Annotated in this window: 118 protein-coding genes, 1 tRNA gene, 1 pseudogene, 1 riboswitch and 2 other annotated features (1 of these 123 running past the window's edge); of the genes and pseudogenes, 86 read left to right on the forward strand and 34 right to left on the reverse strand. The window is 42.4% G+C overall.

From position 1 onward, the window contains the following. The first annotated feature begins 197 nt into the window (after positions 1-197). Both htpX and BLT29_RS00010 read left to right on the forward strand, forming a co-directional pair. Positions 198-1,112 carry a protease HtpX gene (htpX, locus tag BLT29_RS00005; protein WP_090774223.1) on the forward strand — a complete coding sequence of 305 codons (915 nt, stop codon included), beginning with the start codon at positions 198-200 and terminating at the stop codon, positions 1,110-1,112. A 236-nt stretch (positions 1,113-1,348) separates the two neighbouring features. After that, a complete protein-coding gene (locus BLT29_RS00010) occupies positions 1,349-1,666 on the forward strand; it encodes an AbrB/MazE/SpoVT family DNA-binding domain-containing protein (RefSeq protein ID WP_176763707.1) in 318 nt (105 codons plus the stop codon). A gap of 52 nt (positions 1,667-1,718) precedes the next feature. On the opposite strand, the gene BLT29_RS00015 is transcribed toward BLT29_RS00010, so the two are convergent. Further along, a complete protein-coding gene (locus BLT29_RS00015) occupies positions 1,719-1,970 on the reverse strand; it encodes a hypothetical protein (RefSeq protein WP_090774225.1) in 252 nt (83 codons plus the stop codon). Positions 1,971-2,088: 118 nt separating this feature from the next. On the opposite strand from BLT29_RS00015, the gene rnhA reads away from it, so the two are divergent. The 4 genes from rnhA (at position 2,089) to BLT29_RS00035 (ending at position 8,015) form a co-directional block, all read left to right on the forward strand. Next, positions 2,089-2,712: a ribonuclease H gene (gene rnhA / locus BLT29_RS00020; RefSeq protein ID WP_090774227.1), complete on the forward strand. Its 624-nt coding sequence runs from the start codon at positions 2,089-2,091 to the stop codon at positions 2,710-2,712. Positions 2,713-2,745: 33 nt separating this feature from the next. Continuing rightward, a complete protein-coding gene (locus tag BLT29_RS00025; protein ID WP_090774229.1) occupies positions 2,746-4,107 on the forward strand; it encodes an aldehyde dehydrogenase in 1,362 nt (453 codons plus the stop codon). 218 nt (positions 4,108-4,325) lie between these two features. Further along, positions 4,326-6,089, forward strand: a complete 1,764-nt coding sequence (locus BLT29_RS00030) for a M3 family oligoendopeptidase (protein ID WP_090774231.1) — start codon at positions 4,326-4,328, stop codon at positions 6,087-6,089. Positions 6,090-6,233: 144 nt separating this feature from the next. Beyond that, on the forward strand, positions 6,234-8,015 hold the full coding sequence (locus BLT29_RS00035) for a M3 family oligoendopeptidase (protein WP_245700938.1): 1,782 nt from the start codon (positions 6,234-6,236) through the stop codon (positions 8,013-8,015). Between the two features lie 123 nt (positions 8,016-8,138). Here the strand turns inward: BLT29_RS00035 and BLT29_RS00040 are convergent, their stop codons facing one another. Next, positions 8,139-8,297 carry an FbpB family small basic protein gene (locus BLT29_RS00040; protein ID WP_090774233.1) on the reverse strand — a complete coding sequence of 53 codons (159 nt, stop codon included), beginning with the start codon at positions 8,295-8,297 and terminating at the stop codon, positions 8,139-8,141. A 168-nt stretch (positions 8,298-8,465) separates the two neighbouring features. Between BLT29_RS00040 and BLT29_RS13195 the strand changes: the two genes are divergently transcribed. From BLT29_RS13195 to BLT29_RS00050, 3 genes are all read left to right on the forward strand, one after another. Further along, positions 8,466-8,624 carry a hypothetical protein gene (locus BLT29_RS13195; RefSeq protein ID WP_176763708.1) on the forward strand — a complete coding sequence of 53 codons (159 nt, stop codon included), beginning with the start codon at positions 8,466-8,468 and terminating at the stop codon, positions 8,622-8,624. Between the two features lie 41 nt (positions 8,625-8,665). Continuing rightward, positions 8,666-8,998: a hypothetical protein gene (locus tag BLT29_RS00045; RefSeq protein ID WP_090774235.1), complete on the forward strand. Its 333-nt coding sequence runs from the start codon at positions 8,666-8,668 to the stop codon at positions 8,996-8,998. 381 nt (positions 8,999-9,379) lie between these two features. Continuing rightward, the gene (locus BLT29_RS00050; RefSeq protein WP_090774238.1) at positions 9,380-10,195 is read left to right on the forward strand and encodes a YfkD famly protein; all 816 of its coding nucleotides are present in this window, start codon (positions 9,380-9,382) and stop codon (positions 10,193-10,195) included. A 26-nt stretch (positions 10,196-10,221) separates the two neighbouring features. Here BLT29_RS00050 and yfkAB read toward each other — a convergent pair whose 3' ends face one another. The 3 genes from yfkAB to BLT29_RS00065 form a co-directional block, all read right to left on the reverse strand. After that, a complete protein-coding gene (gene yfkAB, locus BLT29_RS00055) occupies positions 10,222-11,340 on the reverse strand; it encodes a radical SAM/CxCxxxxC motif protein YfkAB (RefSeq protein WP_090774240.1) in 1,119 nt (372 codons plus the stop codon). A gap of 128 nt (positions 11,341-11,468) precedes the next feature. Further along, complete coding sequence (locus BLT29_RS00060; protein ID WP_245700940.1) at positions 11,469-12,806, reverse strand: hemolysin family protein; 1,338 nt, start codon at positions 12,804-12,806, stop codon at positions 11,469-11,471. Positions 12,807-13,174: 368 nt separating this feature from the next. Next, a complete protein-coding gene (locus tag BLT29_RS00065) occupies positions 13,175-14,002 on the reverse strand; it encodes a DUF368 domain-containing protein (protein WP_090774242.1) in 828 nt (275 codons plus the stop codon). A 119-nt stretch (positions 14,003-14,121) separates the two neighbouring features. Between BLT29_RS00065 and pdaA the strand changes: the two genes are divergently transcribed. After that, complete coding sequence (gene pdaA / locus BLT29_RS00070; protein WP_090774244.1) at positions 14,122-14,907, forward strand: delta-lactam-biosynthetic de-N-acetylase; 786 nt, start codon at positions 14,122-14,124, stop codon at positions 14,905-14,907. A 61-nt stretch (positions 14,908-14,968) separates the two neighbouring features. On the opposite strand, the gene BLT29_RS00075 is transcribed toward pdaA, so the two are convergent. Next, a complete protein-coding gene (locus BLT29_RS00075; protein WP_090774563.1) occupies positions 14,969-15,337 on the reverse strand; it encodes a GAF domain-containing protein in 369 nt (122 codons plus the stop codon). A 134-nt stretch (positions 15,338-15,471) separates the two neighbouring features. On the opposite strand from BLT29_RS00075, the gene rlmD reads away from it, so the two are divergent. Further along, on the forward strand, positions 15,472-16,857 hold the full coding sequence (gene rlmD, locus BLT29_RS00080; RefSeq protein ID WP_090774246.1) for a 23S rRNA (uracil(1939)-C(5))-methyltransferase RlmD: 1,386 nt from the start codon (positions 15,472-15,474) through the stop codon (positions 16,855-16,857). Positions 16,858-17,036: 179 nt separating this feature from the next. On the opposite strand, the gene BLT29_RS00085 is transcribed toward rlmD, so the two are convergent. Both BLT29_RS00085 and BLT29_RS00090 read right to left on the reverse strand, forming a co-directional pair. After that, positions 17,037-17,483: a hypothetical protein gene (locus tag BLT29_RS00085; RefSeq protein WP_090774248.1), complete on the reverse strand. Its 447-nt coding sequence runs from the start codon at positions 17,481-17,483 to the stop codon at positions 17,037-17,039. A 191-nt stretch (positions 17,484-17,674) separates the two neighbouring features. After that, positions 17,675-18,313 carry a type 1 glutamine amidotransferase family protein gene (locus BLT29_RS00090; RefSeq protein WP_090774250.1) on the reverse strand — a complete coding sequence of 213 codons (639 nt, stop codon included), beginning with the start codon at positions 18,311-18,313 and terminating at the stop codon, positions 17,675-17,677. A 104-nt stretch (positions 18,314-18,417) separates the two neighbouring features. Between BLT29_RS00090 and BLT29_RS00095 the strand changes: the two genes are divergently transcribed. Together BLT29_RS00095 and BLT29_RS00100 are read left to right on the forward strand one after the other, a co-directional pair. After that, positions 18,418-19,350 carry a helix-turn-helix transcriptional regulator gene (locus BLT29_RS00095; RefSeq protein WP_090774252.1) on the forward strand — a complete coding sequence of 311 codons (933 nt, stop codon included), beginning with the start codon at positions 18,418-18,420 and terminating at the stop codon, positions 19,348-19,350. 397 nt (positions 19,351-19,747) lie between these two features. After that, entirely contained in the window at positions 19,748-19,960 is a 213-nt protein-coding gene (locus BLT29_RS00100) for a hypothetical protein (protein WP_090774254.1), read from the forward strand. A 344-nt stretch (positions 19,961-20,304) separates the two neighbouring features. On the opposite strand, the gene BLT29_RS00105 is transcribed toward BLT29_RS00100, so the two are convergent. After that, positions 20,305-21,810 (reverse strand): alanine/glycine:cation symporter family protein, encoded by a 1,506-nt coding sequence (locus tag BLT29_RS00105; RefSeq protein WP_437182611.1) that lies wholly within the window; start codon positions 21,808-21,810, stop codon positions 20,305-20,307. A 303-nt stretch (positions 21,811-22,113) separates the two neighbouring features. Between BLT29_RS00105 and BLT29_RS00110 the strand changes: the two genes are divergently transcribed. From BLT29_RS00110 to BLT29_RS00125, 4 genes are all read left to right on the forward strand, one after another. Then, the gene (locus BLT29_RS00110) at positions 22,114-23,724 is read left to right on the forward strand and encodes a putative polysaccharide biosynthesis protein (protein ID WP_090774256.1); all 1,611 of its coding nucleotides are present in this window, start codon (positions 22,114-22,116) and stop codon (positions 23,722-23,724) included. 171 nt (positions 23,725-23,895) lie between these two features. After that, a complete protein-coding gene (ftsW, locus tag BLT29_RS00115; RefSeq protein WP_245700942.1) occupies positions 23,896-25,023 on the forward strand; it encodes a putative lipid II flippase FtsW in 1,128 nt (375 codons plus the stop codon). A 138-nt stretch (positions 25,024-25,161) separates the two neighbouring features. Next, the gene (rodA, locus tag BLT29_RS00120; RefSeq protein ID WP_090774260.1) at positions 25,162-26,322 is read left to right on the forward strand and encodes a rod shape-determining protein RodA; all 1,161 of its coding nucleotides are present in this window, start codon (positions 25,162-25,164) and stop codon (positions 26,320-26,322) included. 27 nt (positions 26,323-26,349) lie between these two features. Further along, positions 26,350-27,069 (forward strand): pseudouridine synthase, encoded by a 720-nt coding sequence (locus BLT29_RS00125; protein ID WP_090774262.1) that lies wholly within the window; start codon positions 26,350-26,352, stop codon positions 27,067-27,069. A 51-nt stretch (positions 27,070-27,120) separates the two neighbouring features. Here the strand turns inward: BLT29_RS00125 and BLT29_RS00130 are convergent, their stop codons facing one another. Continuing rightward, entirely contained in the window at positions 27,121-27,339 is a 219-nt protein-coding gene (locus BLT29_RS00130; RefSeq protein WP_176763710.1) for a DeoR family transcriptional regulator, read from the reverse strand. Positions 27,340-27,588: 249 nt separating this feature from the next. Between BLT29_RS00130 and BLT29_RS00135 the strand changes: the two genes are divergently transcribed. Further along, on the forward strand, positions 27,589-27,912 hold the full coding sequence (locus tag BLT29_RS00135) for a hypothetical protein (protein WP_090774265.1): 324 nt from the start codon (positions 27,589-27,591) through the stop codon (positions 27,910-27,912). Between the two features lie 202 nt (positions 27,913-28,114). Continuing rightward, the gene (locus BLT29_RS00140) at positions 28,115-28,891 is read left to right on the forward strand and encodes a phosphotransferase family protein (protein WP_090774266.1); all 777 of its coding nucleotides are present in this window, start codon (positions 28,115-28,117) and stop codon (positions 28,889-28,891) included. Positions 28,892-28,901: 10 nt separating this feature from the next. On the opposite strand, the gene BLT29_RS00145 is transcribed toward BLT29_RS00140, so the two are convergent. Then, complete coding sequence (locus tag BLT29_RS00145) at positions 28,902-29,156, reverse strand: YtzH-like family protein (RefSeq protein ID WP_090774268.1); 255 nt, start codon at positions 29,154-29,156, stop codon at positions 28,902-28,904. A gap of 28 nt (positions 29,157-29,184) precedes the next feature. Here BLT29_RS00145 and BLT29_RS00150 point away from each other — a divergent pair, with 28 nt between their 5' ends. Next, on the forward strand, positions 29,185-29,394 hold the full coding sequence (locus tag BLT29_RS00150; RefSeq protein ID WP_437182612.1) for a zinc ribbon domain-containing protein: 210 nt from the start codon (positions 29,185-29,187) through the stop codon (positions 29,392-29,394). Positions 29,395-29,567: 173 nt separating this feature from the next. After that, positions 29,568-30,245, forward strand: a complete 678-nt coding sequence (trmB, locus tag BLT29_RS00155; protein WP_090774270.1) for a tRNA (guanosine(46)-N7)-methyltransferase TrmB — start codon at positions 29,568-29,570, stop codon at positions 30,243-30,245. Between the two features lie 127 nt (positions 30,246-30,372). Here trmB and BLT29_RS00160 read toward each other — a convergent pair whose 3' ends face one another. Continuing rightward, on the reverse strand, positions 30,373-30,678 hold the full coding sequence (locus tag BLT29_RS00160) for a hypothetical protein (protein ID WP_090774272.1): 306 nt from the start codon (positions 30,676-30,678) through the stop codon (positions 30,373-30,375). 183 nt (positions 30,679-30,861) lie between these two features. On the opposite strand from BLT29_RS00160, the gene BLT29_RS00165 reads away from it, so the two are divergent. The 9 genes from BLT29_RS00165 (at position 30,862) to ccpA (ending at position 41,165) form a co-directional block, all read left to right on the forward strand. Beyond that, positions 30,862-31,935 carry a M42 family metallopeptidase gene (locus BLT29_RS00165; RefSeq protein ID WP_090774273.1) on the forward strand — a complete coding sequence of 358 codons (1,074 nt, stop codon included), beginning with the start codon at positions 30,862-30,864 and terminating at the stop codon, positions 31,933-31,935. A gap of 37 nt (positions 31,936-31,972) precedes the next feature. Beyond that, positions 31,973-32,980 (forward strand): PTS sugar transporter subunit IIC, encoded by a 1,008-nt coding sequence (locus BLT29_RS00170; RefSeq protein WP_090774275.1) that lies wholly within the window; start codon positions 31,973-31,975, stop codon positions 32,978-32,980. Between the two features lie 119 nt (positions 32,981-33,099). After that, complete coding sequence (locus BLT29_RS00175) at positions 33,100-33,891, forward strand: DUF1444 domain-containing protein (protein WP_090774277.1); 792 nt, start codon at positions 33,100-33,102, stop codon at positions 33,889-33,891. Positions 33,892-33,949: 58 nt separating this feature from the next. Further along, the gene (locus tag BLT29_RS00180) at positions 33,950-36,118 is read left to right on the forward strand and encodes a DNA translocase FtsK (RefSeq protein ID WP_090774279.1); all 2,169 of its coding nucleotides are present in this window, start codon (positions 33,950-33,952) and stop codon (positions 36,116-36,118) included. A gap of 238 nt (positions 36,119-36,356) precedes the next feature. Further along, complete coding sequence (gene murC / locus BLT29_RS00185) at positions 36,357-37,655, forward strand: UDP-N-acetylmuramate--L-alanine ligase (protein WP_090774281.1); 1,299 nt, start codon at positions 36,357-36,359, stop codon at positions 37,653-37,655. Between the two features lie 167 nt (positions 37,656-37,822). After that, positions 37,823-38,275: a DUF948 domain-containing protein gene (locus tag BLT29_RS00190; RefSeq protein ID WP_090774283.1), complete on the forward strand. Its 453-nt coding sequence runs from the start codon at positions 37,823-37,825 to the stop codon at positions 38,273-38,275. Then, positions 38,268-38,708 carry a YtxH domain-containing protein gene (locus BLT29_RS00195; protein ID WP_090774285.1) on the forward strand — a complete coding sequence of 147 codons (441 nt, stop codon included), beginning with the start codon at positions 38,268-38,270 and terminating at the stop codon, positions 38,706-38,708. The genes BLT29_RS00190 and BLT29_RS00195 overlap by 8 nt, the downstream gene beginning before the upstream one ends. 168 nt (positions 38,709-38,876) lie before the next feature. After that, entirely contained in the window at positions 38,877-39,989 is a 1,113-nt protein-coding gene (locus BLT29_RS00200) for a bifunctional 3-deoxy-7-phosphoheptulonate synthase/chorismate mutase (protein ID WP_090774287.1), read from the forward strand. Positions 39,990-40,157: 168 nt separating this feature from the next. Continuing rightward, entirely contained in the window at positions 40,158-41,165 is a 1,008-nt protein-coding gene (gene ccpA, locus BLT29_RS00205; protein WP_090774289.1) for a catabolite control protein A, read from the forward strand. 68 nt (positions 41,166-41,233) lie between these two features. Here ccpA and BLT29_RS00210 read toward each other — a convergent pair whose 3' ends face one another. Both BLT29_RS00210 and BLT29_RS00215 read right to left on the reverse strand, forming a co-directional pair. Then, the gene (locus tag BLT29_RS00210) at positions 41,234-42,418 is read right to left on the reverse strand and encodes an acetoin utilization protein AcuC (RefSeq protein ID WP_090774291.1); all 1,185 of its coding nucleotides are present in this window, start codon (positions 42,416-42,418) and stop codon (positions 41,234-41,236) included. Positions 42,419-42,523: 105 nt separating this feature from the next. After that, the gene (locus BLT29_RS00215; RefSeq protein WP_090774293.1) at positions 42,524-43,159 is read right to left on the reverse strand and encodes a GNAT family N-acetyltransferase; all 636 of its coding nucleotides are present in this window, start codon (positions 43,157-43,159) and stop codon (positions 42,524-42,526) included. Between the two features lie 195 nt (positions 43,160-43,354). On the opposite strand from BLT29_RS00215, the gene acsA reads away from it, so the two are divergent. Both acsA and BLT29_RS00225 read left to right on the forward strand, forming a co-directional pair. Then, on the forward strand, positions 43,355-45,064 hold the full coding sequence (gene acsA, locus BLT29_RS00220; RefSeq protein ID WP_090774295.1) for an acetate--CoA ligase: 1,710 nt from the start codon (positions 43,355-43,357) through the stop codon (positions 45,062-45,064). Positions 45,065-45,139: 75 nt separating this feature from the next. Beyond that, the gene (locus BLT29_RS00225; protein ID WP_090774297.1) at positions 45,140-45,544 is read left to right on the forward strand and encodes a phage holin family protein; all 405 of its coding nucleotides are present in this window, start codon (positions 45,140-45,142) and stop codon (positions 45,542-45,544) included. 270 nt (positions 45,545-45,814) lie between these two features. On the opposite strand, the gene BLT29_RS00230 is transcribed toward BLT29_RS00225, so the two are convergent. Next, on the reverse strand, positions 45,815-48,250 hold the full coding sequence (locus tag BLT29_RS00230; protein ID WP_090774299.1) for a transglycosylase domain-containing protein: 2,436 nt from the start codon (positions 48,248-48,250) through the stop codon (positions 45,815-45,817). Between the two features lie 256 nt (positions 48,251-48,506). On the opposite strand from BLT29_RS00230, the gene tyrS reads away from it, so the two are divergent. Then, complete coding sequence (gene tyrS, locus BLT29_RS00235) at positions 48,507-49,784, forward strand: tyrosine--tRNA ligase (protein WP_437182613.1); 1,278 nt, start codon at positions 48,507-48,509, stop codon at positions 49,782-49,784. A 386-nt stretch (positions 49,785-50,170) separates the two neighbouring features. Here tyrS and BLT29_RS00245 read toward each other — a convergent pair whose 3' ends face one another. Next, complete coding sequence (locus tag BLT29_RS00245; protein ID WP_090774305.1) at positions 50,171-50,800, reverse strand: hypothetical protein; 630 nt, start codon at positions 50,798-50,800, stop codon at positions 50,171-50,173. 391 nt (positions 50,801-51,191) lie between these two features. Between BLT29_RS00245 and BLT29_RS00250 the strand changes: the two genes are divergently transcribed. Then, on the forward strand, positions 51,192-52,361 hold the full coding sequence (locus BLT29_RS00250; RefSeq protein ID WP_141769818.1) for an AimR family lysis-lysogeny pheromone receptor: 1,170 nt from the start codon (positions 51,192-51,194) through the stop codon (positions 52,359-52,361). After that, positions 52,361-52,495 (forward strand): hypothetical protein, encoded by a 135-nt coding sequence (locus tag BLT29_RS13795; protein ID WP_281241386.1) that lies wholly within the window; start codon positions 52,361-52,363, stop codon positions 52,493-52,495. The genes BLT29_RS00250 and BLT29_RS13795 overlap by 1 nt, the downstream gene beginning before the upstream one ends. Positions 52,496-52,721: 226 nt before the next feature. Here the strand turns inward: BLT29_RS13795 and BLT29_RS00255 are convergent, their stop codons facing one another. From BLT29_RS00255 to rpsD, 4 genes are all read right to left on the reverse strand, one after another. After that, on the reverse strand, positions 52,722-53,192 hold the full coding sequence (locus BLT29_RS00255; RefSeq protein WP_090774309.1) for an O-antigen ligase family protein: 471 nt from the start codon (positions 53,190-53,192) through the stop codon (positions 52,722-52,724). Further along, positions 53,189-53,386: a helix-turn-helix transcriptional regulator gene (locus BLT29_RS00260; RefSeq protein WP_090774311.1), complete on the reverse strand. Its 198-nt coding sequence runs from the start codon at positions 53,384-53,386 to the stop codon at positions 53,189-53,191. Before BLT29_RS00260 ends, BLT29_RS00255 begins: the two co-directional genes overlap by 4 nt. Before the next feature lie 118 nt (positions 53,387-53,504). Next, positions 53,505-54,380, reverse strand: a complete 876-nt coding sequence (locus BLT29_RS00265; protein WP_090774312.1) for an RpnC/YadD family protein — start codon at positions 54,378-54,380, stop codon at positions 53,505-53,507. Positions 54,381-54,572: 192 nt separating this feature from the next. Next, entirely contained in the window at positions 54,573-55,175 is a 603-nt protein-coding gene (gene rpsD, locus BLT29_RS00270) for a 30S ribosomal protein S4 (protein ID WP_090774313.1), read from the reverse strand. A 414-nt stretch (positions 55,176-55,589) separates the two neighbouring features. Here rpsD and refZ point away from each other — a divergent pair, with 414 nt between their 5' ends. From refZ to BLT29_RS00310, 8 genes are all read left to right on the forward strand, one after another. Beyond that, the gene (refZ, locus tag BLT29_RS00275; RefSeq protein ID WP_090774314.1) at positions 55,590-56,228 is read left to right on the forward strand and encodes a forespore capture DNA-binding protein RefZ; all 639 of its coding nucleotides are present in this window, start codon (positions 55,590-55,592) and stop codon (positions 56,226-56,228) included. A gap of 252 nt (positions 56,229-56,480) precedes the next feature. Then, the gene (locus BLT29_RS00280; RefSeq protein WP_090774315.1) at positions 56,481-58,181 is read left to right on the forward strand and encodes a septation ring formation regulator EzrA; all 1,701 of its coding nucleotides are present in this window, start codon (positions 56,481-56,483) and stop codon (positions 58,179-58,181) included. Positions 58,182-58,299: 118 nt separating this feature from the next. Further along, a complete protein-coding gene (locus tag BLT29_RS00285; RefSeq protein WP_245700944.1) occupies positions 58,300-59,085 on the forward strand; it encodes a sulfite exporter TauE/SafE family protein in 786 nt (261 codons plus the stop codon). A 27-nt stretch (positions 59,086-59,112) separates the two neighbouring features. Next, a complete protein-coding gene (locus BLT29_RS00290) occupies positions 59,113-60,459 on the forward strand; it encodes a bifunctional metallophosphatase/5'-nucleotidase (RefSeq protein ID WP_090774316.1) in 1,347 nt (448 codons plus the stop codon). 54 nt (positions 60,460-60,513) lie between these two features. Next, positions 60,514-60,828 (forward strand): YunC family protein, encoded by a 315-nt coding sequence (locus BLT29_RS00295; RefSeq protein ID WP_090774567.1) that lies wholly within the window; start codon positions 60,514-60,516, stop codon positions 60,826-60,828. Between the two features lie 35 nt (positions 60,829-60,863). Next, positions 60,864-61,658, forward strand: a complete 795-nt coding sequence (locus tag BLT29_RS00300) for a thymidylate synthase (protein ID WP_090774317.1) — start codon at positions 60,864-60,866, stop codon at positions 61,656-61,658. Beyond that, positions 61,655-62,158, forward strand: a complete 504-nt coding sequence (locus tag BLT29_RS00305; RefSeq protein WP_090774318.1) for a dihydrofolate reductase — start codon at positions 61,655-61,657, stop codon at positions 62,156-62,158. The genes BLT29_RS00300 and BLT29_RS00305 overlap by 4 nt, the downstream gene beginning before the upstream one ends. 99 nt (positions 62,159-62,257) lie before the next feature. Then, a riboswitch (Lysine riboswitch) is annotated at positions 62,258-62,431 on the forward strand. 94 nt (positions 62,432-62,525) lie between these two features. After that, entirely contained in the window at positions 62,526-64,154 is a 1,629-nt protein-coding gene (locus tag BLT29_RS00310) for a Na+/H+ antiporter NhaC family protein (RefSeq protein ID WP_245700946.1), read from the forward strand. Positions 64,155-64,174: 20 nt separating this feature from the next. On the opposite strand, the gene BLT29_RS00315 is transcribed toward BLT29_RS00310, so the two are convergent. Continuing rightward, on the reverse strand, positions 64,175-64,864 hold the full coding sequence (locus tag BLT29_RS00315) for a lysoplasmalogenase (protein ID WP_090774320.1): 690 nt from the start codon (positions 64,862-64,864) through the stop codon (positions 64,175-64,177). A 116-nt stretch (positions 64,865-64,980) separates the two neighbouring features. Next, positions 64,981-65,976, reverse strand: coding sequence for a M23 family metallopeptidase (locus tag BLT29_RS00320; protein ID WP_090774321.1), 996 nt, complete (start codon positions 65,974-65,976; stop codon positions 64,981-64,983). Positions 65,977-66,147: 171 nt separating this feature from the next. Here BLT29_RS00320 and lipA point away from each other — a divergent pair, with 171 nt between their 5' ends. From lipA to BLT29_RS00345, 5 genes are all read left to right on the forward strand, one after another. Continuing rightward, on the forward strand, positions 66,148-67,077 hold the full coding sequence (gene lipA, locus BLT29_RS00325; RefSeq protein WP_090774322.1) for a lipoyl synthase: 930 nt from the start codon (positions 66,148-66,150) through the stop codon (positions 67,075-67,077). 391 nt (positions 67,078-67,468) lie between these two features. Beyond that, on the forward strand, positions 67,469-67,966 hold the full coding sequence (gene ectA / locus BLT29_RS00330) for a diaminobutyrate acetyltransferase (RefSeq protein WP_090774323.1): 498 nt from the start codon (positions 67,469-67,471) through the stop codon (positions 67,964-67,966). Between the two features lie 32 nt (positions 67,967-67,998). After that, positions 67,999-69,279, forward strand: a complete 1,281-nt coding sequence (gene ectB / locus BLT29_RS00335; protein ID WP_090774324.1) for a diaminobutyrate--2-oxoglutarate transaminase — start codon at positions 67,999-68,001, stop codon at positions 69,277-69,279. Between the two features lie 13 nt (positions 69,280-69,292). Next, positions 69,293-69,676, forward strand: a complete 384-nt coding sequence (locus tag BLT29_RS00340) for an ectoine synthase (protein WP_090774325.1) — start codon at positions 69,293-69,295, stop codon at positions 69,674-69,676. A 195-nt stretch (positions 69,677-69,871) separates the two neighbouring features. Further along, on the forward strand, positions 69,872-70,567 hold the full coding sequence (locus BLT29_RS00345; protein WP_090774326.1) for a hypothetical protein: 696 nt from the start codon (positions 69,872-69,874) through the stop codon (positions 70,565-70,567). Between the two features lie 5 nt (positions 70,568-70,572). Here the strand turns inward: BLT29_RS00345 and BLT29_RS13200 are convergent, their stop codons facing one another. Continuing rightward, the gene (locus BLT29_RS13200; protein WP_176763711.1) at positions 70,573-70,722 is read right to left on the reverse strand and encodes a hypothetical protein; all 150 of its coding nucleotides are present in this window, start codon (positions 70,720-70,722) and stop codon (positions 70,573-70,575) included. 167 nt (positions 70,723-70,889) lie between these two features. After that, positions 70,890-71,119: a binding site (T-box leader), on the forward strand. A 39-nt stretch (positions 71,120-71,158) separates the two neighbouring features. Between BLT29_RS13200 and BLT29_RS00350 the strand changes: the two genes are divergently transcribed. The 4 genes from BLT29_RS00350 to BLT29_RS00360 all read left to right on the forward strand — a co-directional run bounded on the left by BLT29_RS00350 (position 71,159) and on the right by BLT29_RS00360 (position 76,043). Beyond that, the gene (locus BLT29_RS00350; RefSeq protein ID WP_090774327.1) at positions 71,159-73,801 is read left to right on the forward strand and encodes a valine--tRNA ligase; all 2,643 of its coding nucleotides are present in this window, start codon (positions 71,159-71,161) and stop codon (positions 73,799-73,801) included. Positions 73,802-73,823: 22 nt separating this feature from the next. Beyond that, positions 73,824-75,122: a bifunctional folylpolyglutamate synthase/dihydrofolate synthase gene (locus BLT29_RS00355; protein WP_090774328.1), complete on the forward strand. Its 1,299-nt coding sequence runs from the start codon at positions 73,824-73,826 to the stop codon at positions 75,120-75,122. Positions 75,123-75,306: 184 nt separating this feature from the next. Further along, a complete protein-coding gene (locus BLT29_RS13205) occupies positions 75,307-75,453 on the forward strand; it encodes a hypothetical protein (protein WP_176763712.1) in 147 nt (48 codons plus the stop codon). Positions 75,454-75,737: 284 nt separating this feature from the next. Further along, positions 75,738-76,043, forward strand: a complete 306-nt coding sequence (locus BLT29_RS00360) for a DUF3784 domain-containing protein (protein ID WP_090774329.1) — start codon at positions 75,738-75,740, stop codon at positions 76,041-76,043. A gap of 451 nt (positions 76,044-76,494) precedes the next feature. On the opposite strand, the gene BLT29_RS00365 is transcribed toward BLT29_RS00360, so the two are convergent. Then, positions 76,495-77,250, reverse strand: a complete 756-nt coding sequence (locus BLT29_RS00365) for an NAD(P)-dependent oxidoreductase (RefSeq protein ID WP_218123994.1) — start codon at positions 77,248-77,250, stop codon at positions 76,495-76,497. A gap of 176 nt (positions 77,251-77,426) precedes the next feature. Between BLT29_RS00365 and BLT29_RS00370 the strand changes: the two genes are divergently transcribed. From BLT29_RS00370 to BLT29_RS00415, 11 genes are all read left to right on the forward strand, one after another. Next, on the forward strand, positions 77,427-78,143 hold the full coding sequence (locus BLT29_RS00370) for a prepilin peptidase (protein ID WP_090774330.1): 717 nt from the start codon (positions 77,427-77,429) through the stop codon (positions 78,141-78,143). Between the two features lie 69 nt (positions 78,144-78,212). Next, positions 78,213-79,361, forward strand: coding sequence for a hypothetical protein (locus BLT29_RS00375; protein WP_090774331.1), 1,149 nt, complete (start codon positions 78,213-78,215; stop codon positions 79,359-79,361). 81 nt (positions 79,362-79,442) lie between these two features. Next, on the forward strand, positions 79,443-81,398 hold the full coding sequence (locus tag BLT29_RS00380; protein ID WP_090774332.1) for a S9 family peptidase: 1,956 nt from the start codon (positions 79,443-79,445) through the stop codon (positions 81,396-81,398). Positions 81,399-81,645: 247 nt separating this feature from the next. After that, entirely contained in the window at positions 81,646-82,374 is a 729-nt protein-coding gene (gene radC, locus BLT29_RS00385) for a RadC family protein (protein WP_176763713.1), read from the forward strand. A 251-nt stretch (positions 82,375-82,625) separates the two neighbouring features. Continuing rightward, positions 82,626-83,660: a rod shape-determining protein gene (locus BLT29_RS00390; protein ID WP_090774333.1), complete on the forward strand. Its 1,035-nt coding sequence runs from the start codon at positions 82,626-82,628 to the stop codon at positions 83,658-83,660. 13 nt (positions 83,661-83,673) lie between these two features. Further along, positions 83,674-84,558 carry a rod shape-determining protein MreC gene (gene mreC, locus BLT29_RS00395; RefSeq protein ID WP_090774334.1) on the forward strand — a complete coding sequence of 295 codons (885 nt, stop codon included), beginning with the start codon at positions 83,674-83,676 and terminating at the stop codon, positions 84,556-84,558. Next, positions 84,555-85,079, forward strand: a complete 525-nt coding sequence (gene mreD, locus BLT29_RS00400; RefSeq protein ID WP_090774335.1) for a rod shape-determining protein MreD — start codon at positions 84,555-84,557, stop codon at positions 85,077-85,079. The genes mreC and mreD overlap by 4 nt, the downstream gene beginning before the upstream one ends. Before the next feature lie 13 nt (positions 85,080-85,092). After that, on the forward strand, positions 85,093-85,224 hold the full coding sequence (locus BLT29_RS13800; RefSeq protein ID WP_281241387.1) for a hypothetical protein: 132 nt from the start codon (positions 85,093-85,095) through the stop codon (positions 85,222-85,224). After that, positions 85,193-85,882, forward strand: a complete 690-nt coding sequence (gene minC / locus BLT29_RS00405) for a septum site-determining protein MinC (protein ID WP_245700949.1) — start codon at positions 85,193-85,195, stop codon at positions 85,880-85,882. Before BLT29_RS13800 ends, minC begins: the two co-directional genes overlap by 32 nt. Before the next feature lie 54 nt (positions 85,883-85,936). Further along, a complete protein-coding gene (gene minD, locus BLT29_RS00410) occupies positions 85,937-86,731 on the forward strand; it encodes a septum site-determining protein MinD (protein WP_090774337.1) in 795 nt (264 codons plus the stop codon). A gap of 171 nt (positions 86,732-86,902) precedes the next feature. Next, complete coding sequence (locus BLT29_RS00415) at positions 86,903-87,472, forward strand: biotin transporter BioY (RefSeq protein WP_176763714.1); 570 nt, start codon at positions 86,903-86,905, stop codon at positions 87,470-87,472. Positions 87,473-87,565: 93 nt separating this feature from the next. Here BLT29_RS00415 and BLT29_RS00420 read toward each other — a convergent pair whose 3' ends face one another. Continuing rightward, positions 87,566-89,017 carry an AimR family lysis-lysogeny pheromone receptor gene (locus BLT29_RS00420; protein ID WP_090774339.1) on the reverse strand — a complete coding sequence of 484 codons (1,452 nt, stop codon included), beginning with the start codon at positions 89,015-89,017 and terminating at the stop codon, positions 87,566-87,568. 161 nt (positions 89,018-89,178) lie between these two features. Next, on the reverse strand, positions 89,179-90,096 hold the full coding sequence (locus tag BLT29_RS00425; protein ID WP_090774340.1) for an aldo/keto reductase: 918 nt from the start codon (positions 90,094-90,096) through the stop codon (positions 89,179-89,181). 100 nt (positions 90,097-90,196) lie between these two features. On the opposite strand from BLT29_RS00425, the gene BLT29_RS00430 reads away from it, so the two are divergent. The 6 genes from BLT29_RS00430 (at position 90,197) to rpmA (ending at position 94,413) form a co-directional block, all read left to right on the forward strand. Then, on the forward strand, positions 90,197-90,919 hold the full coding sequence (locus BLT29_RS00430; protein ID WP_176763715.1) for a M23 family metallopeptidase: 723 nt from the start codon (positions 90,197-90,199) through the stop codon (positions 90,917-90,919). A gap of 1 nt (position 90,920) precedes the next feature. Then, positions 90,921-91,751, forward strand: a complete 831-nt coding sequence (locus tag BLT29_RS00435; RefSeq protein ID WP_245700983.1) for a M50 family metallopeptidase — start codon at positions 90,921-90,923, stop codon at positions 91,749-91,751. Between the two features lie 67 nt (positions 91,752-91,818). Then, on the forward strand, positions 91,819-93,327 hold the full coding sequence (locus tag BLT29_RS00440) for an Rne/Rng family ribonuclease (protein WP_176763716.1): 1,509 nt from the start codon (positions 91,819-91,821) through the stop codon (positions 93,325-93,327). Between the two features lie 56 nt (positions 93,328-93,383). Then, positions 93,384-93,462, forward strand: a sequence feature (ribosomal protein L21 leader region). 13 nt (positions 93,463-93,475) lie between these two features. Next, entirely contained in the window at positions 93,476-93,784 is a 309-nt protein-coding gene (rplU, locus tag BLT29_RS00445; protein WP_090774344.1) for a 50S ribosomal protein L21, read from the forward strand. Positions 93,785-93,789: 5 nt separating this feature from the next. Further along, positions 93,790-94,128, forward strand: coding sequence for a ribosomal-processing cysteine protease Prp (locus tag BLT29_RS00450; RefSeq protein ID WP_090774345.1), 339 nt, complete (start codon positions 93,790-93,792; stop codon positions 94,126-94,128). Between the two features lie 6 nt (positions 94,129-94,134). Further along, positions 94,135-94,413 carry a 50S ribosomal protein L27 gene (rpmA, locus tag BLT29_RS00455; RefSeq protein WP_090774346.1) on the forward strand — a complete coding sequence of 93 codons (279 nt, stop codon included), beginning with the start codon at positions 94,135-94,137 and terminating at the stop codon, positions 94,411-94,413. A gap of 116 nt (positions 94,414-94,529) precedes the next feature. On the opposite strand, the gene BLT29_RS00460 is transcribed toward rpmA, so the two are convergent. The 5 genes from BLT29_RS00460 to BLT29_RS00480 all read right to left on the reverse strand — a co-directional run bounded on the left by BLT29_RS00460 (position 94,530) and on the right by BLT29_RS00480 (position 100,798). Then, positions 94,530-95,819 carry a DUF418 domain-containing protein gene (locus BLT29_RS00460; RefSeq protein ID WP_090774347.1) on the reverse strand — a complete coding sequence of 430 codons (1,290 nt, stop codon included), beginning with the start codon at positions 95,817-95,819 and terminating at the stop codon, positions 94,530-94,532. A gap of 221 nt (positions 95,820-96,040) precedes the next feature. After that, positions 96,041-97,147, reverse strand: coding sequence for a DUF418 domain-containing protein (locus tag BLT29_RS00465; protein ID WP_090774348.1), 1,107 nt, complete (start codon positions 97,145-97,147; stop codon positions 96,041-96,043). Positions 97,148-97,451: 304 nt separating this feature from the next. Further along, positions 97,452-98,660 carry a choline dehydrogenase gene (gbsB, locus tag BLT29_RS00470; protein WP_090774349.1) on the reverse strand — a complete coding sequence of 403 codons (1,209 nt, stop codon included), beginning with the start codon at positions 98,658-98,660 and terminating at the stop codon, positions 97,452-97,454. A gap of 28 nt (positions 98,661-98,688) precedes the next feature. Then, a complete protein-coding gene (betB, locus tag BLT29_RS00475; RefSeq protein ID WP_090774350.1) occupies positions 98,689-100,158 on the reverse strand; it encodes a betaine-aldehyde dehydrogenase in 1,470 nt (489 codons plus the stop codon). A gap of 79 nt (positions 100,159-100,237) precedes the next feature. After that, the gene (locus BLT29_RS00480) at positions 100,238-100,798 is read right to left on the reverse strand and encodes a GbsR/MarR family transcriptional regulator (RefSeq protein WP_090774351.1); all 561 of its coding nucleotides are present in this window, start codon (positions 100,796-100,798) and stop codon (positions 100,238-100,240) included. Between the two features lie 147 nt (positions 100,799-100,945). Here BLT29_RS00480 and BLT29_RS00485 point away from each other — a divergent pair, with 147 nt between their 5' ends. The 9 genes from BLT29_RS00485 (at position 100,946) to BLT29_RS00525 (ending at position 107,749) form a co-directional block, all read left to right on the forward strand. Next, positions 100,946-101,821, forward strand: a complete 876-nt coding sequence (locus BLT29_RS00485; protein WP_090774352.1) for a glycine betaine ABC transporter substrate-binding protein — start codon at positions 100,946-100,948, stop codon at positions 101,819-101,821. Positions 101,822-101,952: 131 nt separating this feature from the next. Beyond that, on the forward strand, positions 101,953-103,098 hold the full coding sequence (locus BLT29_RS00490) for a cysteine desulfurase family protein (RefSeq protein WP_245700951.1): 1,146 nt from the start codon (positions 101,953-101,955) through the stop codon (positions 103,096-103,098). Next, positions 103,095-104,297, forward strand: coding sequence for a tRNA uracil 4-sulfurtransferase ThiI (gene thiI, locus BLT29_RS00495; protein WP_090774353.1), 1,203 nt, complete (start codon positions 103,095-103,097; stop codon positions 104,295-104,297). The genes BLT29_RS00490 and thiI overlap by 4 nt, the downstream gene beginning before the upstream one ends. A 113-nt stretch (positions 104,298-104,410) precedes the next feature. After that, positions 104,411-104,599, forward strand: a complete 189-nt coding sequence (locus tag BLT29_RS00500; RefSeq protein ID WP_090774354.1) for an alpha/beta-type small acid-soluble spore protein — start codon at positions 104,411-104,413, stop codon at positions 104,597-104,599. Between the two features lie 113 nt (positions 104,600-104,712). Next, positions 104,713-105,720: a signal peptide peptidase SppA gene (sppA, locus tag BLT29_RS00505; RefSeq protein WP_090774355.1), complete on the forward strand. Its 1,008-nt coding sequence runs from the start codon at positions 104,713-104,715 to the stop codon at positions 105,718-105,720. A 19-nt stretch (positions 105,721-105,739) separates the two neighbouring features. Further along, positions 105,740-106,294, forward strand: a complete 555-nt coding sequence (locus BLT29_RS00510) for an RDD family protein (RefSeq protein ID WP_245700953.1) — start codon at positions 105,740-105,742, stop codon at positions 106,292-106,294. A 101-nt stretch (positions 106,295-106,395) separates the two neighbouring features. Continuing rightward, entirely contained in the window at positions 106,396-107,061 is a 666-nt protein-coding gene (locus BLT29_RS00515; protein ID WP_090774356.1) for a DUF2953 domain-containing protein, read from the forward strand. 69 nt (positions 107,062-107,130) lie between these two features. After that, a complete protein-coding gene (gene ytfJ / locus BLT29_RS00520; RefSeq protein WP_090774357.1) occupies positions 107,131-107,559 on the forward strand; it encodes a GerW family sporulation protein in 429 nt (142 codons plus the stop codon). A 109-nt stretch (positions 107,560-107,668) separates the two neighbouring features. Beyond that, positions 107,669-107,749: transfer RNA gene (locus BLT29_RS00525), tRNA-Leu, on the forward strand. A gap of 173 nt (positions 107,750-107,922) precedes the next feature. Here the strand turns inward: BLT29_RS00525 and BLT29_RS13960 are convergent. The 3 genes from BLT29_RS13960 to BLT29_RS13970 form a co-directional block, all read right to left on the reverse strand. Continuing rightward, a complete protein-coding gene (locus BLT29_RS13960; RefSeq protein ID WP_367576272.1) occupies positions 107,923-108,273 on the reverse strand; it encodes a tyrosine-type recombinase/integrase in 351 nt (116 codons plus the stop codon). 352 nt (positions 108,274-108,625) lie between these two features. Next, positions 108,626-109,042, reverse strand: a complete 417-nt coding sequence (locus BLT29_RS13965) for a tyrosine-type recombinase/integrase (protein ID WP_090774358.1) — start codon at positions 109,040-109,042, stop codon at positions 108,626-108,628. Positions 109,043-109,082: 40 nt separating this feature from the next. Beyond that, positions 109,083-109,280 carry an Arm DNA-binding domain-containing protein gene (locus tag BLT29_RS13970; protein WP_090774359.1) on the reverse strand — a complete coding sequence of 66 codons (198 nt, stop codon included), beginning with the start codon at positions 109,278-109,280 and terminating at the stop codon, positions 109,083-109,085. On the opposite strand from BLT29_RS13970, the pseudogene BLT29_RS13975 reads away from it, so the two are divergent. The 8 genes and pseudogenes from BLT29_RS13975 to BLT29_RS00575 form a co-directional block, all read left to right on the forward strand. Continuing rightward, positions 109,254-109,604 (forward strand): annotated as a pseudogene (locus tag BLT29_RS13975) (amidase domain-containing protein); the annotation flags it as partial. The gene BLT29_RS13970 and the pseudogene BLT29_RS13975 overlap by 27 nt on opposite strands. Before the next feature lie 200 nt (positions 109,605-109,804). After that, positions 109,805-110,284, forward strand: a complete 480-nt coding sequence (locus BLT29_RS00550) for a hypothetical protein (protein WP_090774361.1) — start codon at positions 109,805-109,807, stop codon at positions 110,282-110,284. A 63-nt stretch (positions 110,285-110,347) separates the two neighbouring features. Beyond that, entirely contained in the window at positions 110,348-110,608 is a 261-nt protein-coding gene (locus BLT29_RS00555; protein WP_141769820.1) for a hypothetical protein, read from the forward strand. Between the two features lie 16 nt (positions 110,609-110,624). Next, positions 110,625-110,798 (forward strand): hypothetical protein, encoded by a 174-nt coding sequence (locus BLT29_RS13215; protein WP_176763717.1) that lies wholly within the window; start codon positions 110,625-110,627, stop codon positions 110,796-110,798. A 163-nt stretch (positions 110,799-110,961) separates the two neighbouring features. Then, entirely contained in the window at positions 110,962-112,848 is a 1,887-nt protein-coding gene (locus BLT29_RS00560; RefSeq protein WP_090774363.1) for an HsdM family class I SAM-dependent methyltransferase, read from the forward strand. After that, positions 112,832-113,782, forward strand: a complete 951-nt coding sequence (locus BLT29_RS00565) for a restriction endonuclease subunit S (RefSeq protein ID WP_090774364.1) — start codon at positions 112,832-112,834, stop codon at positions 113,780-113,782. Before BLT29_RS00560 ends, BLT29_RS00565 begins: the two co-directional genes overlap by 17 nt. Before the next feature lie 449 nt (positions 113,783-114,231). Further along, entirely contained in the window at positions 114,232-115,089 is an 858-nt protein-coding gene (locus BLT29_RS00570) for a GIY-YIG nuclease family protein (RefSeq protein WP_090774365.1), read from the forward strand. A gap of 198 nt (positions 115,090-115,287) precedes the next feature. Beyond that, positions 115,288-115,343 carry the beginning of a DUF4238 domain-containing protein gene (locus BLT29_RS00575; RefSeq protein WP_176763718.1) on the forward strand. Its footprint extends 715 nt past the window's final position, so only the first 56 of its 771 coding nucleotides appear in the window; the start codon lies at positions 115,288-115,290; its stop codon lies off the right edge, out of view.

The following is a 115,343-nucleotide window of genomic DNA, read 5'->3' on the forward strand; positions in this document are numbered from 1 at the left end:
GAGGGTCTTTTCTTTTTTGCCCAGTCTTTTGCACCCAATATTCCACAATGTGGAATATTACGTGTTTCAGTCCTCGAGAACTATTTTACACATACTTAAAAATAGGTACATCCACAGCATCAATCTCTTTTTAAACACATACAAATGTGGTAAAATAAAGACAGGTATATTGAAGCAAGAACAGGAGGAAGATAGGCATGCCAAAAAGAATTTTACTGTTTATATTGACCAATATCTTGGTGTTAACAACAATTGGCATCGTTTGGTCGCTCATTACCCGATTTACTGGTATGAATAGCTCGTATTATACAGGCGGTCCTGGTCTAGGAATTGACTTTGGGACATTGCTCGTATTAAGTGCCGTAATTGGTTTCTCAGGTGCGTTTGTTTCTTTAGCCATTTCCCGCTGGGTTGCGAAGAAAATGATGGGCGTAAAAGTCATCGACCCGGATGGCCCGCTTACGTCACGCGAGCGTATGGTTGTTGAAAAAGTACATCGTCTATCACGCGCGGCAGGTTTAATGCATATGCCAGAAGTGGGGATTTACAACTCACCTGAAGTCAATGCATTTGCGACCGGTCCATCAAAGAAAAAGTCACTTGTAGCTGTTTCGTCCGGCTTGCTTGATGTGATGGATGATGATGCGATTGAAGGGGTTATCGCCCATGAAGTCGCGCACGTTGCCAACGGCGATATGGTGACAATGACGTTATTACAAGGAATTGTCAACACGTTTGTTGTGTTCTTATCCCGCATAGCGGCAATCATTGTTTCACGATTTGTGCGTGAGGAAATGCAATTTATTGTTCAGTTTATCGCAGTGATTGTGTTTCAAATTTTGTTTTCGATTCTTGGTAGCCTCGTCGTCATGGCATTCTCGCGGTACCGTGAGTTTCATGCAGACCGCGGTGGCGCCGACTTGGCAGGCAGAGACAAAATGGCACATGCACTCCGCTCTTTGAAGGCGTACATTGATAGAGCACATGTTGATCATGGTACAAATGATGCAGCCGTACAAACAATGAAAATTAGTGGTCCAGGTGGGATTGCGCGATTGTTCTCATCTCACCCAGAATTAGATGAAAGAATTGCTCGTTTAGAGCGTATGTAAGAGAAGACTGCTTCCGATAAGGGGGCAGTTTTTTAACGCAGAAACCAATAATATAGCGGTAAATATAAATGATAAATTTTTAAAATAAAGAAATCAAATGTTAATAAGTCATTATACTGGAAAAGTAAGCGTTCTCATGTTTTAATAAATATGGGTAGTACTTGAAATAGAAGTGAGTTGTCACTTTTCTGGTGACATTTGATTTCTGGATATATAGATATAAGGGGGTAAATAAATTGAAGGCTACTGGTATTGTTAGAAAAATTGATCAACTAGGCCGGATTGTGATACCAAAGGAACTCCGGAATGTCATGGGGCTTGAAATTGGTACACCGATGGAGATTTATGTTGAAGAAGAGCGGATTATTGTGCAAAAATATGAACCATCTATTAAAGCATGTATGGTAACAGGCGAATCGTCACATGAGCATTTGTTGTTAGCGGATGGGAATATTGTAATAAGTAAACGAGCTGCAACGCAGTTGTTAGAGGAACTCCAGAAACAAATGGGCGCGCCTGAACAAGAAGAAAAAGAGGTTGTCGCATTATCATAAAAGCAAGTGTCTAAAACACTCGTGCAAACAAACTCGTTTGCACGAGTACATATTAAGATACGCTTAGCCGTGCATCCTCTTGTTTATAAATTGCTTCAATTTCTTCCGCGATGTCTTCTTCTAACTCTTGCCACGTCGGTAACGAATCATAGTTTTGTATGACTGTAAACGTCTGTAAACAAACAAGCAAAAATGGATAAGACTCCCCTTTGTCTTCAATGATGATATACATATGGCTATCTTTCGTATAAATCATATCACCCGGCTTTCGGGTAGCAAGGGGTTCATTGACGTGAATATCCATATACGAAACCTCCTTTTTCATTATCATTGTCAACCGAGGCAAAGTGTATACAGGCAAGTGATTGAGGCTGGTAAATCATACGCATTTCCGTTAAAGTACTAAGTGAGGAGGAATGTGTGTGGCAAAGAAGAAGTATTACGTCGTTTGGCATGGGAGAAAACAAGGCGTTTTTGATCATTGGTCAGCGTGCGAAGAACAAGTAAAAGGATTTACTGGTGCAAAATTTAAATCATACAATACGAAGAAAGAAGCAGATGAGGCATTTAAGGCTGGCCCACAAAATACAGCTTCAGTAGCAAAACAATCACCTAAAGAAGTAAAGGATCAATCCGGGATCATTTGGGATAGCATTAGTGTTGATGTAGGTAGCCGCGGAAACCCTGGTCCTGTTGAATATAAAGGGGTTGACACAAAAACGGGTGCGATTTTATTTGAAAAAAAGCCGATGAAGATGGGCACAAACAACATGGGTGAATTTTTAGCGATCGTGCACGGGCTGGCCTACGTGAAAAAGTTAGGGGTACAAAAGCCAGTCTATTCTGATTCAACAACAGCAATCGGGTGGGTTCAAAAGAAAAAAGCGAATGCAACGTTAAAGCGGACAGCAGATACCGCTGAAATTTGGGCGCTTGTCGATCGAGCAGAAAAATGGTTAAAGGAAAACCGCGACCATGCCCCTGTGTTAAAATGGCATACGAAGCAATGGGGTGAAATTAAGGCGGACTACGGGCGAAAAGGGTAGCAGTACATTTGCGTGGAGGAAGGGTGGATTTGTATGAACATGGATATGAGAGAGCGCCAACAAGCATACGTACGCTCCGGTATAACCAAACCGGCGACATTTCGAGAGCAGCAATTGCGTAAGTTAAAGGAGATGTTGGAACGTTATGAGTCAACATTACTCACCGCGGTACAGCGTGATTTAAATAAACAGTCCTCGGAAGCGTATATGACTGAATTTGGCTTTGTTTATCAAGAGATTACCCACGCGCTTGAATCTTTAACCGCGTGGATGAAACCAGTCAAAATAAAGACGCCTCCCTCACATGTCGGTTCTCGCAGTTGGGTGCAGCCTGAACCATATGGTAGTGTGCTCGTCATTGCGCCGTGGAACTATCCAATTCAATTAACGCTCACGCCGTTAGTTGGCGCGCTTGCGGCTGGTAATAGCGTTGTATTGAAGCCGTCGGAGTTAACACCACATACTTCTCGTGCCCTGGCAGAAGCGATCACAGCGACGTTTTCACCCGAGGTGGTTTCTGTAATTGAGGGAGACGCCAAGGTAGCTTCAGCACTTTTAGACCAACCATTTGACTATATTTTCTTTACGGGCAGCGTTGCGGTTGGAAAGATTGTCATGGAAAAAGCTGCCCGCCATTTAACGCCGCACACGTTGGAGCTTGGTGGAAAAAGCCCGGCAATTGTAGATAAAACAGCGAAACTTACAATGGCAGCGAAAAGGATTGCGTGGGGAAAGTTTTCGAACGCAGGGCAAACATGTATTGCCCCAGACTATGTACTCGTTCATCAACATGTGTATGAGTCGTTTCTTGAGCAATTAAAAAAACAAACATTAAAGCTGTTCTCTGAACGAACCGCCGACGGGACGTACACACAAATTGTAAATGAACGACATTTTAAGCGGTTGTGTGCGTATTTTGATGATGGAACGATCGCGCTTGGCGGACAACACGATATGTCAACGCGTATGATTGCCCCGACCATTTTAACGGATGTGTCATGGGAATCTGCGGTGATGCAAGAAGAGATTTTTGGTCCGATTTTGCCAGTCATCCCTTATGACAATGAGGATCATGTGCTTGCGCGCTTGCATGCGCTCCCTAATCCACTCGCACTCTATGTATTTGCAGAAGATGTAGCGATACAAGAGCTGTTTACCGCGCAAGTTTCATTTGGCGGTGGTTGTATAAATGACACGTTGATGCATGTAGCAAATGTACATTTACCGTTTGGAGGGAAAGGGCCTAGTGGCATTGGTGCCTATCATGGTGATGAGAGCTTCCGCACGTTCTCGCACCAAAAGAGTTTACTGAAACAGTCAACAACAGTCGATATTCCGTTTCGTTATCAAACAGGTAAGCTTGGAGAAAAAGTCATTCGGAAATTGATGAAATAAACGTCATAATGTTGTTCGCCCCCTCATAGGATGTGACGAAGAGGGGGCGAACGCATTGTTAAAAAAGTGGACAAGCGAAGAAAAGTATTGGGTTATCGCTGGGATTGTGACATTGGTTGTGATGATCAGTAGTGCTCATTATGGCTTACAATAGAAATTTTATGGTAGGATAGAAGTCATTCGTATAACGAAATAGAGAGAGAAAGTGGGCGAGAGAGATGAGTTATCCAATGAAATGGGATTTAGACTCTTTATTTAAAGGAGGAAGTCAGTCAGAGGAATTGGCTGCATTTTTACAGGAGACAGATACGTTGTTTCAAACATGGTTAGATCGTCCTGAAACTGATGTAATCATTTCCGAGTTAACACACGCCGTTGACATGCTGTTTGGACGGATCAATGAGATGTTTTCGTTTGTGTCGTGTTTAATTGCACAGGACGTGAACGACAATCAGGCCTTGTTGTTAGAAGAAAAGTTGCAAGTACAACGTGTGAAATTTGAGTCATTGCGCTTGCGTTTGGCAGCACGTTTAAGAGAACTAGAAGATGATGCGTTTGCGACATTACTCACGGAAGAAGCATTAAAACCATTTGCTTTTTCGCTTTCTGAGTTGCGACAACATGCGAAAGATGAAATGGATCCAGCACGCGAGCACTTGGCAGCAAGCCTCGCGAAAGATGGCTATCATGCTTGGCAGTCTGTATATAATGAAGCAGTCGGTCGGATGGAAATCCCGTTTGAAGAAGATGGCGAGACAAAAATATTGTCGGCAGGACAGCTGTCTAATCGTCTGGATAGTCCAAACACGGCAGTGCGCGAGCGTGCTTCTTTAGCATATCAAAAAGCATGGAGCAAAGAAGCACCACTATTTGCCCAAACATTAAATCGTTTAGCTGGTTTCCGCTTAAGTTTGTATGAGGCGCGCGGTTGGGATGATGTGTTGAAAGAACCACACGCCCTTAATCGTATGCAAGAAAAAACATTACAGACGATGTGGGAGACAATCACAAAAAATAAGTCGCGTTTTTACAGATACATGGATGAAAAAGCGAAGTTACTTGGTGTTGAGAAGCTGAGCTTTCGTGATGTTCATGCTCCTTTACCAGTGGAAAATAAAGAACAAAGCGATATACCATATGATGACGCGTGTGATCTCATCATTCGGCATTTCCGTAAGTTCAGTCCGAAGATGGCTGATTTTGCTGAGATGGCGCTCCGCGATGGGTGGATAGAGGCTGAAAATCGGGCCGGAAAACGTCCTGGTGGTTTTTGTACGACCTTTTTGTTGTCCGGAGAATCGCGTATATTTATGACGTACGATGGGTCGATGGCAAATGTAGCGACATTGGCGCATGAGCTTGGTCATGCATATCATAGCTGGTGTTTAAAAAACAAGCCCGTTCAATTAGCGAAAGAGTACCCAATGAGTATTGCCGAGATGGCGTCAACTTTTGCAGAGATCATTGTTGCGGATGCGCTATTGGCAGAGACAGAGGACGAAGCGACGAAGAAAATGTTAGTTGAAAATCACCTTTCTCGTTCGTTATCATTTTTTATGAATATCCATGCGCGCTTTCTGTTTGAAATGCGCTTTTATGAAGAACGTAAAAACGGCATGGTGTCACAGGAACGCTTAAATGAAATGATGGTTGCAGCACAGAAAGAAGCATATGGCGACCAATTGTCGGAATATGATCCGTATTTCTGGGCGTCGAAACTACACTTTCATATTACGATGCGGCCATTTTACAACTTTCCGTACACATTCGGATATTTATTTAGTCTCGGTGTTTACGCGCAGGCGTTAAAGTCGGGGGCGTCATTTGAAGATCAATATATTGCACTGCTTGAAGATAGCGGTAGTATGACGATGGAAGATTTGGCAATGAAGCATCTAGGTGTGGATTTAACAACGCCTCAGTTTTGGCAAGAGGCCCTCGATGTTGTGTTGGCTGATGTGGACAAGTTTTTAGCGCTTTAATACAAACAAAAATGGCATGATCCTGCGCGAGGGTCATGCTGTTGTTCTTTTTAACAATTTTTTTAGAATATAAATGGACAAGTAAAAAATGGCGTGCTACGATAAGAATCAATTTATTTTCAAAGAGAGAAAGAAGGGGAGCGCATGACGGATACGAACATGACAAGTTATCGAATGAAGTGGGACTTAGATTCATTTTTTGAAGGAGGAAGTCATTCAAAAACATTTTCAGTCTTTTTGCAGGAGACAGAAGAATTGTTGCAAACATGGTTGGACCGTTCGATATGTAATGTAACGATTGCTGAATGGACGCTTGCGCTTAATATGTTGAGTGATCGTTTAGATCATGCGGACTCATTTGTAGAATGCTTGGTTTCACAAGATGTCAACGATGAGCAAGCATTGTTGTTAGAGGAACGTTTACAAGCACAAAGTGTGAAGTATGATATCTTACGTCTGCGATTGTCGACCCGTTTAAGAGAGCTAAAGGACGATGAGTTTGCGGCTTTGTTAGAAGAAGAGGCATTAAAACCACTTGCTTTTGTCCTTTCTGAGATGCGGCAGCAAGCGAAGGATGAGATGGATTTAGAGAGAGAGAGCTTAGTCAAACGTTTAGCAAAAGATGGTTATCATGCGTGGCAATCGGTGTATGATGAAGCCATTGGCCGAATGGAGATCCCCTTTGAAGAAGACGGCAAGACAAACATGTTATCAGCAGAGCAATTATTAAGAAAGCTTGACGGGCCAGACCGGACAGTGCGATTGCGCGCGTTTAAAGCGTATGAAAAGGCATGGGGACAAGAAGCGCCGTTATTTGCGCAAACATTAAATCGTTTAGCAGGCTTTCGTTTAAATTTATATGAGGCACGAGGTTGGTCCGATGTGTTGCAGGAGCCACTTGCGCTAAATCGGATGCAAGGAAAAACATTACAGACGATGTGGGAGACAATTACAAAAAATCAGTCGCGATTTTACCGTTATATGGATGCAAAAGCGACATTACTTGGCGTTGAGAAGCTTCATTTTCATGACGTTCACGCGCCTTTACCATCAAAAAATAAAGGAGACAATGAAGTTTCCTATAACGAGGCATGTGACTTGATCATTCGGCATTTCCGTAAGTTCAGTCCGAAGATGGCCGATTTCGCTGAGATGGCACTCCGTGACGGTTGGGTAGAGGCCGAAAATCGTACGGGCAAACGTCCGGGTGGGTTTTGTACGGACTTTCCTTTATTAGGACAATCACGTATCTTTATGACGTACGATGGCTCAATGACAGGTGTGGCCTTTCTGGCGCATGAACTTGGCCATGCGTACCATAGCTGGTGTTTAAAAAATGAACCATATGCTTTGACGCGAGAATACCCATTAAGCATTGCGGAAACGGCATCGACGTTAGCCGAGATGATGGTTGCGGATGCGCTTGTCGAAGAAGCAGAAGATAATCATGCGAAGAAAATGATGATCGAGAATAAGCTTGCTCGTGCGCTCGTTTATCTCAAGCACGTCCATGCGACCTTCTTGTTTGAGACACGTTTTTATGAGGAGCGTAAAAACGGGATGGTGTCACAGGAGCGCTTAAATGAATTGATGGTTGCAGCACAGCAAGAGGCGTATGGCGATCGACTCGCGACATACGATCCGAATTTATGGGCTTCTGTCGAGCATTTTCATATTACGTCAGCGCCATTTTACAACTTCCCATACACATTTGGATATTTATTTAGTCTTGGCGTTTACGCGCAGGCGTTAAAGTCGGGGACATCATTTGAAGATCAATATATTGCACTGCTCAAAGATAGCGGCAGTATGACGGTGGAAGATTTGGCAATAAAGCATCTAGGTGTTAATTTAACAACGCCTCAATTTTGGCAAGAGGCCCTCGATGTTGTGTTGGCTGATGTGGAGAAGTTTTTGTCGCTATAAATATAAAAACGGCATGATCCGAAGAGCATAAGGATCATGCCTATTTAGTCTTTTCGAACAAAACGTTCCAAAATGATCATAATAAGGTTATGTGCCATGATGTATGAAAGAAACGGTTTGAACTTACTGGAACCGTTTTCGTTTTTTCTCTAAACGATCTTTCTTCTGCGCACGCTCGTATAATTTGTCGTCAATTTGTGTGAGCGCCTCTTCGTCGTTCAATAAATCACGACGATTTTGATCAACCAACTCTTCGAAACGAATCAAATGTCTTTTTCGCATAATTTCCACCTTTATTTAGAATATTTCTTAACATAAATTATACCATGGCCTACTTAGATTACAACAGCAATTTTGTTACAAACATTTTATAAATTGATTTCTTAGTGAATGAAAGCAGAAGTTTTGTCGAAATATAGGAGCACGAAAGGTTGAGAGGAGGAAAGTCAAATGAGTGAACATCGTTTAAGTATACTTGAACAACAAATTGCTCAATTAGCAGAAGAGATCACACAAATAAAGAGAAATCAAGGGATGCAGTTTTCTCAGTCAACAACAGACGAATATTTATTAGGTGTATACAATTGTGAAAGCTGCACAAACGAGTAAAATGTTTTACAATAAAGGAGCGTGGTAAGGAGGGAGAAGATATGACGAAAAAACGTGTTGTGTTTGTGGTAGCAACAGCTGTCGTTATTGGGTCAATTTTAACAAAAAAAGAATGGCGTACAAATGCATGTAAAGGCATGCGGCAAGCGAAACAAAAAGTGAGTGAAGCAGTGACTTTTATGAAGGACAATCGTGCACATATTATGGAAGAAACAAAAGAAGCGCTTCAAGAGATGCGGGGTTTGGGACAAGAGATCGTCACTGATGTGACAACCGTTGTGGAAGCAGTCAGCCATTTACGCACGTCCTCGAAAGAAGCGTTACACGTGGCGAAAGAAGCGCTAGGAGAGATAAAAGAGCCGACAGATGTATAGAAAGAAGAAAGTCGGAAATATTACGATATAAGGACGGCGGCATACGCTGCAGTCCTTCCTAATTGACATTGCAAGGCGTGTGGGCAAGATGTTGTTTGTCTTACACTTTTTTCTTTTAAAGAATGAGGTGGTTGCGTTGAGCAAAGGAACGAATCATTCAACCGTGTCCGATGAACATGATTGAAATGAGGTGTTTCCAAAAGACAACAATCGATTTTACCCCAGAAGCAGAAGTATATGTCATTAGGTAGAGAGGTAGCAACGTTTTCGTTGCTGCCTCTTCTTTTTGGCATTTTGTGGGAGTATGATTTCACGGATAAAATGAAAAAAAAGTCAAACACTACGGTTACACTATTTCAATGAAGAACATGAGGAGGAAGCATGATGAAACGAATGACGTGGATGATCTTAATTTGTATACTGCTCCAATCTTTTTGGTTGCCACAGTCGTTTGCAGAAGGCGTAGACGATAAAACAAAAGAAAGCTCATTTGCTGTGCCCCAATCTGTGTTATCTATTTCAAAAGAAAACACATATAAAAATGCTACGCAAGACTTGCCTTATTTACAACCGAGTGAATTAGCTCAGAAGTTACTCGATTCTACAGAAGAAGAGATAGAAAATCCTGATTTAATCCGACTTATGAATGAATCGACTGTACAGTTTGCTCGCCTTGGTTTTGCAACAAAATTATCCATTTATTTGGGAGCTTGGCCGTTATCTTATGAGTCAGAGGGAACAGAAGTAAATTGGGAATACCAAAAAGTAAACACCAATTTTATTGATAATCGTGGTGGAAACGCACCGCGGAAGATGTCGTATTATCAAGAACAGCAGAAGAAAATTTCAGGTGGATTGACAGCGAAAATCCCCAACGCTGGAGCTGTTGAAAAGATGATGATGATTTATGCAGCGGAAAAAACAAATTTGCCTCTTGCATTTGATACAGTCATTGGTCAAGGAACGCGTAAAAGTCAAACGTACAATGTACCTCCTCAACAAGCGGGCTATTTGTATGGATATGTGCCAGCTGTTCATGAGAAGGGCAATGTCACTTACGGAGAAGTATATTTTACATTACGTGGTGGCAAACCGATTTTAGAAGTAAAAAACATTACCGATCAAGGAATTGGTGCGTGGATACCTGTTCAAGATCATTTATCTTTTACATTTATTGCTTCAACCAACTTACGTTAAACATAAAATGATGCCTTATTTTGGCATCATTTTATGTTTAACTGAGATGTTCGTTTGAGAAAATCAACATCTTTATAGTAGGCATCTTTCACTAATAAGTTTGGTCCAAGACACTTCACTGTCGGACAGTGACAAGAAATGGATTGCTGCAACTTAGATGATTGCCAGCGCTGAAAAGCATTTAAAAAGCTTGTATGTTGAATATTCCCGAGTTCAGGAACGTCACCAAAGTCTGTAACGATGATGTCACCACTAAATAGGTTGACATTTAAACGTGAGCGTCCATCTGGGTCATTGCGTACGGTCACAAGTGTTTCACTGTACAACCTTTCTTGAAGCGCCAAATCATCAGGGTTTTCGCTGCATGGATAAAAAGGCAGTGTACCAAATAACATCCATATGTTTTTGTTGCGACAATCAAGTAAACGATGGATACCGGCACGAATGTCATGTAAGCTTGCGACTTCCAAACTGCTTGCAAAGTCACTTGGATACATTGGATGAATTTCATGACGTTTACAGCCCATGTGAATGATTTGTTCATGAATACGTTCAAGATATGGGAGGGTTCGTTTATTTAACATTGTTTCAGCAGAAATGAATACACCTTCCGCAGAAAGTGCTTGTGCATTTTCAACCATACGGTGAAATAAAGCCTTGCGCTGCGCGGTAGATGGTTGATGTTTTGCGTTTGCAAAACCTATTTCAACAAAGTCATCGCTGCTTCCGTAATTATGAGAAATATGGAGGACATCCAAATAAGGAAGAATGCGTGTATACCGTTCAAGTGGCATGGTCAAATTAGAATTGATTTGTGTCTTTGCCCCACGTTCGTGTGCGTATCGCAATAACGGTTCAACGTAGTTCTTTACTGATTTGAGCGACATCATCGGTTCTCCACCTGTAATACTAAATGCGCGTAAATGGGGAATTTCGTCAAGGCGGCGAATGAGCAAGCTAAGCGGCAAAGGGTCGGGATCTTTTGGTGATAATGTATAACCAACAGCACAATGCTCACAACGCATATTACATAATGTTGTCGTGGTGATTTCAATGTTTGATAGTGTCAGTTTTCCAAAAGACTCTATATCTCGATAAGCTTCCCATGGATCATCATTTGTCTGTGTCGTATACATATCAATCATGTTTTTCTCTCCTTTACATTCAAACTTTATCTTAGCGTATTCAAACAAAAAATAAAAGCGTATGAAGGAAAGTAAAAAAATGAGGTGAACGGATGGGCTCTTCCACCGTTCACCTCAAGTTGCTTTCGTTATGGTTTGTTTTTGTGTGAAGGAATGTTTTTCTTTGTAGGCAATACTTCAATTTGCTTGATCTGATTCCCGTCAAACATTTTAACGATGAAATCAAAGCCATCAAAGGAAATACACTCGTCAACGACAATGTCGTATTTCTCAGTAAGCATCCAACCGCCAATGGTATCGGCATCATCTTCGTCAATGGAAATGTGAAGCAAGTCGTTCACGTCTGTAATCAATGTTTTCCCGTCAATGATATAATGATGGTCTGCCAATTTTTTAATTAATGGATCCTCTTCAACGTCAAACTCGTCACGAATGTCGCCAACAATTTCTTCAATAATGTCTTCAACAGTAATGAGGCCTGCAGTGCCACCATATTCATCAAATAAAATGGCCATGTGTGTTTGTTGTTTTTGCATTTCAATGAGTAGATCATTAATCGGAATGGATTCGATGACAGAAATGACAGGGCGAATGTAGTCATCGAGCTTAATTTCCGGTTTTCCTTCAGAATGGGGAGAGACCATATCCATCAATACTTCGCGAACGTTAACAATCCCAAGAATATGGTCTTTGTCTCCATTGACAATCGGATATCGCGTATATTTCTCCATCCTGATAATATCTAAATTGACATCAAAAGGATCTTCAATGGAAAGCGCACAAATTTCAGTACGTGGTACCATGATTTCTTTTGCAATGCGATTGTCAAACTCAAAAATTTTGCTGACGTATTTGAACTCTGCTTGGTTAATTTCGCCACCTTTGTAGCTATCAGAAATAATTAAACGAAGCTCTTCTTCTGAATGAGCTTGCTCATGCTCTGACATCGGCTTAAAGCCGAGGATGCGAATTAATATGCGAGCTGAGCCGTTTAAAACCCATATAAAGGGATAGAGAAGCCGATAAAACCAAATAAGAGGACGTGCAATGAGTAAAGTTACTTGTTCTGCTCGTTGAATTGCAATCGTTTTAGGTGCAAGCTCACCAATGACCACGTGCAGAAATGTAGCGAAGGTGAATGACACTAGGATAGCGAGTGTCGTCACAAGCGTCGGTGGAACAAATCCAGCAAAAAGTGGATGAAGCATATGTTCAAATGTCGGCTCGGCTAGACGGCCGATCCCAAGTGCTGTAATTGTAATTCCGAGTTGGCATGCGGATAAATATTCATCTAGATGGCTGACAACCCTTTTTGCGTAAATAGCTGATTTTTTCCCAGTGTCAATATGCGGTTCAAGTTGGGTACTCCTGATTTTTACAATCGCAAATTCAGATGCGACAAAAAAAGCAGTGAGCAAAATTAAAACGGCTACGGCCATTAAACTAAGCATTTGTTGAATTTCCAAATAGTCCCCTCGAAGAATGAGGGAGTCACCTCCTGTGTGTTTAAGCCAAATGACAATTGTCAGTTTGACTTGCGAGTGTCTCAAAATTTTTGCAGTTAAACGTACAAATCGAGACAGAACACACCCACACATACAACTAAGAGTGAGTGACTTTTAGTCAGTAAAGGGGTGGTTCAATGCATCTCGTACCATTTTCATTACATTGTACTCTCCACCATCGAACCACCCCTTTCACATTTATTCCTTCCTATCATATGCAAAAAGACAGAGAAAGTCAATCATTTTCTGGAATAATTAACAATTTATTTTATTAAATTAGAATTGTTATTTGAAAGGTCGGCCTTATGTGCCAGACCTTTCTTTGCTATTTACATTGCACGTTCTGCTTTCCCAAATGTGATGGCAGTCATAAACCCAGCAAAGAGCGCCAAGGCACAAATGAGGCCATATAAAAATGAATGCGGCATACCAATAGGGAAAATCACGATAATTGAACCAGCTACGAGACCAAACATGACAGCATATGTTGCTTGTGTGTATGTGTCAAAAAAGAAGCGGATCACCCGGCTTGTAATAAGAATGCCAGCACAAACGCCAAGACCAATGGCAGTAATGACAGGCACATTGAATGTGGTCAGCGAGGAAATGGCTGTATGGTATACACCGAGCACCATGAGCATTAATGAGCCACTCACGCCTGGAAGGACAAGCGCAGTACTTGCAATCCAGCCAGAAGCAAATAAAAATAAGTAGGTGCCGGTATCTAGGTTGGTGATGACAGTTGTCGTCGGTTCACTAACGAAGCGCATCAGTGCCACGAGTGCGAAAGAGACGACCATAAGTATGAGGTGAGTGAGTCGGAATGATTTTTTTGAATGCGTGCGACCAGACCGCCATAAAAACGGCAAAATGCCGATAATCAGCCCGACAAAGAGATAAAATAGCGGTGCTTCGTGATGTTTCAATAAGTACTTAATCAAGTGACTAAACAATAGCAAAGCACAAACCATTCCAATTCCAAGCGGGACTAGAAATCCAAACGCACGCTGCCAATTTCCTTTTGTTAAGTCGCTTAAAGATTGTAGTAAACGTTCGTATATGCCCATTAACATTGCAATGGTACTTCCGCTAATGCCAGGCATAATCTCAGTGATCCCCATCGCAGCACCGCGAATAATATTCGACCAAATAACCATGATGTAGCCTCCAGTATAATAACGTGTGAAAAGTGTCATGCTAATCAAACCATAGTCGGGTGAAACATGCAAGTCCAATGCTTGAAAGATCGATATATCATTTGATGGGAGGAAGAAAGATGAGGCGATACAGGAATGTTGTTGCTTTTTTATGTATTATCATGATGTTTCTACATGTACAAACAGTGAACGCGTATCATAATCAGACATATAACTGGAGTTATAAGCCGGCGCCACAACATACACCAGCAACGACTGAGGAAATGTATGAGCAAATGCTGGCACAAGCAGATGGATACTATATTGGCGATACAAATGAAAAAGTTTTGTACTTAACATTTGATAATGGCTATGAGAATGGCTATACAGAAAGCATCCTCGATACATTAAAGGAGAAAGAAGTGCCAGGAGCATTTTTCGTGACCGGTCACTATTTAAAGTCAGCGTCTGATTTAGTCAAACGGATGGTGACAGAAGGTCATATTGTTGGAAATCACTCTTTTCATCATCCAAGTTTACCAGCAGTGAGCGATGAACGGCTTGTCGCTGAGTTAGAAGGTGTGAAAGAGTTGTTTACAAAACTGACAGGTGAGCAGGAGATGCGTTATTTACGCCCGCCACGAGGAGAATTTAGTGAGCGAACATTGATGAAAACAAAAGAACTTGGTTATACAAATGTCTTTTGGTCACTCGCGTATAAAGATTGGGATCCAGATCGGCAAAAGGGTGGAGATTATGCTTATGAACAAGTAATGAAACGTATTCACCCAGGGGCCATTATGCTTGTGCACGCCGTTTCTTCTGACAATGCCGAGGCACTGCCGCGCATCATTGATGAATGTCACAAGCTTGGCTACACGTTCAGGAGCTTAGATGATTTGTCATTTTCGCACGTATTGCCATAAAAGAGCAAAAGCAGCGCGGATGAAACCGCGCTGCTTTTGCGCATGCTCATAGTGGGAGCAGTTATAAAGAAGAGAGTGTGACATCATGACCGATGGCTGCTGCAATGGTTTCTAATGTCGTCCTATCGGTTGGATCAAACGCGTCTACTTGTTTTGTGCGAACGATCATGAGGCCAATCTTTTGATCGTCACAATTATAAATAGGACATGTCAATTCATTCATATGTGACTTTCGCAAATCATCTTGGAAGCAAGACGCCGCCACAAGTTTTGTTTCGGTCCCTTCGCATATGTATATGCCTATCCAATCAATATACGGAACGGTTTGAACTAAACTGTGTGCGGTTTTTGTGAAAATTGCTTTCGTGTCCGCTGTTTGAAAAACATCAGCCATAATTTTTAATGATGCGATATCAGTAGCGATTGACAAGATTGTTCCCTCCCAATGTGTTGTTTCCCTTTCCATTTTAACAGAACTCTTTCTTGTTCCGGATTAGCAAGTTTAGGAAATACGTCTGGTTTGTTATAATAGAGGGATGAATTGGATGTACGGGGGTTTATGAGATGAATGGAAAGAACATAAGACCAGAAAAAGGCCAGACGATCCCGCTGAAAGTAAAACGATTGGGTATTAATGGCGAAGGGATTGGCTATTATAAGCGCCATGTTGTTTTTGTCAAAGGCGCGTTACCGGGAGAAGACATTATTTGTGAAATAACGAAAGCACACGAGAAGTTTTTCGAGGCAAAGGTAGAAAAGATCCGCAAACCTTCGCGAGAGCGCATCAAGCCGCCGTGCCCGATTTATGAAAAGTGCGGGGGCTGTCAACTGCAGCATATGACATATACTGCTTCGCTAAGAGCGAAGAAGGAGATTGTCAGACAAGCGTTTGCACGGTACACCAAGATGGATGCCCGTACGTTACCCCTTCACGACATAATTGGGATGGAAGATCCGTGGTATTATCGAAATAAAAGTCAATTGCAAGCACGAACAGAAAAAGGGAAGATTGTTGCAGGATTGTACAAGGAAAATAGTCACCAGTTGGTTGATTTGTCTGCTTGTATGGTGCAACACCGCACACTAAATGACGTCACTCAAGTTGTAAAAGACATTTTAACGACATTAAAGATTCCCACGTACGATGAAAAAAAGCATCGCGGGGATGTGCGCACGATTGTGACGCGGATTGGATTTGAAACGGGACAAGTGCAACTTGTGCTCGTGACGACACGGGAGGCATTTTCGAAAAAAACAGCGTTCATCGAAGAAGTAAGGCGACGATTACCGGAAGTGACTTCACTCGTACAAAATGTGAATCATAAACGAACGTCACTTATTTTTGGTGAGGAGATGATTCACTTAGAAGGAGAAAAAACGATTGAGGAGAGACTCGGTGAGCATGCTTTTTCTCTATCGGCACAAGCTTTTTTCCAACTGAATCCAGTGCAGACAGTCCATTTATATAATGCGGCGAAAAAGTGCGCGCGCTTAACAGGTGAAGAAAAAATCGTTGACGCGTATTGTGGTGTCGGCACGATTGGGCAGTGGTTGGCAAGTGACGCAGCTGAAGTACGCGGGATGGATGTGACAAAAGCGGCGATTGTAGATGCACGGAAAAAAGCGGCGCAGATGAACATGAATGCCCGCTACGAGGTTGGGACAGCAGAAGAATGGCTACCACGATGGATGAAAGAAGGCTATCGACCGGATGTCATTGTTGTTGACCCGCCGCGGACAGGTTGTGATGAGAAATTGTTAAAAGCGGTGTTGCAAGTGAAACCGGAGCGATTTGTATATGTATCGTGTAACCCATCGACATTAGCAAAAGATGTGGCGAAACTTACTGCGCGGGGGCATTATGAAGTGACGTCGATTCAGCCTGTCGATATGTTTCCGTGGACGGCGCATGTTGAGACGGTTGTATTGATGTCAAGGGTAGAAAAATAAGAGTGTAAAAGTGCTTGATATAAAGGGATTTCCGAGATTCCAAATAAAAATAAGAAATTCATAAATCCCGTAGAATTGCCTAAAACCAAACATATCCACGGTCAAAATGCCACAGGGTTGAGTTGACAGGATTAAAACAGGTAGGTTGGGTTGATAGAAATGTTGTAGAAATAGGCTAATCAACATTGCTGAAATGAATCCCAATGATGATTAGCCTGACAACAATTATAGCCTGTGCACCATTGAATGTTATAGGAGCTATCACTTTCCTTTAATGGGGTAAGTGATATCAGCAACCAATTCTCTGTTCCGGTATTTGGATTTTTTTCATACAAGCGTTGTATAGTTAATTCGGCTAGTGTGATGATGACATGGTGAAATTGATCTGTACTTTTTAATGGTTTTACAAAGATGTTAGTCAGTACACTGTGGTATGATAATTCCAGAAGAACTTGCTTTTCTTCTTGCGTGTCTAAGGTATCAATTCTTATATCCACAAGAGGGTTGCAAGGGTCCTCAACTAGTCGCTTAGAATATGCTGATAATTTTTCGAGAAGTGCATTTTGGATTTGTGAATTGCCTTGATAATAAATTGATATATGCAATATAGGTCTTCTGTTATTCATGATAATACCTCCTTAGGTAGTATCACATATTAACTCTAAAGGGCGGTATTATCAAGTTGTAAAATGAACAATAAGGTTGAATTTGTTATACTTTTGATTATGCTCATATCCTGTATATGAATAACAAGACCCATGCCGTTTATTAATTACTTCAATAAACGACATCGGGTCTAAATTAAGACAAAGGTGTATCAGTTTTGGTCGACAGACGGTAAAGTCTGCATTAGGGCAAAGAAATGTTCAGGCTTACCGGTACTAAAATAGTTATACCAAGCTTCCAATGTGTCTGATTGAAACACGCCTAAATGTTCAATGATTTGCTTTGCCCATAATAAGCCTCCGGTAGAACTTGCAGTAATAAGGTTGTGATCCGTCACAGATGGCTTGTCTATATAAAAACTTTGTCCTTTATAATTGGGAGAAACCATTTCAAGGAATCCCGCTCCATTACTGGTGTGCGGACGATTATCTAACACCCCAATATTGGCAAGTGCAACAGTAGCACCACAGATTGCACACACCGTACCGCCGGAAGAAAGCAATTCTTTTGCCTTTTCGATAATCGCGCCATGCTTTGGGTCGCTCCACGTATTTGCACCCGGTAAAATTAACACGCTTGTTTCACTCACAATAATATCCTCAATTTGACAATCCGGCACGATTGTCATTCCGCCCATTGTCTTAATCGGATCGTTAGAGTTGCTTACCGTTTTGAGCGATACTTTCTCCGCATCCTTCTTAAAAAATCTGCTCGAATGCAGCTCAGCAGTAACATATCCCGTTTCCCAGTCGGCTAAAGTGTCAAGAATATAAACATAGATTGTAAACATAAATTACCTCCATTTTTATTGTTTTATTGATTTGTTCGCTTTTTTATTGTATCATATAATTATTGACAACAGTATGGCAACAATTATAAACAGGAGGATGTCAGATGAAAATAGACAGGCTTGTTAGCATGATTATGATACTCCTTGACAAAGATCGGATTGGCGCACAGGAGTTAGCGGATATGTTTGAAGTTTCACCTCGCACAATCTATCGTGACATAGATACAATAAATATGTCGGGAATTCCTGTCCACTCCACATCGGGAGTAGGTGGCGGCTTTGAAATTATGCGAAATTATAAGCTTGATAAAAAGGTTTTTTCGACTGCTGATCTTTCTGCTATCTTGATGGGGCTTTCCAGCCTTTCAAACACGGTACGAGGTGATGAACTGGTAAATGCCCTTGCAAAAGTCAAGAGCTTTATCCCCGCCGAAAAAACAAAAGATATTGAAATAAAAGCCAATCAAATCTATATAGATTTAAGACCGTGGATGGGTAACAGTAACATACAACCGTACTTGGAAATTATCAAAACAGCCTTACAGGAAAGTAGGCTACTTTCGTTTCAATATTCTGCTCACCATGGAAATAAAACTGCACGAATAGTCGAGCCGTATCAGCTTGTATTGAAAAATAGTCATTGGTACTTACAAGGTTACTGCTATATGAGAAGTGATTATCGCTTATTTAAACTATCTCGTATATCAAATTTACAAATGCAAGTAGAAACTTTTATACCACGAGATTATGAGAAACCCATTTTAGAATTTACGGATTTTTTAGAAACAATACAAACAAAAATTAAAATCCGTGTTCATAAATCTGTGATGGATAGAGTACTTGATTATTGTGCTTATGAACAATTTGCTCCAGATGGCGATGAGCATTACATTGTTGATTTCCCCTTTATAGAGAACGATTACTATTTTGATATTCTTCTTAGCTTTGGAAATAAATGCGAGTGTTTAGAGCCGTTACACATTCGTGCAGAAATGAAACGTAAAATACATGATATAGCTGTCTTATACAAAAACTAAAACATGAATACTTTCATAGCAAAATAGAATGGTGGCTATTCTGAGTTGATTTTAGCATCGCTACTGCGTAGGAAATATAAATAATCTCTCTACAACTTCCAATTTGCCTTGGGTTAGAATCGTCTAAAGAAAGTAGGAATTACTGGTTGGACTGCAGACATTATTTCGGGAACAATTGTGACTTTACTTCTCTAAATTTAATAGAATGGGTGAATTATTATGCGCATTGTAGCCTATTTAGTGATCGTAGTCGTTTCGATTGTGATGCTAACATATATTTTCTTTGATGTCGGGAATAGACATTTAGTAAGATTGTCTAGCGCTATCTTTTGGATAACATTGATTTTAATGTGGGTAAAAAGAAAAGAAAAAAGGAAGAATCTTTAAGGGGATATACTTGGTTTTTCGTATGACAATGGATCACCCTGCCTATGTTTGTCATTTTGGTTCTGTAGACATCACGGCAAAAAAAGTAAAGGCGATTGCGACTGCCACAGCCAGTGCCTTAATCGATGCTGGCTATTTTTTGTATTATGGGTTGGCAGCGCTTATTTTGCACGATATAGTTAGATATAACGTCTGTATTCTCCATGACAGTAGAAAGGTGTAAAAGAAAATGAACAAAAAAACTATCCCATTAATATTGTTTTTAATGTTTGCTTCGCACTGGCTTTTAAAGATTTTTCTTCCTCTCTATGAGGACAGTTTAATTGGAAACATCATTTCTATATCCTTGATTATCGTTGGGGTCTTCTTGCTGGTCCTGTATTTTAAGAAGGATGGAGATTCTTAAGTTAAAATAGAATGGGCGATTTGAAGTGCTTGATTCAGGGATACCTTGGGGCGTGTATCGCCTTCCTTCTGCTAAAAAAGCAATCAAGAACGGCGCAGGTGGAGTGTGTGGTGGGGTTAGAGTTGAAATAATAAAAAGTACGCCCGCGGGCGTACTTTTTATTATTTCTTATCTGTAGTTCCAGTCGCATGGTAGTTTTCCTTGTTTTTTTCTTCCCAGAAGTCGGCGTTTTTAATGCCAAGTTTCTTTGGGTCAAAAGTTGGATCAAGCCCTTGCTTCCTCTGTGCATCATAATCGCGCAATGCTTTCAGTGCAGGACGGGCGAGGAACACAATGGCAATGATGTTCAACCAAACCATAATACCGAGCCCGATGTCACCAAAGAGCCACGCATTTTTTGACTCATTCGTTGTACCGAAATAGACAGCAGCTAGAAGAATGAGTTTCGTAATAAACATGACCCAAGTCACTTTTTTATTACGGAATAAGTACGCAACGTTTGTCTCTGCGATGTAATAGTAGGCCATAATGGTCGTAAAGGCAAAGAAAAGCAAAGCAATCGCGACAAAAGATGTACCAAAACCGGAGAATGAACTGTTAATTGCAGCTTGTGTATACTCTACGCCTGGCTTAGCTACTTCAGGGAGGTTGTGCACGAGCATCTCTTCATTGGGCGCTTGTGTATTGAACATCCCCGTAAATAAAATCATAAATGCCGTGGCTGAGCAAACGAGCAATGTATCAATGTACACAGAAGCAGATTGCACGAGGCCTTGTTTTACTGGGTGTGACACTTCAGCTGCCGCAGCGGTGTGTGGACCTGACCCTTGCCCAGCTTCGTTCGAATAAACACCACGTTTGACCCCCCATGCGATGGCGCTACCGAACATGCCACCGAAAACAGAGTCAACGCCAAAAGCACTGCGTATAATAAGCATGAACGTCTCTGGTACCGCAGTGATATTTAAAGCGATAATAATGCCTGCCATAATCATGTAGCCAAGTGCCATAAACGGGACAACATAAGAAGAAAAAGCAGCAATACGTTTGACCCCGCCGAAAATAATGAGGGCGAGACATGCAATAATAAAGAGTCCCGTTGCCCACGCTGGAATTGAGAATGCATGTTTCATTGCAGCACCAATGGCGTTCGATTGTGCACCAGGCATGAACAGCGCCATTGCGAGTAGCGCGGCAATTGCAAACAAGACGGCAAACCATTTGATGCCAAGTCCTTTTTCAATGTAGTAGGCAGGTCCACCCCGGTATTCTCCACCTAACTTTGTTTTATAAATTTGTCCCAATGTGGATTCAATAAAAGCACTGGAGGCCCCTAACAGGGCAATTGTCCACATCCAAAAGACGGCGCCAGGACCACCATAAAAGATCGCGGTGGCGACCCCGGCAATATTCCCGGTTCCAACGCGAATGGACAGTGACATCGATAATGCTTGGAAAGAGGAAATTCCTGCATCAGAACTTTTCCCACTAAACATTAATTTGAACATTTCTTTAATATGTCTTATTTGTACAAAGCGAGTGAGTAGCGTAAAGATGAGTCCAACGGCAAGTAGAATGTAAACGATGGGACCTTCCCATAAGAGATGATTCAATTTGTTTGCCATTTCCATGGTAAAACTTTGTAACGTTTCCCATAATTCGAGCATATTCCTCTCCTCCTTTTCGTGTAGATTTGTTTTTGGGTATACATAGGCTATTTTAATTTTATTTGTAAGTTTTAAAATGAGCAATGGTACATTTAGCCTATATTTTTGGGAGTAAAAGGGATTATAAATAGGGAATGGCCTGCAGTGACTTGAAAAATTGGATGTAAAAAGAGATTGAAAGCAGTAATTACTGTCGAACTGTGCTAAGATAGTGTTCCAGAGGATCGCAACGCACGTTTGAATTCTCTTGGTATATGATGTCTAGCGACTACTTCTGTATTCTGGAAAAGGATGGAGAACATAATGACGGATTCCAACTTAATACAAAAAACAAAAATATTAACCGCAGCGACACTCATTTCAAAAATCATTGGTTTCCTTTATGTGGTACCGTTAACGGCAATGGTATCAACAGATGGAATGGGTTTGTATTCGGAAGGATATCAACCGTATCAAGTGTTATTGAGCTTAGCAACACTAGGTGTGCCGCTCGCGATGTCGAAGTTCGTATCTAAGTACCATACGTTAGGTGATTACGAGACAGCGCACCGTTTGTTTCGATCGGGTATTATTTTTATGCTTGTTACAGGCATTATTGGCTTTTTATTATTATTTTCGGCTGCGCCGATTTTAGCAGAAATATTTTTATCCCTAGGTGATAAGAAAAGTGTTTATACTGTAGGCGATACAACGCTCGTCATTCGAATGGTTAGTGTCGCTCTCATCATTGTTCCGGCAATGGCCATTATTCGAGGGTATTTCCAAGGGTTCGGTCAAATGGTGCCGACGGCTATTTCTCAAGTGATTGAGCAGCTTGTACGTGTGTCATTTATTTTAGCGATCGTTTTCTATATTATGAAAACAAGTGGTGATGTCGTACTTGCCGTCGGGTTTGCAACGTTTGGCGCATTTATTGGCGCAATTGGCGGAGGGTTCGTGTTAATTTGGTATTACATGAAAGAAAGACCGACAATAGCGCATAAAGTTTCAACCAGTGCAGTTCGTCATCGATTGCCACTCGTTGGCATGTATAAGGAAATTATTCGCTATGCGTTGCCAATTTCTTTTGTGGGGCTATCTATCCCATTGTTCCAGTTGATTGATGTTGCGACGATTGAAAATGCACTCGGCAGTGGTGCAGGTAAAGAGTACAAAGGAATTTTGGTTATGATGGTACATAAGCTTGTCCTCATTCCAATGGCGCTCGCAACCGCGTTGTCTATTACCCTTGTGCCTACCATTACGCAGGCGTATACCTCTGGGGAAAAGACACTGCTGCAGCGAAATGTGTTCCAATCTTATCAAATGATCTTGTTCATTTGTATTCCAGCCGCATTTGGTTTGGTTGTTTTAGCAGAGCCTATTTATGGTGCTATTTATGGCGTAAAAGAACAATTCCACATCGGCGTTGAGACACTCATGTTGTACGGACCGATCACATTAATTTTTTCTCTTTATGCAGTGACAGGCGCGATTTTACAAGGGTTGAATCGGCAAAAGTATGCGATGATTTCACTTGCTATTGGTCTTCTGGCAAAAGTCATTCTCGCGTTTCCACTCTTATGGTTACTTGGACGTACGGGTGCAATTTGGACAAGTTATATTGGCTTTGGTCTTGCGTTGGCGATGAACGTGTGGGCAATAGGGAAATTTGCTCAGTTTCGTTATAATGTCTTATTGAAAAGAGCGCTACTCATATTCATGATATCATTAATTATGACAGCGGCGACGTGGATCATTAGTCGTGGGTTGATGGTATGGCTACCAATTGATTCTCGTTTAAGTGGTGTCATTGTGACAGCAATCTCTATTTCAAGTGCGATTGTTTGTTACTTTTTCTTGACCGTGCGCGTGCATTTGGCTGGGGAAGTGTTAGGGGAACGGTTCCGCTTTCTCAATCGGAGAGGGTATTGAGAAGAGCTCGTTCATTAATTTCCTGGGAAATTAGACAATCTTAGACATTTGTTTAAGAGAAAATCTCTTTATGTATGGGCTTTGCTTTTGGTATAATAGAGCCAGTTTAAAAATGTAGTGATAAAATGACGGTGGATGAGTGAACGTCCGGTAAATAAGGGAGGGAACCGATTGGCAGATCAGGTGACAAAAGCGACACGTGGACGGAATGATTGGGTGTTAATTGGTACAACGCTTGGTTTGACAATATTTGGTTTGCTCATGGTGTATAGTTCTAGTTATGTTGAAGGGTTTTTGCTGGAACCAGAGAACCCAACATATTACTTAACACGGCAACTGATTTGGTTTGCGCTCGCTATTCCTATTCTCGTGTTTATGATGTACTTTCGGTACGAGCATTATCAGAAAATGACCCCCGTCTTGCTCGGTGTTTCAATTGTGTTATTGCTGCTTGTTGTACTTATTGGAACGGGTCGAGAGACGACAGGCGCCGACCGCTGGATTCGAATGGGCTCCTTAAACATGCAGCCATCGGAGTTTGTTAAAGTGGCAATGGCCATTTATTTAGCACATGTTTATTCGCGCAAACAAGCATACATTGCACATTTTAAAACAGGGGTCTTGCCACCACTCGTTGTCGTAGGTGTCATTTTCTCATTAATTATGTTGCAGCCAGATTTAGGGACAGGCACATTAATTATGTTAACAGCGATTATGCTTGTCTTTTTTTCTGGGGCGAAATGGCGCCATTTGTTTGGATTAGCGGCAGTGGGTATTGTTGGGTTTCTCGTCTTAGCGTTGCTCAGGCCATATCGGATCGCGCGCTTGACATCATTTTTAGACCCTTTTGCGGATGCAACAAACAGCGGTTTTCAATTAATTAACGGTTATTTAGCGATTGCTAATGGCGGCGTGACAGGTATGGGAATTGGACAAAGCTTACAAAAGATGCGGCATTTGCCTGAAGCACATACTGATTTCATTTTAGCTGTGATTTCCGAAGAGCTTGGTTTTCTTGGTGTCCTAATTGTGTTAATTGGTTATGGCATCATTTTATTTCGCGGTGTTGCAATTGGGACAAAATGCAAAAATCCATTTGGAAGTTTGCTTGCATTTGCGATTGTGTTTCAAATGGCAGCGCAAGTCGTTTTTAATGTGGGGGCAGTAACAGGATTGCTACCGATTACAGGGATGACACTACCGCTTATTTCTTATGGGGGAACGTCATTATTAGTGACATTCATTTCAATTGGAATTTTGGCAAGCATTCACCGTCATAATGGACGACAAGTGCTATAAAGATCAGTACAACAAGTATAATCTCGGAAAATATAGGTTTGAAATGAAGATTTAACAACCCCGGATGACTACACACTTGTTTGTGATAGGCAAACTAGGGGACCTCGAAACAAAAGTGACCGGAGAAAGTGGGATTTGATGGAAAAGAGACAATCTCAAATTGATTATACATTGTTATTTTTGTTGTTCTTACTTATGTGTATTAGTTTTATTGCCATTTATAGTGGCTCAGGTCAATACTATCCGGATGATCCAACATTTTTCTTGAAGCGACAAGTTGTTTGGTATGTCGTTGGGATCATGGTGATGGTTGCTGTTATGGTCATTGATTTTGATTACTTCAAGTATCTTTCAATTCCAGCCTACGGATTTGGGATGTTGTTGCTTATTTTAGTACCGATTTTGGGAAAGGAAGAGAATGGTGCGAAAAGATGGCTGTTTGGAGTCCAGCCATCTGAGTTTATGAAAATATTTCTTGTGCTTGCGTTGGCACACTTACTCTATAAAATCGTGACGAAGGAGCGTTATCGTTCTGTTAGGGAGGATATATGGCTGTTAATAAAAATAGCGGCCCTTAGTGTACCTCCATTTTTACTTATTTTGACGCAGCCGGATTTAGGCACTTCCCTTGTTATTGTTGCTATAGTAGGGACGATGGTGCTGGTGTCAGGTGTGCGTTGGCGCTTATTGTTTGCACTTGCAGGTGCAGCGGTAGCAGGGCTTGCGTTGTTAGTGTACCTACATGAGGCTCACTTTGAAATATTTAAACTGATCGTTAAAGATCATCAACTACAGCGTATTTATGGTTGGCTCGATCCAATGGGGAACACAGGTGGTTTTGGTTATCAGCTGTATCAGGCGATGCTTGGGATTGGTTCAGGACAATTATCTGGGATGGGCCTTTTTGAAGGTGTGCAGACGCAAGGACATGCGGTCCCTGAAATTCATACCGATTTTATTTTTACAGTTATTGGTGAAGAGTCTGGTTTTCTTGGAGCCATGATACTTTTGTTTGTATATTTCTTGTTGTTCTATCGGATGATCACGATTGCGATGAATTGTAATAATTTGTATGGAACATATTTGGTTGCAGGAATCGTCGGACTGCTTGTGTTTCAAGTGTTTCAAAATGTGGCGATGACAATTGGCTTAATGCCAATTACCGGTCTTGCTCTTCCTTTTATTAGTTACGGTGGAAGCGCCCTTCTAACAAATATGGTTGCAATTGGGATTGTCATGAACGTTCGTTATCGTACGAAAGACTATATGTTTAGAAGTGAGGAAGGGGACGGCGTCTAAATAGGAGAAGAGAGAGGGAGACAGGCAATGAGACTGGATAAACTATTGTCTGAGAGCGGATATGGCTCAAGGAAAGATGTGAAAAAGGTGCTTAAGAAAGGGAGGATCACTGTAGATGGTCATGTGGTAAAAGATGGGAAGGTGAAGGTTGACCCATCTAGGCAGACCATTTTCAATGGAAATACGTGTGTGAAATACCAGCAACATGTATATTTAATGTTAAATAAACCGTCTGGTGTCATCTCAGCGACCGAAGATCCTAAACAGCAAACAGTTATTGACCTAATTGCAGCCGAGTGGGGACATAAGAAAATGTTCCCAATTGGACGATTAGATAAAGATACAACGGGTTTATTGCTACTCACAACAGACGGGACGTATGCACATGCACTCATGGCACCTAAAAGGCATGTAGCAAAACGTTATCGGGCGGTGATAGCGGGAGAAGTTGGTGAGAACGAGCGGAAACAGTTTGCAGAAGGAATATTGCTTGGAGATGGGTATATGACACGTCCGTCATCTTTATCTATCATCGAGTCGGGTCCGAAATCGGTCATAGAATTGGTGTTGACAGAAGGGAAGTTTCATCAAGTAAAGCGAATGTTTGCGGCCTGTGGAAAACAAGTCATCGCGCTTGAGCGGACACATATCGGTGAACTTGCGCTTGATCTAGCACTTGCCAGTGGCGCATATCGTGAGTTGACTGAGGAAGAGAAACATCTTGCTGTTTCAAGTGCGAAGACATAAAAAAGCAACGGTTATCGTAAGATGTCGTCACCGTTGCAATGTTATGTGATATTAAGATGCGTTTGTTTTTTTGTTCGTAACTTGCCATTTACCACGGGCGGCACTTGTGACAAGACCATTGTATTCGAGCACATTTAAGTCTCGTTGGATGGTGCGCTGGGTGATACCGAATTCTTCAACCAAATCACTCGTCGTCACGGTTCCCTCCTGTTTCATGTACAAGTAGATGGACTTAATGCGAGTCAACATACGATCAGTTGAAGTTTTCAAAAAACCACTCCTTCTTCGTCTTTGTCTTCGCTATGTGCCAAAGCTTATGAAGGCACCTATGGAGAGTATATCACATTGTAAGGTGAAACGTAAGGACAAATTTGTGTAAAATTGTGTACAAAGACGGAACGGATTTAGCTTATCGTGTTGCAGACTTTCTCACTTGCCGTTATAATTAAGGATACTGAATGAATGGTAGTCATTTTTGGAGATAGATTGAGGCACGGACTATAGAAGGGGGGATCAGGTATGAATCAATGCGAATTCCGGGCACGGGATCACATGGTTGCAACTGACTATCATTGGCGTGTGCGAAAAGTGTTCAACTGGTGTGGTGGCATAGAGTATATGATTGAGTTGCTAGGCAGAGAAGAATGTATCGGTTTTGGCAACACGATGCGAGAAGCCCGACGTGACTTAGAAGAAGCGATGGGTCTATATGAGTTACGCAATGGGACAGCATCCTTGCCAGAGGTAGCGAAACAGGCGCAAATTATTGTGCTCGAACCATCAATGACGCTTGAAGAAATGTCAAATGTGAACGAGAATTTGCTGCAATTTAAGGAAATGTAAGCGACCATTTTCTATGAAAAAAGCGTGTCGAAAGATACAAAACAAATTACGATCATGTTTTTTATATACACGTAAGAACGAGGGCGCCATGGTAGATGCCGAAGCTTTGGTGCGCCATTTTTCATGAGGATTTTATATTTTTATACATAGGAAGCAGCGAACAAGCACAAAGAAGATGTAAAGGAAATTGAGGGTGAATTGGGTGGAACTGTTTTTAGGAGAAGGCTGGGATGTTTTTCCTGCGGGTGGCGCGACGGGTGAAGCATATGTGGCGAAGTGCGGAGATTACCAGTTATTCATAAAGCGAAATTCATCCCCTTTTCTTGCGGTCCTATCAGCGGAGGGGATAGTGCCAAAGCTACTCTGGACGAAACGACTGGAAAGTGGCGATGTCATCACTGCACAACGGTGGATTCAAGGGAGAAAGTTAAAGGCGCAAGAAATGATGGGTAGTCGAACGGCGCGTCTGCTTGGTCATATTCATAGGTCAAAAGAATTGTTGGATTTATGCCAACGTATGGGCAACCAGCCGCTTACTCCAGAAATAATGATAAGAAATTTACGTGAACAACTGCAGTCTCAGCCTAGACGAGACGTGGTTCTTTCACGTGCCCTTACTTTCTTAACGAGAACGGTTACGGAGGTCACATCAAAATCGTATGCTGTTTGTCATGGTGATATTAATCATAATAATTGGTTATGCGATGAAGAAGACAATTTATATTTAATTGACTGGGACGGAACAACGGTCGCAGATCCAGCGCTCGATTTGGGTTTAATGCTCTATACGTACATTCCTCAGTCCAAGTGGAGAGCATGGCTTGCGGATTATGGGGTGACATTGGATGCATCGTTACATGTACGTATGCATTGGTATGTTGTGGCACATACAGTGTCTGAAGTGTTATGGCATACATGTCGTGCACAACATATAGATGCAAGTAAGTTACGGGAAAAACTCACAACATTGTTAGTGTGAAGTCGTGCAGTCAACTGTATTCTGTGTTGTCTAATGTTGAGAGCCATTGTTGCACAGCAGTATCTTCGACGTTTTCGCTTCCGGTTGTGCTTGCAATTGTTTGCAATGTTTGTGATAAAGAGGAATTGAGTGTTGGCTCGTGCATAAGTATGGTTGCAAGTTGTTGTAATTGTATTTGCTCATTTGCGGTAAAATACTGTTCACTTTGCCGGTTTTGTAACAGGTCACGTAGTAAACCGAGTTTTTGTTCGACTGATATAGGCATGTAGCACCTCCTGTTTTACAATAGTGTTTTGTCATTTAAGCATTTTTATACCCACCCGTATGTAGACCAATGGTTTCCGTCTAGTCAGACCTGTTCTACATGCGGTTATAAAGGCGGCAAGAAGTCACTTGACGTTCGAATGTGGACTTGCCAGGTATGTCACGCGCACCATGATAGCGATATCAATGCGAGCATAAATATTTTAAATGAAGGACTACGCTTACAGACCTTATCCTAATCACTAAAATATGAGAACCGTAGGGACTACGGGGATAGCTTGGTAAATAAGAGAAACCGCTGTTAGTAAAGACATACGCAAACAAGTATGCTCTGTTCCCAAGAATCTCCCACTTCAAACACCCGTAGGGGTGTTAAGTGGTGAGTAGTTCAAAAGAGAAGGAGTGTGTAACGATGCGATTAAGACATAAACCATGGGCGCGAGAGACCTTAGCTGCTCATCCGGATATCGTGGTCGCGCAGCCAGAACGATATAGAGGAAAGTGGCACATGGCTTTTGATAAATCACAACCACTTTACGTTGAAGTTGGTACCGGAAAAGGAAAATTTTTAACGGAAATGGCGCAAAAGTACCCGGACATTCATTTTATTGGGATTGAAAAATATGAAAGTGTATTGCTGACAGCGTTGGAGCGTGTAAAAAAAGCGGGTATTTCTAATGTGAGATTGCTTGCACAAGATGTGGCGAAGCTCGATCATTTTTTTGCTGAGGATGAGCTGGATCGTCTGTTTATTAATTTCACTGATCCATGGCCAAAAAATCGTCATGAGCGTCGGCGTTTGACATATCAATCCTTTTTGATGCAATATCAATATGTACTAAATCCTGATGGAGAGGTACATTTTAAAACCGACAACCGGGGATTGTTTGAGTATTCATTACAAAGCATGTCAACATACGGGATGGCTTTCCACGATGTAAGTCTTGACTTGCATAAAAGCGGATTGGAAGGGAATGTCATGACTGAATATGAAGAGCGGTTTGTGCAGAAGGGGTTACCCATTTATCGGTTAGAAGCTCGTTTTACACGCGGTAAAGTTGGGGCTCTCTATAAAGATTATAAAAATTGACCTTTAGGGTAGCTTTTTCCTGTTTCAAGTAAAAATTACAAAATAACTGATCTGGTGTCAAGGCATGGATCAGTTATTTTGTGTTTCAGCGGTTTTTGGGAGCAACCTGGTTTATTAAGTATCGGTCTTATGAAACTTGCTCAAATTCTAGCAAAGCACCATTTTCTCTGTCTGCTAAGAACTCGTAATGTATTGGCCCGTCAACAGTTGCTTTTGTGATGCCGCCGCGGTAAACATCATATGTAAGTCCGGACCGCTCGACTGTTTCGGGTTCCATTTGAATCCAAGAATCACTCACGATGCAATCTTTTTTTGCGCGTGCTTTCACTTTTTTTAGAATTTGTTCAGGTGATAAGGACGTTTTCTTACACGCTTTGGCAGTGATGTAACCAAGAAGAATACCAACACTTAATCCAAGAGAAAAATGTTTCATCCCCTCATCCTTTCGTTAATAACAATGTGATATGACTAGTATAACGTAAAATGATTGGAGACGCTATGTGAAAAACTTTTAGGTGGCGCGCTTCTTGTTTTTTCGTTAAAATGAAAGGGGATGTGTTGCTAGCAGTGCCAAATCAATCAATGTCATATATATAATAGTTAATGGGGTGTAAAGATGAATGAACAAACAAAAGCGTTATTTAAAACGCTTACAGAATTGCCAGGACCTTCGGGGTTTGAGCATGACGTCCGGGCATTTGTACGAAAAGAAATCTTAAAACATACGAATGAAGTGATGCAGGACAAACTAGGCGGGATCTTTGGCGTACTTCGTGGCGATCCTTCGGGTCCAAAGGTAATGGTCGCTGGCCACATGGATGAGGTTGGCTTCATGGTCACAAAGATCAATGAACAAGGGTTGGTCAAATTCCAAACACTTGGCGGTTGGTGGTCGCAAGTGCTCCTTGCGCAGCGTGTGCAAATTATGACGGATAACGGACCTGTCATCGGTGTCATTGGCTCGACCCCGCCACATTTGTTACAAGAGTCACAGCGTTCAAAGCCGATGCCGATAGAAGAAATGTACATAGATGTCGGGGCCGATGATAAAGGTAATTGTATCGCGCTAGGCATTAAACAGGGACAAGCGATTGTGCCAGAGTGCCCATTTACACCAATGGCGAATGAAAAGAAAATTCTTGCCAAGGCATGGGATAACCGCTATGGTGTAGGTCTAGCGCTTGAATTATTGGCGCATTTAAAAGACACGCAGTTACCAAATACTGTCTTCGCTGGTGCGACTGTACAAGAGGAAGTTGGTTTACGTGGGGCGGCGACAGCGAGCAATCTGATTGAACCAGATCTTTGCTACGTATTAGATGCAAGCCCGGCAAATGATGCGACCGGTGGAAAAGATGCATTTGGTCATTTAGGAAAAGGGGCTCTCGTCCGTATTTTCGACCGGACGATGATTACGCATAAAGGGATGCGCGATTTCGTCTTAGATACAGCAGAAACGCATAATATCCCTTATCAATTTTTCTTGTCTCCAGGTGGGACAGATGCTGGGCGGATTCATACGTCAGGGGCAGGGGTACCATCGGTGGTCGTTGGGGTTTGTGCGCGTTACATTCATACATCTTCTTCAATTTTACATGTTGATGATTATGCTGCTGCAAAGGAATTGTTGATTAAACTTGTGCAAACATCCGATCGTGCAATGTTTGAAGCCATTTCATCGTTTTCCTAAGTGAAAAAAGTCTCATGGGTTAAGGTGTTGATTTGTTGTGAAAGATTTTCTAAGGCGAAAAGAGGTCAAGCCTTCTTTACACTTGTATTTCATTGAGGCAATGGGGAAAATGACTTTCGGTTTGTTTGCGACACTCATTATTGGTTTAATGATCCGGACATTTGGTGAACAAAGCGGTTTTGATGTGCTGATTGAAATTGGCCAGTTTTCGATGGATTTGTATGGTGCGGCAATCGGCGCGGCAGTGGCGTTGGCATTGCGGGCTCCGACGTTTGTATTGTTGTCGGCAATTGTGTGTGGCGCTGCTGGTGCGATGTACGGAGGACCTGCGGGCAGTTTATTTGCTGCAATTGCAGGTGTAGAAGTAGGCAAACTTGTAAGTGGTGAGACAAAACTCGATATTTTAGTGACACCAATTGTCACGATTTTTAGCGGCTTTCTCGTCGCCGCAACTGTCGGACGACTTGTCTCATATATGATGACATCACTTGGAACAGCGATCATGTGGGCGGCAGAGCAGCAGCCACTTTTTATGAGTATCATTGTTGCGGCATTAATGGGGTTGGCGTTAACTGCGCCGATTTCCAGTGCGGCGATTGCGCTAATGCTGGATCTAGAAGGCAGTGTCGCAGCGGCAGCGGCAATTGGTTGCGCTGGACAAATGATTGGTTTTGCCATTGCGAGCTTTCGCGATAATCGTTGGTCGGGGCTTGTTTCACTTGGATTAGGGACGTCGATGTTACAAATGCCAAATATTATTCGAAATCCGCGCATTTTAATTGCGCCAGTCGTTGCTGGTATGATCAGCGCACCCATTGGCACATTGGGATTCGGATTAGTGAACAATGCAGCTGGCGCTGGCATGGGGACAAGCGGTTTTGTTGGTCCGTTAATGACATTTGCAGAAATGGGTTTCTCGTGGGCGACATTTATGCCAGTGATGTTGTGCTATGTGTTGATTCCGGCGGTTGTAAGTGGGTTGACGACGATGTGGCTCAAACATCGTGGTCATGTTCAACTGGGAGATATGAAAATATCCGTTTAATAAGATGAATGCAAAGTTCCATGGATCATCAGGCCCATGGGACTTTTTGTGCTTCTCACTTTGGTTTCAGGCGCATTCGTGATACACTAACAGGATAGAGATGGAAAAGGGATGACGATATGGATTTGCAAGCACTCAGACATAAAATTATTAGTACATTAGAGAGAGATGACTGGACTTTCTCTTATGATCATAAAGAAGCGACGTTACGGATAGAAGACACGACGTCGAAAAAAGGTGTCACGCTGTCTTTAAAACCACTTTTAGCGAAGTGGGAAAGAAAAGAATACGCAGCACTTGATGAAGCAATTCGTTACGTTCGTGTTGGACTTCAGGCAATGGTGGAGAAGGTGACACTGATTGAAAATGAGAAGCATATTTTTCCTGTCATTCGTGCTGCATCTTTTCCAACAGAGACAAAGGATGGAAAGAAATTAGTGACTGCGCCTCATACAGCAGAAACACAAATCTTTTATGCGCTTGATTGCGGTCAAACGTATACCCTTATAGATGAAGACCAGTTGAAGGAAAGCGAATTGAGCGCCGCTGCATTGAAGGAGATGGCTTTATTCAATGTGCGTACATTGCCGCAACCAGTGCGAGAAGACCGTGTAGCTGGCAATACATTTTACTTCTTATCAGCAAATGACGGTTATGATGCGAGCCGGATTTTAGACCAGTCATTCGTGCAAAAGATGACCGAGCAAGTAGAAGGGGAATTGGCAGTAGCTATACCACATCAAGATGCGCTCATTTTCGCCGATATAAAAAATGACACCGGGTATGACGTGTTAGCGCAAATGACGTTACAATTTTTCATGCAGGGCCGTGTACCGGTAACTGCATTGCCATTCATGGTCACTGCTGGCGAACTCGAACCAGTTTTTATTATGGCGCGAAAGAAGCAGTAAAAAATGAACCTGGTAACAACAAGGGGTCTTTTTTTGTTTCGGATGAGGAGGAAGATGAATGGCGATTTGGGACAAGTGGTTGCATTGGCTAAAGAGCTTAAAAGAAGACGAAAAAAAGGTTGAAGAAGTTTCGATTAAACGTACGCAAAGAGTGGAACTGGAAGAAGCACGAATGACATATCATTATGCGCGTTCGGATGTAAAACGGACATCGGCAACGGTTAGAAGTGAAGTAGGGAACGATGAAATGCCTAAACGATCAGCCGTTTCTTTAGAAAAGAATAAAGATTGGTTTCAAGGTCATTTTGTGCCATCAGACAGCCCCTCGCCAATTCACGGATTGCAAAAAAAAATTAAAACAACGACACACGAAACAACATCTCTTTTGAAAGAACGAGAAAAGCATGTGGATAAACGACAGCATGAAAGTGTGCATACGGCTAATCTCGAACAACAGGTGAAAGATACGTTTTATGAGAGGAACGCAGTTGATGTTACGCTAAGTGAGAGTGCAACATCTGTAGAGGCGCCTTCCCCTGTACACCCCCCTCATCAAACGCTTTCTTCACCTAATGAGCATGAATTGCGTGGTCAAAAGCGGAATCAAGAAAAAGAAGTATGTACAGAAAAAAATGTGTCGAATAAGACTGAAAGGAAACGAGACACTGAACGGCATGACCGACAGAAGATGATACATGCAAGCGAGCGTGTGAAAAAAGAGTCTTCAAAAGAAAAATCGTTGAAGATCCCTTATAATGTGTTGATGCTTCCAGAAGACCGCCGTCAACAAGCGGACACATATGATGCGCCGCCTATGCATTTATTGCATGTCCCGTCTCAACGTGTAGAAGAGAATCCAGATGAGATCAACGAACAAGCCGTGTTGTTAGAGGAGACTTTAACGAGTTTTCATGTTGATGCAAAAGTGGTTGCGAGTACAAAAGGACCGGCTGTGACGCGTTTTGATGTCCAACCCGCAAAAGGTGTGAAAGTCAATAAAGTTACGAATTTAATTGATGACATGAAACTGGCGCTAGCGGCACAAGATATTCGTATTGAAGCGCCAATTCCCGGTAAAAATGCCATTGGTATCGAAGTGCCGAATCGTGTTTCTGCCCCGGTCATGTTGCGGGAAATTTTACGGCAGGGTGTGTTTAGACAAGCAACCTCACCACTTTCGGTAGCGCTTGGTTTAGACATTGCTGGTCAACCTGTAGTCACAGACTTATGCAACATGCCACATGGTTTGGTAGCGGGAGCAACTGGATCTGGAAAAAGTGTATGCATTAATTCTGTACTAATTAGTTTACTTTACAAGGCATCACCAAAAGATGTGAAGTTGTTACTCATCGATCCAAAAATGGTTGAGCTTTCTCCTTATCAAGATATTCCTCATTTACTTGCCCCTGTATTGACCGATCCAAAACATGCCACGACGGCATTGAAATGGGTTGTACAGGAGATGGAAAGGCGGTACGAGCAATTTCGTGCGGAAGGTGTACGCCATATTGCTGGCTACAATCAAAAACATCCGTCTGCTGTGTTGCCGTACATTCTAGTTGTCATTGATGAGCTGGCTGATTTAATGATGGTCGCACCTCAAGAAGTTGAAGAGGCGATTTGTCGTATCGCGCAAAAGGCACGGGCGTGTGGAATTCACCTTTTACTTGCGACGCAACGTCCATCCGTTGATGTGATTACAGGGTTAATTAAAGCGAACATCCCCACTCGGATTGCCTTTGCAGTGGCCTCCCAAACTGATTCACGCACAATCCTTGATATGGGCGGTGCGGAACGTTTACTTGGGAAAGGGGATATGCTTTTCCATGAAAATGGTCAAGCAAAGCCAGTCCGTGTGCAAGGAACATTTGTTTCTGATGAAGAAATTGCCGCGGTGGTGTCGCATGTAAAGCGCCACGGAAAGCCACAATATATGCTAGATACATCATCGATCGCAAAAGCTCAAGCAAGTAGTGAAGAAGAACAAACAGACCCTTTATTTTCTGAAGTGGCTCATTTTGTTGTGTCGCATGGGAACACGTCTGCTTCTAGTATTCAACGTCGCTTTCGTGTCGGTTATAATCGGGCTGCGCGCTTGGTTGAGATGCTGGAAATGCGAGGGATTGTGTCAGAAGCGATGGGCAGTAAACCACGCACAGTGCTGATCACAGAGGAGCAATTACACGAAGAGTTAGGAGAGGACTTTCATAAGAATAACAAGGTGTAACTTCCATGTTATTGGTTGCGACTTGAGAAAAACCGCAAAGTTCTATATGATATGAAAGGGTAAGCGATGTATGCTTGTTAAGAGGAAAGTGTTGGACCTTTTTTTGATTGCTACATATACTACTGTAAAAAGGTACGCGCGGTATATGTCCGTGTAGTGTCCAGCCATCCTAGCAGCATCACAAAGCTTATTTTTAGATGAATACTTTGACTAGTTGTTAAGATTGGAGGCTTCACCTTTGAAAACCTACCATTTCACAGGGATAAAAGGCGCAGGTATGAGTGCATTGGCGCAAATATTGGATGACTTAAACGAGAATGTCCAAGGATCAGATATTGAAAAGACGTTTTTTACGCAAAAACCACTTGAGAAAAAAGGGATTCCTTTGTTACCCTTTTCTAAGGATAATATTAAAACAGGACAGCAAGTTATTTTCTCCGCTGCTTATGGTGAAGATCATGATGAACTCGTACGAGCGCGTGAGTTAAATGTAAAGGCACAAGTTTATCCTCACTTTTTAGGGGAATTTATACAGCAGTTTACAAGTATTGCTGTTACTGGATCGCACGGGAAAACATCTACGACCGGACTATTGTCTCATGTGCTTGGCGCAGTGAAGCCAACATCATTTTTAATTGGAGACGGTACTGGAAAAGGAACAAAGCAATCCACTTATTTTGTATTTGAAGCTTGTGAATATCGACGTCACTTTCTACACTATTCACCTGACTATTGCATCATGACAAACATTGACTTTGATCATCCCGATTATTTTAAGAGCATTGATGATGTCGTATGTGCATTTCAAACAATGGCGATGCAAATAAAAAAAGCGATTGTTGCTTGTGGCGATGATCCACATTTGCTGCAACTACAAGCAAATGTCCCAACGCTCTATTATGGCATCGGTGACGGAAACGATTATCAAGCAAGAAATGTACAAAGCACATCAACAGGAACAACATTTGATGTCTATGTACGTGGTGACTTATATGGTGTGTTTACGATCCCGGGTTATGGTGAGCATAATGTAAGAAATGCGATGGCAGTCATTGCGTTGTGTCATTATGAACAAATATCATACGACGAAATTGTGGCACATTTAATGACATTCTCTGGCGTCAAGCGTCGCTTTAGCGAAAAAAATCACGGATCACAGATTTTGATTGATGATTATGCACATCACCCAACGGAAATCGCAGTAACAATTGATGCTGTAAAGAAGAAATATGCGAACCGTGGAGTGACAGCTATTTTTCAACCGCATACGTATACACGAACCAAAACGTTTTTGCATGAATTTGCCGCAGTGTTAGGTCAAGCAGACCGCGTATATTTATGTGATATTTTCGGGTCAGCGAGGGAGTGTACCGGTTCTCTTTCGATTGAACAATTACAAGAATTAATTAGAGGCGCAGAGTTGTTGGGCGAAGATAACATACAATTATTAAAGAGACACGAAAATGATGTCCTTCTTTTCATGGGAGCAGGAGATATACAAAGATACCAGCAGGCATATGAAAAACTTTCATCATGAGAATAACAGTAGCGCATCGTGCAAATGATTTCTCCTTGTTTTTTTAAACAGGGAGGAAACGATACGCACGATCGCGAAGTATTATAATTAAGGAGATTTGCTCCTTTTTATTTTTTTAGGAAAGCGATTGTTGACCGAGAAGCGTGTAGCAAAAGGGGAGAAGTTAGGTGGAATGGATCTTATATGGAAGCACAGCGGTTGTTGCATTGAGTTTTGCGTTGCTATGCATATATTTAATTCAAGCAACGCGTAAAGCGACAAAAACGCTGGAGCACACATCAGCAACTGTGGAAGCATTAAAACAGCAGCTGGAAGGTGTCTCATCTGAAACGGAGCAGTTATTAAAGAAAACAAATGTGCTTGCTGACGATGTGAAGCGCAAATCTGATGCAATACATCATTTATTTGAGTCAGCGCAAGAGCTCGGTGATGCGGTGAAGACAGTCAATCAGTCTGTTCGGCAAGCATCAGTGACAATTAGTGAGCAAACGAGTAAAAATGCTAAAACAGTTTCACAAGCTGTACAGTGGGGACAAGCTGTTTTAGATTTTTATACAAAGTTGAAAGCACGAAAAGCACAAAAAGAGGCAAAAGAGAAAGGAGAAGGTCAGCATGGGTGAGATGAATACGAAAGATTTTTTGATCGGGACATTAATTGGGGGGATTGTTGGAGCAACGACGGCACTTTTCCTTGCACCGAAGTCTGGAAAAGAGTTGCGTGGGGACCTGACGGAACAAGCGCAATTTGTTAAGGATAAAACGATAAAATTGTCTTCTGATGTACGAGATAAGAGCGGTGCCTGGATTGATGTTGCAAAGGAGAAGTCATCAGCGCTTGCTAAAACAGTATCAGATCAATCGCAACAAGTGGCAGAGATTGTGAAAAACGTCAGTGCTGCAGCGAAGGAATCTGCGCATAAGCAACGTGAGGAAACAGTCAGTCTTGTGAGTGATATGAAAGAAACAGTTGACGATGCAGGGGAAGAGATGGGTGATGTCATGAGAGAGACCGGCGAGAAGGTTGCGCAAGAAGTCGGTGGGAGAGCAAAATAATTTCATAAAAATGAGGAGGGTGTGTCGTCTTATTACGAGATGACATGCCTTTTTTGTGTGGTTATTCACGATTTTGTCATTTAAATACCGTATTTTGGTATCGTGGCGTCCCTTTTCTATCCATTTTGTGATATGATAACGTAAAAACAAGATGTAGGTGACGAATGGATGAATCATGAGCAGCTAGAAGAATTAAGGGAATCGCTGGATCGTGTCAATTTAGCGATTTTGGAACAAATTAATATGCGTGCTGAGATCGTCCAGCAAATTGGGGAAATAAAACGTGCACAAGGCATGACACGATATGATCCTATTCGTGAGCGGGTCATGCTTGATCTTATTGCGACGCACAATCGTGGTCCATTTCCGACAACGACCATGCAACATTTATTTAAACAAATTTTTAAAGCGAGCCTCGATCTGCAAGAGGATGACCATAGTAAGGCATTACTTGTCTCTCGAAAACGGCAGCCAGAAGATACAATGGTTGAAATTAAAGGAGAAAAAATTGGTGACGGGGAACAAAGATTTGTTTTCGGTCCGTGTGCAGTAGAAAGTTATGAGCAAGTATTTGAAGTTGCGAAGGCAATGCGTGCACGTGGCGAACGTCTGCTGCGTGGAGGCGCGTTCAAACCGCGAACGTCACCATATGATTTTCAAGGGCTGGGTGTAGACGGTTTAAAGATTTTAAAACGTGTAGCTGATGAATTGGATATGGCGGTGATTAGTGAGATTGTCACACCTGCACATATGGAGATTGCGTGTGAGTATGTGGACATGATTCAAATTGGTGCCCGCAATATGCAAAACTTTGCTTTATTGAAAGAAGCTGGTGCGATGAAGAAGCCAGTGCTATTGAAACGGGGTTTAGCAGCGACAATCGAAGAATTTATCCACGCAGCAGAGTATATTGTTACGCAAGGAAATGAACAGTTGGTTTTATGTGAACGTGGCATTCGCACGTATGAAAAGGCAACGAGAAATACGTTAGATATTTCAGCTGTATCGATTTTGAAACAAGAGACGCACTTACCTGTGATGGTAGATGTGACCCATTCAGGTGGGCGACGTGATCTCGTGTTGCCACTTGCGAAAGCGGCGCTTGCAATTGGGGCTGATGCGGTGATGGTAGAAGTTCACCCAGATCCAGCGGTGGCACTTTCTGATGCTGCACAGCAGCTAGATATTGCACAGTTCCATCAGTTCTTAGATGCATTAATTGCATCAGGTCTTTATCGTGAGAGAGATACGAATGCTGATGCATGTGATCGCTATGTTTAAAAATAATAGAAGTGGATAAAATAATGCGTAAATAAAAGGCATTCATATTTTGATTGCTACAAACATTTGTTGCCTTATGATAGAATGAATCATTTTTTATGGATATAAGAAGAGTGGACTGATTTTTTAAGAGAAAGTGAGGATAGCGCTGCATGGCAGCATAATGATATGAACCCAACCATTTATGATGTAGCAAGAGAAGCTGGCGTTTCAATGGCCACTGTTTCCCGTGTGGTAAACGGTAACCCGAATGTGAAACCGACAACACGAAAAAAGGTATTAGCAGCAATTGAGCGGTTAGGATACCGGCCAAATGCAGTTGCACGTGGTTTGGCAAGTAAAAAATCAACGACTGTAGGTGTCATTATCCCTGACATTTCCAGCATTTTTTTCGCCGAATTGGCGCGAGGAATTGAAGATATTGCCACGATGTATAAGTACAATATTATTTTATGTAACTCTGATCAAAATAAGGAAAAAGAGATCCATTTGATCAATACATTGCTTGAAAAACAAGTGGATGGCATTGTTTTTATGGGTGGAGAAATTACAGATGAGCACGCAGAACAGTTGCGTCGCTCTCCTGTCCCTGTTGTATTGGCGGCGACAATTGATCCGAAAGAAGAATTTCCTTCCGTGAATATTGATTATAAGCAAGCTGTCAATGACGCCATTTCCTTTTTAACTGAACAGGGGCATAAGCGTATCGGGATGTTAAGTGGACCGTTAGAAGATCCAATTAATGGTTATCAAAAATTTGCAGGTTATCGGGAAGCGCTTGAACAGGCAGGTATTGCCTTTTCTGAGGATCTTGTAATCATTGGTGATTATACGCATGATTCAGGGGTAGAAGCAGTGGGGACATTTATGTCGCTTGCACAACCGCCAACGGCGATCTTTACTTCAAACGATGAAATGGCACTTGGTGTCATTCACGGTGCACAAGATAGCGGTCGCAGCGTGCCAGAAGACTTGGAAGTGGTCGGATTTGATGATACGCGTTTAGCGACAATGGTGCGTCCGACATTATCAACCGTTGTCCAGCCGTTATACGATATTGGCGCAGTGTCCATGCGATTGCTAACAAAGTATATGAACAAAGAAGAGGTAAGTGAGCACACGGTTTGCTTGCCGCATCGGCTAGAAAGCCGAGGTTCTACAAAATCTTTATCTTAAAGTGATCTGTACATACAAATCCTACCCCGAAATTTTTCAGGGTAGGATTTGTGTTGTAGTTCGACAGGTTATCTTTGTGTTTGATTTTCTATATGACTCATTTTTCTCCGAATCAATGACAACGCTTTTTCTAAAGTGGCTTCATTTATCGCGGTGACCTCTTTTTGACGTGCAATGGTCGGGAAAGGTTCATCATCCCAACAAGTCGGAAGTGCTGTTATTGCCATAGTTCGAAAACGTTGGAGCCATTTTTCTGGTAACGGACCTTTCGTAAGCGCTGTTTGATTTGTCATTTCAAGCCAAATGAGCGACCATGCGCGAGGAACGACGCGCCAATGATCATAACCACCACCACAGAGCGCAACCCAGCGTCCGTCACAATATTGGTGAGCCAATTCGTGCGCTAGTTTAGGTATTGCTTTATACGTTTTCATTGATACACGTAAATGCGATAAAGGATCATAGTAGTGGGCATCAACGCCATTTTGGGTCAAGATGATGTCAGGTTTAAAAACGGACACCACTTCTCGGAAAGCGGTTTCATATACTGCCAGAAAAGAGTCATCGTCTGTATAGGCATCAAGTGGGATGTTAATGGTTGTGCCATAGCCTTGTCCGACGCCTTTTTCAATGACGTGACCTGTTCCTGGAAACAAATAGCGACCTGTTTCGTGAATACTAATGGTACATACGTTTGGATCATTATAAAAAGCCCATTGCACACCGTCTCCATGATGAGCATCCGTATCGACATAGAGGATACGGACGTCATATTGTTGTCGCATATGAGCAATAGCAATTGCAGCGTCGTTGTAGATGCAAAAGCCAGAAGCCCGTCCACGCAAGCCGTGGTGTAAACCACCACCGAGGTGAAAGGCATGCTCATATTCGTCACGTAGTACCGCATCACAAGCGCGTAATGTGCCGCCAACAAGATAACTTGCCGCCTCGTGCATATGTGGGAATATTTGGGTATCCTCTGTGTTGAGTCCGTATATTGCTGCATCTTTTTCTGATAAAATTCCTTTTCCTCCTTTTTGAACAGCAGCGATATAATCGCGGTCATGAACAAGGGAAAGGGTGTCTTCACTGGCATGATAAGGACTAAATATTGGTGTATATGGGTGAACAGCACCTAGTGCGCATAACAGTGCATACGTCACTTCTAGTCGAATAGGGTGAAAGGGGTGTTGGTCATGAAACGCATAACGGGGACCGTGCCCACTATAAATGAGGGCTGCTTCTTTTTTCATCGTTGATCACCTGCAGATAGACAGAACTTGTATAATGGATGCATGATGTTGATCTGCTGCAAGGATGAGCAGACCGCCCACCTCCTTCGTCCTGCAAAGATTCATTTATTCGTTCATGAAGCGGTTTGAAAACCGAAGACGATGAAAAGATTCAATCGAGTCTGAAGGTACATTTTCCCCAATCCTTGCCATCAAGCAATTGGCTTGGTGTGAGTTAATTTCTGGATCGTCGGTTGTAAAACAAACGAGTCCGCCAGCATTCATCATTTTTTCCATCATTGTCCGGTACTGCCAAACATCCAAACCGCTTCCTTTTAAATCCCAATGCCAATAGTATTCTGTCGTGATGACAATATAATTCTCCATCGCTTCATCTGCCATTGAAAGGCGTAACAGTGCTTTGCCTAACCCATAACCTCGATAATCAGGGGCAATTTCGATGCCACCCAGTTCTAACAAGTCCACCATATTTCCGCTTGACCAGTGTTCTAGTGGATCAGGATAAACAAACGTTACATAGCCAACAATTGTGTCTTGATCACGTACGACAATGACCCGTCCTTCAGGTAAAGTAGTGATTTTGAGTAACGCATCTTTTTGTGCAGGTGCTGGACGAAAAGAAGTTAAACGAGCATGAAAACGATAGCTAGCCAATGTTTGTTCTGTAAGTGGTCCTTCAATGATGAGTGTACCATTTGGATAAACATAAGACTCTTGAAATGTTTTCTTCGGATGGTTCAAGCGCTCACCTCATTGTCAAAGCATGCTTTTCTTATTAAGCAAAGATGAAAGCGTTCTTCTATATTTAGTATACACGTATTCAGACGAAATAAGAAGTGTATACATTCTATTTGAAACAAAGTTGGACGTGTACTATAATGAATGCACGGGAATGTAGCCAGTTTAAATCGAAAAGAAGGGTAGGGATAGAAAAATATGAAAGCGCTTCCTAAGAGTGTCCTTAACCATAACATGGTGGATTATGATCATTTTGTGAAAACGTTTGATTGGAAACAAGTAGAAAAGCAGTTTTCATGGTATAAGACTGGAAAGGTAAATATGGCTTACGAGGCAGTTGACCGGCATGTAGCAGGACCGAAAGCAGATCAAGTGGCACTTCATTACAGTGATGAGACGAGAAAAGTGTTTTATACGTTTCGTGATCTACGTTGCGAATCAAATAGAGCGGCAAATGTGTTAAAAGAGGTTGGTGTGACAAAAGGAGATCGTGTGTTTGTATTTATGCCGCGCACACCAGAGTTATATACAGGGATACTTGGTGCGCTGAAATTAGGCGCCATTGTTGGTCCGCTATTTGAAGCGTTTATGGAGAGTGCTGTATACGATCGTTTGCAAGATAGTGGCGCAAAAGTGTTATTAACGACCCCCGATTTATTGGAGCGCGTCCCATTTGACGACTTACCGGCGTTAGAAACGGTACTTGTCGTTGCCGATTCATACGAAGACAACGGTTCTTTTTTGGATTATAAGACACGTCTATCCGCAGCGAGTAATGAATTAGAGATTACGTGGGTCGATAAAGAAGATGGCTTGATTTTACATTATACATCGGGATCAACAGGCAAACCAAAAGGTGTCTTACATGCTCATGGTGCGATGGTTCAGCACCTTCATACGGCGGAAACAGTGCTAGACTTGCAAGAAGGCGATGTTTATTGGTGTACCGCTGACCCCGGTTGGGTAACAGGTACGTCATATGGGATTTTTGCGCCGTGGTTAGCTGGAGCGACAACGGTTGTCCGGGGCGGGCGCTTTTCACCACGAGATTGGTATGAAGTGGTTGAGCGCTATGGGGTGACAGTATGGTATAGCGCGCCAACGGCATTTCGCATGCTGATGGGATCAGGGGATGCGCTTGTAGCACAGCATAACTTGTCATCTTTGCGTCATGTGTTAAGTGTAGGGGAGCCATTAAACCCAGAAGTCATTCGCTGGGGTATGGATGTATTTGGTAAGCGTATTCACGATACGTGGTGGATGACCGAGACCGGGGCACAAATGATTTGTAATTATCCTACGATGGATATTCGCCTCGGCTCAATGGGGAAACCGATACCTGGGGTGGAAGCGGCGATTGTCGATGATGCAGGAAAAAAATTACCACCGAACCGCATGGGGAATTTAGCACTCAAAGCCGGATGGCCATCGATGATGCGGGCAATTTGGAATAACAAGGAGAAATATGAGAGTTATTTTATACCGGGTGATTGGTATGTATCCGGTGACTCTGCTTACATGGATGAAGATGGATATTTTTGGTTTCAAGGGAGAGTGGATGACGTCATTATGACGGCTGGTGAGAGAGTCGGTCCGTTTGAAGTAGAAAGTAAATTGATTGAGCATCCTGCCGTTGCAGAAGCAGGTGTGATTGGAAAACCGGATCCCGTGCGTGGTGAGATCATCAAAGCGTTTATTGCTTTACGCGCTGGTTACACAATGACAGATGAACTAGACGAAGAGATCCGGGTGTTTGTGAGAAACAATTTAGCTGCACATGCCGCGCCACGTGAAATTGAATGTCGCGCGTCTTTGCCGAAAACGCGGAGTGGCAAGATTATGCGACGCGTGTTAAAAGCATGGGAGTTAAACTTGCCAACTGGGGATTTGTCGACGATGGATGATTGAAGATGGGGGGCGGAGAGCCCCTCCATTTTTAAGGCTTGGAATTAAAAGATGTAGAAGAGAAAGGATGTATGAGGTTTGGAGAAATTATTATCATTCTTTGCCGCGGAAAATTTTGAGGTGGCACAACTGTACCTTTTTGGAGGGGTAAAGTTTTTAGATTTACTGTTACTTGTGATGGCATTGGATATTGTGACCGGTGTTATTAAAGCAATTAAAAAGGGCGAACTGCAAAGTAAGCAGAGCCTACTTGGATATTCACGTAAGTTGCTCGTACTAGTCGTGATCGTACTTGCAAATGTGATTGATCAAGTTTTAGATATGGGCGGAGCGATTACATATGCAACAGTCGTGTTTTACATTTGTACAGAAGGACTTTCGATTTTAGAAAATCTAGCTGAGATGGGGGTAGCTATACCAACAAAACTAGCTAAAAAACTGAAGGTCATGCAGCCTGATAGCAAGGATGAAGGAATGGGTTGATGATACATATGGGTAGGGCAAGCAATTGCTAAATGTGAAAAGAGGAGTGGATTTACTTAGTTCCCCCTCTTTTTTAGATGGTAATATAATTTAGCGATTAATTATTAATTGTGACCATAGTGAAACACGAGATGTATATAACAGTAAGATGATCGTATGTGAAATGCTAGGCAGAATAATGGTACGAATGAAGTCCCCACACAAAAACCATGGAAAGAAATTCATCTTTTCCATGGTTTTTCTTATAAGAGGATGGTCTATACGTCTATCCTAGTCATTGTCAGACGCAGAATCGTTTACATCACTGTCGACTTCTCCATCCTCTTGGTTATCTTCATTTTCCTCAGTTGCCGCATTATCCGATGTATCTCCATCGTTTTCTTCTTCTTCCTTTTGCTTTTTCTCGATCTTTTCTAATTCATTCTGTTGCTTTAACTGTGCTTGGAACGGACTAAGTCCATCAATTTTTCCAACCATATGACTAGCATACAAGTCGGAGGTGACAAGTTCTAATGCTTCGCATGCTTTACTTGGTGGTCCCCCAGTAATGGCACAGACGCTTCTGCGTGTCAAACCACCAGGTTGAGTGAAACGCTTGCCATTCGCAGACATTAAGGATGGATTGACGTTGTAGGCGGCATGGGCGAGTCGTGCCCATATTTTTTGTGTACGTGGTCCGGTGCCACCGCCGTAAGTGGGGTTTAAAGGGAGTTGTTTTCCCGAAAAACCATTCCAAAGCGCCAAAGTAATATTCGGATTGGTCGCGACAAAGAGAGAGTCCTTGTTGTCATTCGTTGTTCCTGTTTTACTGGCCCAATCTGCATAAAAGATATTCCCTCCTGCAGTTGCACCTGTTGCGCCACTTTTCATCACACCACGTAACATATCGGTAACAAGGTAGCTCGTTTGCGGACTAAAGACAGTATATTGCTTGTCTTCATGTTCATAAACGACTTCTCCTGTACTCGTTTCAATTCGTTCAATCATGTATGGTTCGTGGCGAACACCATTATTAGCAAACGTGCTAAAGGCGCTGGCATTTTGTTCGACAGTAATTTCAACAGATCCGAGTGGTGCAGATTGAATGCCGAGTATTTTTTCAACGCTGAAGTTTGCACTCGTTAAGCCAGCATTAGCGATGACTTTTTCTTTTACACTAACGGGAGTTGCATCAGAAGCTCTGACTGCCGGCACGTTATAAGATTGTACAAGTGATTCGCGGACAGAGACGTTCCCAGCGTGTGCCCTGCCGGCATTTCCTATTGTTTTTCCGTTACGATAGCTCATCTCTGTATCCGGAATGACCAATCCCGGTTGCGTTACTCCGGCTTCAATCGCCGGTCCATAAGCGAGTATCGGTTTCATCGTCGAACCTGCTTGTCTTGGACTTGTTGCGTGGTTAACTTCCCATTTTTCTAGCTCTTCTCTCCGCCCACCAACAAACGAAAGAATCGCCCCAGTTTGGTTGTGCAACAACACCGCACCAAGCTCTTCTCTAATACCGCCACGATCAGGCTCAAACAAATGATCTGCACTTGCCGCAGCTTCATTCATGGCTTTGTATAAATCGTGGTCAATTGTGGTGTACACTTTATAACCTTGATTGACAAGCTCATTTTTGGCTTCTTCAGCAAACTTGTCTCGTTCAATCTTTTTAAGTGAGTCACTTAAATCGTCCCAACCTTTTCGCGCTGCAATTTTTTGTTTTACAAGAACATCGGTTGCTCGCTCTGTAATTTCTGTTGTTAAACGTGGATACTCTTGCATCGAGTCCGGTGCTTTCTTTGCAAAGTCTGCTGTCAAGTCATAATTGCTTGCCTCTGCATACTGCTCGTCTGTAATGTATCCTTTTTCATGCAGTCGCTCTAACACTGTTTCCAGACGTTTAAAACCTGGCTTCATGCCGTTCTCGTCTTTTAGTTGACCATCTTTTGTGAATGGAGTATAACCAAAGGGGCTTTGTGGCATGCCGGCTAAGTAAGCAGCTTGCGGTAAGTTTAGTTCTTTTGCAGAAACCCCAAACACCCCTTGTGCAGCGGTCTCGATCCCGGCAATATTTGTCCCATTGGCGTTACGTCCGAACGGCACAACGTTTAAATACGCCTCTAAAATTTCATCCTTTGACATAAAATGTTCTAACCGTAAAGATAGGAAGACTTCACTTGCTTTGCGATCAAAAGAAACTTCACTAGATAAAATTTGTTGCTTTACTAGTTGTTGTGTGAGCGTACTTCCGCCTGTTTGCACAGATGAATTGCTTAATTCTTGTAATGTTGCCCGTAATAACGCTTTAGGCACAATGCCGTCATGTTCATAAAAATGTTCGTCTTCTGTAGCGATAATGGCCCATTTCACTTCTTCGGCAATGTTATCAAGTGAGACGCGTTCACGTTGTAAGTCGCTACGTAAGTTTCCTAAAAATTGTTCTCCCGCCCAATATATTTTACTTGTCTCGGTTAAGTTTTCTACTAGGGCAACCATATCATTTTCGTTGTAATCAATTTCATCTTTTACAAGTGAAGCAAAATACCCCGCAGCAACTGCACCGGCAAAGACGAGTGAAAGAAAACCAGTAATAATGGCAATGAGACATAAATTCCATAGTACTTGATAAGTGATTTCGACTTTGCGGAAGAATTGAATGCGCGCTAATTTGCGCATAAATGTGTGCCAGTAATGTCGACATTTTGCGAGCATTTCTTTCATTGTTTTCCCCCTAAAGGATGTTTTAATGTAACACTTATTTTTAGTATAAAAGCAACGTGAGGATAAATGATCTTTTTATTATACCTATGAACCATATGACGAAGCAAGAATCGACTCAGTTCTAGACATTTTGCATCGCTTTTAGTATAACATAATGGGAAAGACGGTGTATGGCATATGATTTGAAAGATTGACACCACAAAATGAATATGTTAACAATAAAAGAAAACTTTGTTGATCAATCACGCGATAAAAGATGGTGTTGGTAAAGATAAAGGGAGAGATCAAGGTGACAGAAGAACGAGCATTGACAACAGCACAACAAGAGGCTGTAGATGAACAAATTGCTGCACTCATGCGTGGTGTGGTCGAGGTTGTACCCAAAGAAGATTTTCGTAAAAAAATTGAGGAAAGTGTGCGAACAGGTAGACCGTTAAAAATCAAGTTGGGTATGGACCCAACTGCACCTGATGTCCACCTCGGTCATACGGTCGTGATGCAAAAGTTACGTCAGTTCCAATCATATGGGCATCATATTCAATTAGTGATTGGTGACTTTACAGGAAAGATCGGTGATCCTACAGGAAAATCAGAAACACGTAAACCATTGACAGATGAGCAAGTGATGGAAAATGCTCGTACATATGTAGAGCAGTATGGCAAAGTGCTTGATATAGATAAAACGGAGGTTTTGTATAATTCCTCTTGGCTGAGTGAATTAAAGTTTGATGATGTCTTGAAATTAGCTGGTCAAATCACCGTTGCGCGCATGTTGGAGCGGGAAGACTTCAGCCAGCGTTACAAAAACGAGCAGCCGATTTCTGTGCATGAGTTCTTCTATCCATTGATGCAAGGCTATGATTCCGTAGCGATGGGAACAGACATTGAACTTGGCGGAACCGATCAGACATTTAATTTGTTGATGGGCCGACAACTACAAGAGACATATGGCAAAGAAAAACAAGTCATCATGACACTACCGTTAATTGAAGGTTTAGATGGTGTTCGGAAAATGTCTAAGTCACTTGGAAATTACATTGGTATTGATGAAGCACCAAATGAAATGTTCGGTAAAGCGATGTCGATTCCCGATGAATTGATGGTGAAATATTATCAGTTAGTGACTGACGTACCAATGGCAGATGTGGAAGCACTTGAACGAGGCTTGGCAGATGGCACGGTGCACCCGCGCGATGCAAAAATGGCGCTTGGGGCAAAGTTGGTTGAGATGTATCACAGCGAAGCAGCTGCAAAAGAGGCAAAAGATTATTTCACGACCGTATTTCAAAAACGGGCACTCCCAGATGATATGCCCGAGGTACAGTGGACAGGAGAGAAAGAAGTTCCTGTCATCGACTTGCTTGTTCAATTAAAGATGCAGTCATCTAAAGGAGAAGCCCGCCGCATGATTCAAGGTGGCGGTGTGAAGATTAACGAGGAAAAAGTGACCGACATTCATATGACTGTGCCGATTACGGATGGGATGATCGTTCAAGTTGGAAAGCGTAAGTTTATGAGGGTTTTAGAAGGGTAGATCGAAGTTGAAAAACTTTAAAGCAGGAGTACTGGTCGCATATGAAAACGCCCCCTTGGATTTGACCGAGGGAGCGTTTTTCATCAATTGCCAAGCCACAAAACAGGAACAGAGACCAATGTGAGTATAAGCACTAAAGTAAAGAAAATCACCCTATAGCGGACTTCCTTTTCCTTACCTTTTTTCAATTTTGCTAGATAAATAATAAAACAAGTTATGCCTACGACAAACCACATTGCGATCAAGAAGTACTTAAAGATGTCTTCCATATGCATCACCTTTTCTGGGAATTGTCAGAACCTACACACATACTATAGTATACGTGTATATCCCGAAAAAATAAACAGAAAATTTCATTGTGATTTAATTTGTGTGCTATATACCAATTACAAAGGAGTTACTCGGAAAATAGCAACCCATGTAACACCGACGTAAACACCTCTACCTTTATTATTAGCATCAACCCGAGTGGCTAATAAGGCGAAATATCCTGCATTTATCGTACCAAAAGCTATGCCAGGCGGGAAAAAGTAAGAAGCCCCTGCTACAATTGTAGCCCCAGCCGCCACTGAATGAAGGTAGCTTATATACCTGCGCGTTTGAGCACGGTCAAACTTTCGGTCATAACCCCACCAATGATATGTCCAACGGCCATAAACAGTATTTACTCCGACTTCGGGGTCTTTCACCACCACATCCAAGTCCGAAGAAATAGCAAGATTACCCTCGGCTACCTCGCTATTAACTTCGTCAAAGTGCTGTTGTAATGCATCGAGTTGGTATGCCTCATAAATATGCTGTGGCACATCCTTTAACTGTAAGTAACCATCGTTTGTCACTTCTACATACGGTTCTACTGCCAAGATCAGGTCTTGTTGAGAAAGTTCAATGTTCGGCGGCTCCTCTTGCTCTACATGTCGCTGAGAACCCTCCATCGCAAAAGTCGGAGTAGATAAAAAGCCGCTCAAAACCAGCATCAACACCAATACGCCAGCAACCATTTTTTTGAGATTCATGTCCGCATAACCTCCTAGATATTTTTACAGAAAAACATCGTCCGAAAACAACATCAACATTACGACAGATAAAAAAACTATTTAACTAATAACCATCTACCTACTCCTTTTAAATTATTCCCAAGGTGTAATTACTAGATGTCCAATATATAATAACAGACTATCACACTCACTATGGACCCATTTTTCTGTCTTATTTTGTCTTTGTGGAGAAATAACCCCCACATACGCCGCGAATGAGCATTTTTTGTCGCGAACCGACCACTTTCGATAGTATCCTTAAGCAACATGTAATTATTTGTCGTACGAAACCTTGGAACTTAAGAAGGAAAATCCGCTTTTTCACTCGAAAGATCAATTAAGGATGTTAAAAACAGGGGAGGTTGAATCATTGACGATTAATTATGCCATGTTGTTTGGTGCTGAAACGATCCGCAGAATGACGAAAGAGACAGAAGTAAGGTTAGCGGAAATGGATTTATGGAAGAATGACAAGGAATGGACAGATACGCTCATGAAAAAACTAGCGCGAGAGGACTTTCTTACGTTTGACTTTGACCAAGTGGCGTATGCCGTGAAGAAGATGGCGAAACCTCTTATGGTTGAGCTAATGAATGAGTACATTCTGTCACTTCGTTCACTGCCGCATATTAAAGATGCCTTTGAGTTTGCGACAGTTTTCCAACAAAAGGAAGTTCTTAAGTATCTTGTTGATCGTTACGAAAACGATGAGCATTTGACTGAATATGCGACCGTCTTTCGACTAGTGCTGCGATTTTTTGATGACGAACTGACGAACAATGAACTCATTGATGAAGCACGTCATTTTACTTCGTTTGTGAAAGATCCAGTGATGAGAGTGCGACTGAAGTTGTTCGCGGCAGATGCGCATTGTCACTTAGGGCAGTTTCAAGAGGCTTTATTGTTGCTCGAAGATGTGGTAGAAGGGATATATGCACTTGAAGTAGGCTACACAAAAAGCGCGTTAGCGAGTCGCACTTTCTTGCTAGTAGGCAACTGTTTCTTATACGGTAAAGGCAGCGTGGAAAACGCCAATCTCAATTATCTTGCTGTGATTGCAACCAATGCGACACCGGATACAGTTAAGCTAGCGGCTAATCACGGGATGGGTTTGGTCATGATGTGTAAAAATGATCGTTCTCAATGCGCATTTTACTTCGAGGAAGCGATAAGGAAAGCGAAAGAAACTGGACAGCATGCTTACAGAGAATGTTTAGAACGTGAATACTACCCGTTTGCTCGCAATATACTTGGAGAAAAGTTTGGTCTTGAAGGAGTCATGCAAAAAGAGCAAGTACACCAATACATTGTGCGCGGTGAATATGAGAAATCACTTCGTTTGATTGAAGAATTAGAAGCGGCAGGAAAGAGTAGCCATTTTTTAACGTGGTATAAAGGAAAAGCCACGGGGAAGAGTGAGTATTTTCGGACTGCATTAGAACAATTTAAACAAGGACGATATATGTTCCTAACGTCTCTGATCCAACAAGAGCTTGAAAAATTTGAAGGCCTGAGTGCTGATGTAGGAGGAGATGTTTGATGAATGTGATGAAGCGTTTCTTGCTTGTTGCTGTTGTTGTGCTAAGTTTTGCTTCTGTAAGTGAACAAGTGAACGCAGAAGTTGAAATTAACGACCCTGGAATGCCCAGTGTTAAATCTCACGCAGATTCATAGTTGGAGAACACACGTTTAATGGTCCATCAAATGCATATAACATCCACCCCCGTTCACGTTTGCGGGGGCTTGTTTCTTTGATGGCGCTTACATCAATGCTGTCTTGTTTGTCGCTATATGTTGCGTATCCGTATGCTGACGCTTCTAAGTCCCTTTAACATATTTTTACTATATGTCAACATGTCAACGTTTTTAATGAGGCTTTTGGCACAGCCCCCTATCAAAATCACTCATCCAACTGTCGACTCTTGCGTATAGCACGTGAGAGGGAAACGTAACCGGCAACATACCAGAACAGCGCAAAGAATGTCGCTTTCCCAACGATATCAAACCAACCGTAACTTGCAAACGGCTTATATAAAATATTGCTGAGCAGGAAGATCAGTGAGACAATTCCTGTAGACTTTAACAGCGATTTTTTCTTTGCGTTTTGGTCGTTTTCACCATCAATGTTGGCATGTTCGAGGCCGGATAAAACATAACGGATGGTTACATAAAAAGGAAAAATCATGATGGAAGCAAAGAAAATAAAAAATAATAGGTCATAGTTAGTCGAGTTCATCAAAAAGAGAGAGTAAGAATAGGAGAGAAAAGAAACAACAAACGACAATCCTGCCCCTTCCGCGATAAAATAAAGCACTTTCTGCCGCTTATATTCGTCTTCAGGTAATAGCCATCCAATCCAAGAACGTATCACTGTAAATCATCCTCCCAAAATAAGTCATTTAAAGTTTTTTGTAATGCGCGCGCGATCGCTGTGCAAAGTTGTAGTGTGGGGTTGTACTGTCCTTTTTCAATAAGTCCAATCGTTTGTCGGGTGACGCCGACGGCTTTTGCTAAATCCATTTGTGTCATGCCTTGTTCGAGGCGGGCGAGTTTAACTTTGTTCATGAGTCTCCCTTTCGTGCAATTTATATATGACATATGTAAATTATATATGTCGTGATAAGTGATGTCAAGCAAAACAAAAACAAGCCTTCCGAATGGGAAAGGCTTGTTAATCCTACATTTAATCCTCCGTTTCCACCTCTTTTTTCAATTCGCGCACTTTTTCCAGTGGTAATTGCGTTACTTTCGCAATAAAAGTAATTTCAACTCCTTCACCAATCATGCGTTTTGCTGTTTCGATGATACCCTCTTCCCGTCCCTTTTTCCAGCCCCATTGCTCATATGAATTCATAAAATCATCAATCATAACGCTTTCTTCTGGATGTAATTGATTGATTTCCTTTCGCAATGTTGACTCCTCCTTCTCGTTTAATGTGAGATAAGAATCGAAAAACTTCACGACATGATCGCGGTGTTCTTCTTTCAACTTTAACTTCAATAGAAGTCGCAAAAATGCCTTTTTACATGCGACTTTCTCTTCTTCAGTATACCCCATGAGTGCCAATAATGCAGCAGCGGCAGGATTTTTTGTCTCAATGAAATTTCGCCAAGAAAGCTTTTTTAAAAACAAGGTTTCATACGTAAAAGCGAAATAAGTTTTCCCATTAATTGTATGAATGACTTCGGTTTCAGGTTCCTTATCTGGTGTTCTGTAGCTAAAAATGGCAATCGGTAAAATAGGACATTGGTAGCGATCGAGTAGGCGTGCATAATAGCCGCTCATGCGCTGATGAAATTTTGGGTCATAGCTCGATTGTGACTCGACGTGAACCAGGATGACGACATCTTCAGATTTCAACCGTGTTTTCACAACAAAATCAGGTCGCTGTGGTGCTTTTTGTTCTCCGGAAAACCAAGCGTCGGTTGATATAGGCTCGAGAGCGTGCAAATCAATATTCTCAGTGATGTCTGGAAAAAATGCCTGCATAAAATCAGCAAAAAAGTATTCGAGTAGTTGACGGAAAAGTTGGTCGTGTGGCGGGTGTTGCGGGGGCATAAGAGGGGCTCCTTTCAGGTAGGTATAAGATTTGCGTATCGATGACACCTGTCTCATACTTTGACAAAGAACCATTCAATTCCTGCTAAAAATATTCATTTTGATAAGGTTTATTTACATTCCTACGTTGAACAATGGTATAAGAGATAAAAGAACAAGCCCTTCCGAATAGGAAAGGCTTGTTCTCGGTCATTAACGAGAATACCACTCAACGATGAGTGCTTCTGTAATTTCAGCAGGAAGCTCAGTACGATCAGGGTAACGATCGAATGTGCCTTCAAGCTTGTCAGCATCGAATGTAACAAATGCTGGCGTGAAGTTGTTTACGTCAAGAGACTCTTTTACAGCTGTTAAGTTGCGAGAGCGTTCACGCAAGCTGATCTTTTGACCTGGCTTCATGCGGTAAGATGGAATGTCAACACGTTTGCCATCGACAAGTACGTGACCGTGGTTGACAAGTTGACGTGCACCACGACGTGTGCGGGCAAGACCCATACGGTAAACGAGGTTGTCAAGACGTGATTCGAGTAGAACCATGAAGTTTTCCCCGTGGATACCAGCCATTTTGCCAGCATCGTTGAAAATGCGAACGAATTGACGCTCATTGACACCATACATGTGACGAAGCTTTTGCTTCTCTTGTAGTTGCAATGCGTATTCAGATAGTTTTTTACGTTGATTTGGACCATGTTGACCTGGCGCATAAGGGCGCTTTGCCAACTCTTTTCCAGTGCCGCTTAGTGAAACACCAAGACGACGAGACAGCTTCCATGATGGACCTGTATAACGAGCCATAGTAGACTCCTCCTTGTTATTTTGATGTTGCAAAATAACAACCTCGTTGACAATCCCAATATACTGCGATTCCATCTTCATGTATCTTCGCTTCGACAGCTAGAAGTTACGCGATACACCTCAAATTTTACACAGCCGCTGAGGAATGGAATCGAACAAGCAATCGTTTGTCCCGGCTGTCACTCACACCGAGCAATTATAGCTAACTTCGTAGATATTGTCAAGAGGTTTTCAACTCGTTTTCATTGTCGACATACACCTCTCCACAGTGGCATCCTTCGTCAGAAAGGGCGTGAGCGAGCATATTTTGTCTAAAAGTTTTCTCGGCATGCATGTATGTAAACAGAGGAAGGAAGCTGCCTGGCGCGAATATATACGTTAAGGGACGAGCATGTAAGTCGGGAGGCGAAGTGTATGAGAGAAGATACACGTGCATCGATTAAAGAAGCTGCGGTCAGGTTGTTTCACAAAAATGGATTTCATGGTACATCAGTACGTGATATTGCCAAAGAAGCACGTGTGAATATTTCACTCATTTCCTATTATTTTGGCGGGAAGCGTGCATTATTTGAGTTACTGGTCACAGATTTCTTTGAGGGGTATATTGTAACCATTGAGCAAAGTATTCATCTAGACAATAACGATGCTGCGGCAGCCATTGAATCTGTTTTTTGGAATGTGCTCCAGTATCAACAGTCATGCCATTTACTTGCACGTATGGTTCATCGGGAAATGACACTTGATTCGGTTCTTGTACGAGAAGTCATGAGCACATATTTACAAAAAGAAAAGTATTTCTTAGAGAGTTTATTAAAAAAAGGGATGGCAGAAGGGAATTTCAAAAGGCAACCACTCGATTTACTCATTGTGCAAGTGCGGAATATGATGATTTTGCCGTTTACATCTCCACAATATTTACGAGAATTATTTCAGCTATTGCCGTCTGACGCAAATTTTATGTTACGGTATATGAAGCATGTAACTGTTTGGTTAAAAACGTTGTTAGGAATGTCCGCAAATCAAAAGGAACCTGTCGGGTTATCTTTGTTTTAGGATGAGAAATGAAAAAAGGTGAGATCAGCTTAACATCCCTATTCTCTAGGGGTGTTTTTAGCTTCTCTCTATGATATAAGCAGGAAATCTACATGAGGATGAAAAAGATTTGTCGAACGTCAGTTAAGCGAATATGCCCACAAAATCATGCGTTCATGGTATGATAGAGTACACATATGTTAAGATATTAAGAAACACTTTTGGATATAAGCGAAATCTTTAGATAAAAGAGAGCATAGAGGGGCGTTTCGAGTGAAAGATATCACGGTCATGATCATCGGTTTATTAATTGTCGTATGTGTAGGGACAGTTGTTGGTGTTTTATTGAAAAGGCGCGTACATAAAATGGTTGACCGCGTTGATCAACGAAGATTAGAAATATACCACCGGAATATTCCTGAAGAAATCGCTAAAGTAAAGAAGTTGACAATGTCTGGGCAAACAGAAAAACAATTTGAAAGTTGGCGTGCTTTGTGGGATCAGCTTGTTGACGTACGTTTGCCCAACCTGGAAGAAGCGCTTGTTGAAGTAGAGTCATTAACTGCAAGGTATAAAATGAAGGCAGCAAAAGTCGCTCTTGCGGAAGTGGAGCAAGAACTGACTGAAATAAACGTGCAACTGGATAAGATGGTTGCTGAAATTGGTCAGTTCGTTGAAGCCGAGAAGGAAAATCGTGCCGATATTGAAGGGGTGCGCGCCTCCTATAGGAAATTATCGGCTTTGCTTATTCAAAAGCGGGTGGCTTTTGGTGAGAGTTTGTCAGCACTTGATGCCGAAATGGCTGATATGAAGCAACAACTCGCATTGTTTGAGCAATTGACCGAAAACGGGGATTATTTGCAAGCAAGAACGCTTTTAATTGCGTTGATTGAACGCCTCTCTCAACTAGAAGGACAGGCGGCGGTCATTCCAACGTTACTTGTGAAAGCAAAAACGACATTTCCGCATGAACTGAGTCAATTAATCGTTGGGATCCGCCAGATGGAAGATAGTGGTTACCACTTAGCTTCGTTTGGGTTAGATGAAAAAGTAGCCGCATTACAGTCTGTCGTTGAAGTGGCGTATAACGAGATTGGTGCGTTGCAAGTGGATGAGGCTTCAGCACGTTTGACAGCAGTTGAGCGAGAGATTGAAGACTTGTATGAGGTTTTAGAAAAAGAAGTGCAATCGCAAAAACAGCTACAAGCAATGTTACCTTCTTTCAAAGAAATTGTAGCGAATGTGAAAGGACAACTAGACGCACTTTTAAATGAGACAATCCATGTAAAGAAAAGTTATTTGTTGTCTGAAGCTGAAGCAAATTTGCACGAATTACTCCGAAAAGAATTGATGCAACATCAACAGCAGTTACAAGTGATTGTAGATATGACTGAAGCAGAAGACGAGACGTTCACCGCGACAAATGAAAAAGCCGTATTGTGGCGGCAGCAAATGCAATCTCTTTCTGATAAAGTTGCCCAAGGACTTGAGCGGCTACGGTGTTTGCGGAAAGAGGAGTTGCAAGCAAAAGAGGTCGTGACGCGTTTACGGACAGTCATGCTGGAGACGAAGCGAAAGTTGCATAAAAGTAATATTCCTGGTGTGCCAGTCATATTAATTGAAGCACTCGATGAAGCTGAACAGAAGGTGAATACAGCAAAGGAAGCGTTGACGCATACACCACTAGAAATGGATAAGATTGAGCAATGGTTAAATGAAGCCATTGCGCTAGTCGAGGACAATGCAACGCAGGCTGAGACGCTGATTAATGACGCAAGATTAGCGGAACAAGTCATTCAATATAGCAACCGCTATCGTGGTAAAAGCACAGAAGTACGGGAACGGCTTTTGCATGCGGAACAGGCTTTTCTTGCCTATGAATACCAGCAAGCGATTGAGGTTGCACAAGAAGCGGTTGCTTCTTACGATGGAGATGTTGTACAGAAAGTCACTCAGTTATTGAATACAAAATGATCTTTTTGGATGAACAGCCATGTTTTTTTCGATTCAGCCCCTTTCCATTTCATGCGTAAGGGGTTTTCGGTTATAATGGATGAACACAATACACGTTCGTTTAATGAAGAGAGCAGGGGTGTCTGTGATTTTCTTTTTACTTGTTTTACTCGGTTTTGTGAGTGCTACCTTTGGGAGTTTGCTCGGTTTAGGTGGTGGTGTACTGCTAGTTCCTGTGTTACTTTTTTTGACTACTGCTATCCCATCTGTGCCGGTCATTTCGCCGCAAGAAGCGGCGGGCACTTCGTTATTTGTTATGATTTTTACTGGTTTGTCTGCAGTGCGCGCATATTGGAAGCAAAAACAGCTTGATATTCGTCGTGCATTGCTGTTTTTAACAGGTATCATACCAGGTACGCTTATCGGCACATCAACAAGTAGCATCGTTCAAACAAATGACTTTATGCTTTATTTTGGTTTCCTCATGCTTGTGATTACAGGTTGTTTATGGTTGCGCCAGAACACCAAGCCAATGGAGACAGAGAAAAAAAACAAACGTGTTTTGATGATCAGTACGGCTGTTTTAGTCGGGATGGTGGTCGGTTTTTTATCGGGTTTGTTTGGCATCGGTGGAGGCTCATTAATGATTCCAATTTTGCTTGTCTGGTTTCGTTTTCCAGTCAAAGTTGTTGTGCCAATGGCGATGTTCATCGTATTGTTCTCGTCTCTTGTCGGGGCCTCAGCTCATTTTGTGGCGGGACATATTCACTGGTGGTACGCGCTTGCGCTCATTCCTGGTGCGTGGTTTGGGGGCAAATGTGGTGCGTGGTTAAACCATCGTGTCAAAAGTCGTTTTTTACTTGTCATTATGAAGATAGTCTTTGTTTTACTCGCGCTAATGTTAATTTACCAAGGACTTTTTTAGTCAATTTCTTGGAAAGGAGCCCAATGGATGCAAAAAAGTTTGATGTTGTTGCACACCAATGATTTACATAGTCATTTTACAAACTGGGCGCGCATTGTTCATTATATTCAAACCTATCGCGATGCACAGACACGCTATGTTGATATCGGTGACCATGCAGACAGGGCCCATCCGTTAACAGAAGCCACTTTGGGGCTAGGAAATATTCAGTTGTTAAATGAGGCAAAGGTTGATTTTGTTACGATTGGCAATAACGAGGGGATTACTTTTTCAAGAGACGCACTTCATGATATGTATTTTCACGCGAAGTTTCCCGTAATTGTAGCGAATATACAAGATAACGAGATAGGGCATCGTCCTGATTGGGCGATTCCTTATTACATTGATACAATGGATCATGGTGTATCTGTGGCATATGTTGGTTATACAGCGGCAATGACAGACTTTTATCACGAGATTGGTTTTTCTGTGGCGTGCCCTTTGTCTACACTGCCAACAGCGGTGGAAAAGTTGAGGGGAGAAGTTGACGCAATTGTGTTGCTGTCGCATCTAGGTTTGCCAATGGACGAAAAAATTGCTGCCCAAGTCGAGGGGATTGATGTAATCCTAGGTGCACATACACATCACGCATTACAAGAAGGGAAACGAGTCAAAAACACATTAATTGCACAGGCGGGCAAGTGTGGACAATACATTGGAGAAGTCACGCTACAATTTGACGGTAAAACCCATCAAGTGATCGAGAAGCATGCGCGTTTAATTGATCCGGCGCCATTTCCGGAGGATGAAAAAATCGTGAGGCAACTGCAAGAATTAGCGAGACAATCTATAGAGGTACTCGAAAAGCCGATCACAAACCTTCCTCGTGCATTGCCTGTGGCGTGGTATCGTCCTTCCGTCGCTTGCCAACAATTATGTGATGAACTAGTATTGTGGTGTGGCACGCAACTTGGTATGATGAATGCAGGTGTACTGCTAGAAGACATTCCAAAAGGGGTAGTGACGTATGGCGATATTCACCGTATTTGTCCACACCCAATTAATCCGTGCGTCGTCGAAGTGTCTGGGGCAGATTTACGGGAGACGGTCGCGCGCGCTGAAACGGCTGATTTGGTGAATTTAGAGTTAAAAGGTTTTGGTTTCCGCGGAAAAGTGTTGGGGAAAATGGTTTACACAGGTATAACCGTGTCAGAAAACGGATTGTTTCTGCTCGGATCGCCGGTGATAGATGAGGAAATATACAAACTGGCGACACTAGACATGTACACTTTTGGTTTTTTATTCCCTAAACTTGCGCATGCACAAACAAAAACATATTTTATGCCGGAGATGTTGCGAGATGTATTATGTCAGATGTTAAAAAAGCAACATTAAACCAATGTTTCATACATAAGGTGCTTTATAATCGTTTGAATGGGGGAAAGACAAATGATTGATATGCATCCGGTGACAATTCAAGGAGAAACATTTATTGCCGTTACACTCAAGTTGCCGAAGACAAACTTTATGGCAGTGACATGTGATCAAGGTTACATTATGTGTGGCGCGCTTGATGTTGGGCTATTAAACGAGAAGTTAAAAGAGCGTGGAATTGTCGCAGGTCGTGCCGTTGGTGTTCGAACAATTGAGCAATTATTAGCAGCACCTTTGGAGTCAGTGACGTGCGCTTGTGAACAAATGGGCATCCACGCTGGTATGAGTGGGCGAGAGGCTTTACTCAAGATGAAACAAACATCTGTATAAAAGGATAAACGGTCAGGAAATGGAGGAACACTACTATGCAGCAATATTTACAGCTATGCGAGCACGTATTAAAAGATGGCGCACAGAAGTCGGATCGGACAGGTACAGGAACAATCAGTACATTTGGTTATCAAATGCGATTCGACTTACAAAAGGGATTTCCTTTAGTGACAACGAAAAAAATGCACTTACGCTCAATTATCCACGAGCTCATCTGGTTTTTAAAAGGAGACACCAATGTACGTTATTTGCAAGAAAACAACGTCCGTATATGGAATGAATGGGCTGATGAAAATGGTGATTTAGGTCCTGTTTATGGGAAACAATGGCGTTCTTGGCAAGGTGCTGGTGGTGAAACGATTGACCAGATCTCGCAAGTGATAAAGGAGATCCAAGCGAATCCTGACTCACGTCGTTTAGTCGTGAGTGCATGGAATGTTGCTGAGATTGAGGACATGGCACTAGCGCCTTGTCACACACTGTTCCAGTTTTATGTGAATCATGGTCGGTTGTCTTGCCAATTGTATCAGCGAAGTGCTGATGTTTTCCTAGGGGTCCCGTTTAATATTGCTTCTTATGCACTTCTGACGATGATGATGGCTCAAGTATGTGATTTAGAACCTGGGGAGTTTATTCATACAATCGGTGATGCACATTTGTATCAAAACCATCTCGACCAAGTAAAATTGCAGCTCTCACGAACACCAAAGCAGTTACCCGTGATGAAGTTGAATCCAGATGTACGAGATATTTTTTCGTTTACATATGACGACTTTACACTAGAAGGGTATGAATCTTATCCGACGATTAAAGCAGAGATTGCAATATGATTAGTTTCATCTATGCGCGTGATAAAAAGGGTATAATTGGAAATGGCAATCAATTACCATGGCATTTACCGGCTGATTTGCGCCATTTTAAACTGACCACAGTTGGAAAGACCATTTTAATGGGGCGTAAGACGTTTACTTCTATTGGTGCAAAGCCGTTACCACAGCGGCGTAATGTCGTATTAACACGAGATCGCTCATTTTCAGCAGACGGCGTAGATGTGGTGCATACCGTGGCAGAGATACGGGCATTGGCCAAAGAAGAAACGTTATATGTCATTGGTGGCGCAGAAGTTTTTGCGCTGTTATGGGACGATTGTGACCAGCACATTGTTACAGTCATTGATCATGAATTTGTTGGGGATACGTTTGTGCCGATGTTGGATGAGAATGAATGGCATGTCACTGACGTTGTTCATGGAGTGACAGACGAAAAAAACCGTTATCCCTATGAGTTTCGCACGTATATGCGTAAACAACGCGCGGACGTGAGGATATAAGGAGATAATTGGAAGAAAATAAATGAAAAAAGATGATTGATTGTAGAACAATCATGTGATATTATGAAAAGCAATTATATAAAGAACACCTCATCTGCCAGATGGGGTAGAGGCGCAAAAATGATGAGTACATGTTTCGGAGCGAGGACAGCGATGATGAATGTGGAAAGGTATTTTTGCCGAAGCTAAAAAGGGTGTCCGTCCTTTTTAAGCTGGGTCGACATTGAATAAGTGTCGGACTGTCACAGGAAACTGTGGAGAACTACTATTGGATGGGACTGTTTTGTTTGCATTTGAGACAATGATGGGCTACCCGTGATTGTCTTTTTATGTTGATAGACAGGACCTAAAAAAGGAGAGGTTTTTCTTGTGGTATTCACTCATTCCCCCACTTGTTGCACTTGTATTGGTTATTCTTACGCGGCGAGTATTGTTATCATTAGGCGCTGCAATTGTTGTCGGGGCGTTCATTGTATTTCAGTTTGATGTTTTCATGGTATTGGCAGGAATTTTTCAAACAGCGATTGGGTTTATCTTTTCTTTTGATTCTATGGAATCTCCTACATTCTCTGGTGTGTTCCAGGCAATTTCTGCCGGTGGTTTTCACTTAAACACATGGGAGCTTTACATCATTTTATTTTTGCTACTGCTTGGTATGATGGCAAGTTTAATTCGTTTCTCTGGTGGTGATCAGGCATTTAGCCGTTTTGCAGCCAAGCGAATTGAAACAAAAAGAGGCGCGTTGTTGTTACCTTTTTGTCTTGGTTTATTAATTTTTATTGATGATTATTTTAATACACTCACCGTTGGAAATGTCAGCCGCCCACTCACGGACCGTTATCGTGTATCGCGGGCGAAGCTGGCCTATGCGATTGATTCAACTGCTGCACCTGTTTGTGTGATGATGCCTTTATCAAGCTGGGGAGCATTTATTATGGGAACGATGGCAACCATTTTAGCACCAACAGCCTTCTCTGTGCATAGTGGATTTGAAGCATTTTTATACACAATCCCGATCAACTTTTATGCAATTGTGACACTGTCGATGTTATTTTTGGTGATTTGGTTTCAAATTGATATTGGTTCCATGAAGCAGCATGAAAAACGTGCGCAACAAACCGGGGAGTTATTTGATCCAAAGAAAGGTTTACCGGCGGGAGACGATGGGTCTACCGAAGTCGTTGAGAGTGGGCGTGTGACGCAATTACTGTATCCAATTATTGCGCTTGTCATGGGCACAAGTGCATGTCTCTTCGGAGCTGGAGCGATTGCGTTGCATGAGGCAGGGATGCCGCTCACATGGCTCGGCATGCTCGAACATACCGATATAGGTTTGTCGTTATTTCTCGGTGGTGTGATTGGATTTAGTGTTGCGGTTGTTATCACTATGCAGACAAGACCGGCATGGGGGGCATTTATTGAGGCATTGAAAAAAGGGCTTGCGACGATGGTGCCCGTTATCGTCATCTTGCTGTTAGCGTGGATTACAATTGAGATGATTACGCGATTAGGCACAGGTACGTACTTGGCTTCTTTAATTGATGGGGCAATCGATGTTCGCTTATTGCCACTATGCATATTTTTGCTGGCATGTGGGCTTAGTTTAGCGACAGGTACATCATGGGGCACATTTGGTATGTTATTGCCAATTGCCGGAGAAATGGCTTTAGTGTTAGATCCAGCGATGGTTATCCCAATGTTTGCGGCAGTATTGTCAGGCTCACTTTTTGGAGATCATATCTCGCCAATTTCTGATTCGACCATTTTATCATCGGCGGGTGCAGGAAGTCATCATATTGATCATGTGATGACACAATTACCATACGCACTGATAAGTGCAGGGATTGCCGCATTATCCTTTCTTGTGCTTGGTTTCGTTGGTGTCGCTGCTTCTTGGACTGTGCTCATCGTCATGCTTGGTTTGTTTGTAAGTTATCATACTGTACTGAAACGAAGAATGACGGAAAACCGAAAACTTGCGGAAAAACGAGGCTAGCACAGTCTCGTTTTTTCAACTTACTTGGATGACCATATCCAACTTTTTGCAATGAAAAATTGGGCGCTGTAGTAAGTAGACATGATGAAGATAGATGAATATGGGATCGGCGTCGCAAAATGATGCCAAGCAAGAATGCTATCGGAGAGGACAAATAATATTGCTCCAATAATGGCGTATTTGTTTTTTGTAAACAAAGCCATTGCTGCCATTGTGCCAATGACAATCATATATAGAACGACGGGAAAGATCATATGTGACTGGTCATCCAACATATAACTAATGAGCGATATGCCAAAGACGAGTGCATATCCTGCAATAAGTAGTGTTGAAAAAAGTCGGTAAGGTACAGGGGAGGCTGCACGGTAAAAACCAAATGCACTTGGTGGTGACGAGTGGGTGATTTGGGTTGTTTTCGGAAGCGCTTGATAAAAACCGATGATGTAACAAATATGTCCGAGTAGGAAAACAATGAGCCCACCAAGAAATGAAAAAATAATCACGGCATCTGCAATGAGACAAATGGATAAGCCGATAAGCATGGTCATTCCTTTTTTCTTGCCACGTTGCCATCGAGCATAAAGGATAATCAATAGAATGGGTACAACTTTAAATAAAACGAGTAGTGCTACGATGTTTTCAAGCGTGGGGATGAATGAAATATAAAATAAACTCATGAAAATAATGGCGGCGGGAAAAATCCTATTCACACATAGCAACCCCTTATCAGCATATTTAATAAATATTGTACATTTTTGTGTAAGCGCTGTCAAAATAAAATAATGACAATGAGACCTCCCATTGATCTAGGTAGGTCTCGTTGTCATTATGAATTGTAGCGTGCTTTTTTGGCAGCGCGCTCCCATACTTTTAAAGATGGATAAGGGTCAAATGACCACTCTGTTATCCCGTTATCTCGGTACATGCCGTAATGAAGATGGGGTGGAAATTTTCCTTGCGTACCTGGTTTGCCATAACCAGAGCTACCGCAATAACCAATAACTTGACCAGCTTTTAGAATGCTGCCTTTCTCAAGACCTTTTTCATAACCACTTAAATGGGCGTAGTAGTGATAAATGTTATCCAAATCACGGATACCAATACGCCAACCACCATAAGGATTCCATCCAATCGTTTCTACGATGCCGTAAGATGCAGATTGAATAGGCACACCATAGCTTGCGAAAATATCGGTTCCTTCATGAATACGTCTTCCCCCCCAGCCCCGTCGATCTCCCCAAGTACTGCGGTAGCTGTAATTATGATGAAGAGGCATGACAAAGGCATGCTCATGTAAATGTAGTTGGTCAAAATGTGCGTAGACTTGTGCATGGCCATAAACAATGTTTACACTTTGTTCACGTTGATAAAAATGCCATAGGGCAATTCGAAAATCATCTTCACTATAACCGTAAGACTCTAAATAACGTGCCAATGTATAGAGCACATCCTCGTCATCATCTAAGCGCGCATACCCGTCGTCGTTTCCGTCCAAGCCAATTCCTTCAAACAATTGAATCGTGTGGGGGTTTTGATCTTCTTTGTTAGGGTTTAATACGCCGACCCAGTCTTCTTTAGCATAGTAAATGGAAATCATACCTTCAGCTTCTTCACGATCTCGCAATGCCTTCCGTAAGCCGCGTTCATATGTATCGACAGCAGCTAAGTAAAACCAAGGCACGTGGGTAATGGTTTCCATTTTTTTATACAAAGCGAGTCGTTCAGCATAGACATCTTTTTCTGATTGTGCCTTTGCTTGCATACATGGTGAACAAATGAAAAGACAAATGAGTAAGCCAAGTATTATCCGTCGTAGTGTCATAAAAAATCTCCTTTCTTCTAGGCAATTCCAGTTTATTATGTGTTAGAGACGAAGAAGGATCACTGAAAAACGTTTCCATTTTTCCCATTTGAGCTTCTTAGGTGGAAGAAGAAGCGCGTTCATGGTACGATGGGAATAGAAAGTAGTAATTGGAAGAAGGGTGGAGCAACGATGGCACCAAAAGATGTATCAAAACCAAAAGAAGCGCATGTTCGAAAGCCAGATTGGCTTAAAATTAAACTAAATACGAATTCATCTTATACAGGTTTAAAAAAGATGATGCGTGAAAAAAAATTACATACTGTATGTGAAGAAGCCCGTTGTCCAAACATCCATGAGTGTTGGGCCGTGCGAAAAACAGCAACGTTTATGATTCTTGGTGATATTTGTACACGCGGTTGCCGCTTCTGTGCAGTCAAAACAGGCTTGCCAACAGAACTGGATTTACAAGAGCCAGAACGTGTGGCTGAGTCAGTAGAACAGATGGGGTTAAAGCATGTCGTTATTACAGCTGTTGCACGGGATGATTTAAAAGATGGGGGTGCATCCGTTTTTGCGGAAACGGTTCGCGCGGTTCGGCGCAAAAACCCGTTTTGTACGATCGAAGTCCTACCGTCTGACATGCGTGGTGATGAAGAGAGTTTGCGCATTTTAATGGACGCGCGACCGAACATTATGAACCATAACATTGAGACGGTACGCCGCTTAACACCGAAAGTCCGCGCTCGAGCTAAATATGAGCGTACGCTTGAATTTTTACGTCGGGCGAAAGAAATGCATGAGGATATTCCAACAAAATCAAGTTTAATGATTGGTCTTGGAGAAACAAAAGAAGAGATCATTGAGACGATGGATGATTTGCGGGCGCATGATGTTGATATCGTTACGATTGGTCAATATTTGCAACCAACGAAAAAGCATTTAAAAGTGATAAAATATTATCATCCAGATGAGTTTGCTGAGTTAAAAGAGATCGCACTAAGCAAAGGTTTTAGTCATTGTGAAGCTGGTCCCCTTGTACGTTCCTCTTACCATGCAGATGAGCAAGTGAACCAAGCACAAGTAAATATGGAAGCGAAAAAAGCTGCGGATCTTTCTTAGGAGAAGCTGCTAAAAGCACCGGTTATACCGGTGCTTTTTTGATCGTGTAAGGACGTTACTGTGCTAAAGTAAAATGACCTTGTTGTCAAAACGAAAAAATTAAATCGGTGTGAAAAGGGCTCAAATTAACAGTATTTCATACAATCAAAGGGCTTAATTGTCCTGATGGCGTGAGGGTCGCATTCAGCAGAGTTTATCGCGCTTAAGCTAGGTTGCGTATTTTTTTCAAGACCGTTATGATAAAAAGGAGTCAACAGGCAAGAAAAACGTTGTAACATAGCCATTGTTAACGTTTGCAATTGTAATGAGTTTTCTAGAGGCATATAAGTTCGAGCACAATCATTTCAAGAAGTAAAAACGGAATATTGTTAATAAAAAGAGGAGTGAGTCAATGAATCCGTCTTTAACACCAGTTTTGACAATTACTCGCCCGACAGTTGAAGAAGCTGCATCTATGTGGGAGCTTGTGCAACAATCAACACTCGACAAAAACTCTGCATATAAGTATGTCATGATGTGTACGTACTTTGCAGAGACCTGCGTTGTAGCAAAAGAGAACGATCATGTTGTTGGATTTATCACAGGTTTTATTCCACCTGAAAAAAGAGATGTTGTGTTTGTTTGGCAAATAGGCGTCGCTTCATCACAACGTGGAAAAGGTGTTGGTTCAAAAATGTTGCACGCACTCATCGAGCACGAGGCTTGCAAAGATGTGAACTATGTGGAGGCAACGGTGACGCCATCAAATAAAGCGTCGCAAGCGTTGTTTCGAAGACTTGCTCGAGATTATATGACGAACTGCTTTATTGGAACAGGGTTTAAGTCATCCTTATTTCCAGAGGATGGTCATGAAGAAGAACGCTGTTTCCGGATTGGTCCGCTCAAATAAAAAGTGATTACGACAAGGAGGATTTTTTTAACATGAGTCAAACAGACATGGAAGTCTTTCAAGAGTTAGAGTCGGAGGTTCGCAGTTATTGTCGCAGCTTTCCTGCTGTATTTACAAAAGCGAAAGGGTATAAAGTATGGGATATAGAGGGAAATGAGTACATTGATTTTTTTTCCGGTGCGGGTGCTCTTAATTACGGTCACAATGATGAAGAGATGAAACAAGCACTTGTTGATTATATTTTAAATGACGGTATTACCCATTCATTAGACATGGCGACTGACGCAAAAGGGACATTTTTGAGAAAATTTCATGAGGTCATCTTACAACCGCGTGCGCTCAATTATAAAGTGATGTTTCCTGGACCGACAGGAACAAATACTGTTGAAAGTGCGTTAAAATTGGCGCGAAAAGTGACTGGACGGACAGACATTATGAGTTTCACAAACGGGTTTCATGGGATGACGATTGGTTCGCTGTCTGTGACAGGAAACTTGGCGAAACGCAAAGGAGCAGGGATTCCGCTCACAAATGTAGTGACAATGCCGTATGACGATTATGTGAGTGAGGTAGACACGTTAGACTATGTAGAGCGGTTTTTATGTGATCGTGGATCTGGCATGGAGTTACCTGCAGCAGCAATTGTTGAAACGGTGCAAGGAGAGGGTGGCATAAACGTTGCCCGTACAGAATGGTTACAGCGTTTAGCAAGCATATGCAAAGAGCACGAGATCTTACTTATTATTGATGATGTGCAAGCTGGTGTTGGACGAACTGGCACATTTTTTAGTTTTGAAGAAGCAAAAATCGTTCCTGACATCGTTTGCTTATCAAAGTCCATCGGCGGTTACGGTCTACCCCTCGCATTGACATTAATTCGTCCTGATCTAGATGTTTGGTCCCCAGGCGAACATAACGGGACGTTTCGTGGTAATAACCATGCGTTTGTGACAGCAACAGCAGCATTAACGTATTGGGAGAATGAGGAATTTATGTCGACAGTGAAAGAGAAGGCAACTCACATTGAAAACTTCTTGAAAAAGTTGGTTGTTCATTATCCGACAATCGAAGGAGAAGTGCGCGGGCGAGGATTTATGGTTGGGATTCGCTCTAATGTAGCTGGTTTATCTAGCCGTGTGGCTGCTGCAGCATTTAAACGAGGTCTAATTATGGAGACATCGGGTGCAGAAGATGAAGTCTTCAAATTGTTTCCACCTTTAACGATAGATGAAGAAGGTTTAGAAAAAGGTTTAGCGCTTCTTGAAGAAAGTGTGCAAGAAGTAACAAAAGAAAAAGAAATGATTGTAAATTAGGAGGAACAGCGAGATGAAAGTAGTCAAATTACAAGATGTCATCGGAACAGCGCGCGATGTGAGTGGAGAAAACTGGACGAGTCGACGGTTGCTTGTAAAAGGTGACGGCATGGGCTATTCGGTTCACGATACGATCATTAAAGCAGGGACAGAGACACACTTATGGTATCAGCATCATTTAGAAGCCGTGTATTGTATTGAAGGCGAAGGAGAGGTAGAAACGTTAAAAGACGGGAAAGTGTGGCCCATTAAAAAAAACGAATTGTATGCGCTTGATGAAAATGATGAACATTTACTGCGTGCGCATACGGAGATGCGGATGGTATGTGTGTTTAACCCACCGATTACAGGGCAAGAAGTTCATGATGAAAGTGGTGCTTACCCACTTGTCAAATAACCTTGTCACAGAAACAGCTTTAGGTATCCATCTAGGGCTGTTTTTCGTTTGTAGAGAAGTGATATCCACTATGTAAGACAAAAATTTTTGACGCAGTTATTTATTTTTTCCTTGCATGTTTGCAGTAAATTAAGTATTAATTAAAGGGAAGTATTTTTTTATATACGGAGAAGATAAGTATTGGAGGTGTATTTGGTGAGTAAAAATGAGGATCGTGTGTATGTTGATACACGAGTGAATGAGTTAAATGATGAACAAAGACAAATTTTTTGGAAGGTGGAAAAAGAAGTATATGCACAAGTGTCATCACAAAAGAAAGTAGATATGATTTTGCGATACATGATTAATGACTGGCTTGTTGCAAAAAAAGGACAGTGCATCGTTCATGAGAATTCAGCGTCCTTGCAACGTTATTGCACAACATTTATTTCTGACTTAAGAAAAAAGATGTCTCTTTTTAAAGTCGTACAGGTGGCGCGCATCGGTGCGTTGGTGCTGAGTGTTGCGTTTGCACTACAAATGTTTATCCATTCTTTCGGTTTTTTTGTGTCGTCCATTGAAGCAACGCGCTTCTCTTTGTTTCCATTTTTACTGCTTAGTTTATTTGGGTTTCTAGGAATTTACCTTGTCCAACGATCGGCATTACAAAAACATATACGGATGTGGAAAGTGGCTGGGTACATCAGTCAAGCATGTGCGATCATATTATTCTTTGCGGGGATGAAGTGGTGGGACAATATTTTGACGTTTAAATTAACATTTGTATCGAGTGCAGTATTTTTGGTTTTGGCTACAATGTGTTATATGATCCTTTCTCGTTGGCAGCAAAAGTTCGAGCACGAAACGCAAGAAAAGCAACCACTTGAAGTCACAATGGCACAAAAGTCGTAACGAAATTAGAAGCTCATCTCGACAATTGTGACACCAAGCAGTGCACATAAGTCTAATGTATTTGGTAAAAGAGACAGCTGGTTAAACGAGAAAGTAACACGTTGCAGGAGGAGATGTGTGTAAGGATGGCGAGGCATCTTCTGACAATTCGTCACGGTAAGCCCCCCTTTGTGGAAATAATATATAGTATATGTGTATAGACCGTTATATGTGAGTATTTTTTGGGGCGTCATCGAACAAGGGATAAAAGCGCCTATTTTTGGCTAAAATGATTGCACCAATAGAGAGTTATGTTATAATAAGTCTACTAACAAGTCGATATCGATATGTGTTGAGCAGGAGGAGTAGCATGCACGCGCACGTACAGAAAGAGGAGCCCATTGGCTGAGAGGTTCCTTCGTTTGCCCCATGTGAAGGTCGCCTAGGAGCTGTTATGCTGAAACGTTGAGTAAGCATAGCCGGTGAGAGCCGTTATTTTACTTAAGTTGTGTAACAAGCCCCAAGTGGCTTGCTGCAAACAAAGGTGGTACCGCGAGTCCCTTCGTCCTTTGAGATGGAGGGCTTTTTTATTTTTTGAAGGAGGCGAATGAGATGGCAGAAGAAGTGACAATGAGCGGAAAGTACGATCCGAAAGAAACAGAAGCAAAGTGGTATGATTTTTGGGTGAAGGGGAAGTTTTTTGAAGCAACGGGCGATCCGGAGAAAACGCCTTACTCAATTGTGATTCCGCCCCCAAACGTGACAGGAAAGCTACATCTGGGGCATGCTTGGGATGCGACGTTGCAAGACATTTTAGCACGCACGAAGCGGATGCAAGGCTTTGATACGCTATGGCTTCCGGGAATGGACCATGCTGGGATTGCGACGCAAGCGAAAGTTGAAGGGAAGCTGAGAGAAGAAGGGAAGTCACGCCATGATCTTGGCCGCGAAGCGTTTTTAGAGAAGTCTTGGGAGTGGAAAGAGGACTATGCATCATTTATCCGCCAACAATGGGCAAAAGTGGGGATTTCCGTTGACTATTCACGCGAGCGGTTCACGTTGGATGAAGGGTTGTCAAACGCGGTCCGTGATGTGTTTGTTGCGTTATACAAAAAAGGCTTGATCTATCGCGGCGAATACATTATTAACTGGGACCCACAAACGAAAACGGCATTATCAGACATTGAAGTCATTCACCAAGATGTTCAAGGTGCGTTTTATCATATGAAATACCCACTTGTGGACGGAAATGGCACGATTGAAATTGCAACAACGCGCCCCGAAACGATGCTTGGAGATACGGCGGTCGCGGTACATCCAAAAGATGATCGTTATAAACATTTGATTGGAAAAATGGTGCGCTTACCGATTGTCGGGCGAGAAATTCCAATCGTGGCCGATGAGTATGTTGATCAAGAATTTGGTTCTGGTGCGGTTAAAATTACACCGGCACATGACCCGAACGATTTTGAAATTGGCAACCGCCATGACTTGCCCCGCATTCTCGTTATGAATGAAGACGGGACGATGAATGAGAACGCCGGAAAATACGAAGGGCTAGACCGGTTCGTGTGCCGGAAACAAATTATAAAAGACTTACAAGAGATGGATGTGCTGTTCAAGATTGAGGACCACATACATTCTGTCGGTCACTCAGAACGTAGTGGTGCGGTTGTTGAACCGTATTTGTCGACACAGTGGTTTGTGAAGATGTCACCACTAGCGGATGCAGCGCTTGAATTACAACAAGATGAAGCAACAAAAGTGACGTTTGTCCCAGATCGATTCGAAAAAACGTACGTCCGCTGGATGGAAAACATTCGTGACTGGTGTATTTCGCGCCAACTTTGGTGGGGACACCGCATTCCGGCTTGGTACCATAATGAAACAGGCGAAGTGTATGTCGGTCACACCGCACCAGAAAATGAATCGGAATGGACACAAGATGAAGATGTGCTTGATACATGGTTTAGCTCGGCGCTCTGGCCATTTTCAACGATGGGCTGGCCCGACGAATCAGCAAGTGACTATCAGCGTTATTATCCAACCAATGTGCTTGTCACGGGCTATGACATTCTCCAGTTTTGGGTGTCCCGGATGATTTTCCAAGGCAAAGAATTTACAAATACACGGCCATTCAAAGATGTGCTCATACACGGGTTAATTCGTGATTCAGAAGGGCGCAAAATGAGTAAATCGCTTGGCAACGGGGTTGACCCGCAAGATGTGATTGAGAAGTACGGGAGCGACGCTCTTCGATTCTTCTTATCAACAGGGAGCTCTCCAGGCCATGATTTACGTTTCCACTGGGAAAAAGTTGAGGCCGCTTGGAATTTCGGTAATAAAATTTGGAATGCGGCTCGATTTGCGCTCATGAACATGGAAGGACTAAAGCATGACGAGATTGATCTTTCCGGTGAAAAAACGATTGCCGATCGTTGGATTTTAACACGTTTGCAAGAAGTGACAGCTGACGTGACCCGCTTAATTGACACATATGAATTCGGTGAAGTCGGGCGCTCATTGTACAACTTCATTTGGGATGACGTATGTGATTGGTACATCGAGATGGCGAAGTTGCCACTATACGGAGAAGATGAACAAGCGAAGAACATGACGCGTTCGGTGCTCGCCCATGTACTCGATCATACGATGCGTTTGCTTCACCCGGTCATGCCATTTATTACAGAAGAGATTTGGCAGCACTTGCCGCATAAAGGGGATTCAATTACGGTTGCTGCATGGCCGACGTATGATGAAACACTTATTGACGATGAGGCTGTCAAAGATATGACGTCATTAAAAGAAGTGATTCGTCAAGTGCGTAACACGCGTGCCGAAAGCAATGTGCCAATGAGCAAACAAATTGCACTCCACATTCGCCCAACGGATGACGAGACAGCAGCATGCTTGGCACGCGGAAAGGCATACATTGAAAAATTTGCGAACCCAAGTGAACTGCAGATTGCGGTGGACTTGCCAACACCAGCAAAAGCAATGTCGCACGCATTAACGGGAATGGAGCTGTTCCTCCCGCTGGCAGGGTTGTTAAACTTGGAAGAAGAAGTGGCGCGGTTGAAAAAAGAAGTTGAAAAGCTTGATAAAGAAGTGAAGCGGATCGACGGCAAACTGGCAAACAAAGGCTTTGTCGAGAAAGCACCAGCCCATGTCGTAGAAGAAGAAAAAGCGAAGCGCGCCGATTACGTTGCGAAGAAAGAAGCAGTGGAAGCGCGGATCGCCGAATTTGAAGCGTGATAAACAGAAAGGGGGCAGCGAGATGAAGACAGCAGAAGAAGCAATCGCATGGATTCATTCGCTGCTGCCGTTTGGTATCAAACCAGGACTAGCACGAATGGAAGCGATGCTTGCCGCACTCGATCATCCAGAAGAAAAGCTGCAAGCCATTCATGTGGCGGGCACGAACGGAAAAGGGTCGACGGTTAGCTTTTTGCGTCATATGCTCCAAGCGGACGGCTGGTCAGTCGGCACGTTCACCTCGCCGTACGTTGAACAATTTGCTGAACGCATTTCTATGAACGGCGTGCCAATTGGTGACGCTGACTTACTAGCGGCAGCACAAAAAATCCGTCCACTTGTAGAAGAGATCGCGAAAACACCTCTTGGGTCACCGACCGAATTTGAGGTGCTTACGGCAATGATGTTGTGGCATTTTGGTGAGGTGGTGCGCCCTGATATTTGCTTAGTTGAAGTCGGGCTCGGCGGGCGTATGGATTCAACGAATGTCATTTCCCCACTTGTTTCGGTCATTACGACGATCGGCTACGACCATATGCATATTTTAGGTGATACACTGTCTGAAATTGCGTATGAAAAAGCAGGAATCATTAAGCCGGGCACACCCGTCGTTGTTGGCAATGTTCCTGAGGAAGCGCTGGCGGTTATTGGTGAGGTGGCGGTTGATAAACAAGCATCACTGACGTTGTTTGGTGCAGATTTCGGGGTGGAAACGGATGTTGTGCAGCCTGAACCTGGTGTAGAAGCATTCGAGTGGAAATGGCAGAGAAAGCCTGCTGCTACATATAAGTTGGCCATGATTGGACCGCACCAACGAGAAAACGCGGCGGTGGCATTGGCGACGCTTTCTGTTTTAGAGAAACAAACAGCCTGTATGATTCGTGAGGAGACACGGCGCGAAGGTTTAAAGCAGGCGTCGTGGCCAGGACGGTTTGAATATATGCAACAAAAACCCGACATTATTCTTGATGGTGCCCATAACAAAGAAGGCTACGAAGCGTTGGCGGCGGTGCTCGAAGCGCGTTATCCAGGGAAGAAAATGATCATGTTGCTTGCGGCAACGAGAGAAAAAGACATTTGTGATTTACTCGCCCCATTTCATGAGCTGGACATCGATTTCATGTTTACGACGTTTGACTTCCCGCGCGCGCAATCAGCAGAAGTGTTATATGAACGTGCGGAGGTTGCCAGCAAACGATGCATATCTGATTGGCGGGCGGCACTTACGGAGGTCCGCGAGCAGATGGCAGAAGAAGATGTGCTTGTGGTGGCAGGGTCGTTGTATTTTGTGTCGGATGTGCGGCGGGGGTTTGTGGGGTGAAATAGGTAACAGCGATTGCGTCAGTCGTCAACTGGCGCCATCGCTGTTTTTTACCTTTTTGAATGGAAAATAACGAAAAGACACAACTTGGGTTATGTATCAGTTAATTTATTAAATGATAGGATTTGGCAGTCTCTCAGATCATAGATGTATCGCACATTGGAAAGAAAGAGGGTTTTGAAACATGGATTATAAGGTGGTTAATATTCAAACGTATTTTTGTTTTTTACAGGAAGAATCGGCTGATCACGTGATAGATTTCAACCAACCTGAAAGATACTTTGTCCAAATTAGCGATCCAAAAGTGTCGGACATCTTACGTTCAGAATAAAAGAAGTGAATGATGCGACTGTGTGAAGCATCATTCACTTCTTTTTCTTTTAGGATACATTGATAATTTTACCAATTAAAGGGAATTGAAGATTCCAATGGACTTGATAAAACGAGCGATGGAACATGGAATTGCGAAAATTTGTCGTTTCTTATTGGCGTGAAGGTGGAAACCATGTATGATTGTAGGCGTACACAAGAGGAATGAAGTACAGTCCTCTCCAAAATATTACATAGCCCCTCATCCTCCTAAGGGGTGGTTTGAGTAAAAAAGGAGTGGTGTAAGTGCCTTTTGCTGGTGTTGTTACAATAGCAGTGTTTGCAAGTATGCAGTTGTTTATAGTAAGTTGGCTCATTTGGAAAAAGAAGATGCTGTCTTTGGTGGCCGGATATGATGAGGACACTTTTAAAGGGGACAAAAATAAACTTGCCAGAGAAACAGGACTTGTTGCAACCATTACTGGATTATTAGTTTTGATGCTGCCTTTTGCTGATGAATATGTTGGTGAATGGGCTGGGAACATGGTAGGCATTGTGATGGCAGTTATGATTCTAGGATGGGTTATTTTCCGAAAGATACGTCCGTTTTGAGGAGGAGTGTTTCGAATAGATTCGTGAGTATTTAACTTACAGTTACTATCAACATATGCTAGAATAAAAGGAAGCTGAATCACTCATGTGCGGGCTTGGCACACCTTCTAAGAGAGGAGGTGATGCCGGATGTCGGTTTACGAAGCATTGTCTCTGACAGTTGCAACGAACGTATTGTTGTTGTCACTGTTTACTGTGGTGCTTGTGCTGACAAAGCGCAACGAAAAATAGCCCTCTCATGAGTGTCGTGCCAGACGCGAGAGGACTATCCTTGTAGTATTTGGCCAAGCCCGAAAAGGGGTTCAGCGAACACCGTCTAAAGCTTTCGCTTTAGACGGTGTTTTATTAGTATTGCCTATACAACTATATTATACGTCATAGAGGTGACTATTTGCAATGAAAAAAGTTGCCTCCTAGCGCTTTTCATTTAGAACGAAAAAAATAGCGTCCTTTATGGTGACACCTTATTGTAAATAACAGGCATTTTCCCTTTCCAATTGTGCCACTGCTCAGCATTAACAATTAGATCAGCCATGAAATGGGCGACATTGATTCTAGTTGTTACACCGGGATTAAAGATGGCGCTTCGAGTTGGCGAATCGTACACATTGTATGCAGTGGTCTGATCTTCATCTTTCAAGCTATCGGGACGAACGACTGCCCATTCGATTGTGTTGTGGTCTTGTCTGATCTCTGTTCGCAAATAGTCAGCGGCGCGCTCATTATCTAAGTGCGGGGGTAACAACAGACGGATAACGCTCGTTATACATCTTTGGGCAAAAGAAACTCGTTCAGGGATGTCACGATTGCTATTACCAGCTGTGTTCATGAGTACAAATTTCACACGGTGTTCAGGGTTGTTTTCTTTAATAGCGTCACACAACTTGCGAGTAGCATCAGTGACGAGCATACGTGGATGCCCAAAAATTCCTTTTAGAGTCATATTGTGGCCTAAGCATGAAGCGACAGCATTACATCCATGAACATGATGAGCCATCTCAGTCTCGCAAAGTTCTAATATATTTGCGTGGATAATAGATAAGTGGGGGTGATTTTTCACATCCTCTTGCATTTTCTCGAGTGATCGAATAATCATTTTAACGTGGACACCGCGATTTAGCAGCTCTTTTACAAGCAATCGACCAGTGTTTCCACTCGCGCCAACGACAAGAGCTGTCACGGGTTTTGCTTTGTTTTTGGCATCCATCATTGTGTCTCCTCTCTGTGATAGTGTATTTTCATCGTTTATAGCATTCGAATGTTAATTTATATGATCCATAAACTCGAAAAATAATTCAAGTGTCATTTTCCCCCTAAAAAAGCAGGAACGACACAATTTCCATCGAATATGTCGTATAACGAAAAAAGAAAGGGGGATGTGTCATGATGTTCTTGTTTGCAGCCGTATTAGGTGCGGTATGTGGGTCGTTTTTCCACGTAGTCGGGACGCGGGTACCGCTTTCGTCTGCGTTGTGGACACGATCCCGTTGTGATGCTTGTTTGCGCACATTACGTCCATTTGAATTAATGCCACTGATATCGTATGCGATTCAATTAGGGCGATGTCGTACATGTTACGCTAAGATCCCGCGCTTATCTCCAACTATTGAAGCTGTTACAGCAGGGTTATTTCTGTTAGCGTTCTGGAAGCACGGCGTCCAACTGGCGTTATTGTGGGTGCTACTTTTCATATCGCTCCTTGCCATTGTGACGGTAACCGATCTTTCACGAATGATTATTCCAAATGTAATATTACTTGTATTTGCGGTGCCACTCATTGGTATTCGCTTATTTTTTATTCCTACATTTACATGGATAGATGCACTTCTGGGCTTATGTGTGGTGGTGTCGTTGTTGTTTGTCGTATTCATATACCGACGTGACCAACTGGGGGGTGGAGATGTGAAATTACTTATCTTACTTGGTTTTGTGATGGGTGTCCCAGCTATTTTATATGTCATTGCAGTTGCTTCCTTTTTAGGATTGGTTTATATCGGAGGCGCGGTGTTAAGTAAGAGAATATCTGGAAGAGAGCGGATTCCTTTCGCGCCTTTTATTAGTATGGCTGCTGTGCTCGTTTATTTCTTATTTGACATGTAAAGAAGCCCGTTCTACTCATCCCATCCGTGTCATACAGATATATTAAGTACAGAGAAAGGAGGGGCTTTGATGCAGCGTGGTAAACGTACAATGTCATTTCATTTTGGACAAGCGGAAAAAGAGCAGTCACAGGTAAGTGTAGAAGCACGAGGAGATAAAGAAGATCACAAAGAAACAGCACCAGCTGTACCAAAAATATTGACGTGGGATGCCGCCCCTTTTGCAAACGAGGGATCATCAGGTGAACAAGCAAGTGAAGATGATGATTTTATTCCTGAGCCAAGTATGACAACTCATGATGATAAAGTGATCGACTTTACTCAAAAACAGGAAGAGAAACGAGAAGGTGAAGCGCCTTTCTGGGATGATGGCAATCGCGTCAATCCGCCAAAATTACCACCTAAAGGACGGAAACGGGTAATAAAAGATGTGATCGGGGTGGTGCCTTGGAACTTGGTGACAGCCATCGTCTCAGCCATTGTGGTCGGTCTTGGACTCGGTTTTGTTGTATATAAAATGGTTGTAACAGAATCTGTCGGTACCGCAAGTGAGGGTGGTGAAAATTTGGATGCGGCATTGGCAGCAGCGGTCGAAGCTGGTTTGCCAACATGGCATGTAGATGTTGTTCAAGGTGCGGCGTTTGACACAGTAGAACAAGGACAACCTGTGGTTGATAAAGTAAAGCAAGGTGGTTTGCCCGCTACATTGTTTTCAAAGTCAGGTGAGTCGTCCTTTTTATTCGTTGGTGTGGCACCAGATAAGGCAGGGGCACGTTCTTTAAGCGCAATGATTGAGGAAAAGGGACAAGATACGTATGTAAAAACGTATACAATTGAAGGTGGACGGTCAAATACACTTGACACCGAAGCAATCACGTGGTTTTTACAAGCGCACGGGCTTTATAAAGAGCTTTTACAAGAGACATCGCGACGGCTTGTGGATGAAGAAGGTGCGTCTGTACAAGCTGATGATGTAATTAAGAAGATGGAAGGGACGCTGAAGGATTTGACTGCAGCACGTGACCGTTCTTTGAGTAAACTCCCGGAAAAGGCAAGCGAGCAAGCGTTAAATATGCATAACGCTTTGGTCAAAGGGTTACATGCTTTTGCTTCTTTTGAAAGTGGACAAGAGAAACAAGCTATGTGGCAAGCCCAGCAATCGTTGCTCGATGCACTCTATGCATATGCGTCAATGGTTGAAGTGTTAGCTGAAGCATGAAAGCGCTCATAATGGGCGTTTTCCTTTTTTTAGTGATGCGTTTTGTATATAATAGGAACATTCATGGGGGAGGGATTTTAATTGGGGGAAAAACAGATTTGCATTGATACATTATGTGACTTGGAAACAGTGACGAGTCCAAGTCTATCACCTGATGGAAAAACGGTTCTTGCGGTAGTAACATCGATCGATCATGTCAAAAATGACTATATTTCCAATGTTTATTCCTTTAAAGTGCAAGAAAAGAACGTGCCTTTGCAGCTTACATTTGGGACAAACAAACACATCTCACCAAAGTGGTCACCAACTGGTCATGCATTTGCTTTCTTGTCAGACCGTTCAGGGCGGATGCAGTTATTTGTAAAAGTCGGTTTAGCGGATGCTCGTCAATTAACGGATGTGGATGGTGCAGTGACAAAGTTTTCTTGGGCTCCAGACGGGAGACATATTGTGTTTTCAACGCGCGTAAAGGCAAGAGGCTCGATAGAAGAAGCAGCGCAGGATCATCTTCCGCAGCCGCATGTCGTGGAGAAGATGAAGTATAAATCAGATAGCCGTGGGATGTTTGACGATTCAGTGCAGCAAATGGCCCTGGTCTCTACGGATAAGGCAGAGGTGACGTGGCTAACAAACGATCATTATGACATACAGCTACATGGGTTTTCTCCAGACGGATCGGCGCTATTGATGTCAGGGGATGAACGCGATCATCACGATTTTTCGTTTTTGGCAGATCTTTGGTTGTTGTCTCTTGAAGACGGGAAAAGGGAAAAGCTCACTTCAGCGTCGCTTGTGATTCTAGATGCTTGTTTTTCACCGGATGGTGCATATGTGGCGATTCTTGGTCACCAACGTGAGTTTGAAAATGCGACGCAGCCCAAATTGTTTTTATATAAACGTGCAACGAAAACCGTTCAAATGCTTGCGGAAGACAAAGATGTCTATATCGGTGATGTGATGATTGGCGACTTTTTGCAACAAGTGGTTGACCAAGGGATAAAATGGACGGATGATAGTCAAGCGATTGACGCACTTGTCTCTCAGAAAGGTGCCGTTCATCTATGGCGTTTTCATTTGAATGGAGATGTTACAACGCTCATAGAGGGTGCGCAACATATTCATGGCTACGATATACAAAGTGATTGTGTGGTTGCGACAATGAGTACAGTAGAACGTCCGAGTGCTGTGTACTCAGTTAATTTACGCACAGACGATTTGGTGTTAATCCATGATGGGAACGAACAGTTATCTTTAGAAAAGAGTTACCCAGAACCGGTTTACTATGAACGAGACGATGGTACTTTTGTTGCGGGTTGGCTCATGAAACCGACCCATTTTGAAGAAGGGAAGAAATATCCGCTTATTTTAGAAGTTCACGGTGGTCCACACGCAATGTATGGTGTGACATATTTTCATGAGTTTCAAGTTCTATGCGCACAAGGATATGGTGTATTATTCACAAACCCACGAGGCGGCCACGGTTATGGTCAAACGTTTGTGGACGCTGTGCGGAGTGACTATGGTGGTGGAGATTTTCGCGACTTAATGGATGTGCTTGATTTTACGTTAGCACAGCATGATTGGATTGATAGAAGTCGCCTTGGACTCACTGGTGGTAGCTATGGTGGCTTTATGACAAATTGGGTGATTGGTCATACGAATCGTTTTAAAGCAGCGGTAACGCAGCGATCGATCTCCAATTGGATCAGCTTCTATGGTGTAAGTGACATCGGTTATTATTTCACGGAATGGCAAATTGGGGCGGATTTAAGTGATATTGCGACGTTGTGGCATCACTCGCCATTAAAATATGTTGAAAAAGTGGAGACGCCTTTGCTCATTTTGCATAGCGAAAATGATTTGCGTTGTCCAATTGAGCAAGCAGAGCAATTATTTATTGCGCTAAAACGTTTAGGGAAAGAGGCGACATTCATGCGTTTCCCAGAAGCGAACCACGAACTATCGCGAAGTGGGAAACCGAATTTACGTTTTGCTCGTTTACAAGCGATTGTTGACTGGTTTGAGAAATATTTGTAAGCAACTTGAGAAGCAACCATGCGGATGGTTGCTTCTTTTAGGTGTAACTGTCTTTCATAAGCACGCCAGCTATTACTTGCGCACTGTGTAACAATTATATATACTATGCTTAACACCTCTTTTTCTTCTGTGAAAACCCCTTATCATACCCATGACACACCATGATATGCTCTTCCTTCCGTAGCAGAGATCCCTTAAAAAAACAATAAAAGAATTATAACCACATCATCCAAAGGAGAGGATTCGTTTGGCCATATTGATCCGTGATGTCCCAGAGAAAGAACGACCACGTGAGCGACTACTTCGTGAAGGGGCGCGTGCGCTGTCCAATCAAGAGATTATTGCTATATTACTCCGTTCTGGAACGAAAGCGCAGTCTGTTGTTCATCTTGCTAGTCAACTGTTGAGTCGGTTTCCAACATTAACTGCGTTAAAGGAGGCTGCAATTGAGGAGCTTTGTACCGTAAATGGGATTGGCGCAGCAAAGGCAGTTGAGTTAACGGCAGCCATTGAACTGGGAAGACGTATTCATATGGAAGAGAAAGGAGATCGCCATATTATTTCTACACCAGATGATGCTGCTCATATTATGATGGAAGAGCTACGTGAACTAAAGCAGGAGCACTTTGTTGCGCTATATTTGAATAGCAAAAACCATGTCATGAAAAAACAAACCTTGTTTGTTGGGAGTTTAAATGCAAGCATCGTTCATCCTCGAGAAGTATTTAAAGAAGCACTGCGTTACTCGTCTGCAGCAGTGATATGTTTACATAATCACCCAAGCGGTGACCCTGAGCCAAGTCGTGAAGACGTGTATGCAACAGAACGTTTAAGTGATGCAGGAAGGTTACTTGGCATTCCTTTACTTGACCATATTATTATTGGAGATGGTTGTTTTGTTAGTTTGAAAGAGAGAGGATTGTTAGCGGAGGGGAGAGAAAGTGGACAATTATTGGGTATGCGGGACTCTATGTGAATGAGAGAATAATTATGTGAAAATAAGGGGCGTTTCATTTAATAAAACCTTTCCTTTAGGCTATTCTTTTTGGCTGTTATTCGTTATAATAAAGGGTATGAATTTCACTTGAGTGAGTTTGTGAATTTACGATCACTTCAATTACGCACGAACCTACGTGTTTCTAAAAAGGAGGAAGAACCACTGAAATGATTAGGTTGACGTTTTTTTGGTGTTTTCAAATCATCGTCGTTCATTCAGTGGTGTTATAAATGTTTGGAAGTAGAGATATTGGGATTGATTTAGGAACAGCAAATACACTTGTTTATGCAAAAGGAAAAGGGATTATACTGAGAGAGCCGTCAGTCGTGGCTTTACGTACAGATACGAAAGCAATTCAAGCAGTTGGAAATGACGCAAAGAATATGATTGGCCGTACGCCAGGAAATATTGTCGCGGTACGTCCGATGAAAGACGGTGTGATCGCTGACTTTGATACGACTGCAACAATGATTAAACATTTTATCAAGCAATCGATGAAGAACGGTTCTATTTTTAGTCGCAAGCCATCGGTCATGGTTTGTGTGCCGTCAGGAATTACGGCTGTTGAACAGCGTGCGGTTGAAGATGCAACAAAACAAGCAGGTGCAAAGGAAGCTTTTACAATTGAAGAGCCATTTGCTGCAGCAATTGGTGCTAATTTGCCAGTATGGGAGCCGACCGGGAGCATGGTCGTTGACATCGGTGGTGGAACAACAGAGGTAGCAATCATTTCTCTTGGTGGGATTGTGACGAAGCAATCTATTCGTGTTGCTGGTGATGAAATGGATGATGCAATCATTCAATATGTGAAGAAGACGTACAACCTCATGATTGGCGAAAGAACAGCAGAAATGCTGAAGTTAGAAATTGGTTCAGCAAGTACTGATGAAGAGCAACCTGAGGAAATGGATATTCGTGGACGTGATTTGCTTACTGGATTACCAAAAACCATTACGGTTACTGCAAAGGAAATTGTGGAGGCACTTAAAGACACAGTTGATACAATTATTGAGGCAGTTAAAAATACATTAGAGCAGTCTCCACCAGAATTGGCAGCGGATATTATGGACCGGGGCATCGTGCTTACAGGTGGCGGGGCATTGCTGCATAATTTGGACAAGGTATTGAGTGAAGAGACAAACATGCCGGTTATTGTTGCAGAAGATCCACTGGACTGTGTTGCAATTGGGACGGGGCGTTCGCTAGAGAACATTCATTTATTCCGTGCAAAAGCAGGAAATGCCCACCGCTCAAGTCAAAAGTAAGGGTGGCTAGCTAATGCATTCCTTTTTCTCTAATAAGAAACTCATCGTTTTGCTTGTGAGTATCATTATTCTTGTTGCGCTCATTGGTTTTTCAGTCAGAAGTGAGCGCTCGCTTTCAATGCCTGAAAAGGCAATCCGTGATGCTTTTGGTTGGGTACAAAATGTGGTTGCTCACCCAGCTCACTTTTTTACTGGCGTCGTGAATAATGTTCAGGAGATGTTCGATGTATATGAAGAGAATCAACGGTTAAAAGCACGTCTAGAAGAGTATGACCAAGTGTCAGTTGAACGTGATTTGTTGTTGGATAAGCAGGAAAGATTACTAGAGATGCTTGAGTTAGAAAAAACATTGCACCAGTATGATGTTTCGGCAGCAGCAGTGATTCATCGTGCTCCCGATGCTTGGGAGCAATACATCGGCTTAAATAGGGGAGAGCGAGACGGTGTGACTGACAATATGGCTGTCATTGATGTGAAAGGTGGACTTGTTGGCAAGGTAAGCAAAACAAGCAAATCAACCTCTTATGTACAGCTATTAAGTGACAATGACCGAGCAAACCGTGTATCTGCAACAGTCAAGTGGGATGACGGGGAAGCAGTCGGTTTTGTCGAAGGATATGACGCAAAAGAATCTCTTTTAATTATGCGTAAAGTTGACATGGAAAAAGACATTCCGAAAGATACAACCGTAACGACTTCTGGATTAGGAGGCATATACCCTCCTGGACTGACAATTGGTGAAGTGGTACGTACCGAAGTAGATGAGTATGGATTAACACAAGACGTTTATATTCGTCCGAAAGCAGATTTCTCCGTCTTAGATTATGTGTACATTGTGAAGCGAATGGATGAATCTCTTGACCCGTCTTTGTTAGAAGAAGAAGGTGAGGACGAATGAGCCGAACGTATTTTTCATTCGTCATTGTAGGCTTGTTTGTCCTTGAGGGGGCGTTGGTGTCGCATGTATTGCAAGCACATACGACACCAGATCAAATCGTTGTTCCGCGTTTTGTATTAATCATTGTAGTGATGATTGGACTATTTACAAATGGACGCACTGGCTTACTATATGGGCTTGCTTTTGGTTTGATGTATGACATTGTGTATACAAATTTGCTTGGGGTATATGCATTTGGTTTCGCTTGTTTAGGATATGTGTTTGGTTTATACCAATATGCATTTCGAGCATCGTCCTTTTGGGTGGTGTTGTTATCTATCGCTGGTGTTGTGCTCTTTGAATATTATCAATACGGTATTTTTTCAATGCTTGGAAAGGCTGATCTATCTGGAAGTACCTTTTTAACATCGCGTTTGTTCCCAACAGTGGTTTTTAATGGTGCATTTGCTATGCTTGTTGTATTGCCTTTCCGAAAATTGGCGCTGCATGTCTTGACACAAGCAAGTATTCGTGAACGTTAGGGAGGAGTTTGCTATGCTGAAGTCGAAAGAAGTAGTAGGGAAGAAGATTGAATTGTATTTCCCCGTTTTTTACAGCACGATGACAACGGCAGTGAACAGAGGTGAACGCTCCTATGAGCCAAACGAAAACGAGTGTCACAATTAAAGGGACAAAAGAAGGTTTAATATTTTTACTTGATGACCGGTGTTCCTTTGAACAGTTAATCTGTGAATTAAAGGAAAAGCTATCAGTGAACTACTATCAGAGTGATGGAGATGAGCGAGGCGTCTCTGTTAGCGTTGACCTTGGCAATCGGTACCTTTCAAAAGAGGACAAGGCGCTTCTCGAAAAAGTGATTACTGAAGATCGTCATTTACAAGTAGAGCGATTTCATACAGGTGTGATTTCTTTAACAGAAGCGAAAAAAATGTGGGAGCAACAACAAACGACAACGCTGACGCGAATGATTCGCTCTGGGCAAGTGGTCCATGTTGAAGGAAACGCACTGTTAATCGGAGATGTTAATCCTGGTGGCGCGCTCGTTGCGACAGGAAATATTTATGTGATGGGCGCTTTAAAAGGAAAAGCACACGCTGGATCGACAGGACAAAAAAATGCACTTATTGTAGCATCTTTTTTAGCACCTTCTTTCTTGCAAATTGCAGAGACATGGATGACGTTTGCGGATTGTCCGGATGATGAGATATGGATGGGTGCTGCTTTTTTAGAGGAAAAAACCAGCCTTTTACGTATAACACGTATTCAGCGGTTGCTCGATCTGGTGCCAATCGATCGAGAAAGTGAATATGTTGCGCCTGTATGATTTTAGGCGGCGTGTAGGTACCTTGGATCTTGGAACGAGAAAGGAGACATGGACGTGGGCGAAGCAATTGTAATTACAAGTGGAAAGGGTGGTGTTGGTAAGACAACGACATCAGCCAACATTGGAACAGCCCTAGCACTATCCGGGAAAAAAGTTTGTCTCGTTGATGCAGATATTGGATTGCGGAACCTCGATGTAATGATGGGTCTAGAGAATCGCATCATTTATGATTTAGTCGATGTTGTTGAAGAGCGATGTAAGCTAAAGCAAGCACTGATAAAAGATAAGCGTTTTGATTGTTTGTATTTATTACCCGCAGCACAAACAAAAGATAAAACGGATATTTTGCCAACACAGATGAAACAACTAATTGATGAACTAAAGTCAGATTATGACTATGTGTTAATTGATTGCCCAGCTGGAATTGAGCATGGATTTCGAAATGCTGTTGCTGGTGCAGACAAGGCGATTGTCGTGACGACACCTGAGTTGTCGGCTGTTCGTGATGCTGACCGCATTATTGGTTTGCTAGAGCACGAGAATATCGACAGACCACGACTCGTCGTGAATCGAATTAGAAACCATATGATGAAAAATGGTGACATGCTTGATGTCGAGGAGATTACCTCTATTTTAGCAATAGACTTACTGGGTATAGTTGTTGATGATGATGATGTCATTAAGCATGCGAATAAAGGAGAACCGATTGCACTACATACAACAAGCAGAGCTTCTATCGCTTATCGGAATATCGCGAGGCGCATATTAGGAGAGACTGTCCCATTGATGGTGCTTGAAGAACGACGGACGATGTTCTCAAAATTAAAGCGTCTGTTTGGGGTGCGTTAAAAACCTGCTTAAGCAGGTTTTTTTACTAGCCTCAGGATAATTTGTAAACTATGTATAGATAAATATTGACAATGGTTGTGCGGTCTTTTATAGTGTAAAAGAACGCTAAGAGATGAATGACAACATTCTTTTAGGTAACAGCAGCATAGATGAAAGGTTGAATAAATGATAATGAGCGTAAAAGATATGATGATGATAGGGATGATGACGGCGGTTGCCGGGGCAATTGGCTTCATTCCGGCTATTCCAATACCTGGTATTATCCCACCGATTACATTGCAGTCTATTGCACCGATATTAGCTGGAGGCATTCTCGGCGCACGACGCGGTGCATTATCGATGGTTGTTTTTGTTGTGCTTGTGGCATGTTCTGTCCCAATGCTTGCAGGGATGCGCGGAGGGCTTGGTCACTTACTTGGTCCGACAGGTGGTTATATATTTAGTTGGATTCTCGTTGCTTTTTTTGTTGGTTTATTTGTTTCTTATGTTCCAAAGTTAAAAGTATGGTCACTTGTCCTTGTCAGTGCCGTTTTAAGTATGGTGATACAATATCTTTTTGGTGCAGTATCTATTTCTTTCACGAGTGACATGTCATATACGGCAGCGCTTCAAATGAATGTCATATTTATGCCAGGAGATGTGCTGAAGGCAATTGTAGCAAGTATGGTCATTGTGCGCGTTCGGCATGCGTTGTATGGATATGGGGCACGAAGAGAGGATGTTTTAAGGAATGTCTCTTAGGGGGCGACGTCATGAGAAAGAAAGACGTTTGGGTAATGAAAAAAGGGTATCTGTCAGCCGGGATTTGGACTGACGGATACCCACCTCATTAATTCAAAATAATAATAACTGCTTAGCGACAGAAGCGGCTTCTTTGCTGCTATGTAATCCCGTTTTCTTTAAAATATGGTTAACATGTTTCTTCACTGTGCTTGTAGACAAATATAATTTTTTAGCAATTTCAAGTTGTGTATACCCATGATAAATGAGCGCCAATACTTCTAATTCCCTAGGAGAAAGTGTAACCTGCCACTTGAATGTGCGAAACTGCATTTGAGTACGTTTCAGTTCATCATCTTTTATTCTATGCACACGTAGTATTTCTTGCTTTACAAGAGGTAGGAGATATACATGGTCCTGTGGAGTTTCTAATAATATATCATACAAACGAATAATATTCCGTTCTGCCTTTGCTTTATACAATGTTAGAAAAACACTATTTTGACCAGAACGCTCCAGTTCATCTGCCAATAATAATGCTTTTTCTCGCTCCCCGCGTACAATATACTGATGAACTTTTTCCGAGGGATCTATTTGATTTACATCCTCTAATTCAAAAATCTTTCCAGCTGAATTCCAGATAAAAGGTAAATCCTGCGCTCGTAAACGCTGACTGTAAGCTCTTGATCCTGTCTGTTCAGCGTAAAAAAGAGCCTGTTGAATATACTCGATACTTGGCTCTACAAGATTAGTTTCATGACTTATCGGCATCAGAAAAGTAGCATATGCAAGTAAATGACAATGATACGCAAGCATCGTCTCTGGTGTGGCACCGTTAACGATAGATTGCCCCAAACGTTTTTCGGCCTCACTCAGTTTTCCTTGGTTGTATAGTAGATCATAGGCGATTTGGAACTCTGTGTGACTTTCGACAATTCTCTTGGCATAGCTGTCATCAACATTTTCTAAAAGCCGAAAGATCTTTTCACTAGCGTACGCTGCTCTAGCATGGTATTCCAACTTCAAATACGTGGCGACTTCAAGTAGTTCTAAGCGTGCTTTTAAAAAAGGCGCCTTAACATGCCCGAGCAAATCACGTGCTTGACTAATCGTTTCTTCATGTGAGAAACGGCCTCTCATCACATCCACATCCAGCAGTAGCTCATACACGAGTGCCCATTCTTTTAATGATTCACGATCTTTGCTTTGATGAATAAGGAGTTCTAGTAAATCGGTTTGCCTATATTGGACAGCATATTCAAAGGCATCTCGAATATGACTAGGTGTTTGTAGTGCGAGTACATATTCATTCATCAATTGGACAAATCGATCAGAAGCAAACGTCCTTACTGAGTAGAGTACTTGTTCAAATGGCAACAAAGGGTGACCGTGTTCATGCCGCTCTAAAGCAAGATTATGCATCGCTTTATGTGTCCACGCACGTTCATTCTCCCATAGGTCCATTCGCTGTAATTGGTTTTTCGTATGTTCTTTAATGTGCTGAGGAACAAACCCTTTACGATACAGAAGGAAATTTTCTCGCCACCGCTCGCGATATTTTTGCAAAACTTTCGCCACCTCTCAAAGTTCATAATACCTCTAAAGAGGAGTTTTCGACGTAACGAACCGAAATTCCTACTGGAAAACAGATTTTTCTTACGACAAATTCTTTGTTTATATGACTTAATCTGCATAAATGGTGATAGTGAACGTATCATTCATGTTCATTACGGTCGATGTTTATCATACAAAGTAGGTGTCGTTAATTTAGCAAGTTCTTCATAGACAACTTTATTAATAGAAGTGTGAGACACAGCTGCGACATTCTGGCGCAGCTGGTCAACCGTACTTGCACCGACAACAACAGAAGAGACCGGAGGATGCGCTAAGCAATACTGTAGTGCAAGTACAGAACGAGTGAGACCATTTGTGGAAAGGGTGTCTAAGCCCCGCCGAATTTGTGCTAGTTCTTCAGGTGAATAATGTAAATAACCCTTTTTAGCGGCGGTAACAGTTTCTAACGGGCGTGGACTTAAAATCCCTTTTGCTAATGAACCACGAGCGACAACACTCACATCATGCTCAGCTAAAAACGAAAACCATTCTTCTGGACGACGGTCAAGTAAACTATATTGCATCATGACTGTCGCCATGTTTGCATGCTCGACGTAGTGAGAGATGGTGTTTGGGCGAATGGAGGATAGACCGTAAGCACGGATGAGCCCTTCTTTTTTTAGAGATTCAAAAGTGTCAATGACTTCATCCATGTTATCGTCAATTGTCCCACCGTGCAGTTGATACAAGTCGATATAATCAGTTTGCAGACGCGACAAACTTTCCTTTACGGCTGCCAGCAAATGTTTACGAGATGGATCCCATGTCCAGCCATTTTCCCCTTGTTGAAAACGATTCCCTCCTTTTGTTGCAAGAATAACGTCTGAGCGTCTCTTTTTTAACGCTTCTCCAATGAGGCGTTCATTTTCTCCGTAGTCATACAAGTCAGCTGTGTCAATATAATTTATTCCTAAATGTAATGCCTCGTCGATGATGCGTGTGACATTTTTTTTGTTCGTGCCAAACGACATCGCTCCGAGACCTAGCTCACTAACATATAAATCGGATTTTCCTAAGCGTCTTTTTTTCATACATATCTCTCCTCACAATGTTCTTTCCTCTATTATTAACTCGAATATGATGCGAGGACAAGTCATAGCATGTATTAAATGGACGAGGGGAGCGGCAAAGATGGATCATAATCGAAAAAAATTTGTGCGGAAAGCAGCAGAACGGCGAAAGAATGAGATGAAAACCGAAGCACCTGAGACGGGAAAAGAACAAATATCCTCCCCGCTAGAGGTGCATCAGAAGGAGAGAAAGACGTATAGACATCGTTGGTTCATGCAAGCACTGATTGCCGGTTGTTTATTTTTTGCGCTTGGAATTGTGTATGAGCGTGAGGAGGAACCATTTCAAACGGTTCAAGCGTTTGTGGATCAATCATTTGAGCACCAATTCCAGTTTGCTGCAGTTGCCGATTGGTATGAGAAGCAATTTGGTGGTCCACTTCATTTGCTACCAGACCAACGTGCTAGCGAGGAAGAGATATACGATTATGCGATTCCTGCTTCAGGCATTATTGGTGAATCCTCTGCAGAAGACGGGAAAGGAATTTTATTAGAGACGGATGCAGAAGCAATTGTGAAGGCGGTAAAAGGGGGACAAGTGGTCCTTTTATCTAATGATAAAAAAGCGCTCGGTAAAATGATTGAAGTACAGCATCCAGATAAAACGACATCTATTTACGGTATGCTTGATGAAGTGTCTGTAAGTTTATATGATATGATTCCTGCTGGCACGACATTAGGCAAGGTGATGCCAATAGAAGGTGAGCAGACAGGAAAGTTTTACTTCGCATTGCGGCGTGGGGAAGCGTATGTAGACCCAAGTGATGTGATGTCTTTTGAGTAATATGTTAAAAAATATCCGGCTTCATCCGTTGTTCTGGCTTGTGCTTGGAGCGGGTGTCTTTACAGGTCATTTCAAAGAAGTGCTCATGTTATTTATCATTGTTTTTATTCACGAGATGGGGCATGCGTTGACAGCTGTTTATTTAGGGTGGAAAGTGAATAAAATTGAATTATTACCGTTTGGAGGCGTGGCTGAGACAGAAGACAGTGGTGTAAAGCCAATTCGCGAAGAAATGTACATTGTCCTTGCCGGTCCGTTGCAACACATATGGTTGTGCGGGCTTTCTTATATGTTTGTAGGACAGCTTTTTTGGAGTCAATATGATCATCAGTTATTTTTAATGTATAACATGATGATTGTTGGCTTTAATTTGTTGCCAATATATCCGTTAGACGGAGGGCGTCTTGTGCAGCTTGCCTGCCTAGTTATTTGGCCGTATAAGAGGGCATTAATTGTTTCGTTGCATGTGTCATTTTTGTTGTTAATTGTTATGGTTGTTGGGTTACTATTTGTGCCATTCCATTTGAACTTATATGTCGTCGTGCTATTCCTGCTCGTCACACATTACTTGGAGTTTAAACAACGCCATTACCGCTTTGTCCGATTTTTGATGGCCAAAAAGCAAGACGGAAAACAACGAAACGTTCATTGGATTTGCGTGAATCACCATGTTCATGTGCGAGAAGCAGTGGCTTTATTGAAACGGGGGCGAACAAACCGCTTTCGAATCGTTGGACGGCATGGATGTTCGGAGGTGGATGAGCAAATGGTGTTGGCTGCTTATTTTGAACCCGGTAAACGTTCCGCAACATTTGGGGGCTTATTTACATGAACGCATTGCGTTGCGCTCTTTTTTTCACGTACAATAGAGATGCGAGAAAAAAGGAGCGTTTATGTGTATGGAAAAAAAGATTGTTGTTACAAAAGGGAGAAATGGACGAGAGGCGGTCGTACTAGAAGAGGGTGAAGTGGTTGAATGGTTTATCGAACAAGCCCATGCACCTGAACTCGTTGGCAGTGTCTTTATAGGAAAAGTGCAACGTGTGTTGCCGGGAATGCAAGCGGCATTTGTCGATATAGGAATCGGGAAGAATGGCTTTTTGTATCGAGATGAGCTGCTTCGTTTTCATTTAGATCCTGATCCAGTAGAAGTGAAACAACAACGAAAGATTACGCACTATGTGCAACAACATGAGATGGTGCTTGTACAAGTGACGAAAGCAAGCAACGGTGAAAAAGGGCCTCGTTTAAGTGGCGTCATTGCGATTCCGGGGCGTTACCTTGTCTATATGCCAGAAGCAAACTACGTCGCTGTATCTCGTCGAATTAAAGATGAGTCCGTACGGGAACATTTATCGGAGAAGATGACCAATGAGTTGCAACAGCCAGAAGGGCTCATTGTACGGACTGCAGCGGCAGCATGTGAACCGGATATGTTAGCGCAAGAGCTGCATGTATTGCGTACACTATGGTCTCAAACGGTGAAGCCTGTGAATGGAAAAGGAAAGCCAGCGCTTGTGTACCAGGCAGCTTCTATCATAGAAACGCTTGTTACCAATTACGTTGAGGAAACAATTGATGAAGTGGTGCTCGATGATTTGTCCGATTACCGGCTTGTGCAAAAGCTGCTCGGCACCGCACCGCTTATTCAAAAGGTGCGTCTGTATCGTACGCAAGGCTCAACGTTTGCATTGAACGATATTGATCGGCAGTTAGAAAAAGCTCGCCGTCGTCGCATTTGGCTAAAAAATGGGGCATTCATCGTCATTGATGAGACAGAAGCGATGGTGGTCATTGATGTTAACACTGGAAAATTTACAGGAAGTAACGGGTTGGAACAAACTGTATTAGCAGTCAATTGCCTTGCCGCCAAAGAAGTGGCAAAGCAAATTAGGTTACGCAATTTAAGTGGCATGATTGCGATTGATTTTATTGATATGAAAACAGATGAGGAACGAGAAAAGGTACAACAGACATTACTTTCGTACTTGAAAAAAGATCGGGTGCAGACAAGTGTTAAAGGCTTTACGCCGGTCGGTGTGTTGTTCATGACACGAAAAAAAACACGTCTTCCTATGCGAGTGAGTGTATCTATGGACTGTCCATCATGTGCTGGGACAGGTGTTGTTTTAACAGTGGAAGCGCAAGCGTCACAATTTGAGCGTATGCTGTTGATGTACATGAATCAAGAAGTGGAAGCACTCGTCATTGCGGCCACTTCTGAAGCAGCGATGGTTCTACTCGGAGCGAGTGAGTCGGATAAGACGGTGCTTGAACAGCGGATCGGCGCGCATATTTTTGTTGTATACGACGATGCGTTGCCAGTTGCGGCGTGTTATACGCTCGTTTATGCAGGGTCTTTCATCGAGGCGGAGAAGCAGTGGGCGAGTAGGCAAATAACTGATTGACGCTAGCAAATATTTATGCTATGATGGGGAATGTTAGTGAATTGGATCAGCACCCAATGAACTTACAACCGCGCATCGTAGGTTTACAAATGAGTATATGCTCTACCTACATAGATGGCGAGTCTGATGTTATGAGGAGGTGCAAGTGATGTACGCAATCATTGAAACAGGTGGAAAACAAGTCAAGGTTCAAGAAGGTCAAGAAATTTACGTTGAGAAGTTAGACGCAGAAGCTGGCGCTGAGGTGAGCTTTGACAAAGTACTTTTCGTTGGTGGAGATGCTGTGAAAGTAGGTGCGCCATACGTAGAAGGTGCAACAGTAACTGGAACAGTTGAAAAACATGGTCGTGATAAAAAGATCATCGTTTATAAAATGAAGCCAAAGAAAAACTACCGTCGTAAACAAGGTCATCGTCAGCCGTATACAAAAGTTGTCATCGGCAAAATTAACGGGTAATTAAAATGATACGCGTGTGCGTGCAATATAATGAGTATGATGCAATCGCCAGTTTTGACATGCGAGGTCATGCCGAGGCTGGCCCCCATGGACAAGACATCGTTTGTGCGGGTGTTTCAGCTGTCACAATCGGAACGGTCAATGCGATTCACACTTTGTGTGATGTTGATATTGTCACTGATATGACAGATGCGGGTGGACATTTAATGTGTCGTGTGCCTGAAGGATTAACGCCACGAACATATGAAGATGTGCAGCTGTTGTTAAAAAGCATGGTCCTGTCTTTACAAGCGATTGCTGACGTGCATCAAGCATATATGACAGTGGAAATAGATAGGAGGTGACTTTTCATGTTGAGAATGGATCTTCAATTTTTCGCATCGAAAAAGGGAGTAGGGAGCACGAAGAACGGACGTGACTCTCGTTCTAAGCGCCTTGGCGCAAAACGTGCGGACGGTCAAACGGTCACTGGTGGATCAATCTTGGTTCGTCAACGTGGCACACGAATTTACCCAGGGAACAACGTAGGTAAAGGTGGCGACGATACATTGTTTGCAAAAACAGATGGCGTCGTGAAATATGAGCGTGTTGGACGTGACCGGAAGCAAGTAAGTGTGTATCCGGCGTAAATAGTAATGAAAAAGCAGTCTCCTGTATAAGTGGGAGGCTGTTTTTTTGTATTACTCTGGAGAAAAATACCTCGAATGTCGATCATTCGAGGTATATCCTAATCTACTTAATCTCATTACATCCCAGAAGCTTTTTCTCCAATTTCTCCAACAGCGACTCTTCTTCTGATCGGCACAAACTTCCAATATGTCCCGAGACGCCAAATCCATTCCAATGGCCCATACACAAACCGTTTCAACCAAAAATGGCTACATATCATTTGTAACAGGAAGATGGCGAGTGCGAGACCGTATAATTGTAATTCTGAGATGTCGCTAATAAATGTTAAGTTGGAAAAAAATGGGATTTTATTGATGGCAATTGCGGCCGTCCAAAATATGAGCGACTGCGTTAAATAATTCGTAAACGCCATTCGTCCAACCGATTGAAAAGGGACGAGCAACAACCGAACGACTTTCTCACTCGTACCAATCGCTAAAAATAAGAAGATATAACCGGCTGTAACGGTAGCATTTGCAATTCCGCTAATTACCCATGGCATCGAGAAATCAAAGAGTACCATGAAATCTATCGCTTTTCCTGCAATGCCAATGACAAGAAGAATACTCGATGTGATCCAAAGAAACAGCCTTTTGTGCGGTAACTGTGTAAACATCCCAGCTCGGTAGGCGTACATGCCAAGCAACATGAAGCCAAGATGGGATAATGCACCATCTAAAGAGGCGATCATTGAATAGAGAAAGTCAGGTGTAGATTCTGGCAATAGGTCATACATCCCTGTTCCAATACTGACCGGGACCCCAGTAAGATCTTCTATCCAGAATCCTGCCACTGCATAGGTGAAGAATAATAGCCCTACTGTCAAAAGCCATTTTTGTGGAAGTTTTATAAACAAGAGCAGGAGGAATCCTCCGATGGCATACGTAAATAAAATGTCGCCACTCCAAATAAAAAATAGATGGAGCGCACCAAATAGTGCAAGCGTTAGCATACGCCTCAATAAAACAGAGATTGGCTTCGCTTGCCGCTTGCGTAATAAATCATACATGAGTACGGCGCTAATCCCAAACATAAATGCAAACAAAGGACGAGAACTATCGGAAAATAAAATACCGATAATGGAGCCTGCTGTGATTTCAGGGATATAGTCAACCTTCTTGCCATCCTCGTCAGATTTCATATCATCAAGAATTTCTTTGCTACCATCAGCGTATACAACCTTCTCGATGTCGTTAACGACCACGACATCCTCGACAATGGGATTATCGTCGAACTCTTTAATATCCTCATTCCCTATCATAAAAATCAAAGCAGGGATATTACAAAGAAAAATGAATAATAGCGTGATACCCCGCATGCTGTCTAAAACATTGATTCTCCCTAAACTTTGTCCATTCTGATTCATTCGTGTTCCCCCATATTCAAAAGTTTTTCATTGCCTTTAGTATAGATAAAGGCTGAACTTCCTCCCATAGAAACATCTTGCAAAAAGGAGAGGGAACCTTACAATCGTGTAAGAATAGCCACATAATTTTCCATACTATTTAATTGTTAGCGACAATCTTTAAAAAGAGCGCAAAAACATGCTGACGAAACGTTTAAGCGTCTCATCAGCATGTTTTGGTTCTACATCCCAGAAGCTTTTTGTTTGTTGTCTGTAACGACAATCTTTCTTTTCATCGGAACGATTTTCCAGTATGTCCCCATGCGCCAAATCCATTCTAGTGGTCCATATGAAAAACGTTTCAACCAGAAATGGCTAAAGAGTATTTGTAAAAGGAAGATGAATAATCCTAGACCGTATAAGGAAATCTCTGAGATTTCTCCGATCAATCCCCAGCCTGAAAAATACGCGTGTTCTGTGTCGATTGCGAGCATCACACATATGAGTGACTGCAGTAAGTAATTCGTAAAGGCCATTCTTCCAACAGCTTGAAAAGGAATGAGCAACGAACGGACCTTTTTGTTGCTTGTCCCGATGGCCAAAAATAAAAAGATATAACCTGTCGTAACGAGCAAACATGCTAACTGAAGAATTGTAATTGATACGTTGTCAACCATATCGTAGAAAAACAAGGCTTTTACGGTAATCCCGATGATAAGAAAAATAGGAGCACCAATCCAAAGGAGGCGTCTGTTTTTCGGTAAATGTGTAAACAACCCAGCTCGATACGCATACATACCAGGTAGCATATAGGTTAAATCTCCTAAAGCACGGTCAAAGTAGCTTGTCACAACAGAGAAGGATTCAGGTAACATTGAAGAGATGTCTAAAGGGATCCCGATGAGCTGTGCGATATCGTTCCCTGCAATCCCACGAACAAAGAAAAAGATACTTAGTGTCAAAAGCCACTTTTGCGGGATCTTTACAAGCAAGAGCAGCATCAAGCCTGCGATTGCATACGAAAATAAAGCATCGCCACTAAAGATAAACAGTAGATGAATCAAGCCAAATGGTGCCAAGATCAACATGCGTCTAAATAAAATGGGTGTTGGATTTAATTCTCGCTTTTGTAACCGATCATAGAGCAGTACCACACTGATCCCGAACATAAACGCAAATAACGGATAAGAACTATTGGAAAATAAAACATAGGCATTTGTTGTGAGATTGCCCATTGTCGATGGTGTAAAAAATTGGCTGAGATGGACGATGAAGATGAACAAGAGCGTGATGCCCCTTAGGCCGTCCAAAACATCAATTCTTCCCAGCGGTTGTGTATGTTGATTCATTCATATTCCCCCTATGGTTAAAAATTTTCATCAAATCACAACATATTTCATAATGTTTTATATAGTATGATATAACCACCCGCACATTTTTTCTTACAAATACTTCTCTTCAAAAGTAATTGCCAAGCTAGATGTATCACACACATAATACAGTTGCGATGAAAACCATTGTATCATGCCCATGATACAGTTGCAACAAAAAATATTAATCTAAAATAAAATGGGATTTTATACCATGGAGCAGAAAAAATAAACATGCTGACGAAACGTTCAAACGTCTCATCAGCATGTTTTGATTACGTAATTATACTGTGCGCGGCACTAAATTAAAGCAACGCTTATAAAGCCATTTATAGTCTTCTAATGATAAGTCGCGCGGGTTCCCGATCGTTTGTGGATCTTTATACGCTTCTGTCGCCCAGCGATCAACTTGATTAGGATCAACACCTTGTGCTTCGAGGGACGGGATTTCGAGTTCCTCAACTAAGTCATACATATAACGGACCGCTGCTTTTGCCGCTTCTTCCGTTGTCATGTGATCGGTGCGAATGCCAAATGCTTGCGCAATACGGGCGAAGCGCTCTGGTGCACCTTTCCAGTTAAATTCCATGACTGGTCCCATCATCGCAGCAACACATTGCCCGTGGGCAACAGGTACCATGCCACCGAGTGATTGACTCATCGCATGTGCAGCGCCAGCAGACTCACTGCCGTAAGAAAGACCAGCAAGCATTGCCGATTGTGCCATGCCGTAACGTGCTTCAAGGTCAGCCCCATCAGCGAATGCGCGGCGAATGTAAGTAGCTGCATATTCAATCGCAAGTAACGCAACGGCATCTGTCACTGGTTGAGCATATTTCATTGTATAACACTCGACTGCGTGCGCAATTGCATCAATCCCTGTCATTGCCGTCACGTGAGGAGGCATGGACGTGTGTAATTTTGGATCAATGATTGTCAAGTGTGCTGCAATTAGCGGTCCACCTGTGTTGAACTTGTATTCACGCGCTTCATCCGTGATGACCGCCCACTGTGTCACTTCAGAACCTGTCCCGGCTGTTGTTGGGATCGTCACAAGTGTTGGAATCCGGTTTTCAAGCGGCTTCTTTCCTTCAGCTGCTTCGTAATCTAAGACAGTGCCTTCATGTGTGACTTCAACGCCAATCGCCTTCGCTGTATCCATTGATGAACCACCACCAACGGCAACAAGACCATCACAACCTGTTTCTTTATAGAGCGCAGAACCTTTTGCGACAAGGCGTGTCGGTGGGTTTGGCTCGACTTTGTTGAATAGAACGATCTCGATACCTGCTTCTTTTAAGCTTGCTTCAACGGGTGCAGTAACACCGGCGTTGTAAATGCCAGGATCGGTCACGAGTAACACTTTTGTAGATTGTAATGCCTTCACTTCCGCACCTAAATGACGGATGGAATCAATTCCGTGTTTAATTGCCGTTGGTACTTCAAATGTATGATAACCTAACATTGATTCTACTTTCATATGCATTGCCATTTGTATCTCTCCCTTATTTATGTGTATATTAGCCGAACCAGCCAACTGGTTGTGGGTTCGTATTACGGAAAATGTGTTTTACTTCGGTATACTCTTCAAGGCCAATCTTGCCAAGCTCGCGACCGAATCCAGATTGTTTGTAGCCACCCCATGGCGCTTGCGCGAAATAAGGATGGAAATCGTTAATCCACACTGTGCCCATACGCAGACGGCTTGCGACAAACTCCGCTTTCTCAATATTTGTTGAGAAGACCGCTCCAGCGAGGCCGTAAATCGTGTCATTTGCTTTTACAATCGCTTCTTCTGTTGTTTCGAATGTCTCGATCGTTAACACAGGGCCAAAGATTTCTTCTTGAACAATGCGCATGTCATTTGTACAGCCAGTGAAAATGGTTGGTTCTAAGAAGAAACCATCTTGTAAAGCCGGATCGTCTGGGCGTTTACCACCGAGTACAACGGTTGCGCCTTCTTGTTTGCCGATCGCAATGTAAGATTCAACTTTTGCGCGGTGTTCAGCAGAAATAAGTGGACCTGATTGCGTGCCTTCGTCAAAGCCATTGCCAAGTTTAATGTTTTTCGCGCGTTCCACGAGTGCGGTCACAAATTTGTCGTGCAATGACGCTTCCACAAGCAAACGAGAGCCAGCAGAACACACTTGTCCAGCATGGAAGAAGACAGCGTTTAATGCCTGATCAACAGCGGTGTCAAAGTCACTGTCAGCAAATATAATGTTCGGATTTTTACCACCGAGTTCGAGTGCGATTTTCTTCACATTACTGCTTGCCGCTTGCATGATCGTTTTTCCAGTCTCAATCCCACCTGTGAAGGAGACAAGGTCGACATCAGTGCTTTCTGCAAGTGGGGCACCGACGTCTTTTCCGTTTCCAAGAACGAGATTGACGACCCCTTTTGGAAATCCGATCTCATCAAAAAATTCGAAGATCTTTACTGTCGTCAGGGGTGTGATTTCACTTGGTTTAATGACGAGTGTGTTTCCTGCTGCAAGGGCCGGTGCGAGTTTCCAAGCGGCTTGTAAGAGTGGATAATTCCACGGTGTAATTAACGAGCATACGCCGATCGGTTCGCGAACAACTTTGCTGATCGAATTCGGTATCGGGCTTGGAATAAGTTCGCCACCATCTTTATCGGCAAGTCCAGCAAAATAAAAGAAGACATTCGCAATATCAGCCATGTCGGCACGACTTTCTTCAATTGTTTTTCCTGTGTCTAACGTTTCAAGGCGCGCAAGTTCCTCGGCATGTTCTTTCACTTTTTCGCCGATGAGACGGACTTTTTCGCCCCGTTCGTTCGCAGGCGTATTTGCCCACTCACCATCGTCGAATGCTTTTCTTGCTGCGGCAATCGCTTTGTCACTATCCATTTTTGATCCTTCGGCAGCAGTTGCGACCTGTGACTGGTCAAATGGGTTGATGATTGTGCGTGTGGCATGGTTGCTTGCTTCAACCCATGCGCCATTAATGTACATAGAAAGTTGCATAAACTCCACCCTTTCGATACGTTTAATACATATTAAACAAATAGTATGTAAATCATCTTAACACGGCAAGGGGGATGTGTCAAATCCCCTTTTTTGGGAAGCGTGAAAGCAATTCCTCAGCTAATTGACCGTGACGAAATTGCTCAACAAGTAGGTCGAGGAATTCATAATAAGCAAGAGAAGCAGTGATCGTTTTTAATGTGCGTTCAGCTTCTTGTTGTACGTCAAGCGGGGTGTTTGAATCAGTCATTAAGGCTTCGTACTCAGGAATTGCTGCATGAATTGCTTCAACATTGACAGCGCGTTCGCGTTCCCACCGCCGGGTAAAGAATGTCGTAAAAAAGTGGAAAAAATCTTTTTCTGCTTCGTATAAGTCTTTTCGTTCGCCTTTTCGATAAACACGATGAATCAACTTTTCTTCCAGCAGTTTGCGGACACCAAGGCTCATGCTGCCTTTGCTCATGCCTAATTCGTCTCGTAATTGATCAAGTGTCATTGGTCCATCATGTAAATAAAGGGTAGCATACAACTGACCGATGGAGCGGTTTACACCGTAAATATCCATCGTATCAGCAATCCCGTCTTTAATATGTGCATGTGCTTTTGCTAGTGATTGTTGTGCTATTTCCTTGTTATTCACCAATATTCCTCCTGCCCGTCATATTAGCGTTAGTATAGCGTGTCTATCAAGGAAGCGCAATAGTTGACATTGTGGATCAGTATGTTAGGATGGGTGCTGCATAGATTTAACTTGTTTAAAATTATTTGCATATACGGAGGGGAAACAATGAATAAAAAGTGGACAGCGATCATTGCTGCAAGCAGTGTGCTATTTGTTACTGGTTGCAATGCGGCAGAAAAAACGGACGGAGAGGAAAAAGAAGCGATTGAGCTTGTGTATGTAGCATGGGAGTCAGAGGTTGCCTCAAATCATGTTATAAAAGAAGCACTTGAACAAGCAGGTGTGGATGTCACTTTAACAACCGTGGAACAAGGCATCATGTGGTCGAGTGTAGCTGAAGGGAAAGCAGATGGGTTTGTGGCAGCTTGGTTGCCCAATGATATGAAGAGTGATTATGAGACGTATGGGGATAAAGTGGAGGATTTAGGTGCAAATCTTGAAGGAGCAAAGACAGGATTAGCTGTCCCAGCATATATGGATATCGAAAGCATCGCAGATTTACATTCGGATGTTGTTACTGAAATTACCGGCATTGACGCCGGCGCGGGAATTATGACGACAACAGAAGAAGTGGTGGAGGCATATGGGTTAGAAGGAATAACGCTCATTGCCAGTACAGATGCGATGATGACAGCACAACTTGATAGCGATTATCAAAAAGAAGAACCAATTGTTATTACGGCTTGGCAGCCGCACTGGAAATTCCAGTCGTATGACTTGAAATTTTTAGAGGACCCAAAAGGTATTTATGAAGCAAATGGGGAAATTCGCACGATGGTGCGTCACGGGTTGAAAGAAGATGCCCCGATTAGCTACAAAGTGCTTGATCAATTTTATTGGACACCGGAAGAAATGAATGAAGTGATGTTGCTCATGGAAGAAGACGGACTCACGCCGGAAGAAGCAGCAAAGAAATGGGTGAACGACAATCAAGCGCGTGTTGATGAATGGTTGGTAGGTATAAAAGAAAGCGCAGCATAATTCTCTAAACGTCCTTTTGTAGGGCGTTTTTTCGTGTCCAGTTGGATCTTTTTGACATGAAACTGTATTTTCACTAAGTAAGCAAATATGCTATGATAGGCAAGATGAGTTTGTAGGAAAGAAGGATCGCAATGGAACAGATGATTTATTTAGATAATAGCGCGACGACACGTCCTTACGAGGAAGTGCTCTCTTTATATACGAAAATTGCGAGGGAATACTTTGGCAATCCCTCTTCATTGCATACGTTAGGGATGGAGGCGGAGCGTGTACTGACACATGCGCGTGAGCGAGTAGCCGCGTATTTGCTCTGTCAGCCGGATGAATTATTATTTACATCAGGAGGGACCGAGGCAAACGGTCTCGTTATTCATGGTGTCGTTCAGGCGAAGCAGCAAGAACAGGCTCATATCATTGCGACAACGATGGAACATGCGTCTGTTTATGAGTCATTAAAGCAATTAGAAGCGACAGGTGTGCACGTCACGTACATTGCACCAAATGCCGATGGGCACATGACAGTTGAGGCGATTGAACAAGCAATTCGACCGGAAACCGTACTTGTGACGATCGGTCATGTGCAAGGTGAGCTTGGTTCCGTGCAACCAATTGCTAAGATCGGGGCAATGTTGGCGCGTTATCCAACGATTCGGTACCATGTTGATGCCGTACAAAGTTTGACCAAAGTTGCGTTCTCGTTAGTAAATATTGATTTCCTTACGATTTCCGCTCATAAAGTGCACGGATTAAAAGGGACAGGCGCATTATTTGTCCGTAATCGCAAATGGTTGCGTGCCCTATATTATGGGGGATCGCAAGAACAGCGCTTGCGTCCAGGTACAGAAAATGTCGCCGGTGCAGCAGCATTTGCCAAAGCAATTTGGCAAACAGAAGCACGTCGTCGCGTCGAAGAAGGGCATTTGCAAATGCTTCAGCAAATGTTATGGGAAGGGTTAGAACCCATTTCTGGTATTGTGCGTAATACCCCGATGACTGGGGCTGCACCGCACATTTTGAATGTTTCTGTACCGGGAATCAAAGCGGAAGTGCTCGTTCAAGCGCTAGGTCAGGAAGGTATTTATGTGTCGACACAATCGGCGTGCTCCACGAAGACAGGGAAACCGAGTCGCGTTTTGTTAGGGGCTGGCTTTCCACTTGACCGTGCGAATAGTGCGATCCGATTCAGTTTCTCATATGAAACGACGACAGAAGACATCCAGACGTGTATAGCGGTCTGTAAAAGAGTCATTCCGCAATTAATAGAGGTGATTTCATGAATATAGATCATATTTTAATTCGTTACGGTGAGCTTGCGTTAAAAGGAAAAAATCGCGGTTCATTTGAAAAATTGTTATTAGCCAACATTCGCCGAGCGTTGGCTCACTGCGAAGGCGTCAAAGCGCGCCGAACGTTTGGACGTATTGTCGTCGAACTGAACGGTGTTGCGCACGAGCCTGTAGTTGAAGCGTTAGCACCTGTATTCGGGATTCATTCCTACAGTTTGGCGCTTCGCGTAGAAAATGACGTAGAAGCGATGCAACGTGGTGCGCTCTTTATGTTAAATCAGCATCCCGAAGCAAAGACATTTAAAATTAGTGCGCGCCGAGCGTACAAGCCTTTTCCGACTGATTCGCAAACGCTCAATCATCTTGTTGGTGGCTATGTGCTAAAAGCAAAAGATGGGGCGATTGCGGTCAATGTTCATACCCCGGATGCAAATATTAACGTTGAAGTACGGGAATCGGGCACATACATTACGTCAGGTGCATTTGCAGGAGCGAAAGGGTTACCTCTTGGTTCAAGTGGGAAGGTTTTGCATATGCTCTCAGGTGGGATTGATTCGCCAGTTGCCGCACATTTACTGATGCAGCGCGGTGCGGAGCTGGAGATGATTCATTTTCACAGCCCGCCATATACGAATGAACGAGCCAAGCAAAAGGTACTTGACCTCGTCCGGATTTTAACGAAATACGGGGGTGAAATGACCGTCCATCTTGTCCCTTTTACCGATATCCAAACGCATATTCACCAAAAAGTCCCTAGTAGTTATGAAATGACGATCATGCGACGAATGATGCTACGTATTGCCGAGAAAATTGCCATTGAGCGTGGGATTTTAGCGATCTCAAATGGAGAAAGTTTAGGACAAGTTGCTTCTCAAACATTGGCAAGCATGCACACGATTAATGAAGTGACAAATGTACCTGTTCTTCGCCCACTTTTAGCAATGGATAAAGAAGTTGTCATCGGGAAAGCAAAACAAATAGGTACGTATGAAACATCTATCTTGCCGTTTGAAGATTGTTGCACAATCTTTCTCCCTTCTGATTCAAAAACAAAGCCAAAGCGTACGAACGCTGCAAGATATGAACAACATGTCGAGGTTGAAGAAAAGTGTAACGCAGCAGTGGCAGAAACTGAGCGACTAACGATTGCGACTCGTACAGCTAAAAATGAAATTGAACAGCTATTTTAAGCCTCTATAAATACGTCCGGCATGTTTCGTTTTTTATAAAAATTTACCAAGTTTTTTTGTGTATGTTCTTCTCACTTTCGCGCATTCTAGTAGTACCGAAGGAGGTGAGACACATGGCAAACAGCTTAGTAACACCTGGTGCGCAACAAGCTATTGATCAAATGAAGTATGAAATCGCTTCTGAATTCGGTGTAACACTTGGTCCTGATTCAACTTCTCGTGCGAACGGGTCTGTAGGTGGAGAAATCACGAAGCGCCTTGTTGCAGCAGCAGAGCAGCAACTTGGTGGGTATCACAAATAATGATATAAAGCATGACTGAAGGACAAGGTCTCCCTTGTCCTTTTGTATGTTCATTTGGGGGAACGGTTTCATACATAGAGATGTTTGTGGTACGATAATGGATGAAGTGATTAATGGAGAAAGGTTGTGTTGTCATGCAAGCAAGACGTTGGGTCGCTCTTGGTTTGGGCGTATTTATTTTACTCATTTCGCTCATAACAAAATTTGCTTTCTCATCTACAGATGAGGCAGGAGGGGGTCTGCTTGATGAGTATGAAAAAGAGGTTGTACGTGACGGGAAGATGACGGGGCATATTGCTTTACTTGAAGTAAAGGGAACTATTCTCGATACAGAAGAGACTTTTTTTGGTGGAACAACGTATGATCATAAGATGTTTTTAAACATGTTAGACGATGCGATGGAAGACAATGACGTGAAGGGTATTTTAGTCTCTGTTGATACACCAGGTGGTGGTGTGTTAGAAAGTGCTGAGATCCATACCGCGATCACAAAGGCACAGGAACAATATGATAAGCCAGTTTACATATCTATGGGGAATACGACTGCTTCTGGCGGATATTACTTAGCTGCATCAGCGGATAAAATTTTTGCCTATCCACAAACAATTACTGGGTCAATCGGTGTCATTATGAGCACGATGAATGTAAGTGGCTTGCTAGATGAACTTGGCATTGAGGAAAAAGTTTATAAGAGTGGCGAGCATAAAGATATCATGTCACCAACACGCCCTGCTACAGAAGCAGATGATGACATTTTACAGACAATTGTGGACGAGTACTATGAGGAATTTGTTCGTGTTGTTGCAGAAGGACGCGACTTCTCTGTGGAGCAGGCGCGATCGCTTAGTGACGGTCGAATATATACTGGCAAGCAAGCAGTGGAAGTAGGGCTTGTAGACGAATTGGGTTCACTTGATGATACCATCGAGCAAATGCGAGAAGATATCGGTGCATATCAAGTATTTGCTTATAACCAAACCTATGGATTTGGTAGCTTATTTGGCGTCAAAGCACCGCGTATTTTTAATAACAATTTAGACCAACAAGTGTTAGAAGGCGTTTTTGATGATCGTTATCCGCGTGCTTTTTATCTTTTGCATCATCCAGAGGTAACACGTTAGCATGAAGGGGGAAATAGGTATGGACCATAGTGTACAAAAACTCTCTCATCGACGTTTAGCGACGCATCGACGTTTGCGGGGGCATACGGTACCTGCATCGTATGATCAGGAGCAAGGTACTGTAGAGGTTATGCAAACAGTGCGTTACGCTGGTTTTTGGATGCGTCTATGGGCGTTCTTATTTGATACAATGATTTTATCCGCATTGAGTGGTGCGATAATAGGAACGTGGTTGACGCCAGCTGCTTTTGTTTCTAATGGCTGGGGGATGTACTCATTTATAGCAGCGATCGTCTATGGACTGGTCACTTTTGCTTATTTTGCGCTGATGACAAAGTGGTGCGGTCAGACGTTAGGAAAGATGTTGTTCGGTTTACGCGTCATTCGTACAAATGGACACGCACTAACATGGGGAGACGTATTTTTTCGTGAAGGAATGGGGCGTCTCATTCAACAATCGTTTGCGTTGCTCTATATCATGTATTTGGTTGTCGCTTTTACACCGAAAAAGCAAGGGATTCACGACTTCTTTGCAGATACATGTGTTGTTTTTTGCGATTCTCTAAGATGTTGATTAAGAAGTGTTTAGAGAGATAAACGAACCAATTGTTCATGGTTCGTTTATTTTTTTTATAAATGCATACGCTACATGTGGAGTAGGAAGGGTGATACGGCGTGAATGCATGGTATTGGACTGTACTTATTGTGGGGATCGTGACCATATTCATCGTGATGCTTTGTTTGTCTCGCATCGTGATTACTTGTACATATCGGCATGTGGCCAAAGATGATTTATTACAGTTAAAAGTGCAGTTATGGCGCTTCACAATATATAAATTCGAGACACCAATGATTCATTTTAACGAGGTACAGCAGTCAGTCACGTTTACAGAAGAATCCGAGTCTGCTGGTGCAGATAAGACAGAGAAGAAAAAGTGGACATGGCATACAATGATTCATTTTTGGCGCGATAGCCGTAGGATGCTTAAGCAAGTAGTTGATTTAAAAGGAAAAGTATATGCTTTTTTAGCTCATGTGACAGTCCAATCATTTTCATGGCGTACAGAATTAGGCACAGGTGATGCAGCAAGCGCGGCGAAGATTGCTGGTTTACTTTGGGGAGTGAAGGGAAGTTTATGTGGTTATCTCGGGACAAAATTAAAATGGCAAAAACCACCGAATTTGATCGTCGTTCCCCATTATCAGGCGGCAGGGTGGGCTGTATCATTTTCATGCATAGTCTCCTTTCGCCTCGGACACGCTATACGTACAGGAATCAAATTGATACGTGCACGAAAGGCGCATGCACAGTCATCAAATGATTCATATCAAACCGGATAGATCGTCGGCAGAAGTAGGGGGTTATCTCTACTTCCTGTATTGATGTGAAAATCAGAAGGAGAGATCATGATGTCTAATCATCCAATTGAAGGACTAATGAGAACGGCGATGGAAAATATTAAAGCAATGGTCGACGTCAATACGATTGTTGGCGACCCAGTGGAGACACCAGATGGCAGTGTAATTATGCCAGTCTCAAAAGTAGGATTCGGTTTTGCAGCAGGAGGAAGTGAATTTTATATAGAAGGAAAAGAGGGAGAAGAAGGTCAACATCACCCGTTTGGTGGTGGAAGTGGCGGCGGGGTGTCAATTACGCCTATTGCTTTTTTGGTCGTAAACAGTCACGGGGTGAAGATGGTACATTTAGATGGATCCACCCATTTGTATGAAAAGTTACTGGACTTAGCGCCACAAGCATGTGAGAAAATCCAACGCATGCTAAAGTGTGATCATGATGCATGTGAAACAAAACAAGAAAGTGGACAGCCCCCAATTTAATCGTATGAGGAAAGAAAGCAATTAGAAAAAATGGTTGACGTGCGCCTTAAGGCATGATATATTTATTCATGTCGAAAGTGCTCTTTGCGAGTACAGCAAGGCGTACAGTGCCGGTGTGGCGGAATTGGCAGACGCGCACGACTCAAAATCGTGTTCCTTTGGAGTGTCGGTTCGACCCCGACCACCGGTATATTTAGGCTATTTTAGTTCACTTTAGGTTGAATTAAAGAGCCAATAAGAAATGCCCCAAACCCTAGATATATAGGCGTTTGCGGGCATTTTTTGTTGGCGCAAATTACTGGGCAGGTTGAGACAGATTAACCCTGGATTTAAAAACTTTTTACACCAATTTTACACATGGACTTAGCTGTATCGGCGCATCTCTTCAAAAGTTTGAGCGGTTCCTTGCTCATCAGCTTCTCTCAATTCTCGAATGATGTGGGCGTAATATTTGAGGGTGGTCTCTATATCTTTGTGTCCTAAACGTTCGCTCACATAATAAATGGATATTTTTTTGTAGAGCAAAATGCTGGCGTGTGTGTGTCGTAGCCCGTGAAAACTAATGGGGTTTATACCAAAATCACTCAGGATTTTTCTGAGCAGTTTGTTGGCATTTCCGTTGCTAATTACTTTATACTTTGATTTAGGGCTGTAGAAGACTAGCTGATGAATATTAGTTGGAGTTGTTTGGAATAGCTTTTTAAACGTCTGCATCGTTTTGCTATCTATAAGGATGACTCGCTCCGATTGAATATTCTTAGTTGGTCCGAAGCCCTTGTGCATTTTCTCCAGGTATCCCCACGTTGTTGATGGTGATTTTGTTTTTGGTAAAGTCGAAGTCCTTTCTAGTCAAGCCGACTAACTCACCGAAACGCAACCCTGAAGTTAATGCAAGTAGTATTAAGTAATATCCAAGTCCTTGATCTAAGCGCTTATATAATTCGCACAGTAAAGTTTGACTTTCAGAGTAATTTAAGTGTTTTTCGCTCGGTTTTTTTGCAGGAACAGCTGCTGCTAATACAACTTTGCGCGTGAAATCGGTTTGTATGATGCCTTCATCAATAGCCTATTGAACACAGGCTCGAATATGGATGTGGACTTTTTCGACGGTTTCTTTCGACCGAGTAGAGCCATATTTATTTAGAAATTTCTGATAGTCGCGTTTCCGGATGTGTTGAATAGGGTGGCTTCCAAAATGATCTTTGATTGCTTTGAGAGTGTAATGGTAATGTTCTTTTGTGCTTTTAGTTATTGCTGGAGCTTTATATATATCAAACCAGTCTTGGAAATAAGAGTCAAAAGGCTCAAGTTTTAAATGTGGGGTAATGCCTTTTAATTTCAGTTTGGACTCTACTTCGAGCGCTGCGGCTTCTGCCTCTGCTTTTGTTCTAAACCCACCCTGTCTAATTGGATCCTGTTTCCCGTTTACCATCCGACTGATATGATACTGCCATGTTTTCCCTCTTTTATAAAATGTGGCCATTTTTTCTCACCTTATCCTTCTTTCAGGATTATCGTCTTGATCAAATTTCTAATGTTGAATTTCTTTTAAGTTGCTTTTCGACCTCAAAAGCGGCCCTTTCGGCATCCGTCTTTGTCTTAAAGCCGCTTTTAATTATCTGTGATCGTGTTCCATCTACTGTGCAGGAAATCCGATACTGGCAATTTTTGTGTTTTAACCTTATAGCCCTTGGAAAGCGGCAGATTATGCGGTGAAACATGGGAAAAAGCCTAACTCTTCCTTTCAAGTGTACAATAAAAATTGTACTAATTTTGTCTCTCAAGCTGTAAATGCAGGTGGAAAAGGGGAAATAAAGCCAAAAAGTGTGAAAAGAGGCGTCACAAAAACTACTAATTATTGGTATAATGATAACTACACTGATTGTGGTGTTAGCGCAAATAGCTGTTATATGCGCGACAAGGTTTCTACGTCCTGGATAAGAGTTGTTGATTTCTACACTTACTGGACGAAGACAAGGAAGATGAAGTCAACGACAAGTTCCAGTGTAAAAACAATTGAAAACACGCAAGTGTGGGAGATGTGATTCAATTTCAAAATAATAATGGATGGTTTCATTCTGTTATTGTAAACCGAAAATACAAAGGTGAAGTATATGTTTTTTCGAATACGGCTAATTACTCCAACCATAAATTTAAAGACCGCGTAAAAAAAGGGTCTTTTAAAAGCTATAGGGTTATTAAAATTCGATGATTGTGATTTGAAATCAACCTTAAGGAGCCTGCGATGACACGTAATAAAGGGATTGTTTATTTTCTGGGGGTAGTTGTTGCTTTTGTTGTTATTTGGATGGTTTATTCTATTAATCAATCTCCAAAATGGGTTGGATTTTCCGATGATGACATGTGGAAAGTGGATTACAACAGGGATATGGGCTCTCCAAAGGGAGAGTGGGCTGGAACGTTATATTGGATGAAAAAGGAGGAGGTTCGTCTACTTGGAATTGAGCTTATTGAAGATGGCGAAATCACGCATGAGATTGATTATCTTGAGGAAGGCAGATCCCCCGAAGAAAGCCGGATGAAGGAGAGTAATAACAAACTTACGTATTTGACCAGTGCAGGGCTAATTTTCAAAAATGAGATGAGTGTGAAATTAAAGGTTCGCTGGGACAACGGGCAAGGGGAGCATGAAGACACAATTGAATTGTTTCCCAAAAAGCGATTTTTTGTCGTTCCAGTGTTAGACAACTTAGAGGACTCATAACTTTTTGATTCGTACACAAGCCTCGCCCTTTTGGGCGAGGTTATTTTCTTAGAGGTGATGATGGTGAGCAAAGGAAAGAAATGCGCATTGATAATTTTGATCATTTTACTTGTGATCGGGTTAGCAACAGGGGCCTTGCCAGTGGCGCTGATTTTATTGTGGGAATTCACAGGCATATACCTCCCGCTCATTATAGGCTCTCTTGTGCTCGGTGGCGTATTGCCATTTGTGAGAAATAAGAGCAGGTGGTTGTTGGCAGTGGCCTTGCTGTCTATCGTGGGATGTGGCGCGAGTTATATTTACCAAAGAATGGGCTTCAAATAAAAGCGCAGAAATAGCGATGAACACGGTTAACAATGAATTTGTTGGGGTAGAAAGTGTTGAAGTAACAGAGGTCGTTTATGCTAGAATAAAAGGGCACTTCGTGGTTTCAGGTTATGTGAATGATGACAGTGATTTTGATTTCACAGTTGAGGTGAATGTGACCCGGTCAAGCAAAATTGTAGAGTGGTGAAACTATTGGCCTTTTAAGGGGCTCGAGAAATTCTTGACACATACTTTTAGGTTGGTAGTTTATTGACGTATAGGTTGATTTTCTGATAAAATAATCACTATAGGTCAATTTGCGGATGATGAAGCTTTATTAAACTATGTATTTAAGGATTAAGGAGGACATTATGTCTAACGAGCGAATAACAGAGAATTTAGTACGGGATTATCTTCGAAAATTTGATTATTATAGTCCAGATAATGATATCCGTGTAGAGGAACAAAAAAGTGAAATTCAATCTGTAAAAAAACTACTTAAGGGCGCCAGTAAATCTGGAAAAGGCGGAATAGGATCGCCAGAGTTTATTATTTCCTCTGTAAAAGCGCCTGACTTTCTAGTTGTAATCGAATGTAAAGCTAAGGTTCAAGATCATGAAAGTCCTAATAGAGATGAACCAGTAAAATACGCTGTCGATGGAACGCTTCACTACGCAGAAAAACTTTCAAAAGAATATAACGTAATTGCGGTAGCAGTAAGCGGTCAAACTGACGCTAGTTTAAAAGTGTCTACATTTATACATACAAAGGGTGGAGATAGCCCTAAGGAATTAATTACAAAGGCTAATAGACCAATAAAACAAATTATTCCTTGGAATGATTATATTGAGCATGGGACATTTGATCCCGATGTGCAAAGAATGAGATTTAATGAGTTAATGGCGTTTTCTCGTACTCTTCATGAGTTTATGCGTGACCATGCTAAACTTACCGAAAATGAAAAGCCGTTATTGGTTAGTGGGACGCTAATAGCATTATATAATAGTGCATTTGCTAAGAGTTTTGATGAATATGACCCAGAACAATTACAAAGACAGTGGTTACACTTTATTACAGAAGAAATTAATAAAGCTAACATTCCGAACTCAAAAAGGAATAATATGACACAGCCCTATTCATCAATAGCTGTTCACCCTGAACTAGGAAAGGCTACTAAAGCTTATCCAAAAGGCGTCTTACATGAATTGATTAAGATGCTAAATGAAAAGGTATGGCCCTTTATAAGTGTCTATCATGATTTTGATGTAGTTGGACAGTTTTACGGGGAATTCCTTAAATATACTGGTGGTGACAAAAAGGCACTGGGAATAGTCTTGACTCCAAGGCATATTTCTGAGCTATTTACATTGATAGCAAATCTTAAAAAGGACAGCAGAGTATTAGATTTTTGCTGTGGAACAGGTGGATTCCTAGTTTCTTCTATGAATGCCATGATGAAACTTGCCATTACCGAAGCTGAAAAAGAAAAAATAAAATCGGGATGTCTAGTAGGTGTTGAGCAACAACCAAGTATGTATGCCTTGGCTGCTTCAAATATGATATTACGTGGGGATGGTAAAGCAAATTTATATCAAGGTAGTTGTTTTGAACCTGCAATTGTTAAAGCATTAAAAGTACATAACTGTGATGTGGGGATGATTAATCCACCTTACTCTCAGTCAGATGAGGACTTACATGAGCTTGTGTTCGTGCGAGATATGCTAAATTGCCTTGTTAAGGGTGGAACCGGTGTTGCTATTGTACCGATAACCTGTGCAACTTCACCCCATATTATCAGGGAGGAAATTCTTAAACACCATACTTTAGAAGCTGTAATGTCAATGCCAGGTGAACTGTTTTATCCAGTGGGCACTGTAACATGTATTATGGTCTTTACCGCTCATGTACCTCATGAAGATTCAAACAAAAAAACATGGTTCGGATATTGGAGAAATGATGGTTTCGTTAAGACTAAGCATAGGGGAAGAATAGATCTTAAGGAAACGTGGCCTTCAATTAGGGACAGTTGGGTAGAGGCATTTCGAAATAGGGATGAAATCCCCGGTCTAGCGGTGAAAAGACAAGTTGATCAAAATGATGAATGGTGTGCAGAGGCTTATCTTGAGACGGATTATTCTACATTATCCGCTAAAGATTTTGAAGATGAGGTTAAAAAATATGTTGTATATCGAATGATAAACGAAATAGACGTGACGACAGTAGATGAAGAGGGTATGGAAGATGAAGATACTGAGTGAATTGTTTGAGATAACATATGGAAACCAATTTGATTTCAATAAGATGAAAGTGCTAGAAAATGAAAAGGAAGGGGTAAACTTTGTCGGTCGTTCAAGCCAAAATCATGGTGTTACTGCCAATGTTAAGAGGTTAGAAGAAATTGAACCTTTTGAGGCGGGGCTTATAACCGTTGCATTAGGCGGTACGCTTTCATCGTTTGTTCAAGAAAAGCCTTTCTATACTGCACAAAATGTGGCTGTTTTAAAACCGTTACAAGACATGATTTTTGAAGAAAAGGTTTTTTACTGTATTTGTATACGGCATAATAGATTTCGATACAGTGCATTTGGAAGAGAAGCTAACCGTACACTCAAAGATTTGGTGGTCCCATCAATGAATGAAATCCCTGAATGGGTAACTATTACTCCGCATCGTGATCTATTCGAGTTAAGGAAACCAATGATATCAAAGAGGCCTAGATTAGACACAAGTGAGTGGTCTTGGTTTGAGTTAAGTGAATTATTTGATGTGAAAAAGGGGAAACGTCTTACTAAAGCAAATATGACTGAAGGGGACACGCTCTTTATCGGGGCTGTTGACAAGAACAATGGTGTAACTGCAAAGGTAGGACAAGAACCTATACATAAAGCAAATACTATAACCGTAAATTATAATGGGTCAGTTGGAGAAGCATTTTATCAACCAGAGCCATACTGGTGTTCCGATGATGTTAATGCTTTATATCCTAAATTTGAGTTGAATCCATATATAGCGTTATTTCTTAACACAGTAATTAGGCAAGAGAAATACCGTTATAATTACGGACGTAAATGGCATTTACAACGTATGAAGCCCACAAAAATTAAACTTCCTGTAGATGGGAAAGGTATTCCTGATTGGGATTACATGGAAAGGTTTATCAAGAGTCTAGATTTGTCAGGTAATATTTTGTAGAACTAATCGGGAAATGTCGCTTCGTGGACGGAGACCGAGAGAGAAATGGGAACATTTTTCAAGGAACCGCTTCTCCCATCATGAGAGCATGGTGACTTACTTTTCCGACTTTCGGCACCCTCATTGCGTATGATGTACTCATCATGGCATGCGTGGTAGGTGCTTTTTATTTTGAGGAGTGATGTGCGAGAGTTTTTTTAATTGTTTCTGATGATCCATCAAGTCCCCTAATTTCTGGTAGAAAAGTGTCCGTTTTTATGTGGCGAAATTGGTCTATTTGAGTTTAGCAGTTACAAAAGCGTTGATTGCCTTCGAAAATAAAGCTTCCAGGAGGTAGATTTTGTACCAAAAAAAGCATGGTTGCGAATCTACGTAGATCTCTCAGTGTTACATATGAAAACGAAAACGTATTACGATAAGAAAAAAATTATACTTAGCAGGTGACATGAATGACAAACTTCAGGAAAATCATTCGGCTATATCATATGGACGGTTCGGTTGACGGGCGCTGGATGTGTGACCTTTCGAATTGGACGGGCAAGGCATATAAGATACCACGCACCTGTCTCAAAAAATGCGACGAGCGTGACGACCTCCGAACGCCTGGCATCTACTTTTTGTTCGGAATTGATGAAGAGACTAATAGACAGTCTGTTTACGTTGGGGAGAGCGAAGATGTTTATACACGGCTCACACATCACTTCAAAGATAAAGATGAAGGCTACTGGACAGAAACCATTGCCTTCGTATCGAAAGACGATCACCTGAATAAAGCGCATATAAAATATCTTGAACATCAATTGTACTCCATCATGAAAGAAGCACAGAGATACACTGTTAGAAATGGGAGCGTTCCTAGAAAGTCTGTCGTATCCGAGATAGAACAGGCCGAACTTGAAGAGTTTATGTCCAATGTCAAGCTACTGGTTAGTACTCTCGGTCATCGTGCGTTTGATCCGCTTCGTGAAAAAGAGGGATCGACTTCTAATAGCACTTTTCATTTCATCCGAAGTCAGGGAAAAGGTGGGAAAGCGGAAGGGCAAATGACTAATGAAGGCTTCGTTGTAATGAAAGGTAGTTATATAAGTCCTACGGTGGCTGATTATGTTCCCAAAGGCACTAAAGAAGCAAGGAAGAAACACGCCGCGATTATCGATGAAAACAGCATTTTACAAGAGGATGCTCTCTTTTCGAGTCCTTCATCCGCATCCTCGTTCGTATGCGGGAAAAACTCAAATGGATGGGTCGATTGGAAAACTGCTGAAGGCAAGACGTTGAGGGAGGTTGAAGACAGCAAGTTAACTTAATAGTGCTATATTCTTTCTGTACATCTACATTTGATTCAATTCCCCAGGTCACTGTTTAATTAAACGTCATGTGTTCGCATTTAATCTTTCGTAGAATGCCGTGATTGAAAAAGGCCTTCCTTTTTCGTATTTTAGCTCTGCATTAATGTGTTATAGTGCTCAAATATTCTAAAGAAAAGTATGGGGAGCGATATTTACATGAATAAACCAATAAAACAACATTATGTTCCACAAGTTTACTTAAAATTCTTCTC

This window comes from Shouchella lonarensis (assembly GCF_900096965.1).
Classification (GTDB): domain Bacteria; phylum Bacillota; class Bacilli; order Bacillales; family Bacillaceae_D; genus Shouchella; species Shouchella lonarensis.

What these genes read in the sequence shown, in the direction of transcription:
- htpX (WP_090774223.1), top strand. Translation starts at nt 198, where the DNA reads ATGCCAAAAAGAATTTTACTGTTTATATTGACCAATATCTTGGTGTTA.
- BLT29_RS00015 (WP_090774225.1), bottom strand. Translation starts at nt 1,970, where the DNA reads ATGGATATTCACGTCAATGAACCCCTTGCTACCCGAAAGCCGGGTGAT.
- BLT29_RS00025 (WP_090774229.1), top strand. Translation starts at nt 2,746, where the DNA reads ATGAACATGGATATGAGAGAGCGCCAACAAGCATACGTACGCTCCGGT.
- BLT29_RS00030 (WP_090774231.1), top strand. Translation starts at nt 4,326, where the DNA reads ATGAGTTATCCAATGAAATGGGATTTAGACTCTTTATTTAAAGGAGGA.
- BLT29_RS00035 (WP_245700938.1), top strand. Translation starts at nt 6,234, where the DNA reads ATGACGGATACGAACATGACAAGTTATCGAATGAAGTGGGACTTAGAT.
- BLT29_RS00040 (WP_090774233.1), bottom strand. Translation starts at nt 8,297, where the DNA reads ATGCGAAAAAGACATTTGATTCGTTTCGAAGAGTTGGTTGATCAAAAT.
- BLT29_RS13195 (WP_176763708.1), top strand. Translation starts at nt 8,466, where the DNA reads ATGAGTGAACATCGTTTAAGTATACTTGAACAACAAATTGCTCAATTA.
- BLT29_RS00045 (WP_090774235.1), top strand. Translation starts at nt 8,666, where the DNA reads ATGACGAAAAAACGTGTTGTGTTTGTGGTAGCAACAGCTGTCGTTATT.
- BLT29_RS00050 (WP_090774238.1), top strand. Translation starts at nt 9,380, where the DNA reads ATGATGAAACGAATGACGTGGATGATCTTAATTTGTATACTGCTCCAA.
- yfkAB (WP_090774240.1), bottom strand. Translation starts at nt 11,340, where the DNA reads ATGATTGATATGTATACGACACAGACAAATGATGATCCATGGGAAGCT.
- BLT29_RS00065 (WP_090774242.1), bottom strand. Translation starts at nt 14,002, where the DNA reads ATGGTTATTTGGTCGAATATTATTCGCGGTGCTGCGATGGGGATCACT.
- pdaA (WP_090774244.1), top strand. Translation starts at nt 14,122, where the DNA reads ATGAGGCGATACAGGAATGTTGTTGCTTTTTTATGTATTATCATGATG.
- rlmD (WP_090774246.1), top strand. Translation starts at nt 15,472, where the DNA reads ATGAATGGAAAGAACATAAGACCAGAAAAAGGCCAGACGATCCCGCTG.
- BLT29_RS00085 (WP_090774248.1), bottom strand. Translation starts at nt 17,483, where the DNA reads ATGAATAACAGAAGACCTATATTGCATATATCAATTTATTATCAAGGC.
- BLT29_RS00090 (WP_090774250.1), bottom strand. Translation starts at nt 18,313, where the DNA reads ATGTTTACAATCTATGTTTATATTCTTGACACTTTAGCCGACTGGGAA.
- BLT29_RS00095 (WP_090774252.1), top strand. Translation starts at nt 18,418, where the DNA reads ATGAAAATAGACAGGCTTGTTAGCATGATTATGATACTCCTTGACAAA.
- BLT29_RS00105 (WP_437182611.1), bottom strand. Translation starts at nt 21,810, where the DNA reads ATGCTCGAATTATGGGAAACGTTACAAAGTTTTACCATGGAAATGGCA.
- BLT29_RS00110 (WP_090774256.1), top strand. Translation starts at nt 22,114, where the DNA reads ATGACGGATTCCAACTTAATACAAAAAACAAAAATATTAACCGCAGCG.
- rodA (WP_090774260.1), top strand. Translation starts at nt 25,162, where the DNA reads ATGGAAAAGAGACAATCTCAAATTGATTATACATTGTTATTTTTGTTG.
- BLT29_RS00125 (WP_090774262.1), top strand. Translation starts at nt 26,350, where the DNA reads ATGAGACTGGATAAACTATTGTCTGAGAGCGGATATGGCTCAAGGAAA.
- BLT29_RS00135 (WP_090774265.1), top strand. Translation starts at nt 27,589, where the DNA reads ATGAATCAATGCGAATTCCGGGCACGGGATCACATGGTTGCAACTGAC.
- BLT29_RS00145 (WP_090774268.1), bottom strand. Translation starts at nt 29,156, where the DNA reads ATGCCTATATCAGTCGAACAAAAACTCGGTTTACTACGTGACCTGTTA.
- trmB (WP_090774270.1), top strand. Translation starts at nt 29,568, where the DNA reads ATGCGATTAAGACATAAACCATGGGCGCGAGAGACCTTAGCTGCTCAT.
- BLT29_RS00160 (WP_090774272.1), bottom strand. Translation starts at nt 30,678, where the DNA reads ATGAAACATTTTTCTCTTGGATTAAGTGTTGGTATTCTTCTTGGTTAC.
- BLT29_RS00165 (WP_090774273.1), top strand. Translation starts at nt 30,862, where the DNA reads ATGAATGAACAAACAAAAGCGTTATTTAAAACGCTTACAGAATTGCCA.
- BLT29_RS00175 (WP_090774277.1), top strand. Translation starts at nt 33,100, where the DNA reads ATGGATTTGCAAGCACTCAGACATAAAATTATTAGTACATTAGAGAGA.
- BLT29_RS00180 (WP_090774279.1), top strand. Translation starts at nt 33,950, where the DNA reads ATGGCGATTTGGGACAAGTGGTTGCATTGGCTAAAGAGCTTAAAAGAA.
- BLT29_RS00195 (WP_090774285.1), top strand. Translation starts at nt 38,268, where the DNA reads ATGGGTGAGATGAATACGAAAGATTTTTTGATCGGGACATTAATTGGG.
- BLT29_RS00200 (WP_090774287.1), top strand. Translation starts at nt 38,877, where the DNA reads ATGAATCATGAGCAGCTAGAAGAATTAAGGGAATCGCTGGATCGTGTC.
- ccpA (WP_090774289.1), top strand. Translation starts at nt 40,158, where the DNA reads ATGAACCCAACCATTTATGATGTAGCAAGAGAAGCTGGCGTTTCAATG.
- BLT29_RS00210 (WP_090774291.1), bottom strand. Translation starts at nt 42,418, where the DNA reads ATGAAAAAAGAAGCAGCCCTCATTTATAGTGGGCACGGTCCCCGTTAT.
- acsA (WP_090774295.1), top strand. Translation starts at nt 43,355, where the DNA reads ATGAAAGCGCTTCCTAAGAGTGTCCTTAACCATAACATGGTGGATTAT.
- BLT29_RS00230 (WP_090774299.1), bottom strand. Translation starts at nt 48,250, where the DNA reads ATGAAAGAAATGCTCGCAAAATGTCGACATTACTGGCACACATTTATG.
- tyrS (WP_437182613.1), top strand. Translation starts at nt 48,507, where the DNA reads ATGGTGTTGGTAAAGATAAAGGGAGAGATCAAGGTGACAGAAGAACGA.
- BLT29_RS00245 (WP_090774305.1), bottom strand. Translation starts at nt 50,800, where the DNA reads ATGAATCTCAAAAAAATGGTTGCTGGCGTATTGGTGTTGATGCTGGTT.
- BLT29_RS13795 (WP_281241386.1), top strand. Translation starts at nt 52,361, where the DNA reads ATGAATGTGATGAAGCGTTTCTTGCTTGTTGCTGTTGTTGTGCTAAGT.
- BLT29_RS00260 (WP_090774311.1), bottom strand. Translation starts at nt 53,386, where the DNA reads ATGAACAAAGTTAAACTCGCCCGCCTCGAACAAGGCATGACACAAATG.
- BLT29_RS00265 (WP_090774312.1), bottom strand. Translation starts at nt 54,380, where the DNA reads ATGCCCCCGCAACACCCGCCACACGACCAACTTTTCCGTCAACTACTC.
- rpsD (WP_090774313.1), bottom strand. Translation starts at nt 55,175, where the DNA reads ATGGCTCGTTATACAGGTCCATCATGGAAGCTGTCTCGTCGTCTTGGT.
- refZ (WP_090774314.1), top strand. Translation starts at nt 55,590, where the DNA reads ATGAGAGAAGATACACGTGCATCGATTAAAGAAGCTGCGGTCAGGTTG.
- BLT29_RS00290 (WP_090774316.1), top strand. Translation starts at nt 59,113, where the DNA reads ATGCAAAAAAGTTTGATGTTGTTGCACACCAATGATTTACATAGTCAT.
- BLT29_RS00295 (WP_090774567.1), top strand. Translation starts at nt 60,514, where the DNA reads ATGATTGATATGCATCCGGTGACAATTCAAGGAGAAACATTTATTGCC.
- BLT29_RS00300 (WP_090774317.1), top strand. Translation starts at nt 60,864, where the DNA reads ATGCAGCAATATTTACAGCTATGCGAGCACGTATTAAAAGATGGCGCA.
- BLT29_RS00305 (WP_090774318.1), top strand. Translation starts at nt 61,655, where the DNA reads ATGATTAGTTTCATCTATGCGCGTGATAAAAAGGGTATAATTGGAAAT.
- BLT29_RS00320 (WP_090774321.1), bottom strand. Translation starts at nt 65,976, where the DNA reads ATGACACTACGACGGATAATACTTGGCTTACTCATTTGTCTTTTCATT.
- lipA (WP_090774322.1), top strand. Translation starts at nt 66,148, where the DNA reads ATGGCACCAAAAGATGTATCAAAACCAAAAGAAGCGCATGTTCGAAAG.
- ectA (WP_090774323.1), top strand. Translation starts at nt 67,469, where the DNA reads ATGAATCCGTCTTTAACACCAGTTTTGACAATTACTCGCCCGACAGTT.
- ectB (WP_090774324.1), top strand. Translation starts at nt 67,999, where the DNA reads ATGAGTCAAACAGACATGGAAGTCTTTCAAGAGTTAGAGTCGGAGGTT.
- BLT29_RS00340 (WP_090774325.1), top strand. Translation starts at nt 69,293, where the DNA reads ATGAAAGTAGTCAAATTACAAGATGTCATCGGAACAGCGCGCGATGTG.
- BLT29_RS00350 (WP_090774327.1), top strand. Translation starts at nt 71,159, where the DNA reads ATGGCAGAAGAAGTGACAATGAGCGGAAAGTACGATCCGAAAGAAACA.
- BLT29_RS00355 (WP_090774328.1), top strand. Translation starts at nt 73,824, where the DNA reads ATGAAGACAGCAGAAGAAGCAATCGCATGGATTCATTCGCTGCTGCCG.
- BLT29_RS13205 (WP_176763712.1), top strand. Translation starts at nt 75,307, where the DNA reads ATGGATTATAAGGTGGTTAATATTCAAACGTATTTTTGTTTTTTACAG.
- BLT29_RS00365 (WP_218123994.1), bottom strand. Translation starts at nt 77,250, where the DNA reads ATGGATGCCAAAAACAAAGCAAAACCCGTGACAGCTCTTGTCGTTGGC.
- BLT29_RS00370 (WP_090774330.1), top strand. Translation starts at nt 77,427, where the DNA reads ATGATGTTCTTGTTTGCAGCCGTATTAGGTGCGGTATGTGGGTCGTTT.
- BLT29_RS00375 (WP_090774331.1), top strand. Translation starts at nt 78,213, where the DNA reads ATGCAGCGTGGTAAACGTACAATGTCATTTCATTTTGGACAAGCGGAA.
- BLT29_RS00390 (WP_090774333.1), top strand. Translation starts at nt 82,626, where the DNA reads ATGTTTGGAAGTAGAGATATTGGGATTGATTTAGGAACAGCAAATACA.
- mreC (WP_090774334.1), top strand. Translation starts at nt 83,674, where the DNA reads ATGCATTCCTTTTTCTCTAATAAGAAACTCATCGTTTTGCTTGTGAGT.
- mreD (WP_090774335.1), top strand. Translation starts at nt 84,555, where the DNA reads ATGAGCCGAACGTATTTTTCATTCGTCATTGTAGGCTTGTTTGTCCTT.
- BLT29_RS13800 (WP_281241387.1), top strand. Translation starts at nt 85,093, where the DNA reads ATGCTGAAGTCGAAAGAAGTAGTAGGGAAGAAGATTGAATTGTATTTC.
- minC (WP_245700949.1), top strand. Translation starts at nt 85,193, where the DNA reads ATGAGCCAAACGAAAACGAGTGTCACAATTAAAGGGACAAAAGAAGGT.
- BLT29_RS00415 (WP_176763714.1), top strand. Translation starts at nt 86,903, where the DNA reads ATGAGCGTAAAAGATATGATGATGATAGGGATGATGACGGCGGTTGCC.
- BLT29_RS00425 (WP_090774340.1), bottom strand. Translation starts at nt 90,096, where the DNA reads ATGAAAAAAAGACGCTTAGGAAAATCCGATTTATATGTTAGTGAGCTA.
- BLT29_RS00430 (WP_176763715.1), top strand. Translation starts at nt 90,197, where the DNA reads ATGGATCATAATCGAAAAAAATTTGTGCGGAAAGCAGCAGAACGGCGA.
- BLT29_RS00435 (WP_245700983.1), top strand. Translation starts at nt 90,921, where the DNA reads ATGTTAAAAAATATCCGGCTTCATCCGTTGTTCTGGCTTGTGCTTGGA.
- BLT29_RS00440 (WP_176763716.1), top strand. Translation starts at nt 91,819, where the DNA reads ATGGAAAAAAAGATTGTTGTTACAAAAGGGAGAAATGGACGAGAGGCG.
- rplU (WP_090774344.1), top strand. Translation starts at nt 93,476, where the DNA reads ATGTACGCAATCATTGAAACAGGTGGAAAACAAGTCAAGGTTCAAGAA.
- BLT29_RS00450 (WP_090774345.1), top strand. Translation starts at nt 93,790, where the DNA reads ATGATACGCGTGTGCGTGCAATATAATGAGTATGATGCAATCGCCAGT.
- rpmA (WP_090774346.1), top strand. Translation starts at nt 94,135, where the DNA reads ATGTTGAGAATGGATCTTCAATTTTTCGCATCGAAAAAGGGAGTAGGG.
- BLT29_RS00460 (WP_090774347.1), bottom strand. Translation starts at nt 95,819, where the DNA reads ATGAATCAGAATGGACAAAGTTTAGGGAGAATCAATGTTTTAGACAGC.
- BLT29_RS00465 (WP_090774348.1), bottom strand. Translation starts at nt 97,147, where the DNA reads ATGAATCAACATACACAACCGCTGGGAAGAATTGATGTTTTGGACGGC.
- gbsB (WP_090774349.1), bottom strand. Translation starts at nt 98,660, where the DNA reads ATGGCAATGCATATGAAAGTAGAATCAATGTTAGGTTATCATACATTT.
- betB (WP_090774350.1), bottom strand. Translation starts at nt 100,158, where the DNA reads ATGCAACTTTCTATGTACATTAATGGCGCATGGGTTGAAGCAAGCAAC.
- BLT29_RS00485 (WP_090774352.1), top strand. Translation starts at nt 100,946, where the DNA reads ATGAATAAAAAGTGGACAGCGATCATTGCTGCAAGCAGTGTGCTATTT.
- BLT29_RS00490 (WP_245700951.1), top strand. Translation starts at nt 101,953, where the DNA reads ATGGAACAGATGATTTATTTAGATAATAGCGCGACGACACGTCCTTAC.
- thiI (WP_090774353.1), top strand. Translation starts at nt 103,095, where the DNA reads ATGAATATAGATCATATTTTAATTCGTTACGGTGAGCTTGCGTTAAAA.
- BLT29_RS00500 (WP_090774354.1), top strand. Translation starts at nt 104,411, where the DNA reads ATGGCAAACAGCTTAGTAACACCTGGTGCGCAACAAGCTATTGATCAA.
- sppA (WP_090774355.1), top strand. Translation starts at nt 104,713, where the DNA reads ATGGAGAAAGGTTGTGTTGTCATGCAAGCAAGACGTTGGGTCGCTCTT.
- BLT29_RS00510 (WP_245700953.1), top strand. Translation starts at nt 105,740, where the DNA reads ATGGACCATAGTGTACAAAAACTCTCTCATCGACGTTTAGCGACGCAT.
- ytfJ (WP_090774357.1), top strand. Translation starts at nt 107,131, where the DNA reads ATGTCTAATCATCCAATTGAAGGACTAATGAGAACGGCGATGGAAAAT.
- BLT29_RS13960 (WP_367576272.1), bottom strand. Translation starts at nt 108,273, where the DNA reads ATGCAGACGTTTAAAAAGCTATTCCAAACAACTCCAACTAATATTCAT.
- BLT29_RS13965 (WP_090774358.1), bottom strand. Translation starts at nt 109,042, where the DNA reads ATGGCCACATTTTATAAAAGAGGGAAAACATGGCAGTATCATATCAGT.
- BLT29_RS13970 (WP_090774359.1), bottom strand. Translation starts at nt 109,280, where the DNA reads ATGTTTCACCGCATAATCTGCCGCTTTCCAAGGGCTATAAGGTTAAAA.
- BLT29_RS00550 (WP_090774361.1), top strand. Translation starts at nt 109,805, where the DNA reads ATGACACGTAATAAAGGGATTGTTTATTTTCTGGGGGTAGTTGTTGCT.
- BLT29_RS13215 (WP_176763717.1), top strand. Translation starts at nt 110,625, where the DNA reads ATGAACACGGTTAACAATGAATTTGTTGGGGTAGAAAGTGTTGAAGTA.
- BLT29_RS00560 (WP_090774363.1), top strand. Translation starts at nt 110,962, where the DNA reads ATGTCTAACGAGCGAATAACAGAGAATTTAGTACGGGATTATCTTCGA.
- BLT29_RS00565 (WP_090774364.1), top strand. Translation starts at nt 112,832, where the DNA reads ATGAAGATACTGAGTGAATTGTTTGAGATAACATATGGAAACCAATTT.
- BLT29_RS00570 (WP_090774365.1), top strand. Translation starts at nt 114,232, where the DNA reads ATGACAAACTTCAGGAAAATCATTCGGCTATATCATATGGACGGTTCG.